Here is a 115,343-nt window from a genome sequence, read left to right on the forward strand (position 1 = left end):
TCATTATTGACATCAATATTCAGTGATACCTGTACCCAACCATTTGTTTCTTTTAAATCTAAAGACACGCCTGACGAGTGCAAATAGAGGTAGTCGTTAACCTGTGAAAATACATCGCCGACAGTTTTAGCCCTAGACAGTAACATCGGTAGGTCGCCCAGACTCTGTAAGCTTTGTCTTTGCCCCAACATCACGCCAAACAGAGGCTGGTTACATTGTAACGCAGCCGTTTCCATGAGATCGGCTAACCGCGAGTAAGCAATATATGTATCGGGATCACGGAACTGAGTCGCCGACAAACCTACATCTTTCAATATATCTATTGGGTTTTGGCTTAACTCATGGACCAAGCTGTCAAACTTGTCTGCTGCTCCGCTTCTAACGATATACATATTCCAATCCAGCAATGTTAATCATTTGTGAATGCAATATATCAAAAAACCTTCGCAAAAAATCAAGTTAACGACAATTTCATGATGTAGATTACGCTCAAGTTAACATTTTATTAACAAGGAGATGTACCGTGGAGCTTTTCAATAAAGTTGCTGTCGTTACAGGTGCTGCCGGTGGTATTGGTAAAGCGATTATTAATCAGTTACTTGAGCAAGGTGTTAAAGTCCTCGCTGTGGATCTATCGGAAAAATCTCTGGAAATCTATCAAGGTTTTGATGAAGAACAACTGCACACTTTCGCGGCTGATGTTTCTGATTACGGACAAGTCGAAGCCGCAGTTAAAGCTGCCGCAACACATTTCAGTAGCTTAGATATCATGATTAACAATGCTGGTATTGGCATGGCGAAACCACTCCTAGAGCACGACCCTATCCATGATTTCGATCCCGTTACAAAAGTTAACCAAAATGGCGTGTATTACGGAATTTTGGCGGCAGCACATCAGTTTAAGTCGCAATGTACGAGAGGTGTCATTCTTAACACTTCCTCAGTCTACGCACAGATGGCTTCGGAGATGACGTTCACTTATAACGTCAGTAAAGCGGCCGTTGATATGATGACCAAATGCGCGGCACTTGAACTTGCACCTCTTGGTATCCGTGTGGTTGCCATTGCACCCGGACGTGTTGATACACCGATGCTCCGTCAATATGAAGCATTTGGTCTTTGGGAACACATTAGCAAAGAACAGATGCGTCAAACATTCACTCAGCCTGAAGAAATCGCCAACGTGGTTTCATTCTTAGTCAGCGATCAAGCCAATTGCATTAATGGTTGCACTGTTAGTGCTTCCGATGGCTTCGAAAACTTCAAATACCCTCTTTTGGGTTAAGAAATAACAACAACAAGGAAGAGAACAATGTCATTACCAGAAGTGATTCAACATCAAGATTTTCTGCTAACACTTAATACCAACGAAGAATCTATAGTCAAAGATGCATTACCGGGCGTAGACGTATACCCACTGTTTCTAGATCCTGAAAACGGCACTTGGGTTATCCGTGCGAAGTTTGCACCGGGCATCACGCTACCTAAACACTTCCACACTGGCGTCGTGCATTTCTATACGTTAAGTGGTGCTTGGCACTACATGGAATATCCAGATCAAGTTCAAACCGCAGGTAGCTACCTGTACGAACCAGGCGGTTCTATCCATACTTTCCACTGCCCTAAGGACTCAGGTGGTGCTGACGGATTTATGGTGATCTCTGGTGCAAACATCAACTTCGACCAAGACGGTAACTTCATGAACATCATGGATGCAGGTTGGATTGAGCAAGTACTTATTGCGGCTGCAAAAGCGCAAGGTATCAAAGCACGTTACATCAAACCGGGTGCAATTGCTCAGTTAAGTGACCAATAGGTCAGTAAGCTAACAACATGATTCACTTATAAAGCACCAGCTTTTACAGTCGGTGCTTTTTGTTATTCAATGTCTTTCAAAGACTTAATGTAGACATGGGTTGTCTTACTTCTTTCAAATCCCACTTTGGGATAGAACAGATGCGATTCCTCTCTTTCAATATTGGATCTCACCACCATTGTCTCTAATCCCTGCTCAATAGCCCACTCTTGTGCAGCTCTCACCAACGCTTGCGCGATGCCAAAACATCGATATTGTTTACCAACGACCAAACCTGTGATTTCAGCTTTAGTGCGAGACTCTAGAAACATTCGTTTCTCAACCACCAGCCAACCGCATACTTGGTTATCGACTACTGCAATATAAACACAATGCAAAGGTGAACGACTCAATTGCGTTAACCAAGTTTCTGTGTCTGTCGTATTTGCTGTATAACCAAGTTCTTGCGTTAACGTTGCTATCTGGTTGGCATACTCAGAACGTGCAGTCGTGATTTCAAATTTCATTAACGTCCCTTGTTACGGTCGAAATAATCATCAAACATGGCAGTATTCAAGCATCTTGGCAACAAATCTCAGACAAAATAAAACCTCTATCAAGAGGTTTTATTTTCGTTTCAACTTATCTTTATTCGGCAAAATTTGGATAATCCGTTAATCCTTTTTCTGCACCACCAAATAAAGTATTAGGATCATGAGTTGCCCATGGCTGACCATTTTTAATGCGCTCAGGCAGATCTGGATTTGATACATAAGGGCGACCGAACGCAACCATATCAGCTAAACCAGAATCTAAAGCCAAAAGCGCTTTCTCAACATTGTATTTACCAGCGTAGATCAAAGTGCCAGTAAAGGTTTCGCGTAACGCCTGTTTAAACGCTACTGGCATTAACGGTGCGTCGTCCCAGTCAGCTTCTGCAATATGTAAGTATGCGATGCCGTGTTTATTGAGAACTTTCGCTGCTGCCACATAGGTTTCTTCAGGGTTCGCGTCAACCGTACCATTTAGAGTTGTTAATGGCGCAAGACGAACACCGACTCGGTCAGAACCAATGGCATCACATAATGTCGCTACCACTTCATCAAGGAAACGCAGGCGATTTTCAAGGCTACCACCGTACATATCGGTACGATTGTTTGATTCAGAGTCAATAAATTGATTGACCAAATAGCCATTAGCCGCGTGAAGTTCGATACCGTCAAAGCCTGCCAACAGCGCATTCTTTGCAGCTTGGTGGAACTGCTTAATCACAAGATCAATATCATCTTGAGTCATTTCACGTGGCATTGCCGTGTCAACGAACCCTGGCTCATCAGTGCCGTTATCAACAAACACTTTCACACCTTCAGCTTTAATAGCAGAAGAAGAAATAGGTTGCTCACCGTTAATGTTGTCTGGGTGAGTGACACGCCCCACATGCCAAAGCTGAGCGAAAATAATACCGCCTTTCGCATGCACTGCATCCGTTACCTTCTTCCAACCTGCCACTTGTTCATTACTGTAGATACCCGGAGTCCATGCGTACCCTTTTGCGTTTGGTGCGATTTGGGTACCTTCACTCACAATCAACCCAGCGCTAGCGCGTTGTGCGTAGTACTTTGCCATTAAGTCGTTGGCCACATCGTTTGGCTGACTTGCTCTTGAACGAGTCATCGGAGGCATAACGATGCGGTTTGCAAGTTGAAAACGACCTACTTGAATCGGTTGAAACAATGCGTCAGTCATAAGTTCCTCGGTTGGATAAGTGAATACTTGTATGGGGAAGATTCTAACAGTGAACTAGGAGCTGATTAATCAACGAACGGACAAAACATTTTTGCAAAAATCACAAAAATACTTATCCGTACGAACAGATTTAGCTGGTTTTAAAGAGTGAATCGAGGTTTGATAAAGTCGATAAATGCCGATATTCGGCGAGCCACTTGGGATGATTTATAGTACACCGCATTGATCAACTCACGATCTGAAGACTCTTTACTGTATTCATCTAACAGTACAATTAATCGGTCTTCAGCAATGTCTTGTCTAACCATATATCCTGACAAACAACTGATACCATTACCGGCAAGAACCAACTGGCGTACCGTCTCACCACTGCTGCAGGCAATGGTTGGTTCAATATGATCTACACCTTCTACAGGCCAGACATTCAAACTTTTTGGTCTGGTAAAACCGACAATCTCATGTTGAGAAAGATCATCAGGCGTATTCGGAAAGCCTTTTCTCGACAAGTACTCTGGAGAAGCAACAACGAATAAACGGCTCTTACCAAGAAAGCTGGAATGCAGGGTTGAATCAGCCAATTTGCCAATGCGAATCGCCACATCTGTGCGCTTTTCAAGAAGATCGACATAGCCCTCGTTTGAGGTAAGTTCCAGTTCAATGTCAGGGTAAGCTTGTTTGAATTCCCGAATCAGTGGCACTAATTGATTGAACATAAACGGGCTGGCAGCGTCCACACGAAGCTTGCCTTTTGGCAGTTCTCCTCCGCTGGATAGATCTTCTTCCGCTTGCTGAAGATATTGCAGACCTGAACGCACCGAATCAACAAAGCGTCTGCCTTCTTCCGTCAACTCTAACCGTCTTGTCGTTCGATTAAGGATTGTGATTCCGAGTTGCTTCTCAACACGTCTCACTGCTCGCGAGACTTTAGCCACCTGTACCCCCATGGTTTCGGCGGCAAGTGAAAAACTGCCACTGTCGACCACATTAACTAAGATCTCTAAATCATCTGAACGAGTGCGCATCGAATATCCGTTTATTGCAAATTTGACAAAATTAAACTGATGATAGTCATTTTGAAATGAAAACGAAACCCAACACCTCATTCAACAGAGAGCAATATATTGGGTTTCGTTGATATTTGTACGCAAACGGTAAGTGGTTAAATCACGCACTCTTTAACTGAATTAGCTTTACCAACACCTTTTTCGATGATGGCTAGCATTTGGTCGTTCTTTACTGAAGACACAATCTTATCCAGTAGATTCTCCGCCGTCTCCTGCGAGGAAACTTCAACCAAGCAATAATATGAGTTGGAAATCTGCTCTGTCACGTTGCGGATTGCCTCTTGGTCTCCCAACTCGGTTTTCATAAGCGTATCGATTGATTGAGTAAAATCTTTAGCTCTTTGGGCTGCATCTCCGAAAACCTCAAGGTTCAGACTATTAAGATCGATTGACTGAGCTTGAAGTTGCAAAGTATCCACGGCTTTATTTGCGACCTCTTGAGCTTGGTCAATCACCTTACTCGCGTCATCACAACCAACCAGAGCAAGAGTTAAAGTCAATGTCATTACCGATTTTTTCATTTTTAGCCTCTGAGGAATAATTGACGCTTCGATACTAAACCAAGCTAAAAAGTCATTGAACTAAAATAGCGTAACAAAATGCGAGACTATACCTTTACAACAGGTGTTCGCAGGTAACTTCACACGTTTCTATATCAGCCACTTAAAAGACTTAGCTAAAAACTCATCGGTATTTTCTGTGACAATTTCACCATGTGCCATAACTAAAGTCTTGGTGTCCCAACTCAATAACCTATCGAGATGTGTACGTGCATCTTGTTTGCCGAACATAAAACTTAAACGCCAATCCAGCGGTGTTTTGCCGTTAGGGGCAAGGATTCCAGCGCCCTTAGCTGCCAACCTTTGCCAATAGTTAAAGCTATGTCCTGAAAAATTTTCTACCAAATCAGTCACGATTAAAGTCCCAGAGACTTTGTGGTAAAACACGCACTCTTCCATCAATGGAGAACCCGAAAACAACTCTTGCTCGATATCATCTTCCCAAGCCCAGTTTTGCAGGCTATTCAAAGAACCATCAAAAGTAATATCACTGCGTTTTTTAATCACTTCATCAGTTCCAAACACTTGAACCTCTGGATAAGTCGAAATCCACTCAGGCAAGAACAAATGGTGTAAATGATTAGGCGCTATTAAGTATTTCACGCATCCTAGTGCTTCTATCTGAACTTTGATTGTTTCAGACAGTTTGATCGGGCTATGCACCCAGAGATCACCGTTGGACAAACGAACCACTGTCATACGAGTGGAATAAGGCAGACCGAAGAATTGAACAGGTTCACCGTTAAATATCCAAATTTCATTTGCTAACTTTTCCATATTCCTCCAATAACACAAAGTCACCGCAAATGAGGATCAAGCTAGATAGCTAAACACGGTGGTTGTGTTTTTATCAATAACACCAGACATCAATATTGGTGTCGGAAGCTCCAAAAGAGCAGAATATTATGCATTTAGTTGCTCTACCTTAAACTATTTTAAGATAAAGCTAAACTATCGCTTGGTGACAACAGTCTTTATTGAGACAATCCTTGCTGTCACTTCCATATTAACGGACAACTATGAAACTATTAGTACGCAACCTTGCTCGTACAACGACAGAACAAGACATTCGTAAACTATTCTCAGAACATGGAACAGTCACTGAATGCACTCTCGTTTTAGATCAAGAAACGGGTATCTCTAAAGGCTTTGCTTTCGTCGAAATGCCAGACGTTTCAGAAGCTAAAGCTGCTATTGCTGCGCTGAACCAAACCAGTGTTGCTAAAAGTAAGATTCGAGTCAAAACGGCTCAATAGAACGAATTATCAAGCCAGCCGAAACGCTGGTTTTTTATTGTCTAGAAACTGTGTGTTATCTGATGTTTCAAATGCATCGTGCTCCCTACAGGAAACACTAACAGCAGCAAACAAAACGCTATTAATTTGCTAACAAAATTGATTATTGCTGAGAAAGTTTCTTAACATGAGCCCGTAGTTTTTTCAAAGCCCAATCGTAATGACTTGGCATTGCTGAAACACAATAACTTCCAAGGGTTGTAGATCCAGTCCAATTAAAAAACTGCTTAGTAAATAACGCCTGATCAGAAAAACTCAATACTCGTTCAAGTGCAGCTTGGTGGCTTGTGGTAACCAGCTTTCTTGCATCAGATAGCTCAGTGGTTTGGTGTTTCTTCCAAAACTCTACATTCATTTCGCCGTACGTTTTCCAGTTGTAGGGTTCAGGTAGAAAATCTGCCTTTTGGCCAAGCTTGTTAGAATCAATCCACTTTATTAATAGCTGATGCCACTCATAAAGATGGATCAAAACGTCTCTCAGGTTACGATCGCGCTCCCAGTGCTGTTCTTTCTTGTTCGGGTAACCGGAAAAATTAAATTCAGTATTCAACGTCAGCTCAGTCATCGAGTCGATGTAGTTCCAAAGCTTAGAAAAGTTTTGTTCTGCTTGAGAGATCAGTTCTTCTTTTGTTTTTGCTCTTGCCATATGTTAGCCATCTACTGAGGTAACCTACTAGTTACACAGCCCTGAAAGAATCTTAGATTTATTGGATTCAATGTATTCTATGTCTCGTAGATAGGATTTAAGGTGGCCTTGATCAATATTCTCACAAAACTGTTGATTACCTTTGTTTGCTTCCTGACGCATAAAGTTAACAAGGGCGTTTAGCCGTTTAATCATGAAATCGGGAATTTGTTTTTTCTGTTCTTCGGACGTTCCATAGCTGTCGCAGAACAGCTTGGCCCTTGATATTTGTTCTTCTAGCGTGCCGAGCTTGTCGTCACTGTTGGTCTTAAAAGGCGCCCAGCAATAGAGCGAATAGGCGAGATCCCACACTCTGGGCGCAGGGTGTGCTGTATCGAAATCAAAAACACCTGTTACTAAATTGCCCGTTAGCGCGACATTATAGGGGGCGAAGTCACCATGACATATCACCTCGTAGGGTTCCTGAGGGGGCAACATCCAAGTAAAGCTCGATATATTCTCGTGATGCGCAAATCCGACTGAAGTATCGTGAATTTTTCGCAGTAGCTTAGCGGCTGACATCAGAGCTTCCGCACTCGCAATAGCATTGGTTAACGGATAGTTGTAAGTGTCACCGGCTACAAAGCTCAACATCTCTTGGTCACCATCAATACCAATAAACTTAGGCGACTCACTTAAACCTGCTGCTCGTAAATGATTCAGTAGATTATGAATTGTTGAACTCCAAGGCTGAAGTGGGCGATAAACACTATCACCCACTCGATAAATTGACTCTCGTCCGCCTGTCAGTTCTTGCGCGTCTTGCACGGTATCTCCTTCATCGAAATGGCAACTATTCCCTGTTGGAATTACCTATTGGAGTTCCCTATTAGAAATGCTGGTCAATCAAATGCCACTTCTTGGAAATGAGGATTCTCCATAGTGACTTTCATCTTAGCGATTGAATCTAATACCACTAATAGGTCACTGTCTTGAGTGAGCAATTTTATGCATTCTTCACCGAGACTGTTTTTTGCTGTATCCAGCGCTTTGCCAGAAACAACTTCTCCTGATTTTAAAGTAATTTCAATCGAATACTTGAACAAACAGACTATCTCTATGTAGTCGTAGTTTCCACAGCTAATCATAAATGCAACCTATTAATGGAGATGAACAATTCACTCTTACTAAACTAGACTACCAAGATAACGTAATTACTTCATTACCTTCTCAAATCTGAAGAACTCGTCTTCATTCAAGCCTGAGTCATCGATGTTGCTCTCCCGAACCTGAGAATCGTCTTCTAGATGGTATTGGTTAAAGAACTCAACAATGTGGAAACCACACTTATTGACATAAAAATTGATGTTCCTTTTTTCAAAATAAGGCGTGACTGTTGTCCAAACCTTAGTTTCAGGATACGCCGCTTCAATAGCTTTCCATGATTCCAGCCCTAAACCTTTGTTATGGCTTTCGGGATAAATAAAAAACAGATCGAGACTGTTGTTTTGGGTATCCGTATTAATATTCAGTACAACACCACCCACTTTCTCCTCTCCGTATACTATATGATTGATGACGGCTCCATTGGCGTTAAAAGAGCCAGTTATATCTTCATCTGATGGGATCGGCTCACTGTGCGATGGGCCAAATTGCTCGACCAATGCATCGGTAAAAGTCTGCTGCAACTTGGTTTTAAAAGCCGACAGTTCTTCTAATTCTACTGGTACTAAACGTACACATTTCTTATTCATAACCTAAATTAACCTTTTGAAAATAGCTTTGTTATTTTCTCTTTTAAATTCTTTTTATTTGGAACAAATCAACAAAAACTGACTGTCAGTGGTAAGCATAGGATCTGCTTCAGTATTACTTCAGCCCGCCACCTAACGCTTTATATAGAATTACCGCGTTATTTAGTTCTTGTTGTTTGAGTTCCAGTAACGTTTGTTTAGCTAGATAAAGTTGTCGCTGCGAATCCAACAGTTCTAAACGTCGCTCCACACCCGCCTTGTAACGAAGATCAGATAACTTAGCCCTTCTCTCCGCTGCAGATACGACTCTCTTTTGCGCGATAGTTTGTAACTGATATGTTTCACTTCCAACTAAACCGTCTGCGACTTCTTTAAACGCAACTTGAATTGCTTTTTCATATTCTGCAATTGAAGTCGATTTACGAACTTTCGCAAGTTCTAACTCCGCATCAAGTCTCCCACCTTGAAATATAGGCAGTGTCACTTGCGGTGCTATTGACCAAGTTTCGAAGCCGGATCCCACTAAGTTCCTCACATCTTGGCTTACATATCCGATCGAAGTTGTCAGTGATATGCGAGGAAAATACGCGGCTCGGGCCGCACCAATATCCTCGTTAGCGGCAATCAGATTCTGCTCCGCTTGCAAGATATCAGGTCGATGTAGCAACAAGTCTGACGGCAACCCAGCCGGTAAAGAGGTATTCACCGATTGATCAGAGAGCAAATCTGGCTCTGGAAGATCACTCGGTATCTCTGAACCAACTAATTGACGTAGTGCGTTCCTTGCCTGCTCTAAAGCTCGCGTATTCGCAATCTTAATCGCTTCTGCACTTGCTACTTGCCCCTCTGCTTGAGCGACATCAAGAGCACTGTTTTGATTAGCCATTCGTAGTTGAATCGTTAACTCTAGTGATTTTTTCCAATCCGCTAACGTATCTTCCGCCAATTTTAGTTGCTCATAGGCGAGTTGTTCAGAAAAATAGGCTTCACTAATCGAACTAATCAAAGATATTTGTGCCGCTTGACGGCCGTAATCACTCGCTAGATAGCGGGCAAAAGCCGCATCTGACAACGAACGTGCGCGTCCAAACAAATCAATTTCGAATGCACTAATTCCAACGTTTAAACTACTCTGCTCTTCTATTTGAGATACCTTGGGATCTCCTCCAGTAACAGATCGCTGCCTTGTAGAATCAAGTGATAGCCCCACATTCGGCAATCTTGCAGAGCGTTCAATGCCATATTGGGCTTTCACTGCTTCTACATTCAGTGTCGCAATACGAAGATCCCTGTTATTGATCAATGCTAACTCGATAAGCGCCTGCAAGCGCTTATCAATGAACATTTCACGCCAACCCATTTCCGCCGTTGGATTTGTAGATGCCGTAATGGTTTCACCATTTACAGTAAATACTTCCGGTACCGGCGCAGCTGGCTTAGTCATTTCAGGAGTCAGAGAACAGGCTGACAGAAATAAAACCATAATAAAAACAATATAATACATAGTACTAACCTTTAAGCTGCATTGGTGACTTCTTGTTGCTTTGTTGCCAAGACTTTAAACGCTCTTGAATACTCATCACGAACACGAAGAAAGCTGGTACAAAGTAAATGGCAAGTAATGTAGCGCTAACCATTCCACCGAACACACCTGTTCCGATAGCTCGTTGAGTCTCTGCACTAGCGCCTGAAGCCAGCATCAGTGGTACAACACCAAGACCAAATGCCAGAGAGGTCATCAAGATAGGTCTCAATCGCAACTTCGCAGCTTGAACGGCTGACTGAACCAATCCGTTGCCTTGCTCTCTTAACTGTTTGGCGAACTCTACAATTAGAATTGCGTTTTTCGCCGAAAGACCAATTACGGTGATCATGCCGACTTTGAAGAAAACGTCGTTTGGCATGTCACGTACGACAATAGCGAGTACCGCACCTAACAATCCCAAAGGCACGACCAACATCACTGATAAAGGAATAGCCCAACTCTCATAAAGTGCCGCAAGCACTAAGAAAACGACTAGCATCGATAGCGCCATTAGCATCGGAGCTTGTTTCGCTGAGTGAAGCTCTTGTAATGCCTGTCCAGTCCATGCAATGGTAAAGCCTGATGGAAGTTGCTTCGCCATTTGTTCTATTTCAGCCATCGCTTCCCCGCTAGAAACTCCGGAAGCTGCACTACCAGAAATTCGAACCGCAGGATAACCTTGGAAGCGAATAAACTGCGGAGCTGACTCAGACCAAATAGGCGTCACAATTTCTGATAACGGAACCATACCACCATTAATATTTCGTACATGGAGCTTGAGCACATCCTCAATCTGCATCCTTGATGAAGCATCTGCTTGCATAATGACTTGCTGCATTCTGCCTTCATTAGGAAAATCGTTGATGTATAGCGATCCAATCGCAGTTGATAGCGTCTCACTAATACTCGTGAATGAAACACCTAATGCCTCAGCTTTCTGGCGATCAATATCTAAATGAATACTTGTACCCGCAGGAAGTCCATCAGAATAGACATCGCTAAGTGATTTGCTATTTTTCGCCAACTCTAACATCTTCGTCTCAACGACTTTCAATGCCTCGTATCCCTGATTTCCGCGGTCTTGCAAGAAAAACGTAATATCAGAGCTGGTTCCTAGCTCTTCAATAGAAGGAGGCAGCATGTGCATAACCGTACCTTCTTTTACGTCAGCCATCGCCTCCTCAGCAAGTTTTAACTCGCCAAGTGTTGAGGTATCGTTACGTGTTTCCCAATCTTTCAATGTGGTAAAACTTTGCGCGGTATTCGTGCCTGAACCGGAAAAACCAAAACCAATAACCGTCATTGTTGACTCAATCGACGGACGGCTTAACGCATGCTGTTCAAATTTTTTCACAACATCCAACGTACGCACTGTGGTTGCGTCTGCCGGAAGCTGAATATTGGTAATAAAATATCCTTGGTCTTCTTCTGGTAAAAACGATGACGGCAACTGCCTGTACACTAGAACCAAAATTGCGCACAGAAACACAAAGACAAGCATCATTCGTCCTTTGCGATTCACTAACACGTTGACCTGAGATTCATACCGATTGTTCATTCGGTTAAAGCCACGATTAAACCATTTCGCAAATCTTGTTTGCTCGTGGTGATTAGCATTAACCGGCTTTAACAACGTGGCACAAAGCGCCGGCGTTAGTGTTAGTGCCAAAAATGCTGAGAACAGAATTGATACCGCCATCGATAATGTAAACTGCTTATAAATCGCGCCAACTGAATCACTGGCAAATGCCATCGGGATGAAAACCGCCGTTAGCACAAGTGTGATGCCTATAATGGCGCCAGTAATTTCTTTCATCGCCTTAGATGTCGCTTCTTTCGGAGATAAATCTTTTTCCGACATTAATCGTTCCACGTTTTCGACAACGACAATCGCATCATCGACGATAATACCTATCGCCAGAACCATACCGAACATCGTTAACACGTTGATCGAAAAGCCAGTTAACAACATGACGGTGAACGTCCCCAACAAGGCTATCGGTGCAACAATAGCGGGGATCAAGGTGTAACGAATATTCTGTAAAAACAGAAACATAACAAAAAACACCAGCACCATAGCTTCAACTAAGGTATGGATAACCTTATTGATTGAAACTTTAACGAAAGGTGCTGTATTAAATGGAATTGAATAGGTCATCCCAGAAGGTAGACTTTGACTCAACTCCGCCAAGCGCTTTTGTACCGCATCCGCAGTTTTAACGGCATTCGCTCCCGGGGTAAGCTGAATAGCCGCAGCCGTCGCTGTTTTACCATTTTCACGATTCAAATAACCATAGGATTGAGAACCGATTTCAACACGCGCAACGTCACTTAATACGACTTTCGAGCCGTTGTTATTTGCGCGAAGAATGATATTGGAAAATTCTTTAACACTGGTTAACTGGCCTTGAACGGTTAATGGAACCGTTACTCGTTGACCTAAAACCGTCGGCGCAGCACCGATACTTCCAGGTGCGATTTGTGTATTTTGCTGAGTGATAGCCTGACTAACATCATTCATTGTTAAACCTAATGAATTAAGCTTACTCGGATCAACCCAGATTCTCATTGCCTTCTCAGCACCAAATGACTGTACACGCCCAACACCTTCAATACGGCGCAGTTCATCTACGATGTTGCGAGCTAAATAGTCGTTCAATGCAATTTCATCAAAGCGGTTATCATCAGATTTCAATCCGACAATCATCAGAAAATTTGATGTAGCAGATTCTACGGACAAGCCGCTTTGACGAACCACCTGCGGTAAACGAGATTCGACCGCTTTCAGTTGGTTTTGAACGTCAACTTGCGCCATATCAGAGTCTGTTCCCGGCTTAAATGTAGCCGTAATAGACGCAGATCCAGAGTTGTCAGCAGACGACTCGAAATACATCAAGTTCTTAACGTTCGACAGCTCACCCTCGATAAGACTAAGCACACCGTCATTCATTTCCTTCGGGCTGGCTCCCGGATACGTCGCCATAATACTGACCGTTGGAGGCGCGACAGAGGGATAACGGGAAATAGGTAACTTCGGAATCGAAATGCATCCAAACAAAATAATGAAAAGAGCAATAACCCAAGCAAATACGGGACGATGAATAAAAAACTCAGACATAAAAAAGACTCTCTAACCTTAATCAGTTTGTCGCAGATGTTAAAAGAATCTCAGATTCTTCCCATTTGCGTTGGTCGACAAGAATACCGTCCTGAAGTCTTTCCTTGCCTTCTACTACGATATTTTCTCCTTTGCTAATACCCGATTTCACGCGGTACTGACCATTGATCAATTCTCCGAGCTTTACAGGTTTTAAATGTGCATGTCCTTCCTGATCAATACTCCAAAGATGAGGAGCACCGGCAAGATGTATAACCGCCTGTTGCGGAACAACTAACGCGCTGCCATAACTCGAATAAAGTACCCTTGCCTTAACGAACATACCCGGCAATAGCAAACGTTGAGAGTTGTCCACGAGTACACGTAACAACACATCACCTGTACCTACATCGATATTGATTCCAGAAAACAGGATTTCACCTTTAACTGGATAAGGAGCTCCGTTGCTGCGTAAAATTTCAATTTTTGTTCCAGCAACGCTAGGTTCTCCATCAGATTTGGCCGCTAAAGCTTCACGAATTGCTTCTAATGAAGACGCTGGCCGACGAATATCAACAAAAACTTGATCGATCTGTTGGATGCGCGTCATCGGTGTTGCGTCTGTACTGCTAACCAGAGCTCCCTCAGTCACTAGGGTTTGCTCTATCAGGCCAGAAATTGGGGCTTTTACATTTGCGAACTTCAAATCAAGCATACGACGAGTCAACGTAGCTTTAGCGACCGCAACTTCTGCAGCCGCTTGATCACGCTGTAATACAACATCGTCATACTCTTGACGACTAATCGCGTCGGCTTCCACCAAAGGTTTTAAGCGCAGTTCTTTATCCAGAGAACGTTTATAAGTCACCTGCGCTCTTTGTAAGTTAGCTTTGGCGGTATCAACTTCCGCGGCAAATGGCGCGGAATCAATTTGGAATAAAGACTGGCCAGCTTTCACTTCAGCGCCTTGTTTGAACAAGCGATGTTGTACAATCCCAACCACTTGTGGACGAATCTCCGCAACGCGCACGGCCTTCACTCTTCCAGGAAGCTCTTCAAACACATCTAATTGTTGTGGTTGCGTCGTTATCGTTGAAACTAAAGGCAAAGACTCTTTTAGTCCGACTTCACTTTCGTCTTTATTGGATTGATTACAGCCAACTAAAAAGAAAAGTACCAATATATGTAAGCTGCTAGATACACATATATTTATCTTTTTCACTGAGGTATCCTCTGAACAAATTAAAGCGGACTATCCGCTGTAGATAGTTGTTGAGTCTAATACCTGTGTGTGGAGGTCCCGCTGAGTGAATGTGGAGATTTGATGGAGATGAACAATTTGTACGTTGAAGGGCAGAAATTTGCTGCAGATTCTGGTCCAGATGCAGGAACCGGGTCTTATCGTCAGGCGTTAATTCTGATCGCTGAGGATGAATTTGAAATTGTCGATATACTCTCCGCTTACCTAACGCGCAGTAATATGCGTACGATTCACGCTTCAGATGGTCAAAGGGCACTCGAACTTCATTCATCCATGAAGCCAGATCTTATACTGCTTGATATCCAGATGCCTAAAATGGATGGATGGAAAGTGTTGTCGGAACTTCGTCAGAAAAGTAATACCCCCGTCATCATGCTTACCGCCATGGACCAAGACTTAGACAAATTGATGGCTCTCAGAATTGGGGCTGATGATTACGTTGTTAAGCCATTTAATCCGGCAGAAGTCGTCGCGAGAGTCCAAGCCGTTCTAAGACGTACATTAGAAGTTAATCAACCTCACAAGAAAAATATACTGCGAGCCGAACCATTTGAAGTCGATTTAGAGAGTCACGAAATCGCGGTTAATGTGGACGGAGAACGTCATACCCTGCTGCTAACGTTAACTGAGTTCAAGTTGTTGACTCACTTCATTCGCTCACCCAAGCGCGTGTTTAGTCGAGCAGAGCTATTAAGCACGTGCCTACCTGAGGGTGACACACTGGAACGAACGATTGACAGCCACATCAGCAAGATCCGAAAAAAACTTGAAGCCTATGGAATTCAAGGGATTCCGGCAGGTGTCCGTGGTGTCGGTTACCGTTTTAAGGGCGACCAATGAAACTAAGTGGTTTGAGCCGTCAGATTGCATTATCAATGATAAAAATCGCAATCGGATCAGCATTACTTGCGACGATAGGCTCGTTTATTTTTTATTATCTTTGGGATAAATATTGGCCCAATTATATACCAAGTGAGGACGCTCTCGCGCCTTCTTGGCCAGAATGGATTTGGCTCGCACTAACCTGCGTTATTGTCATTCTGCTAGCCGTCAATCTTGCTACTAAGTTATCCCAACGCATTTTGGAACCACTAAGTGCTGTTGCTGAGGGAATGCGGAAACTCGCTGAAGGCGACCTACATTTTCGCGCTAACGTTGGTGACCGTTCATTAGGTGAAGCCGCTTTATTAGTAGACGATTTCAACCTGTTGGCGGATAAACTTCAACGAATGACAGAAGAGCACGCCTTTTGGAATGCAGCGATCGCCCATGAACTCAGAACCCCTGTGACGATTTTACGGGGCCGGTTACAAGGGTTAGCAGAAGGTGTATTTACGCCAGATAAAACCCAGTTCACTAAACTGTTAGTACAAATTGAAGGGTTATCTCGATTAATAGAAGATCTGCGTGTTATTAGCTTAATGAACAGTGATGAATTAAGAATAAATAGAAAAGAAACCAACTTAGCGACAGAAATAAAATTACTGACTGATTTGTCGGTAAATATGCTTAATGAAGCAAATCAACATGTAGAACTTAATGTAACAACACACCCTGTTTTTTGTGACCCTACCAGAATAAGACAAGCTTTATTAGCTATATTGGAAAATGCGAGTAAATATGCCCTTCCGGGTGCAATAACCATCTCTACCCAGCTTAAAGATGGTTGTTGCTATTTAAGTGTGGAAGATTCTGGTCCGGGAATTTCACCTGAGTTAATTCCGCATATTTTCACCGCATTTCGCAGTGCTAAGGACAACCCAAAAAGCGGTAGCGGATTAGGCTTAGCTGTTGTTGCTGCGATTGCAACGGCGCACGAAGGAAGCGTTAATTGTCGTATAAGCAATAAAGGCGGAACCATTATTGAGCTCTGTTGGCCAACAAATACGACTCAAATAGACGTATAAAATCTTAAAGCATTCATAGAAAAAGCAAGTGAATTAATTATTTTCGGATATTAACTCACTTGCTTTTTTATTTGGACACGCGAATGAATATGTTTGAAAGTGAAAGATAGGAATAAGAAGGCTGGTTAGCTTAACAAGGTCGGAGATAAGGAACCTTGAAACTTTTCTTGGGCGGACGAATTAATCGCTAACCAGCCATAATCTTAAAATAACATCTAAACCTGTCGTTAAGCTGACAAATACAAATTTAACTCATCATCCATAAAGGAATATTTGAGCGCATCAATAGTTTTTGCGTCACACCACCAAATACTTTCTGATGTATTTTTTGGTGAGCAAAAGCACCTGAAACAATAACATCTGCATTAATTTCAGACGCGACTTCCAACAACTGAGAGCCAGTATTTCTACTTTTATGAGTAAATGTAATGCACTCTACATCAATGTTATGACGAGCAAGATAACGAGCTAAGTCCACTTGAGTTGGTTGCTTTGGTAGATATTTTTCACTCGTTACCACCACGACTTGTTTGGCTTTTTTCAGTAGCGGAAGTGCACTATTTACTGCATTCGCACCGGGTTTATCACCATTCCAAGCAATCATAATCGTTTCAGGATTAAAGAATGTTTGCTTGCGAGGCATAACCAGAATAGGTTTGCCTCCATGGTTAACCGCAGCCTCAAAACTTACGCTGGTTTGACCGTTAAGTGATTGAGGAATAATGATCAAATCTGAGACTTTCCCCCACACCGCAACGATTTCGCCTCTGTAACCAAATATGTCGTGCCATTTGGCACTCGACTTATTCGAACCAACGACTTCATCCGCAATGTTTAGCAGCGCGCATAAACGTTCGAAACTTTGTTTTGCTTGTACCATGTCATCATGAACATAATCGCGAACAAGCTTGTCTATCTGGTCGTAAAATTTTCTTGTAACTAACAGCTTCTCACTGGGCATCAGCTTCTCTGTTCCCACTTGAGCATGTAAGACATCCAGATGAGCATCAAAGAATCTGGCAACATTCAATGCCCCCTCTAAGCGCTGTTCACCATCTTCCTTTGAAGCAAATGGCATAATAATTGATTTTACTGACATTTTGCTCTCCTTACCCTAATGGCCATGGTAGCGAAACAGTTTCTTGTAGTAAGCCCGAAGGCAAATCAAGCATCATTAGGTGAGTCAACCCAACGAGAAAACCTGATGCCGCAGTTGTCACAGTCAATGACCTCCACAGGCTCATCCCCGCCTTGTTCATTAAGAACGCACAGAAAAACAAAGAAATAGCGATAATGTAGCCAACTAAATAGCTACCAACGATAAGCGCCGCAATCCAGTATACGTAGTGCATAATCGACGCAGTATTACTGTCGTAAGCGTATCCCTGAGCATACTCATTGTCATAGCAGACCGCTGAGTCATCTGAACGAGTAAGAAGCTGTACGACAACAATTGCTGACAGTAACCACATACCGCTGGCGACAAAGATAGGGAAAATACCACCTAAGAAGCTATGCTGATAACCATCATAAATTCCATACGCAAAAACGATATTAACTAAAACAGCAAACAGCACTTGAGGCTTACGTGTAGGTGTTTTTCCAGCTTTCTCTGGCATGCCGACTGTTTCTGCTGCATTGTCCTTTTTCATATTTTGGCGAATCATGAATACGAGCGACAAGATAGTAATTGCACCGATAATCATCACTCCCGGACGAAGCAAAAAGCCTACACCGTCAAACTGAATCGCTTGATACAAATAAGTTTCCATTCCTGAAGCTAGTACAAAGCCAATAAGGAAAGCAGGTCTCGGCCAATCAAATCTCTTCATTAGTACGCCAAGAACACCAATAGCCAGTAGCGTGATTAAATCCGCTAAGTCGCGAGTAGCTTGGAATGCGGCGAAGCAAATAACCATTACCATAAAAGGTGCTAGAAGTGCATAACGAACTGTGGTTAGTCTTGCTACCCAAGGAGAGATAAGCATACACGCAGCGGCACCGAAGATGTTGGCTAACGCAAGCGACCAAACAATGGTGTAAGTAATGTTTAGATCTTTGCCCACCATCGCAGGACCTGGCTCTAGTCCAACCAGCACCATACCGCCAAGGAATACCGCCATGCTACCTGAACCAGGAATCCCGAATAGCAGCGTAGGCACTAGGCCGCCACCTTCTTTAGCATTATTCGATGACTCTGGCGCAATCACACCTCGAACATCACCATGGCCAAAGTTAGGTTTATCTTTGGTCGTTTGAACAGCATGACCATATGCAATCCAGTCAACAACGCTACCGCCTAAACCAGGAAGTGCACCAATAATACAGCCGATCACACTACAACGCAGGGCTAGCCATTTGTTTGTAAAGAAATCTTTAACACCCATCAGCCAACCCGAACCCAATTTGCTCGCATTCGCAATCGGCTTGTTTTGTCGCAGCAAATCAATAATCTCAGGCAAAGCGAAAATACCCAGGCCCACAACCACCAATGGTATTCCATCCATTAAATAGAAATTATCAAATGTCATGCGGTATTCACCCGTTGCTGGCGCACTACCGACACTACCTAATAGAATGCCAAGTCCACACGCAGACAGGCCTTTAACCAAACTTTTCCCTGCTAGCGAACCAACCATGGTTAATCCAAGTAACGTGAGCATAAACAGCTCACCGGAACCAAAAGCAAGAATTACTGGACGCGCAATTAGAACAAATCCAGTTAAGACAACGGCACCAAACAAGCCGCCAAATAATGAAGCCGTAAAAGCAGCAGAAAGCGCACGTGCTGCATGACCGTTTTTAGCCATTGGGAATCCGTCTAACACTGTCGCTTGCGACCCGCTAGAACCAGGAATTCCCATCAGCACTGAAGTAAAAGTATCTGAAGTAGGGATAACCGCTACTAAGCCGATTAACATCGCTAAAGCAGACACGGGATCCATTCCATACAAGAATGGTAGCAATAAAGATAAACCGGCAATACCTCCCAGTCCTGGGAAAATACCTATTGCTAAACCCAGCATGACACCACCAAGCATATAGGTGAGGTGGTGTAATGTTAAAATTGTCTGCAAAGCGGTAAGTAATTCACTAAACATCCTTGAATCCTTATATATTCACATTGCACTGTGGTGAATCTGAACATCGCACTGCTTATTTATCAGTGCGATGTCAGATGTATTTTTGACACAATTTATTTTGAGTGGAACGCCGCGAATAGCGTCATTAAAGGTTGGTGTTATATTTATCTTTCAACCACTTAGCAACCCACTTCTTACTCTCTTCGTCCAGAGAAAGGATGGCATCAACCGCTTGATCCGCTTCGATTCCAGTGAGCTGTTTATAGTTGCCTAGAACCTCTTCAGAACGCTCTAGAAACTCTGGTGACTCTACAAGTTTGATCATTGATTCACGCCAAGCTAGTTGAATGTCTTCAGGTGTTGATTTTGGTAGGAAGAAGACTTTCTGAGCAACGAAGCCCGCTACGAAGAATGAGCGCCAAACCTTAAATCCCTGAGAGCTGTCTATATCGCCTTTTGCAAGTTGATATACTTCACCAAAATGAGGAATGTCTGGAAAATTTGGATCGCGTTGAAGCTTACCTTTCTCATCGATCACACCGAAACTAAACAGTGGGATAGCTTTGCCTTCTTCAACAAGTGGTATCACCTTTTTCAAGTAAGCTGAGCTTGTTTGAGAATCTAGATTTACTTCGCCTCTTTCAAACGCAAGTCTACCTGCTCCACGCCCTTTCATACCGAAAACAGCTTGTACATCGGCACCAATTAAGTCGAGGGCTAAAAGTGGAACTAGATCAATGGTTGTTGCCCCTTGGCTTGCATACTTAAATTGAAGTTTGTCTAAATTTTGTACGAACTGTTCAGCATTTTTTATCCCTTCGTTAGGAGAGATATAAACGACTCCGCCTGTTGGCGTTGCTAGTACCGCTTTCCAGTCGTTATAGTCGTATTCAACACGGCGATCGTTCAGCAAATAGGTATAGTGAGTTGACGCAGAGCTGGCCAAGATGTCCAAGCCGTTATCTTTCGCGCGTCGTGCAAACTGGTTTGCGCCTTTGGTCGAGCCGCCACCAGGTATATTTTTAATTACAACTACAGGCTCTCCTGGAAGAGACTGAGTAAAGTAAGGGCCGAAAAAGCGAGCCCAAGTATCCGTACCACCGCCTTCCTTATAAGGTACGGTCATTTCAACTCGCTCACCTTCAAAACTCACAGGTTTTGCATTCACTTGTGATGATACACAGAATGTTGTTAAGGCAGCGAATGTGATATGGCGGCTGACTTGTAACATTGTTTTGTTAAATTTATGGTTAAGCAGCATAGCGCCTCCTAAAACTCTTTTGGCAGTATTTAATGTCAATCGCGTCATTGCGATGTGTATACCGTAAGAATCCAAACTGTCACCAAACTGACATACGCACACACTATTAACATTTTTGCTACATAGATCTCAGGTTATCCGAGATTGATAAGATGCAAATTGCATACTCTAGGCAACGTAAACATCCCCTTTAAATAGTGGTCTTGCCGTTCTAACTAACGCAGCTTGAGCAATAACAGGCTCAAACTCCCCTTCGAGCAAAGTGATTTTGACATCAATTTTTCCGCTCGGATGTTCAATGACCACCAACGAAGAAGGATCTTTGGCTTGCTGATGAGTAACCGTTCCTTCAATCAAACTAGCAGCGCCAACACAGATAGCACCAGTGACTGCATGGCTTGCATGACAGTTATGTGGAACCAGATAGCGAGAAGTGATACTACCAACACCATGAGGAGGAGAAACAATCGAGACTTTTGGAATAACGCTGCCGCTTACATCCCCTAAACCCATTTTTTCACCAGCTATGATACGAATTGACTCAATCTTTTTGAGCAGTTCAGCGTTGCTGTCGATCTCCAGTTTGGTTTCGTTACCAACTAAGCCTAGGGCACTGGCTGGGATATGAACCATGGGAACGGCGGCATCAATACAAGTCACTTCAATACCGTTAATGTCTTCTTTAAGAAGCCCTGTTGGAAATAACTTGCCCGTTTTTGATCCACCGACATCTAAAAAGTTGAGTAATACTGGCGATCCTGTACCCGGCACTCCATCAATTGAAGTGGTGCCATCAATTTTGAGTTTCTTATTCGGCGTTTCTGCTGTTACTTCAATAATAGTATTGGTGTTGATATTTTTAACGCGTATCGTCGTCGAACCGTCACCGAGTTCAACTAGGCCTTTTTCTGAGGCGAACGCAACGACGCCTGACAATATGTTTCCGCAGGAAGGCTTGGTATCAACAGTTTTATTTTCAACACCTACCTGAGCAAAGAGATAGTCTATTTCAGCGTCACTGGATTGGGATGGCGAAATGATCGCAACTTTACTGGTTAAAGTTGTACCACCACCAATGCCATTAATTTGCTGTACGTCGCCAGAGCCCATAATGTTGATCAACAATTGATCTCTGGCTTCTGGCGATTGAGGAAGGTCACTTGCGAGAAAATAGGCACCTTTTGAAGTGCCGCCGCGGATAAGCATGCAAGGAATATATTGAGGTTGTGTCATTTTTAGCTCCTTTACCATTATTTCCACTTTCAAGTCCCAAAAGTGGTGGTATCAAGCTACAAAATGAACCTGTCAAATCACTGACTCGTCACATAGCAAAATCACTTAACGCAATGTCAGTCATAGTTTTTCAGCGCGTTCTCCCATTCGGTAGTCACTATCTGACGCTTACTTTTGTCAGTAAATACAAGCAGACGAACATCTAAAGGCATAGGTTTCAGCTCTTCTGCATACTGCTCTCGCATATATGAAGCAGAATTGACGATATTAATATCAGAACGTATCGATGGCATATTCGTTTGTTCAGCCATCACCCACTGACCAGAAGATGAAAGCAGATAATCAATAAATCTTTTTGCTTCGAGTTCATTCTCAGTCGTTTTATTGATCAGGGCGGTTCGAATGATCACAGGTGTGTAATCCTTCATAGTCGTGATGGTGACGTTATCGTTTAGCTTTTGCCAACTACGCGCATAAGAACCCAATATGTTATAAGCCATAGAAATCTCACCTCGGCTTAGCGCATCCAACATTGCTCGCGAGCTGCCGAATGTGCGTGCATTATGGGAATTGAACAGCTCTAAAAACTGCCCATAGTTCCGCGCTTGTTGACGTTCAAAAGACCAGAATAAATACCCAATCCCTACAGTACGAATGTCGTAAAGACCAATTTGTCCCATAAGCTCATCACTATGACGTCGAATAAACGACAACAGTTCAATACGATTGGTAGGAACTTGTTTGCCTTCTATAAACGAACTATTGAATGCAATAACCGCTGGTTCAAAACTAAAGCCAAAGAGTTCATCGCGCCATTGGCTCCATTCAGGTAATGCAGGAGGATAACTTTCCCCACTTTTAATCTCCCTTCTGTGTTCGAGAGAATAACCATCGTTCACTAAACCAATCTGTAAATGCATCACCGAACTAATAGTGATATCAGGCTGTGGTTCTTTCTGCTCGCGTATGTAATTGTCCAGAACTTCACTGCTCATCCATTGATATTCAATCTCTATATTGGGGTTACGCATAGAGAAATCGTCAAGTAATGGTTGCATCTCCTCCTGATACGCTGCACCAAAAACACGGAGTGTTTTAGGGGAGTTATCGGTTGCTAAGGCAATAGAAGTCCCTAGAAAAAACACAATAAATAAACATACAGAACGAAAATTAATCATTGAATTTCCTCCCATTTCCGGTAGGGAAATTGTATTTCGACAGTTAGTCCTTGTGGCTCAGTATCATGCAAAACCAGTCGAGCGTGGTATTTTTCAGCCACTTCAGCGGCAATGCTCATTCCCAAGCCAGTACCAGAATGGATATTTTCTGAAGTTCGGTAAAAGCGTTCAAATACGTGTGGCTTATCTTTATCTTTAATTCCAATTCCAAAGTCTCTTATCAATATAATGGCTTTGGTTCCTCTCAGACCAACTTCAACTTCTACCAAGCTCCCATCAGGCGAATACTTAATCGCATTCTCTATTAAGTTGGAAAGCATTTGCTTTAATGCAAACTCATCCCCTTTAATTTGGTATTTACCGCTTTGCTGGAAGCTTAGACTTATATTTCTTTTTAGTGCATTGATAGCAAGCTCTCTGCATACAGACTGTACAAGTTTGTTAATGTTGTTAATCGTGGGTTCTACGCTACGAAAACGGTGTTTAATCGTGGCATGATTCAAAAGTTGTTCGATTGTGCGTTCCAAAATTCCGCAAGCTTCCAATACGCGTTTTAACGATTGAGCCGTTTGAGGAGAACTGTCTCTACTCAATATCAGTTCAACCTGAGACCTCATTCCCGCTAGCGGTGTCTTTAACTGATGCGCCGCTTCACTGGTAAAGTTTTTCAAGTTAACTAAGGTTTCATCCAACTGAAACATGAAGCTATTTATCGTTTTGACCAGATGCATCACCTCTTCTGGCCCCTCCACGTCTATTGGCGTCAGGTCAATGTTTGACCGCTGGGAAATTTTTTTATTGATACTTTTAATTGGCTTCAAGACCTGAATGATCAAAATAATAATGACGATCACGGTACAAATTACGACTCCGAGAATGAGCTTAATTGCCGCACTGGATAATTGCTGCTCCCACTGCTTTCTCGCTTCTGTTGTTTGCCCCACTAACACATAGACATGATGCGGTCCCTGCCTCGTATTGATGACTCGGCCAACCAAGGAAAATCGCACATGCTGTTGTTTAAACTTCAAATCAAAGAAATGAGGCACAACTTCCAATCTCAAAGGGTTCGAATCGATTTGAGAAGTCACGATATCTTCAAGCAATAAAGACTCGTATCCGGTCACAAACTCTTTTTGTTTGGTTGTGATCAAGTAAAAAACTTTGTCTCGCGGAGAATCAGCAAGCCCACTGAATGCGGAAAATGGTAGATCAACACTTAGCTCATCACCTTCAAGGCCCACTTCTTCCAATATTTGTAAGGCGGCGTTAGCTAGAGGACTATCAAAGATAAATTGCGCTGTTTCATAGGCATAGCGCTTTACCGCCAGCATTGAAATCAAGCCAATAAACAGCAAAGCGCTTGCAGAATAGGCAAATAGTTGGAAACGGAGCGAGCGTGTTGAAATAGATAGACCAAACATTATGATTGCACAGCCAACACATAACCCAGACCACGTAGAGTTTTAATCTCTACATTGCTGCTAGCCAGTGCTTTACGTAATCGACCAACATAAGTTTCGATGGCGTTATGATTGGGAGGATTGTCGTAACCGTATAAGTGGTCGATGATTTCCTCTTTGCTCAACACTCGGTTTGGGTGACTAATAAACACTTCGAGTAAGCGATATTCACGCTGTTTGAGTTTTATACTTTCACCGTTCACCAGTACTGTTGCAGTAGCAGAATCAAAACTTAGGTTCCCTAGCTCGATTACATTGTGGTCGTTACCTTGGCTGCGACGAACAATACTGCGGCAGCGAGCCTCTAGCTCGCCTAAGTCAAACGGTTTACTTAAAAAATCATCAGCGCCGAGATCAAGCAAGTTGATACGATCGTGAACCTCTTTTCGTGCAGTCAGTATCAAAATCGGAGTGTTTGAGCGTTGTCGAATCTTTTTGGTAATTTCTTCACCAGATCGATTAGGGAGATTTAAATCTAAAATAATCAAATCGTACTGAGTATGGCAAACCAGTGAATAGGCAACAGCACCATCATACGCACAGTCTACGCCATGCCCAAGATCGTGAAATCGTTGCTCAAGTGATTCACTGATTAATCGGTCATCCTCTACAATCAATATTCGCATTAGCCTGTTAACATCCTTGAAAATCAATTTGCGAAGCTAGCACTGTGGCCAACCTGCAAAAAAGCCAAACTCCCAACCTGTCACTTTTAACTATGTTTTGTTCAGTTTACCCATGCTGAGTAAACCTGTTTTAACGCTAGTCGTTCTTGAAGGCCTTGCTTATCGGTATTGAAACATGAATCTCTAACTTTCAATGCTTAAGCCATGTTTCGAGCTAACGTTACACCAATCGACGCCTGTTAAAATACTTTTGTTAAATTATTTCTAATATTAGTCACAGTTATGAAAATTATGTCAAAAAGTAGATCACTAAGTCAGCGAAACGACAGGTTTGTTACACCTTCATTTTAGAACATTTATCATGAACGGGATGCAAACGGGTTAGTTAGAAACTAACCATCGCAAGAAATGCTGATAAAGACAAAAGGCGTTACTTCAATGAAATAACGCCTCTTTAAACTTCATTTTGAATCATCTACACAAGATGAGCTTTGATATGAGAGAAGTACTTAAACAGTTTGGCTGCAAAGGTATTCATCAATGCCGCGAATATTATGAGCGTAATTCCGACTATCTGATGTTTAGAAAAGCTTTCATCAAAAAACAGAACCTGCCACATCAGCGTAAACAATAAATTAGTGAAAATAAGCGGCGCTAGTTGAGAGCTACTCTCCACCAGCTTGTAAGCTTTCGAACGTAAGATTTGATTACCCACGACGGTTACTGAAAGACCCAATAAACATACCCATACAAATGCATTATTTTGAGGCTCCAGCAGTATCTGAGTATCAAGATCAGATAACCCAAAGATAAACGCCAAAGGAAGCACGCTTACCGCTGCGATAAGAAATGTCCAGCTATTGAGCACTGACGCTTTAACCTCACCTTTGCTGGCGCGAAATAAACTTACTTGCGATCCTGCATTGAACAAGCCAGCACCCAAACCAATGAGCAATTCTGGTCGGAACTGAATTCCAGACACATCCCCTGCCAACATTAAAACACCAGCGAAAGTGGCAACTAGGCCAAACTTCGTTTCAGTCTTAATTTTTACTTTAAAAATCAGCTTTTCCAAAACGGCAATAAATATAGGGCCGGTTGCAAACAGTACGGTTGTTTCTACAAGAGACAAGGTGTTCAGTGAAGCGATAAAACAAAGCTGACATGCCGCAATACACAACCCACGAATGATCAACGCTTTTATGACTGATCGAGGAGGCAAAGGTAGTTTGGACACCCCCACTATGGCAAAAAGCAGTAATGCAGGCATAAAGAATCGTAGAAATGTCAGGAGCTCGATGCCCATCGTTTCGGTAAGTTTTTTTAATACAAGCCCAGTTAACGACATACTGAATGTGGAAATGAGCATATAAGGAACAGCGCGATTTTTTAACAACATAATCTCCCCCTATTGACGCGCTCATAGTAGAGCAATGACAACAGAGAAAAAAACGAATATATTTAAACAAACCTGTTAGAAAAACTTACACATGAATAGACGACCACCACTCAAATCTCTTTACGCATTTGTCGCTGTAGCAGAGACAGGCAGTATGACTGAAGCTGCTGACTTACTTAGCGTAAGTCATTCTGCAATCAGCCAAGCTGTTAAAAGTCTTGAATCATTAATTGGCCAACCACTGTTTCAGCGAGTTGGCAGGCAGGTTCAGCTTAATGCCATAGGTCAGAGGTACTACAACGACATAGCTCCAGCGTTAAGAGCAATTATTACTGCGACGGAATCGGTCACTCAACAACCTCAGTCAAACCGAATTACGGTGAATATGGTCAACTCACTGGCTATGCACTGGTGGGTTCCACGAGTCGATAACTTCCAACAATATGCACCCAACGTCGATATTCGGCTTTCCAACTTAATTGGTTCATTTGACTTAAACCAAGAAGGTGTAGATGTCGCGATCCTTCATGGCAAAACTGACGAGTGGCAAGATTATTATTGTGAAAAGCTCGGTGACGATGAACTCCTATTGGTATGCAGCCCTGAATTACTGGAGTCATTCGATGCGTGTCCGTCTGCTGCTGATCTCCTAGCACGATATCCAGCCATTTATGCAGAGAACCTGCGTAGGAAGCATGACTGGAGTGTTTGGTGCGAAGGAAATTCACTTCCCGTGCCTAAGCAAAACAAGAACCTTAACTTCATCGCCTCCATTCATGCGGTGCAAGCCGCGATTCGTAAGCTGGGTGTTTTGGTCACTCATCGCTTGTTTGTTCGTGATGATATTAAACACGGAATGTTGGTCGAAATCGGCACACCAGTGAATAACCCGCATCAGGAATTTTTCTTCGTATGTAGACCAGAAAAGCTCCGTAACGAAAATGTAGTCACCCTAAAATCTTGGTTGCAGAAAGAGTTTACCGAAACGCCAAACGAGCACTGAGCAGTAAAAACGACATTAGCTCACCTTATAAAAACTTCGAGTAGTGCTCCGTCTCTTTCACCTCATTCGACAGACCAATGTCCTTTTTGAGATGTTCGCTTAATGCGCTCGCATCATTGTTCCGTTTTGCTTCTTTCTTTGTAATCCACCTAAATATATAGGCTGTATCGATTATTTCCCTTTTTAGTTTCGCTAACAGTTGCATAATTTGACCTTGCGTCCATTCGAGATAGGAATATTATCTGAGCAATAGAGTCTCGTTACGAACAACGCTTTTTTACAGGAACTATAAGTACAGGTTATGGACAAACGACTACGTCATCTCTCTTCGCTTCGTTATTTCGAATCAGCGGCAAGACTGAAAAGTTACAGTAAAGCGGCTGAAGAACAGTTCGTATCGCAAGCTGCAATTAGCCAGAAACTGCGTCAGTTGGAAGAGCAATTAAAGTGCAAATTGTTTATTCGGCGTGGTCGAGAAATGCATCTCACCGACAAAGGACAAATACTACATAAACATATCGATGACGGGTTTAAACAGATCATCACCGGATTGAATCGAATTCAGAATGAGCCACTCGAAGGGCTGCTCAATGTCAGCGCGCCTCGCTCCTTTTCTACACGTTGGCTGATGCCAAGGTTATGGAAATTCACGATGGAATATCCGCACATTCCTATTCGAGTACAAAGCATCAAAGATATTGATATTCGACATACCGAAACAGATGTACTTATTTGGCAAGGCGAAGAGAGTGTTCTGCATCTGGGATTGGAACAAGAGACTCTGTTTGAAGAAGCTATCTTCCCTTACTGCTCACCTGAACTCGCCCAATCGATGAAATTTGAAAGCCCTGAGCAACTACTAAAATGCTGGTTAATTGATTTCCACTCAGCATCATTCAGTTGGGATCACTGGTTTGCCACTGCGAAAGTTAAGGCCAAAAGAGAAAGCCTACAATGGATGGAAGTAAGCACTTTTGATATGGCCATCAACGCGGTTGTCGCCGGTCACGGCGCTTGCCTTGCGACTGAAAGTATTTCTGCAGATTTTGTAGAGCGTGGGCTGTTGGTAAAACCGTTTGATATTGGCTTAAAACCAGGGATTCGTTACTCATTAATAAGCGATCCATCCTCTTCGAGAGCATTAAGGATCGGCGCATTTAAAGAGTGGCTGAATAAAGAGCTGTCGAGCAAAACGGAATTTGAACGATCACTAGAGGAAAGAAAGTAATCTGTCAGTGGTGAACCATTTAAAGATTCGCCACTGACAGGAAAATGAAGAGGTAGAAATTACAAAGTAGTGACGACTTCTTCTAGCGCTAGACGCGATTTTGGCAGAGCGTGGTTATAATCTTCATCTTCTTTGTGATAACCGATCGCCAGCGCAACTTCACAAACATGACCTTCAAGTTCTTGTTTGAACTCTTCACCAATAAGATCCGCATCAACACCTTCCATAGGCGTAGAGTCAATGCCTAGACGAGCCAATGTGTGCAGCAAATTACCCAACGCAATGTAAACCTGAGCTTTGGTCCAGTTGCTGTTGCTACCCGTTTCATCAGTATTCATCTCTGCAAACGCGTAAGCACCCATACGTGCATCAAATTTTTCTGGAGATAAACGGCCTGCGTTAACTTCTGCATCCAGACGTTTAGCGTATTTTTCTTTGGTAAACTTTGGATCATGTGCAAGCAGAATCGTGTGTGACGCTGTTTTTGCATGTGGTTGGTTGAACTGGTGTTTATTGGCAAACGTGTTGTAGAAGCGCTGTTTCGCTTCATCACTTTCAATAACAATAAACTTCCATGGCTGAGAGTTAATTGATGATGCTGATAAACGAATTGCTTCTTTGATCACAGCCATATCTTCTTGAGAAATGCGTTTCTCTTCATCGTATTTTTTTGTTGTATAGCGTTTGCTTAAATCTTTGATAATTTGATGAGACATTACTGCTCTCCTTAACATCAATTATTAAAGGTACGTTGGGTATCAAAACCGTCACGGACCTCAGAGTTAACCTTATGATATAGACTCGTCAAAAATTGAGAATACTTTGTTTTCTATAATCACTTTATTTATTTCGTTGAAAATAAAAACCAGTGATAATTCACTAAGTCCTTAATATCCTAAAACCCATTCAATAATTTCTGTCACTGCGGTTAACACACATTTCCAAAGGCAAACCAAAAGAATACTCACAAGATTAAGAGGAATTCACATCGTTAAGTTCGTTTTCCCAATAAGCAGGCTGACCGTAATACTCCGAAAAGTAATCGATAAAGGCTCTGACCTTTAACGCGATCAAGCGTGAGCTTGGATAAACCGCCCAGATATTCGCTTCCATCGCTAGTGGGTAATCTTGCAGTATTTCCGCCAGCTCTCCGCTTTTCAGTTGCTTATAGACACTCCAAATGGAGTTAATGGAAATGCCCAAACCACCCGTTGTCGCATCTCGCATCGCATCGCCGTTGTCGCATCGAAGTCGGCCTGACGTTTTCACACTAACAACCCCCTCGTTGGTTTTAAACGTCCAGTTATCCAAGCCGATCAAATTAATACATTGATGGTTAACCAGATCTTGCGGTTTTTCTGGAGCCCCAAATTGATCCAGGTACGCAGGAGAAGCAACGACAATACGGCGATCAGGCGCAAGCTTACGAGCCACCAATGATGAATCTTTTAGCTCTGCGGCTCGAATTGCCACGTCAAAGCCACCTTCCACCATGTCAATGATCGAATCTGAAAATCGAAACTCAATATTAAGTTCAGGGTAGCGTTGCATAAACCCGTTCATTGCCGGTATCAGATGCATACGGCCGAAGGATGCAGGCGCAGTAACCCGCAATGTCCCAGTTGGGTTACTGTGACCAACACCAACTGCGCCTTTTGCGGCTTCCACCGATGCCAGTACTTCTTCTGCGTAAGGCAGAAAAGCTCGCCCTTCGGCAGTGATAGAGACTTTGCGCGTTGTTCTATGCACAAGGCGAACTCCAAGGCTTTCCTCAAGTTTATTGATATGCGAACTTGCCACCGCCGGAGACAAACCTAACTCTTGCCCGGCCATACTGATACTTTGGCTGGACGCCAAACGCACAAACAGCTTTAAGTGCTCTACATTCATTTTCAGTCTACTTGTTCTTTAGTTTCTCGAACTGTTGAAAAGCTTCTGCCTGACAACTTGATTTGAAGATAGTACGGTAAAACAGGCACTTTTTACCATTCGGACATCTCTTTAAACATTTAATGCTATGTAAGTTGTTGACATTACCCTAGGGTAAAGCTTTATATTCTAGCCAAATTTCCAGATTCGGTTTGTCATGCGCTTAAACATTATTTCAACAACTTGGATTACAATCCTGACATTAGCAGCCTTGCTTATGTCCGGCTTTGCTTCAAGTGCAGGAATGATGACCAGCCCGATGTCGCATGATATGAAAACCTATTCTGCTGCTTGCCAAACACAGCAAATGTCTGCGCATCACACAATGCAAATGGAGCAAGACTCCATAGGCAGCCAATGTGAAATGTCGAAAGACATCGTTCATAACTGTTGTGACACAACTTGCACTACAGCCGCGGCTATTTTGCTTGTTCCAGATGTTTTGTTAACAGCAGAAACTTCGCTAGCTTTATTCACATCACCAAAATCCGGTGATGTTGTCCATACCCCAAAAAGCCTAGAACGGCCACCCAGCGCTTAAATCCATCAATCATATTTAGGTTCCGTAGATTCATGCGGAAGAATTATCGTGCGCGTCATGCGCTCAGTGATGGATTTATAAATCGTGAAAATTCAACAATGCCTTTTGGCGCTGTCTATCAGCGCAGCGGTATTGACGACTACACCTCTATACGCTGGTGAACCGCTCGTAAATGAGCAAACCGCGGGCAGTGTATCGTCAACATCCGAAAAAACGCTATCGCAGTTAATTGAAGCTGCACTTTCTAATGACGGAACACGCCGTCAGTACTACGCAGAAGCTCAGGCAATGCGAGAAACTGGTAAAGCTAGTGCAACCCTTATGGACCCAAAACTTAAATTTGGCGTCACTGGATTACCAACGGACAGCTTCGCGTTTGATGAAGACCCTATGACCAATATTTCCGTTGGTCTTATGCAACAATTCAACCGTGGCGACACCTCCGATCTCAACGATAGAAAAGCAAGTCAGCAAGCTGGCGGGCTGGAAGTTAAAGTCTCAGCAAGAGAGCTTGAAGTCGCGAATGCCATTACTCAGATATGGCTTGAACTCGGCTATCAGCAAGTGGCAAACAAAGTTCTGCTTGAAAACCGATCGCTACTAAGCGAGATGGAAAGATTCATTCAAACCAATTATTCAATTGGTAAAAGTGAAGCTCAAGACCTAATCAATGCACAACTGCAAGTCGCCAAACTGGACGAAAAAATCCAAGCAAATGAGCAGATGCAACAACGCTTGAAGGCTCAGTTATCTGAGTGGTTAGGCTCAGACTGGCTTATCAATACAGAACAACTTGAAGCTTCCAATCAGTTGGACTGGCGTGCACTGCAAGATATTGAAAATACCGCTAGCAACAGCAATTTCTATTCACAACTGAATCAAAACCCCGCTGTGCGAATGGTGGACTCTTCAATTGATGCACGTCGTACTCAAGTCGATATTGCTCGCGAATCTTATGCTCCGCAGTTCGGCGTAGAAGTGATGTATGCCTATCGTCAGTCAAACGACATGCGTGGTCAGCCAGCATCGGATCTGGTCAGCGCCTACATCACCATGGATATCCCTCTCTTTACGGGTAATAAGCAAGATAAAAACTTAGCCGCAGCACAATACCAAGTGGGTGCAGCTCAGTCACAAAAAGATACTTTGCTGAAACAGATGAACGCCAAAGTCAACGCTCTGCTTGTTGACAAAAATAACCTGACTCAACGTCTCGAACGCTTCGAATCGACTCTGCTTCCGCAAGCGGATTCACGTGTGAAAGCAACAGAGAGAGGTTACCAAAATAACACTGCTCAATTTAACGATGTGATATTAGCGACTCGTGATGAACTTGCATTAAAGCTGGAATTTCAGCGCCTCATCACCGACCTGAATCTGGTTAATAACAACTTATCCGCATTACTCAATAGCTACAGCTATCAAGTTGATAAACCAGAAATTACTACAACGTCAGAGCAGCAATAACAAGGCAGAACAACAATGAAAACAATTCAAGTAACAACACTCGCGCTTGTTATCGGCGCAACTCTGGGCTTTGGTGCACAAACACTCTTGTCTCAAACACATACTTCTCAAACAGATGGTGCTGGTCACGAACAACAATCAAGCCAAGCTAAATCCAATGACGAGCCGCTGTATTGGGTTGCCCCTATGGACCCGAATTATAAACGCGACAAACCGGGCAAATCACCGATGGGTATGGATTTGATCCCCGTTTATGCCGAAGATGCGGCGCAAGACCAAGCTCCCGGAACCGTTAAGATCGACCCGGCAGTAGAGAATAATTTAGGGGTAAAAGTGGCGTCTGCACAGATGACACCTCTTACTCCAAGTATTGAAACCGTGGGTTATGTGGCTTTCGATGAAAGCCAGTTATGGCAAACCAACGTGCGCGTAGCAGGCTGGGTTGAAAAGCTGAACGTCAACGCAATCGGCGATAAAGTAAACAAAGGCGATGTGTTGTTTACTCTTTACTCGCCTGAGTTGGTCAAAGCTCAAGAAGAACTGATTAATGCCTATCGCACAGGCAGAGAAGGATTGGTCAAAGGCGCGACCGAGAGACTGGTTACGCTGGGCGTAGATCGTCAACAAATTAAATCTATCGTCAAACGTGGCAAAGCGTCTCAGTCGATTGATATCAAAGCAAAGGCTGACGGTATCATCGCTAATCTCAATGTTCGTGAAGGCGGTTATTTGTCACCCGCTCAGGCTGTGATCAGTGCTGGCCCACTTGAGAATGTGTGGGTTGATGCGGAAGTCTTCGAGCGCCAGTCACACTGGGTTAAAGCTGGCAGCACTGCCAAGATGACGTTAGATGCTTTACCGGGCAAAGAATGGCAAGGTGAAATTGACTACGTCTACCCGATCTTAGATCCGCAAACCCGTACTTTACGTCTGCGTCTAAAATTCCCTAACCCACAAGGCGAGCTAAAGCCAAATATGTTCGCCAACATTTCGCTGCAGCCAGTAACGGAAGAATCAGTACTGACGATTCCTAAATCATCAGTGATCCGCTCTGGCGGAATGACTCGAGTGGTCTTGTCTGAGGGTGATGGCAAGTATCGCTCGGCACGCGTTCAAATCGGACGTGAAGCCGGTGATAAAGTGGAAGTATTGCAAGGTCTTACTGAGCAAAGCAAAGTTGTAACGTCAGCGCACTTCTTACTTGATTCAGAATCGAGCCAAACGGCGGATCTGGCTCGTATCGATGGTATTGAAGTAGATATGGAAAGTGTGTGGGCGAAAGGCGAAATCAACGATATTTTACCCTCTTCTCGCACACTCACGATTAACCACCAGCCAGTGCCTGAATGGAATTGGCCGGGCATGACCATGAACTTCACTGCTGGCGATAATGTTGATATTGATTCGCTTAAGTCCGGACAAGTGGTCGAGTTTGAACTGCAAAAAACACCGGATGGACAGTATCAGGTCATCGATATTAAATCAGACGGTAGCGTCGTAGCAGGCGAAGTGTGGCTGGAAGGCGACATCACAATGCTGATGCAAGACTTCGGTATGATCACGCTTCAACACCTACCGGTTTCAGAATGGAACTGGGAAGCGGGCGAAATGAACTTCACTGTCGATCCTGATATTAAACTGTCTGGTCTGGAGGAAGGTGACCGTGTTCGATTTCTAGTACAGAAACAGAACAACGACTTCACCCTGAAGAGTATTGAGCGAATCGGAGGCAAACAATGATCAATGCCATTATTCGCTGGTCTCTGAAAAACCGCTTTATTGTCCTTCTGGCAACGGTTGCGCTTATGGCTGGCGGCTTATTTAGTGTGAAAAACACGCCAGTCGATGCGATTCCCGATCTCTCGGATGTACAGGTGATCATCAAAACCAGCTTTCCTGGACAAGCACCGCAAGTGGTTGAAGATCAAGTTACTTACCCGCTCACAACCGCAATGCTGGCGGTACCTGGGGCTGAAACCGTACGTGGCTACTCGTTCTTTGGCGACTCTTACGTGTATATCATTTTCAATGATAAAACCGACATGTACTGGGCTCGTTCGCGAGTGCTGGAGTATTTGAGCCAAGTTGCGCCTAAGCTACCAGCCAATGCCAAACCAACACTGGGGCCAGATGCGACAGGTGTGGGTTGGGTGTTCAGTTATGTGTTGCAAGACAAAACCGGTCAACATGACTTGGCGCAGCTACGCAGCCTGCAAGACTGGTTCTTAAAATACGAATTACAAACGGTGGATGGCGTCTCTGAAGTGGCCACCGTAGGCGGTATGGTTAAGCAGTATCAGATCCAGATTGATCCGGCCAAATTGCGCGCTTACAACTTGACGCTTCAACAAGTCAACATGGCGATTCAAAACGGCAACCAAGAGACGGGTGCTTCGGTTATAGAAGTGGCAGAAGCCGAACATATGGTTCGTACCACCGGCTATCTGACCAATATTGAAGATATTCAGTCTCTGCCGCTTAAAGTGACAAACAAAGGTACACCATTGCTACTTGGCGATATTGCGGACATTTCGTTAGGTCCCCAAATGCGTCGTGGCATCTCTGAACTCAATGGCGAAGGTGAAGCGGTTGGCGGCGTGATTGTGATGCGCTTTGGCGAAAATGCGAGCCAAGTGATCGACAACGTAAAAACCAAGCTTGAAGAGCTTCAGCGCGGCCTGCCTGATGGTGTGGAAATCGTACCTACTTATGACCGCTCTACGCTTATCAATGCAGCCGTTGAGAACCTTTGGAAGAAGTTAGCGGAAGAGTTCATAGTGGTAGCGATAGTGTGTGCACTATTCCTGTTCCACATTCGTTCGTCTTTAGTCATTGCTCTGAGCCTGCCTGTCGGCATCTTGTCTGCTTTCATTGTCATGCACTGGCAAGGTATTAACGCCAACATCATGTCTCTGGGCGGAATAGCCATCGCCATAGGCGCTATGGTGGATGGCGCAATCGTCATGATTGAAAACGTACACAAGCATATAGAACGCACCCCACTGACGGATAAAAACCGCTGGCAAGTCATTGGCGATGCCGCGCAGGAAGTCGGTCCGCCGCTGTTCTTTTCGCTGCTTATCATTACGTTAAGCTTTGTGCCTGTGTTCGCTCTTGAAGGCCAAGAAGGGAAAATGTTCTCTCCTCTCGCCTTTACTAAAACATACGCTATGGCGGCTTCAGCAGGTTTAGCGATTACCTTGGTTCCTGTATTAATGGGTTATTTTATTCGCGGAAAGATCCTTCCTGAGCATAAAAACCCAGTTAACCGAGCACTGGTAGGTCTTTACCGCCCGCTGCTTAACCTAAGCTTAAAATTCCCGAAATCGGTATTGGTATTGGCCGTTGCGCTAATGGCGTCCGCCTATTACCCAACCAGTAAACTGGGCAGCGAATTCATCCCACCATTGGATGAAGGCGATTTGATGTACATGCCGACCACCTATCCGGGTATCTCGATTGGTAAAGCGCGTGAGTTACTGCAACAAACCAACAAACTGATCAAAACCGTACCTGAGGTAAAAACGGTATGGGGTAAAGTCGGCCGTGCAGATACGGCAACTGACCCGGCTCCGCTCACCATGATCGAAACCGTCATTCAGCTCAAACCTCGTGAAGAATGGCGTGAAGGTGTCACCACAGAATCACTGCGTAAAGAGTTTGATAACCTGATTCAATTCCCCGGTTTAACTAACGCTTGGGTAATGCCAATCAAAACCCGAATCGACATGTTAGCCACTGGTATTAAAACACCAATTGGTATCAAAATCGTTGGTCCTGAACTGAGCACCATTGAACGTATCGGTTCACAGTTGGAGCCAATTCTTAACCAAGTCGAAGGTACTGCATCGGTTTACGCTGAACGCGTTGCGGGTGGCCGATACGTGACTGTTGATATCAAGCGTAAAGCAGCAGCACGTTATGGACTAAATATCAAAGACGTACAACAAGTAGTTTCCACAGCCGTTGGCGGCATGAATGTGGGCGAAACCATTGAAGGATTGGAGCGTTACCCTATCAACGTTCGTTATCCGCAAGACTACCGTGATTCGGTAGTGAAACTGCAAAACCTACCATTGGTGACGCCGAACGGAGCTCGCATAGCATTGGCGGATGTGGCAGATATTCGCTACGAAGATGGTCCACCGATGATCAAAACAGAAAATGCGCGTCCTAACGGCTGGGTGTTTGTTGATATCGAAGGTAGAGATCTCGGTTCTTATGTGTCTGAAGCGCAAAAACGCGTAGCAGAGGAACTGAAGTTGCCAGCAGGCTACTCGCTCGCATGGTCTGGTCAGTACGAATATATGGAGCGTGCGAAAGAGCGTTTAAGTGTCGTCGTTCCAATTACATTGACCATCATCACCCTGCTGCTCTATTTCAGCTTCCGACGCGTAGGTGAAGTGCTGATTATCATGGCGACCTTGCCATTGGCTATGGTTGGCGGCTTATGGTTGATGTACTCACTCAATTACAACATGTCTATTGCTGTGGGAGTTGGCTTTATCGCCCTTTCCGGCGTGGCGGTTGAAATAGGCGTCATCATGCTGGTTTACCTTAACCAAGCATGGCACTACACCAAGCTCAAGGCCGAAGAACGTAACATTCCGCTCAGCAAAGATGACCTGAATAACGCCATTCGCGAAGGGGCTGGGCTGCGTGTTCGCCCAGTAATGATGACCGTTATCACCGTAATCATTGGCTTAGTACCCATCATGTATGGCCATGGTACGGGTTCGCAAATCATGCAACGCATCGCGGCCCCTATGATTGGAGGAATGGCTTCAGCCTTACTACTTACCCTGCTGGTGATACCTGCAATCTTTAAGCTGTGGAAGCAGCGTGAAACCAAATAAATACCGAATTAATGAATAAGGAATTAATAATGAAAAAACTTACTCTAGCTATCGCACTAACCATCAGCTCTTCTGTCGCTTTTGCTGATATGAACCACTCAAATTCAAATGACCATGGTTCTTCAGATCATAGTTCCATGAACAGTTCTAACAACAGTTCAATGGACCACAGTAAAATGGATCACAGCCAAATGTCACCAACCGCTAAGAAGAATGACATGAAGATGGATCATGGCAATATGATGAACATGGAAGGGATGTCTGATGTCGGTATGCCAGCCATGGGTTCAAAACCGGACAAAGTGGTTCACGTGATGCTTTCTGATGACATGAAAATCACCTTCAAAAAAGAAGTAAAAATCGAGCCTGATAGTGTCGTGCAGTTTGTTGTGATGAATACAGGTAAAATAAACCATGAGTTCAACATTGGTTCAGTTGCAGAACAAACTGAACACCGTGAAATGATGAAGAACATGAACGGTCAACATATGCATGACATGGGCAATTCAGTAACGGTAGAACCTGGCAAAGCGAAGCAAATTACATGGCACTTCCACGGTGACAAAAATGTTTCGTTTGCGTGCAACATTCCAGGTCATGCTGAAGCGGGCATGATGAAGAGTATCAGCCTGTAATGGCAAGCAGCCCCGACAGTGACAGTAAGCTGTTGGGGCTCTGTTGGAGAAATGAACGATTCCATGAACAGTGTAAAAAACCTGATAGTCGGCGTCTTGTTCTCTTTGGTCAGCTTAACGGCTCAAGCAGAGACATCGCCTAATGTTGAAACGGGTATGCAGCTTTTCAGAACCGCTGGTGGTTACGGCTGCGTTGCTTGTCACGGTCAGTTTGCCAACGGCGCAGGCAATGTGGGTGGAAACATTCGTGGTAAAACGCTGAATGACATCGATGACAGCTTGGCTAACGAACCAACCATGCAGCTTCTTGCCAGCACACTGTCAAACGGTGACAGAGAAAATCTGGCCGCATACCTAGAAGCATTAGGTCGAATCAGTCTGGTTGAGTGGACAATAGAAGAGACCGCGACCAGTTCAAGCGTCACTATTGAAGCAGATAGCCCTGCTCAATTGGTTGTTTTTAATAAGCTATTTGAACCTGTTGAACTTTCCCTGCCTCAGTTAACTTCAGAGAAAACCGTTCAACTTAACCCTTATGAGACTAAAGCGATTGATTGGACTCCAAGTAAAGGGGTTATCACGCTAAACTACAATCAAAGTCACTTGACCATTGATGTGAAGTGAAACTTTCACACAAGAGGAAAGAATTATGAAGACCCTATTGAAAGCGATTACTCTGTCTGCACTCACATTCAGCTTTTCGGTGTTTGCAAAACCGACGATTGAGCTCTACAAATCCCCTACTTGTGGCTGCTGTAAAGAGTGGGCAGCAATAATGGAAGAGAAAGGCTACGAAGTGAACGTACACCATCAAAACGATTGGAGTTCAGTGAAAAAGCAATTTGGTATGCCAAATCAGTTGATGTCTTGCCATACGGCGGTGATTGACGGCTACATGGTTGAAGGCCACGTACCAGAATCAGATATCGCGCGTTTGCTTACTGAGCGTCCAGCGAACATTTCAGGCATAGCCGCTCCGGGAATGCCACAACATTCACCGGGTATGGCTGCGCCTAATCAGCCTTATAAAGATTTTAATGTGATTGCGTTTGATAAAAGCGGCAAACTTTCTCTGTATAAGAAGTACTAACCACAAGACTCTGCTGGCTGGGTATGTTTCTTACCCAGCCTTTGATTAAACTTCTCCTTTATATTTCTTCTCTTTTTTTTTGCTGTTATCTGCCCGACTCTCCTTTACACCATCTCCTATCGCTGCACTTTCATTCGTTAGAATTCAGTCAAAATTTCGATTCAAAAACTCGCTTGAGGTTGGTAGAGTCTATTTGCTCAACTTTAAACCTTTCCAACAGAAAGTTGTTTTGGGTAAAACCTGCAACACTTATCCGTATAAAAACACTCTATAAATATAAGAACACACAAACAATGCAGTTATATCAACATCTAAAGTGGTTTTTCCGCCAGCATCGTTTAACTTACGCCATCGCGTTATCGATGCTTTTTGCCGTCGCTATGCTCAACATGGCGGTACCGTGGCTTATTGGTAACGCCATAGACAAGCTCTTACAAACCAAAGATTTCTCGCAGGCTGAATTCTATTTATTTGCGTTGTTAGGCGTGAGTATTCTTGTGTACTTGCTGAGATACGGATGGCGGAGAATGCTGTTTGGCACCTCTTATAAATTGGGAAACATACTTCGCGAACAGTTCTATCACCGCCTTCTTCGCCAAGGTCAGGCGTTTTATAACATCCACTCGACTGGCGATTTAATGGCGAGAGCAACCAATGATATCGACGCCGTCGAAGTCGCGGCTGGCGAAGGTATTTTGTCTGGTTTCGATGGATTACTGACCTTTATTCTGGTGCTGATCATGATGTTTATTTTCATTGATTGGCAACTGGCGATCTTAGCAATTATTCCGTTTCCGTTTATGGGATATGGTTTCTACAAACTGTCTAATCGTATTCACCATCAGTTTAAGGAAACGCTCGATTCCTTCTCCACACTTAACGAGCAGGCGCAACAATCGGTGTCCGGTATTCGTTTGATCAAATCGATGGGGCGTGAAGAAATTGAATCGGATAAGTTTGCACAAATTGCCCAGCAATCCGCTCGCACTACATACAATGTGCAGCGTTCAGAAGCCCTGTTCGACCCCATTATTCAGCTCAGCCTTGGATCTGCACTTCTGATTGCTTTGATCGTGGGTGGTTGGCAGATCAGCCAAGAAAGATTGACCGTCGGTCAGCTCACCAGTTTCACCCTGTATTTATCTGAACTGATTTGGCCAATGTACGCATTCGGTTGGCTAATGAACATTTTGCAACGAGGTAACGCGGCTATTGGTCGCTTGGAATCATTATTGAAATTGCCAGATTCCGTTGTAGATAAAGGCACACAAATGCCTGAAGGCTATGCGCTTGCAGTAAAAGATCTGACATTTGATTACCCAGACACCAATCAAAGCACACTGAAAAACCTATCACTCAATGTCGAGCAAAATCGAGTGCTTGGTGTTACGGGAGCAACCGGTTCAGGGAAATCGACTCTGCTTCATCTGTTAATGCGTTATTGGGAATCTACCCAAGGGGATATTTCCGTTTCTGGTGTTTCGATAACTGATATCCCTTTGGCGAAGTTGCGCGGTCTGTATGCCTACGTCCCACAGGATGCTTTCCTGTTCAGTATGACCATCATGGAGAACATCCGTATTGGTATGCCAAACGCGACGGATGAAGACGTCTATCACGCGGCGAAACTGGCTGCGATTCACGATGACATACTTCAGTTCCGTGACGGTTATCAGACCCTTGTGGGAGAACGAGGCGTCACACTCTCCGGAGGTCAGCGTCAACGGATTTCGATTGCTCGAGCTTTAATTAGCCAAGCGCCGATTTTGGTGTTGGATGATGCCCTGTCCGCCGTTGATATTAAAACTGAAAAACTCATCATTAAGCACCTTCAACAACGCAGAGAACAAACCGTTGTTGTGGTCAGTCATCGCCTGTCTGCCATTGAACACGCGGATGAGATTATTGTACTTTCTCATGGCGAAATCATTGAGCGCGGTAAACATCATCAGCTTATTAGCCTTGATGGCTGGTATTCACGCATGGCGGCTTATCAGCAAATGGAGCAGGCTTTGGAGGAAGAGCTGATATGAGCAAGGCAAACACAATGAAAGACAAAAACAGCTCAGGCTCAATAAAGCTTCTGATGAGCTATGTATTCGCTGAAAAAGCACTGTTTATAAAAACCTTATTACTGGTGGTACTCGCCACTGGTTTTGACGTGCTTGGCCCTATGCTGAGCAAAGTGTTTATCGATGAATTCGTGATGCAGAATCACTACCCTGTTTGGCCTGTGGTTGGTGTTATCGCTCTGTTCATCATTTCTGTGTTATTGAGTACCTATTTAAAATATCAACAAACCCTGCGCTTTTTAGATATTGCGCTTAATGCGGTACTAGACATACGTAAGCGATTGTTTAAACACGTGTTGACCTTGCCTGTGACGTTTTTTGACTATTCTCGTACAGGTCAGCTGGTGAGCCGTATTACTAATGACACCGAATCAATCAAAGATATCTATGTGCAGTTCTTATCGAATATCTTAGCCAACTTGGTTTTGCTGATTGGTATCCTGACCGCTATGGCGATATTGGATTTGCAATTGATGCTGGTGGCTCTGGCGTTGATACCTGCGGTTGTGAGCTTAATTTACCTCTACCAAAAATTCAGTGTTAAAGCAGTGACGCAAAGCCGTCAGCTACGCTCTGATATTAACTCGACCATGAACGAGTCGATCAGCGGTATGACGGTGATTCAAGCTACCAACCAACAGCAACATAAACAGCAGCAGTTCGAACAGATTAACAACCAGTATTACGATACGCGTTTAAAAGCGGTAATTGTCGGCTCAATGTTGCTTCGCCCTGCGATTAACTTGTTAAGCATTCTGATCTTAGCTGGCGTGGTGTGGTTCTTTGGCTTACAAGTGGTAGAAGGCGTGGCGGAAGTCGGTGTTCTATACGCTTACTTGAGTTACTTAGGGCGCTTTACTGAACCTCTGGTTGAGATCACTCAGCGTTTCAGCCTTTATCAGCAGGCAGTCGTCGCAGGTGATCGTGTGTACGAGTTACTGCAAGAGCCCTCTTCAGAACAAAAAGAAGTACGCTGGAATCACATTGAACAAGGTGATTTAAGTATTGAAAACCTGTCGTTCAGTTACCAAGCAGACAAGCCAGTGCTGCACAATATCAATGCCACCGTAGAGTCAGGAAAGTTCTTCGCGATTGTTGGTCATACGGGCAGTGGTAAATCAACGTTACTCAGCCTGCTGCTTAACTTCTATCAGTCGCAGTCAGGTTCAATCAAGATCGACGGGCATGAACTGAACCAATACGCGCCCAAAACACTGCGCAAGTTGATTGGCTTTATCCCACAAGAGCCTTTTGTTCAGGCAACAACAGTGTTTGATAACATCGATATGGGTAGAAATTTGAGCCAAGAAGCTGTTGAACTGGCCGCCAAACAGGCACATTTGCACGATGTCATCATGCAGATGACTGACGGCTATCAAACTCAGTTAGGTGAAGGCGGATTAAGACTATCTACCGGACAAAGACAACAGCTGATCATTGCTCGTGCGTTAGCCGGTTCACCAAAGATTTTGCTGCTCGATGAAGCAACAGCCAACATCGATAGTGAAACAGAACAAATCGTACAGAGAGCGTTAAATGAGTTGAGAGGCAAAGTGACGCTGATCGTTGTTGCGCACCGTCTGTCTACCATCCATCACGCTGATCGCATTTTGGTGCTGGATAAAGGGCATCTTATCGAACAAGGTAATCATCATCAGTTGATGCAAGTGGAGCATGGGCGCTACAAAGCCATGTACCAACTTCAGCAGCAAGAACGAATGGTTGCCGAAGCGGAACGATAAGAGAAAAGAGAGTGGCTAATTAGCCACTCTTTTATTTTTGAAATAGATAATGCGACCCCATATGTGACATTGTAACCAAACACTCTAGTACTATCGCTTAAAATACCCGTTTCAGTTCAAGCTGAAAGAAAATTTGCACCGATTTCTTAACACTCATTCGCCTGCCCCACTTGAAAAATTGCCTAATCATCCACAAATAGTCACAGTACTGTGTAAACAACTGGCATTGCAAAATACAGATAGCTCTTCGCTGATTAGCTTTAATACATAAATATCAATGAATTAACAATGTAGGTTATTGAGCACAAGTCACCGATGTTAATTGCAGCTTGATTAAATAGAATTGCCTAATATTCTTACACTATTCGCTTGTTCACAAATCTAGCCACAGCAGTTCGCAAATGGCTAAAAGGAAACACCATGAGTCGTACAACACCTGTCTCCGACACTCACTCAAAATTAGGTAGCTTGATCGAAAAATGGACCAGAACGAGTAACCAGTTTGGCAATGACACAGGCATTCCGGGGCTGAGGTTAAGCCGCTGGGAAGCCCCAACCCCACCCACCAGTTACACTCATAATGCGAGTATCTGTCTGATTGCTCAGGGGAAAAAACAGGTTCTATTAGGTGGAGACAGCTTCATCTACGACGCCAACCATTTTTTGATTTCGTCAGTAAATCTTCCTATCACCGCCAACATTATGGAAGCGAGCAAAGAGAAGCCGTATCTAGGGCTAATCTTAGAATTGGATTTACAAGAAATTTCCCAACTGATTGTCGACAGTGACTATTCTGGTACCCAAAACAAAGAAGCACAAAAAGGTATTGCTGTCGGGACACTGTCGCAGCCACTGCTTGATGCTTTTGTCCGTTTACTTTCTTTAATGGATGAGCCTGAGTCGATCAAAGTTCTCGCTCCAGTGATTAAACGTGAGATTTTTTATCGACTTTTGATGAGTGAGCAAGGTTCGAGGCTTAACCAAATCGTTACTGACGGTAGTCACAGCCATCAGATTTCAAAAGCCATCGAATGGCTAAAAAACAACTTTGTGAAACCGCTTAGCGTGGGCGAACTTGCCGCTTCCAGTGGTATGAGTAAGTCGGCTTTTTATACGCACTTCCGCTCTATGACGTCCATGACCCCACTTCAGTTTCAGAAGAAACTGCGTTTAGGTGAAGCAAGGCGTTTGATGCTAACAGAGAATCTTGATGCAATGGAGACGACCTTTAAAGTGGGTTATGAGAGCCCTTCTCAATTCAGTCGCGAATACAGCCGTTTATTTGGCTCTCCACCGTCAAAAGACATCAAAGCATTACGCGAAGCCAACATGGTTTAACGCCAATAATTTCTTCTTTTGAACGAATTTTTGGAAGAATAGGCAAAACAAAGAGAGGATCTGACATTCATAGGTAACCGTTCTGTATATAGAATATCTCTTATACTAAACGTCATCTGCTTTTGAAATGTGGATGTATAACTCGGTTAGCGTCAGGCTTTGCCGACACGCGAACTGTAACTCTCAAGAAGGGTGTGACAATGCAATTAGATTTCTCTTACTACAACCCAACAACCATTCATTTTGGTAAAGACTCACTGGCGAAATTAGACAGCGAACTGCCGAAGTTCGGCGACACTGTTATGCTGGTTTATGGTCGTAATGCGATCAAATCAAACGGTTTGTACGACAAAGTTATCGCTAGCTTGAATGCTGCCGGTAAGAAAGTTGTTGAGCTTTCTGGTGTTATGCCAAACCCAACTTACAGCAAAATGATGGAAGGTGTTGAGCTTGTGCGTGAACACAAGGTTGACCTGATTCTGGCAGTAGGTGGCGGCTCAGTAGTTGACTGTGCAAAAGGCATTTCAGTCGCGGCATACTGTACTGACCAAGACCCGTTCCAAAAATACTGGATTGAGTGGCAAGACGTTTCTAACGAAGTCGTTCCTGTTGCTTCAATTCTGACTATGGTAGGTACTGGTTCAGAAATGAATGGTGGTTCGGTTATTACGCACGAAGAGAGCAAAACCAAAGCGGGTCGCGTATTCCCACCTATCGCATATCCTAAGTTTTCTATTTTGAACCCAGAGTACACCTTCACGGTTTCTGAATACCAAATGGTGAGTGGCGTATTCGATACAATGTCGCACCTAATGGAGCAGTACTTCTCTGACCAAGGTGCAAACACCACCGACTACGTCATCGAAAGCTTGCTGAAGTCTTCTATCGATAACCTACGTGTTGCGCTTAAAAATCCTCAGGATTACGAAGCTCGCAGTAACATCATGTGGAACGCAACCTTGGCACTCAATACAGTAACAGGTCTTTCTAAGACTCAAGACTGGCAAGTTCATATGATTGAACACCAGTTAGGTGCTTACACTGACTGTGCTCACGGTATGGGTCTGGCGGCGGTTTCTCTGCCTTACTATCGCCTAATCTACAAATTTGGTTTGGATAAGTTTGTACGTTACGCAACTCAGGTTTGGGGTGTTTCAGCAGAAGGCAAAACCAAAGAGCAAATCGCACTTGAAGGTATTGATGCATTAGAAGCATTCACAAAAGAGTGTGGCATCGTAACGTCACTTGAGGAGCTCGGTGCAACCAAAGAGATGCTGCCAAAAATCGCAGAATCTACCGTTATTCTAGGTAATGGCTACAAAAAACTGACAAAAGAAGAAGTACTGAACATTCTGGAAGAGTGTTACTAACTCTCCTATTGTTCATTGTTGATAGACAAAAACGCCAGCATTGCTGGCGTTTTTTATCACCTTTAATTATGCAAGATCCGCCAAATGATCTTTGATATAGGTGTCTAAACTACGCGCTGGCTTACCAGTTAACACCTGTACCGCGTCGCTTACGCCCGCAGTCCAACCTTCGCGAACTGGATAGAATATTGAAGTCAAAAATTCTGCATAATCCGCTGGTACACCAACCCCATTCAGCATGTCGCAAAACGCGCCATCTTCCATAGCTTGATACTGCACAGGCTTACCTAACGCGGCACTGATTTTAGCTGCTGCTTCTGCATAGCTGAAAGCCTCAGGACCCGTTAGATTGAACGCTTGATTGTCGAATTTATCTGTGGTCAAAACTGCCGCTGCACTTTCAGCGATATCGCGTACATCAATAAAGCTCGACTTGCCCTCTGCTGCTGGAACGGCAATCACACCTTGGTCAATACCCGCTTTCCAGTATGTATGGAAGTTATCTGAGAACCAGTTCGGACGAAGAATAACGTAAGGAACACCTGAGTTTTCCAGTGCAATTTCAACCTGACGATATGGAATAGAATCATCAGCATCCACGCCTAACACACTTTGGAAAACCACTTTGATATTGCGCGCTGCCGCAGCTTCGATGACTGGAATTAACAGTGCTTTAGATTCCACATAACCGCCCGCAAGCATGACGTATGCTCGGTCAACACCGTCAAAGGCTGACTCAAATGTTGACGGATCAGTGTAATCAAACACCACACCTTCTGCTGCACCGAACGATTTTCCACTGCGTGATGCCGCTTTCACTTGCTCACCCTTTGCCAATAATGCTTCTACTAAAGGGCGACCAACATTACCAGATGCGCCTAAGACCAATACTTTACTCATTTCTAATCTCCTAAGTATATTTAAGATACTATGTGGTTGAAGGATACTTGCTGATTAATCTATACTCTTCAAACCGAGTTGTGAAGAAGGCACTTTTTGGTAACAAGGTAACTTTGAAGTAACCATCCTGTGATTTGAGCATAGAGGATAAATCGTGGATTTTGCGTATGACGTTTATGAAAACCGCTGCCCGACGCGAGCAGTTTTGGACCGCATTGCGGACAAATGGGCAATGCTCATCTTAGATAAACTGAGCCATGAGCCAGTTCGGTTTAATCACTTAAAGCGAGATATCAAAGGCATATCTCAAAAGGTGCTATCGCAAACGTTGAAGAAATTAGAGCGAGATGGATTAGTCACAAGAACTGTCTTCCCAACAGTTCCCGTTACGGTTGAATATGCGTTGACCCCATTGGGAGGCACGCTCACCGAAGCTGTCGCTGCACTTGCCCACTGGGCAGAGAAAAACATGGATGCCGTGATCACCGCGCAAGAGAACTATGATGCAAAACTGGCAGAAAGCTAAATCATCCTGCAACCAGCAAGCGCAGCGGGAAACATGCGAGAAGAATGTTGAACGTGAGTTCACTGTTGAGCTGATAATAAAAAACACCACTGCGTTACACAGTGGTGATCCATATCTTAGGAAAAGTTAATCATGTCAGGAGCAGCAGTCCCTCATTGGGGGTGTGAGACTGCTTTTATTATTAAAATATCTTAACGTTGTTTCTTCATTGCGCTGTCCATCCAGACCGCGAGCAGCAACACACCACCTTTAACAATGTATTGCCAGAATGTCGGAACATCCATCATGCTCATACCGTTATCGAGTGACGCCATGATAAACGCACCGATAACCGCACCAAACACAGTGCCCACACCACCAGCCATACTAGTGCCGCCGATAACACAAGCTGCGATAGCATCTAACTCAGCGATGTTCCCTGCTGAAGGTGAACCTGCTCCTAAACGAGAACTCAAAACCAACCCAGCAACTGCGACTAAGAAACCGTTCATCGCGTAAACCAGCAGCTTGGTACGTTCAACATTAATGCCGGATAAACGGCTCGCTTCAATGTTACCGCCAATGGCGTAAATGCGACGACCGAATCTCGATTTCGTTGCAATGAAAGAACCGACAAGAACAAAGAATGTCAGCAATAACACTGGTGTAGGTACGCCGCGGTATTCATTAAGAATAAAAATAACGGAAAGCACACCAAGACCAATTAATGTGTTTTTGACCAGAGATACTTGCATTGAAGGCACAGACAGTTCGTACTTCTTACGCATAACATTGCGTTTTTTCTGCCACCCAAAGTAAACCGATAAGCAACAAACGCCGGCAATAATACTCAACATGTTTGGCAAATAGCTTTGACCGATCACGCCCATCACTTCAGAAATCGGTGCCACTGTCGTACCGTTTGTAATACCGATTAAGATGCCCCTAAAAGCAAGATATCCGGCTAAGGTTACGATGAAAGAAGGTACTTTGCGGTATGCCACCCACCAGCCATTCCAAGCGCCCAAAATTAAACCTGAGCAAAGTGTAATAAGAATGGTCACTGGTAGTGGCAAACCAAACCAGACATCGAGAATCGCAGCTAACCCGCCAAGTAAGCCCATCATTGAACCGACCGACAGGTCAATTTCGCCACTGATAATGACAAAGACCATGCCTATCGCCAGTATTCCGGTGATCGCAGTTTGTCTGAACAGGTTAGAAATGTTTCGCGGCGTTAAGTAACTCCAATCAGTCATGATGCTGAAAAAGATCATGATAAATACGATCGCTAATGCCATTACCAGCATCTGAAAGTTGCCGCCTTTTAATCGACTTAGCAGGCTAGCGTTGGAGTCTTTAGTTAATTCTGTTGATTGTTCCATCACGCGGTTACTCCTTCTGATAATGCACAATCCATAATGATTTCTTGAGTCAGATCTTGGTTAATCAAATCACCTTTAATGACACCTTCGTGCATCACAAGCACACGGTCACTAATGCCCAGCACTTCAGGTAATTCGGAGGAAACCATGATGATGCTTATGCCCTGTTTAACTAATTTAAACATCAGCTTATAAATTTCGTATTTCGCTCCAACGTCAATACCCCGTGTTGGCTCATCCAAAATTAAGATGCTTGGATTAACCATTAGAAATCTTGCCAGTATGGCTTTCTGCTGGTTACCACCCGAGAGATTCTTAATTGCTAGCTCAGCATTAGGCGTTTTGACGGTAAGCTGTTTGATGTTTTCTTTGATAATGTTTGATTCGAGCGTGTCATTTAACACACCGTATTTTGATAATGAATCGAGGGCAGACAGAGACATGTTTTGCCCAACAGACATAATCGGCACTATGCCATTTCTCTTGCGATCTTCAGGCACCATCGCGATACCAAAATCCAAGGCATCCTTACTGTTGTTTATCTCTATTTTCTTTCCATGCAAGAAATATTGGCCTTCGTTTCTGCCAAGATAACTGCCGTACAAGCACTCCATTAACTCAGTGCGGCCGGCACCCACCAGCCCTGAAATACCGAGGATTTCACCTTTACGTAATTGGAAACTCGCTTTTTTTACTTTTGGAATAGCGGAGTTTGATTTGTCCCAAGCGTTCACATTTTTGACTTCCAGTACAACGTCACCAATGTCGTGCTCTTCTCTTGGAAACAGTTGCTTCATTTCCCTGCCAACCATCATGGTGATGATGTCATCAGTTGTCATATCACTTGCTTGTTTAGTACCGATATGAACCCCATCGCGGATAATACAGATATGGTCAGAGATCTCTTTTACTTCACCAAGCTTGTGAGAGATATAGATACAACTCACCCCAGACTCTCTGAGTTCTTTTACCAGATTAAGTAAAATTTCTGTTTCCGATTCGGTTAAAGGCGCAGTTGGCTCATCAAGCACTAATAACTTGGCATTCTTGGACATCGCCTTGGCAATTTCTACCAACTGCTGTTGACCTACCCCCAAATCCCCAACTTTTGTTTCCGGTGATACAGGCAAATTAACCTTTTCTAATAATAGTTTTGCCTCGTAATGCATTAACTCGTGATTTAATATTCCGCGCGTGCAAATTTCTGAGCCAAGAAATAAATTTTCTAAAATACTCAGTTCTTTAACTAAGGTGAGTTCTTGGTGAATAATTGCGATACCTATACTTTCCGTATCAGATATGTTTTTTGGTTCAATCACTTTTCCGTTATATATAATCTCGCCTTCATAATCGCCATGAGGATAGATACCGCATAAGACTTTCATTAAGGTCGATTTACCTGAACCATTCTCACCGCACAAGGATAAAACTTCACCTTTATTAAGACTAATACTAATACCGTCAAGCGCTCTTACTGGGCCAAAGCACTTAACGATATTTCGCATTTCTAATAAAGAAGACATAGTTGTCACTCCCAATAAAAATAGCGTTAAGAGAATCTCTTAACGCTTTTATTACTATTATTGATAAATTTCACTTTCAGCGTGGAATCCATCTCGAACAACAGTTGTTTTAATGTTTTTCGAAGTAACAGCTACAGGATCTAACAACCAAGCCGGTACATCTTTCATACCGTTGTTGAGAGAAGAGTTTTGTGCTGGAGTCTTGCCATCCGCAAGTTCCACTGCGATTTCAGCAGCACGGCTAGCAAGTGTATTAATCGGTTTGTAAATCGTCATAGTTTGAGTGCCATCAACGATTCGACGTAAAGCAGCTAGGTCAGCATCTTGACCTGAAATAGAAACTTTACCAGCTAAACCTTGTGCTTCTAGAGCTTGGATTGCGCCACCAGCTGTTGCATCATTTGAAGCAACAACAACATCAATCTTGTTGTTATTTGCAGTTAAAGCGTTTTCCATAATTTTCAAAGCGTTTTCTGCTAGCCAGTAGTTAACCCATTGATCACCGACAACTTTAATATCGCCTGAATCAATTTTAGGCTGAAGAATATTCATTTGACCTTTACGGAATAGTTTCGCGTTATTGTCTGTAGGAGCACCACCCATTAGGAAATAATTACCTTTAGGTTTCGCATCTAACATCGCTTGCGCTTGCATTTCGCCTACTCTTTCATTGTCAAATGACAAGTAGAAATCAATATCTGCATCGCTAATTAGGCGGTCATACGCTAAAACTTTAATACCGTCGCGTTTTGCATCACTAATTACGTTCGATAGCACTCCGCCATTGGTTGGAATAATGACCAGAACATCCACACCGCGCGAGATCATATTTTCAACTTGAGAAATCTGAGTTTGCTCATTCCCGTTTGCTGACTGGACATAGACTTTGGCGCCCAGTTCTTCAGCCTTATCTACGAAAATATCTCGGTCTTTTTGCCAGCGTTCTAGTCGTAAATCATCAATGACCATGCCTATTTTTAATGACTTAGCAAAAACAGGGGAACTTAGACAAACAAGAGCGGAGCATACAAGAATTAATAGCTTTTTCATTATACTTTCCTTTGTATTGCACTATTTATTTGTAGGGTTTATTCACGATTAAAAGTGAACAACAGAATTCTATGTAGAATAAGATTGAAATGTCTTTTCTCTCATCTTATTTGCGTCTTATGTTTTTTTGTTTTTTATTTCAAATGTGATCATCATAGAAATATATGATTTAAGTCACCACATAACCCTGAGCCATGAATATTTGTGCAACCCTTTAAAAACAACAAGTTAAATGCACCACAAATTAGCAAGGCCAAAAATAATCTGGTTATTTTTGACCGAAGTCTCATTAATAAAATAGGTAATATTGAAAACAAAAAAACATAATTGCCGAATAACTTTAATTCATAAAATATTGAATCTGCATTTAAGTCAAATGATTAACGGAGCCTCGACGATGACTGAATTTTTTAAGAATATAAACAAAATTAAATATGAAGGGACCGAATCAACAAACCCTTTAGCATTTAAACACTATGATGCAGATAAAATGATCTTAGGTAAAAGCATGAAAGATCATTTGCGTTTCGCAGCATGTTACTGGCACAACTTCTGCTGGCCAGGCAGTGACGTATTTGGCGCAGGTACTTTTGACCGTCCTTGGGCAAACGGCGCAAATGACATGGAAATGGCGAAGGTTAAAGCTGACCATGCTTTCGATTTCTTCACAAAATTAGGCGTTCCTTACTACTGTTTCCACGATGTTGACGTTTCGCCAGAAGGTAACAACCTGAAAGAGTACATCAATAACTTCGCACAAATGGTTGATGTATTAGAGCAAAAACAAAATGAAACCGGAATGCAGCTACTTTGGGGTACTGCGAACGCTTTCTCTCACCCACGCTACATGGCAGGTGCAGGCAGCAACCCAGATCCAAAGGTGTTTGCTTATGCTGCAACACAAATTTTCAACGCAATGAACGCTACACAACGCTTAGGTGGTCAAAACTACGTATTGTGGGGCGGTCGTGAAGGTTATGAAACACTACTGAATACGGATTTACGTCAAGAGCGCAAACAACTTGGCCGTCTAATGCAGATGGTTGTTGAGCACAAACATAAAATTGGTTTCAAAGGCGCAATTTTGATTGAGCCAAAACCTCAAGAACCAACTAAGCATCAATATGACTATGACACTGCGACTGTTTACGGTTTCCTAAAACAGTTTGGTCTTGAAAACGAAATCAAAGTGAACATTGAAGCAAACCACGCCACTCTTGCAGGTCATAGCTTCCACCACGAAGTAGCAACTGCGACTTCATTAGGTCTGTTTGGTTCTATCGATGCTAACCGTGGCGACGCGCAATTAGGTTGGGACACTGACCAGTTCCCTAACAGCGTTGAAGAAAACACGCTTATCATGTACGAAATCTTGAAAGCTGGCGGTTTCACTACAGGTGGCTTTAACTTCGATGCTCGTCTACGCCGTCCATCTATCGATGCTGAAGATCTTTTCCACGGCCATATTGGTGGTATGGATACCATGGCACTTTCACTAAAACGCGCTGCAGACATGATTGAGAACGACGTACTGTCTAAATCTATTTCTCAACGTTACGCAGGCTGGAACGAAGAGCTAGGTAAGAAGATCCTTGCAGGCGATATGTCTTTAGAAGCAGTGGCTAAGTACGCTGTGGACAATAACATTTCCCCAGTTAAAGAATCTGGTAAACAAGAATTACTAGAAAATATTGTGAATGGTTTTATTTACAAATAATTATTTCTGAGTTCTGCAAAAGCCAACCTTATAATCTGAGGTTGGCTTTTTTATTTTGCCTTCAGCATATGTCAATCAATGCTTATCATTTTGGATTTTTACAATTTTTGTTTTTATAAACTTAGTTGCTTATATATAAAAAGTGTTGCTTATAAATAAGCAACACTTGATTATTTAACTTGTTTAGTTAACAACTAAAATAAATCTTTCACTTGTGTATAAAGCGCTTGGAATACCTTTCTCTTAGCCTGATACAATTCTTTTTTGCTTTCATCAGGCAAGTGAGTTTGTACTAATTCAGGCACAGGGCAAACATCTTGTACCGTTACGCCGACTTCAGTGCCCAACCTTGCCAACCTTGCTGCTCCTAATGCTGGGCCAACCTCACCACCTGAGCGATAAACCAGCTTCATACCAGAGATATCAGCAAGCATTTGTCGCCAGTAGCCGCTTTTGGCTCCGCCACCAATCAGGGAAATATCATTCGGCTCAGAGCTCACTGAATGCTGTGCATCTAGACCATCAGCCAAAGCGAAGCTCACGCCTTCTAATACCGCTAACGCTAAATCGGCTTTTGTTGTTGAATGGGTCATACCAAAAAACACGCCTTTGGCATTAGGGTCGTTATGAGGCGTTCTCTCACCGGAAAGGTAAGGTAAGAAAATCACTTTTGATTTTGGATCAGCGTGCTGTTCAACGTCTTTCAACATGGTGCCTACGTCTGCTTGCCCTGTAAGATTGGCAACCCAATCCAGACATGAAGCCGCACTAAGGATCACAGACATGGTATGCCAAGTCTTCGGTAACGCATGACAGAAGCTATGCAATGCAGATTCTGGATTCGCGATGAAACCGTCACTCACCGCAAAATAAACACCCGAAGTACCAAGAGATAACATTGCCTGCCCCGGTTCTGTGATACCAACACCTACTGCTCCTGCAGCGTTGTCTCCAGCACCAGCAACAATAGGCACACAGGACATTCCCCATAACTCAGCCAGTTCTTTCTTCAGTTGTCCGGTAACCTCTGTGCCCTCAAAGAGTTTAGGCATCTGCTCTCTGCCTAAGCCTGTCGCTTTGAGCAGCGCGTCACTCCAGTCACGCTTATCAACATCCAACCACATGGTTCCAGCGGAATCAGACATATCAGAAGCGTAATCGCCGGACAGTTTGAATCTTAGATAATCTTTAGGCAGTAGTACTTTATCAACCTTACTGAAAATGTCTGGTTCATGTTTTTGTACCCATTTCAGTTTAGGTGCAGTAAATCCTGGCATCATCAGGTTGCCGGTAATTTCACGACTGTTTGGAACAAGCTGTTCTAGCTCAATACATTCCTCAAAACATCGGCCGTCATTCCACAATATCGCGGGTCTTAACACCTTGCCATTCTGGTCAAGCAGTGTCGCGCCATGCATCTGTCCAGATAAACCGATGGCGCGAACCTGAGAAAGTGCAAACTCATCTTTTAACTCGCCAACAATGCTTTCTGTTGCCGTCCACCAGTCTTCTGGATTTTGCTCCGACCAGAGTTCATGCGGCCTCGAGACCGTTAGGGACTTTGTTTTTGATGCAACGATTTTGTCATTTTCATCCAGCAGAATTATTTTTACTCCGGACGTACCTAAATCGATCCCCATATACATGGTTAAACTCCTTCCAAAATTTGGATTTAATAAATAATTTGACCCATTTTAAATATTCATCCGGATTAGTAGTGCGAACAATTATGTTTTTTTGTACCTCCATTCTTCAATTTACTTATTGTGTTACAGATCACGTGAGCTAAGTGATTTCAAGTGTTAGTATTCTGGGTAAAAACCAAATAAATATAATATGAACAAACATTTTCGAATCACCCTGCTATTTAATGCCAATAAAGTATATGATCGCCAAGTTATAGAAGGTATTGGTGAATATTTACAAGCATCTCAATGTGCTTGGGATATATTTTTGGAAGAAGATTTCACCACTCATCTGGACAATTTAAAATATTGGAAAGGTGACGGCATTATTGCTGATTTTGACAACCCTAAAGTGGTTGAAAGCCTGAAAGATATCAACGTGCCGATAGTCGCTGTTGGCGGCTCATATACCAAAGAAGAAGACTACCCCAACGTCCCTTATGTGGCGACTGACAACTACGCTCTGGTTGAGCTTGCCTTTCAACATCTCAAACAAAAAGGTTTAGAGAATTTCGCCTTCTACGGTATTCCTTCCCATTCTTGGAAAAGATGGGGACACGAGAGAGAAACCGCGTTTAAAGACATTCTTGCAAAGGAAGGCTACAAAGGCTCCATATTCAGAGGTAATCAAACTTCTTCCGACACATGGCAATACGACATGAACCGTCTTGCCGACTGGATTCAAATGCTGCCAACGCCAACCGGCATTATTGCGGTAACAGACTCACGAGCGCGCCATATCCTTCAGGTATGTGAACATCTCAATATTATGGTGCCGGACAAGATCTCCGTTATCGGCATTGATAACGAGGAACTGGCAAGTTACCTGACTCGGGTTTCACTGAGCTCAGTCGGTCAAGGTTGTAAGGAAATGGGTTTCCGCGCTGCTAAAATCCTTCACAAGCGACTCACTGAACATTCCGGAGAAGCTTCTCCATCGCAAGCTAAAATTCCTCGCATACTCGTCCCTCCGACCAAAGTATTTGAGAGACAAAGTACCGATTTCCACGCATTGAAAGATTCTTATGTCATTCAAGCTATGCACTACATCAGGCACAACGCTTGTAAAGGCATTAAAGTCGATCAGGTACTCGCGGCTGTAGGCATATCCAGATCCAACTTGGAATCGAGATTTAAGGAAGAGTGTGGGCACTCTATCCATGAAGAGATACACAATTCCAAGTTGAAACGCGCCTGTAATCTGCTCAAAACTACCTCTTTGCCGATTAGTGAAATCGCGGAGTTATGCGGCTACCCATCGTTGCAGTACATGTATACCGTGTTTAAGAAAAACCTCGACCAAACACCAAAAGACTACCGAAACAACGCTTCGAATGAAGATTAACGGTTAAACGGCGAAGATGGTCTAAACCATCTTCGCCTTTTCCTAGCTTAAACAAACCAAGCTGAAGAGAAGTTTTCATAGAGCAGCTTGCTGGTCATGATAAGGGTAACCGAGATAAACACAGGTCTCACGAGACGATTACCATATGAAATGACGCATTTGCTGCCGATAACCGACCCTATGATTTGCCCGCCAGCCATAATTAAGCCAAGTTGATAATCAACACTGCCTAACCAGATAAACAGAATCAAAGAAATAACGTTGCCAATTAGGTTCAAAGGCTTTGTCGCCATCGTTGCTTGCTTAATGGTGTACCCAAGTAAACTGATGAACGCCAACATCCAGAACGAGCCCGTGCCCGGACCAAAGAAGCCGTTATAAAAACCAATCAGCAAACCACATACCACCATAAAATGCGTATTTGATAGCACAGGTTCTGTTGCTTCCGTTGCTTTGAGTTTTTTGGCAAAGATCGAATACAAGGTGATCGCAACCATCAGGACAGGCAGTAGTTTTTCCAACACTTGTTTGTCGATGACTCCAACAGCAAGGGTTCCAAGCACTGCGCCGAACGACGTAAAAATCAAACCTAAAACAATACCTTGAACTGGAAACTGTTTGTTTCTCATAAACATCACAGAGGTAGTCAGTTCGCCGATTACCGCTTGCAGTCGATTTGTGCCCAATACCGTCATCGGTGGTAATCCAACTAGCAGCAGACTTGGCACAGTGATCAGCCCTCCACCACCAGCAATAGCATCAACAACACCCGCAATAATTGAGATTAAAAATAAAAATACATAAACCCAGTCCGCCGTACTGAATTGAAACACGTTGTCCATATCTCCATCACCTAGTCATAAATTTGTATGCGTGACTATTTGTACCACTCGGATATATGTAGTTAAATTAACGATAACTTACTTAATCATTAAGGTTGAACTTAATGCTATCGTCACAAGATATTGAATTTTTTATCACTGTAGCAGGCAGTCGTTCATTGGCTGCCGCCGCGCGAAAACTGAATGTGACTCCTCCCAGCGTTTCACAGCGGCTGCAAAATATAGAACGAAAGCTTGGTGTTAAGTTGATAGACAGAAATGCTCGAATCACCTCATTGACGACCGAAGGCGAAGTGCTTGCCAGTAAAGGACAAGCGCTGTTACAAGATCTTGCATACTTAACTCAAGATCTTTCTGAAAAGAAACTCGCCATTTCAGGTGATTTAAAACTCGTGTCATCCCTCGGGTTTGGTGAAAAGCACATCGGTCCTTTAGCAGCAGAATTTCAACGGTTATACCCTTCTCTGCGTATTGAACTGAATCTGTCGGATATTCCAAAGTGGTCTGCACACAACAGCCCAGACATCATGTTCTACATAGGACACCTTCAGGACTCTGCGTTAAAAAGAATTGTATTGTCTAAAAACCGCCGATTACTGTTAGCCTCGCCAGCCTACCTAGAATCTGCGCCAGCACTTGAGCAACCAAAAGACTTAGAACAACATCGCTGTATCGCGTTACGAGAAAATGATGAAGATGCGACCATGTGGCGACTTACCCACACCACAACCAAGAATGAAACCAGCGTAAGAGTGGTTCCTGTTCTTTCAAGCAATGTCAGCCGTGTGACCAAAGATTGGTGTATTGATGGTCAGGGTATCATTCAACGTTCAGAATGGGATGTACAAGAAGAACTTAAAAGCGGGAAATTGGTTCGCGTACTTCCTGACTATCAACTGCAAGAAGCAGACATTGTAGCTCTTCTTTCTTCCGAACAGTTTCATCGTTCACAAAAGATAACCGCGTTTTTAGACTACGTAAAACAACGGCTACCTGAGCGTTTATCGACAAGATAGTAATTGATAACAAGCATGCCGTTAGCGATGTTCATACAAATTGTTTTCTAAACCGTAGAGCATCATGGTTCCTGTTAGTTGAAACCCAACGTCTTTTAGTAAGCGGTTTGAAGTATCGTTATCTGGGAAGGTCACTCCATAGACCTTTTCGATCTTGTTTGCTGGCAACTCTGCTTTCATCACTGCACTCGCTGCCTCTCTGGCGTAACCATTTGAGTGATATTGTGACAAAAACGCATAGCCGAGATCGGGAGAATCGAGCTCTGGCCTTTTCAAGATGCCACACATACCAATCGGGGTATGCGTTTCTTTCAACTCAACCATATTCAAGCCATAACCATTGACCTTGTAGCTCAGCATCGGACCATTGGATAAGTAGTGGATTGCATCTTTTTTCGTTCTGACTTTTTTGTCTCCAATACAGCGAATAAATGCCTCCTCGTTAAGCAGGCGAACAATGAACTCCGCATCTCTTAGTTCAAAATGTCTAATCACCAACCTAGCTGTTTCACATACGGTCTTCATTTATTCGCCTTATTGACTGCACTTACAAAAGTATTGGTTCGAATTGCATCAGCGATTGTGATTTATATTTTTGTAAACATCAAAAATAGATGATGTCGATTCGCGCACAATCAGATCGATTGGTGGTACTCGCACTTGGTGTTCTTCACCACTAAGCATCTTAAATATGGCCTCAGCACAAACACTACCCAATTCTTCAATGGGCTGACGCAGAGTTGTGAGTGCTGGCGTAAAGTAACTGGATGTTTGAAGATCGTCAAAACCGATGACAGAAACATCTTCAGGAACCTTTAAACCTCTGTCGTGCAGCGCTTTAATGGCTCCATAAGCGGTTTGATCGTTAGCAGCAAAAATGGCAGAAAAGTAGACTTTAGAATCGAGTAGCTCAATGGTTTTTTGATAGCCTTGCTCTGAACTAAAATCACCTTGTTTTATCAAGCGAGAGTTGACGGGTATTCCCCTATCTTTCAATGCTCTTCGATAGCCTTCATAACGTCTTTGTCCGTCTGGTTGAGTGCACAATCCTTTAATATGCGCAATATTGACATGCCCCTGCTGCAATAGGTGCAGAGTCGCTAAATATCCGCCAAGCACATTGTCAAACTCAATAGTCAGTATGTTGTTGGCTTTAATCTTATTGTATCCAACCGCGACTATCGGAGTGTGTAACGAATACTCGATAAGCTCTTCATCAGAGAGATCACCAGAAACAATAATTACACCATCGACATGACTTTTGAAAAAGTAGTCAAGCGCGTGTTTTTCTAGTCGACGCTTCCAATGGCCTGTTGCAATCACCAATGAGTAACCTCTGCTGCTCAGACAGGCTTCTAAATCCTTCAGAATGCCAATCATAAAAGGGCTGTCTGCATTTTGTAGCAGAACACCAATGGTCATCGAACGTCCTTTGATTGGACCTTTGGTTTTGTATGTGACCTTGTAACCACTCTTCTGTATCGCTTTCTCGATACTGTAACTTTTCTCATCTGATACATAAGTAGAACGATTCAAGTATCTTGAAACTGTGCTAGGAGATACCCCCGCCAACTTTGCAACGTCATAGATGGAGGCAGGCTTTTTACTCGTTATCATGTCCATAGTTCATATATCCATATAAGTCTTTGATTACATCTGCTGCGTAAAAACACAGACTACTGATATCCATTTAGCAATGCGTTTGGATTTGTATTTTGAGTGGCAAAATGAAGCAGTCAGAATAAGACCGATAACCGAGCTGGCTTACGCAGATTGGTTAAGTCATGACTACCCCAACTACAACTCTAGGAGAATAGAGCCGACCTCTGGCCGGCTTTGCATTGCTAATGTGATTATTCAGCCGTGACGTTACATACCATACGCCATGCTTCAGGCAGAACCTTAACGTCGCCGACAACGTGAACTCTTTGACGGAAATGTATCTGAGACGATGAAGAGCCGATCATCAGATCAAACTCACCCCCTTCAACAACACGTTGATGATGACGATTAGTAAGATTGAGCATATCAACAGGCAGTTTGAAGGTAACAGTTTTGCTTTCTCCTGCTTTAAGGAATACTTTTTTAAAGCCTTTTAACTCCTTAACCGGACGAACAACACTCGATACCACATCACGAACATAAAGCTGTACGACTTCAGCCCCATCAACACGACCTGTATTGGTTAATGTTAGCGATAGCTCAACGGTGTCTTCGAAACCGAGCTTATCTGAAACCACGTTAAACCCTGAGTATGCAAATTCGCTATAGCTCAAACCGTGACCGAAATTGAAGCTTGAACCAAAGTGATAGGCAATTGGCGTACCTGCACTCTTAAGCTTGTGATTGTAGAAATATGGTACCGCACCCACGTTTTTAGGAATCGAAATCGTCAGTTTTCCGCTTGGGTTGTTTTTGCCAGTGAAGGTATCAGCAATAGCATCAGCACCCGCTTGACCCGGAGCCCAACCCAACACAATTGCCGCCGCTTCATCTTCAGCGCGACCTAGATTGTATGGTCGCCCGCCGGTTACCAATACCACTACGGGTTTACCTGTATCCAAGACCGCATCAAGCATTTGCTGCTGTACACCCGGCAGCGCTAAGCTGTCGCAATCTGAACCTTCACCCACTGTGCCTGTCTGGAACAAACCGGCCAAGTCACCAACACAAACTACAGCGACATCACTCTCAGCTGCAGTTGCAACCGCCACTTCAATCTGACTAATATCTTTGCTGATAGGTGACTCTGCGGCCTGACCGATTGCCATATCAACGTCTCCAGGAAAAACCGGAGCATTGGCGTGTCGCTCAGTTAGAATGTCACAACCTTTGGCGTACATAACCGAATCAAAGCGTTGTTGAAAGGCTTCTAAAAGCGTCTTCGACACTTTGTCCGTGCTGTCTTCCTGACTCAGAATCAGGTGCACAGGGAAACTATAACCACCGAGTAGTGCAAGCTGATCGTCTGCGGTAGCGCCAATCAACGCCACTTTTTTATCCGTTTTCAGAGGTAGGGTTTGATCTTGATTCTTAAGCAGAACAATCGATTCACTCGCGACTTTGTAAGCAATCTCCTGACTCTTTTCATTGTGCAGAGGAGCTTGAGGAACGTCAGTATAAGGGTTCTCAAATAACCCCATTTCAAACTTTTTACTTAAAATACGAGCAACAATTTCATCAATCTTTTCCATTGAAATAAGACCGCGTTGCAGTGCTTCTGTCAGTTTCGTTGAGCATGCGTCATCGGGCAGTTCAACATCTAATCCTGCATTAAAGGAAAGCGCTGCTGCTCCCGCGCGATCTTCGGCAATTGAATGGTGCGAGCTTAACAAATCAATGCCGCCGTAATCCGCGACAATCAACCCATCAAAGCCCCATTTCTCACGCAAAATCTCAGTAAGTAAAAAATGCGAAGCGTGGCAAGGTTCGCCGTCAATGTCATGGTAAGCAGGCATGATAGAGCCAGCATTCGCCAGTTTTACAGCCATTTCAAATGGCAGTAAGAATGTATCATTGAGCTCTTTAAAACCCAGATTTACCGGCGCATGGTTACGCGCACCTTCACTTGCTGAATGCCCAACAAAGTGTTTAAGCGTTGCCAGCAAATCACGTTTTTCACCTTGTAATCCTTTCACATAGTGAGTTGCCATTATGCCAACAAGATAAGGATCTTCACCCAATGTTTCCTCTGTACGTCCCCAACGGACATCACGAGAAACATCCAATACTGGCGCAAGCCCCTGTTTGGTACCAATCATTCGCGCTTGTCTGCCAATGTCCTTTGCAGCTTCTTCGATCAGCTCAGGGTTCCAAGTATGACCATAATTTAATGATGAAGGATAAAGCGTTCCGCCTTTCGCCATCAGACCGACCAAACACTCCTCGTGTGCCATTGCAGGAATGCCAAGTCGTGTCTCTTCAACTAAATATTTTTGCAGCTGGTTTAGTGCTTTTACGCCATTGACCGCGTCAACTGTATGCGTTCCAAGTGGACGAGAAATCTGACCGAGGCCATATTTGAGCTTTTCTTTGACAATGCGCTCAACGTTTTCACTTGTCATTTCAAGCTCACGCTCTTTATGCTCGCCAGTCGGATCAAGTATCAACCATTGCGCACCCATTTGAGCCAGTTTTTCTTCAACCGTCATATGTGAAAGCAGGTCGCTCACACGTTCTGCTATCGAAAGTGATGGATTCTTGTAGTTCATATATTTTCCTAACCGATGCTGATGACTTTGATAGGATTAATATCTACCAAAATATTGCCTATTTCTTCCATGAGGAACTCAATTACCAAATAATGGAGACCGATTACCAAATATATTGTCGTGCCTTTATTTTTATCAGAGTAATAGTTAAATAAAGCTTTCCTGTTTTTTGAATATGGTCAAATTAACCATTTTTAATAAATACAATATAAATATTCGTAATAGTGATTTGACTAAATAACGTGATATGGAAAGCTAAGAAACTAAAGGAAGGAATTAAAAAATAGAAAAAAGCGGCAGAACACTCAACCGCTTTTGCTTAAGCAACGAAAGCTCTATGAACCTTGCTAGCTCAGTGAACCTTAGTTGTTTCTGTGACTTCAAATTCTAAAGTAATCAGATCTTCATCTTTTGACGAAGCACCGACCATTAAACTAAACGTGCCAGCTTCAACGACTTCTTCAAGTTCTGAATTCACCAGTGCTAAATCAGAGAAATTAACCTTAATAGTCACATCAACACTTTGCCCTGCCGGAATATCAACGCGTTCAAAACCACACAGCTGTTTAATTGGCGTGGTGACAGAAGAGAAATGATCATTAAAGTAAACTTGCACAATTTCAGTACCATCAATAACCGACTTATTTGTTACGGTGAGAGACACTTCAATATCGGTATTAGGTTCTATTACTACCTGTTTTAAATAAACATTACTGTATTCAAACTGGCTGTATGACTTACCTTCACCAAAACTAAACAACGGATGTTCCGGCATATCGATATAGCGCTCTTTATGACCAGTAGTATGTGAGTTCTGTGCATGCCAACCCTCATACTTGTTGTAGAAAACAGGTAACTGCCCTACATGATACGGGAAGGAGATGGTCAGTTTGCCCGATGGATTATGCTCACCGAGTATGACTCGTTTTATCGCCTCTCCACCCTTAGTGCCTGAGTTAAATCCACACAACAGGGCATTCGCATTCTCTGCAACCCAAGGGATTGTCATCGGCTTAGAGGCAACTAAGTTAACAATCAATGGTACGCCCGAAGCTTTGATCTGCTCTAGCATGGCTTGCTGTTTGCCAGTTAGATCCAGATTCGCTCTGTCATGGAACTCACCATTTTGCGCTAACGTATCCCCTACACAAGCAATGACCACATCGGCTTGAGTTAATGCGCGGGCTAACTCTTCGACCTGCTCAAATTCAGCGTCAATACAGTCCGCCCCTTTCACGTATTCAACCTTGAAACCATATTGCTTTGACGCCGCTTGGAACGCCTGTAACGTCGTCACTGCCTGCTCACGGTGAAAACTATCATTTGTAGCACCGGCCTGCATTGAACCAAATGACCAGTCACCTAGCTGCGCGATAACATCATCGGCATTGGGTCCGGTTACCAGTACGGTCAAATCTTTGGTTGGTTTCAACGGCAAAATGCCATCATTTTTGAGCATCACAATGCTCTTGAGGCTTGCTTCCATTGCCAGTTCTAAGTTCTGCGGATTGCCGAATATTTCTTGGCGATCTGGCGAATAGAATCGCATCTCATCGAACAGGCCTAACTCAAACTTTTTCGTCAGAATACGAGCAACGGCGTTGTTAACAATTTCAATGTCCACTTGCCCGTCTTTAACCAGCTTAACCGCCGCTTCATAGAACTCTGCTGTCGACATCATCATATCGTTACCCGCGACCAAAGCGCGATAACACGCATCCTCAATTGTCGGGCTCACTTTCTGCTTAGTGTGCAGCGATTTGACGTTATCCCAGTCAGTTACAATAAAGCCGTCTAATCCCCAATCCGTTTTCGCAACATCCGTCAGCAACCATTTGTCAGCGGTACACGGCAAACCGTCGTTGGAGTGATAGCCCGTCATAAGAGAAGCGACTTTTGATTTTTGAACCGCTTTGCGAAATGGAGGAAGGAAAATCGATTTAAGCTTACGACGAGACACATCAGCTTCATAAGAGTCTCGGCCACCCGTTGTTTCACCGTAAGCGACATAGTGTTTGGCACACGCGAGAATAGAATCTGGGCTGGCGAAAGTCTCACCTTGGTACCCTTTAACCGTCTCTGCTGCCATCTCGCCGATCAACCACGCATCTTCACCATAGGTTTCATTAACACGACCCCAGCGCGCATCTCGTCCAATACAAAGCACAGGTGAAAACGTCCAGTGAATACCCGTGGCGCGAACCTCTTTAGCGGCCACTTTTGCCATTTCTCTCATCAGTTCACGATCCCAGCTTGACGAAGCGGAAAGCTGAGTGGGGAACACGGTCGCATCGTTATCGAAACAGTGGCCGTGAATAGCATCAATACCAAAAATAAGTGGGATGCCAAGGCGGGTTTTCGCTGCACGCTCTTGCAAACGCATTGCAGCATCACCGGTACAATGAAGGTAACTGCCTATATGCCACTCTTCCAGTTTATCGGTGTTGCCTTCCACATTCGCTGGAAGTTGAGTCAACTGGCCGATTTTCTCTTCAATGGTCATACGGCTCAAGAGGTCAGATACGCGTTCGGCAACCGGAGCGTTTTTGTTCATGTAGGTTTCTGTCATTATTATTTTTCTCTGTTTTGAAAGAGCCGATCCTTACGCAATGGCTCTTTGGCTTCAGCAACAAATGATTGGGCTGGTTTAATCCGCTTACTGACTGATTGGTGGTTGATAAGAAAATTCACCTTTGGAGGCAGAAAGCAACGAACTATAAACGGCCTTGAACGCATTTTTCGCTTGATAGTTCTCATCAAACATCAATGCACGGCCATAACCAGTAAACCAACCTGGCACCCAGCTGTACTTATCGGTTACACCCCAAGTGGTGTACATATCAATCTCTGGATAATAAATAGCAAAATCCATCAAACGACCGAATATACGCGCCTGTGCATCAAGGGCGAAATGACTAGCATTGTCACGGATACGAACATCGATTTCAGTGAAGTGAATCTTAAGACCGAGATGTTTTAGACGATTAATGTTGCGCGCAAGATCTTGCTCACTAAGCGCATGTTCGCCCATCAAATGCAGTTGGAAACCAACACCGTGAATGGGCACGCCCTCTTCAACCATACTTTTGACTTTACGGTAGATGGCATTCGACTTGGCTCCCATCCCTTCGTTGTTATAGTCGTTATAAAACAGAATCGCCTCTGGGTCCGCTTCATGGGCAAACTTGAATGCAAGTTCCAGATAACGCTCACCAAGCACCTTGTACCAAAGGGTTTCGCGATATGACCCATTTTCATTAAAGCTTTCGTTCACCACATCCCAGTACTTCACTTTTCCTTTATAGTGACCAACCACTGTTTTGATGTGTTCCTCAAGTACTTTTTCCAGCTCTGGAGCGGTCCATTCTTTTTGTGTTAGCCAGTCAGGATTTTGAATGTGCCAAACCAGCGTATGACCTTTCACCTGCATGTTGTGCTGCTGAGCAAATGCCACCAATTCATCGCCTTTACTAAAATTAAAGCGATCTCGCTGGGGATGAATGTTCACCCATTTCATCTCATTTTCTGGGGTTAGCTGGTTAAACTGACTGGATAATGTGTTGGCAAATTCGGGCTCTTTAAGGTGACGCGTTTCTAATGCTGCACCAACATAAATGTTTGACTGTTTCGCTAGTGATTTAAGACTAATAACTGGGAGTTCAGAGGCTTGAACAGCGATTGGTGAAATGAACGAGCAAGTGGCAACAAGCAAGGTGGTAATAGTTTTTTTCATTCTATTTTCCTTGAGAAGTATCAAGTGGAATAAAAAGAGAGCTGCTTAAATCGGGGGTCGATCATGATACAAGCAGCTCTTGGAAATTAGCCCTTAACCGCGCCAGAAGTTAATCCGTCGATTAAACGACGCGAGGCAATAACAAATAGGAACAGCAATGGCAGAACAGCGATACTTGCGCCAATTGACACCGCACCCCATGGCACCTGACCGGTTCCTTGTAACGCACGAAGTGCTAAAGGAACGGTGAACATTTTCATATCGTTCATAACAACCAGTGGTCCCATAAAGTTGTTCCAGGTGCCGATGAAGGTAATCAGACCTAAGGTACCGAATGCTGGCAGAATCAAAGGCACGATAATGCGGTAGTAGATTTTGAACTCACGGCATCCGTCCATCCGCGCTGCTTCAACAAGCTCTTTCGGAATTGAGCTCGAAATAAACTGACGCATCATAAAGATACCCATCGCTCCACAAGCGGCAGGAACGATTAGCGCTTTAGGATCGTTCATCCAGCCTAGTTGCGACATAACCATTGCTGTCGGAATCATGCCCAGAAACGGTGGAATAAGCATGGTACCCATGATCATCACAAACAACGCATTCTTAAAACGAAACTCAAACATTGAGAACGCGTAGCCAGCAAGAGAACAAAACAGCAAGTTTAGCGCCGTAACCACGATGGCAATAAACAAGCTCAGCGCCAGGTTGTGCCAAAAGTAAGGCAGAAAATCTAACAGCGTGTTGAAGTTCGTCACCAAGTAATCACCAAAGGTAATCGGTGGCGGCACAGATAGAATGCCGGTGTTGGAATGCGACGAGAAAATAAACATAAAGTAAAACGGTGCTAGCATGATAATCGCACCGATAAACACGGTGATGTAAGCGATCAGCTTATCCTTTCCCATTGATTTCATTAGTCGTTTCTCCCACCTAATAGTTTGCTATTCAGCCATGTTAAACACGCGATGATCATAAATAGAATCCAAGAGATAGCGGACGCAGTACCAAAGTCACTTTCAACGAATGCCGTTATATACATGTGCATCGCCGCAGTTTTACCCGCTTGCTCTATACCACCAGTACCGCCTGTAATAATGAACGGTTCTTCAAACAGTTGAAGGTTACCAATGATGGTGAGCGTGACAGCGAAGAATGCCATTGGTTTCAGCATTGGAAGTGTGATGTGCCAGAACTGCTGGTAACGGTTTGCACCATCGATAGTTGCCGCTTCATAAAGATCTTTCGGGATAGTTTGTAACGCAGAAAGGTAAAGCACCGTATTCCAGCCAACAAATCGCCAGAAAACAACAAACGAGATCATATCTTTGGTATACGCAGGACGAGACCAGTCAACATTCTCAGTTGGGAAGAGCCATGCCAGAACTTTAATGTCCGCAATAGTGAAATTTCCCAGAGAGGTAAGAACCTGGTTAATCATGCCGTAGTCACGAGAGAACAACGTAGTGAACACAAGTGAGATCGCAACAGTTGAAGTAATGTACGGGACGAAGTAAATACCAATCACCGTATTTCTCATACGCGTAAAGCTAGTATGAATAAAGTATGCGAGCGGCAGTGCTACGGCATGCTGAGGAATACCGGATTTCAGCGCAATAATAAAGGTGTTGTAAATGGACGATTGGAACCATTCATCTTCAAGTGCGAAAACATAGTTCTCTACTCCGACCCATTCCATTGATGCCAATCCTGCAGCAGGCTCCCAATAATGGAAGGACAGGTATAAAGAGAACAGAAGTGGGAATAAACCGAATGCTCCGAAAATGATAAAGAAAGGGCTGACATAAAGATAAGGAGCGATCTTATTTCCTTTTCTTAGCCAGAAGTTTTTGCGTCTGGCGGCATTAAGGGGACGTGTCATTGTTGTCATAGGACTATTTCCAAAATTGCTACATGACAAGGGGCCACCGATGTGACCCCGGTACTAACGATTAATTAACGACGACGAGCACGACGTTTAATTTGTTTCTCTGCATCGGCCAGCACTTGGTCAATGTTTGCATCTTTCTCTAGCACTTTTTCTAGAGCATCATTCACCACCTGACGAGCAACCTCGTCGTAACGGTCAACGGTCAATGCTGGGATGTGTTTGGTTGTTTCACGCCAGTTCAGACGAGCTTTTTGTCCACCCAAGTAAGCGATCTCTTGGTTGAAGAAGTCGTCGTTATGAGTCGAAATAAGCACTGGGAACGCATTGATTTCTTTAAAGCCCGCTAGCTGAATTTCTTTGTCTGTCGCCATAAATTCGATGAACTTCCAGGCTTCTGCTTTGTGCTCTGCTTTTTTAGGAATGGCGTAGAATGAACCACCCCAGCTCGCCATAGCACCGTCTGGAAGTTGAGAAGTACGCCATAATCCTGTCGCATCTGGAGCAATCCAACCTTGTAGGTGACCACCTAGCCAAGCCCCCATCATTTGAACAGATACCGTTCCGCGACGTAGACTTTCCGTCCATTCGTTTGACCAAGCAGCCACTTTCGCGTCGATACCCGCATCACGCGCCTTCTTAGCTAAACGAAACGCTTCTTTAAAACGATCAGAGTTAACAAGTATATTTTGGTCTTTATCGAAGTAGATGCCTTCACCTTCTTTAAGGTTTGAACGAATAACAATATCTTTAATATCCACCGCATTTGCGATCAGGTAGTTACCCGTTTTCTCTTTGATCTTAATACCCGCCTTGATAAACGAGTCCCAATCTTTTAATAGCTCTTCTTCTGTAACACCAGCCGCATCTAAAATGTCTTTACGATAAAAGGTTGCACCCGGACCGATGTCTGCAGGAATTGCTGAAAGAACACCGTCAGAATTGGTTGCTTGCGCAACAGAGTAAGGTACCAATTTATCGGTAAATGCACCGGCACCATAAGGCGACATATCATCCAGACCGCCGCTCTCAATAAACTGACCCACATAGCTGTATTCGATACCCATAACATCTGGAAGGTTCGCGCCTGTTGCAAGTGCCGTTGTCATCGCATTGTGATGGTCGGCATACGCGAGCGTAACAACCTTGACCTTGATATCAGGGTATTTTTTCTCAAACATTGGCACCGCAATTTCTGCCACTTGGTTGAAATTGGGGAATGAAGCAACCGTAATCTCAGTAGGTGCAGCAAACACTGACACCGAAAACACGGAAGCTGCGATAGCAGAAGCAATGATGTTCTTTTTCATGATTTTTCCTTATTGGATTATGACCTTGTCGTTTTTATCAAACACATGAACCTTGTTTTTATCGAAATAGAGTTCAAATTTGTCGTGAATCTTGTCGTCGGTGTAAGGGACTTCCGCAATGATCCTCTTATTGCCAAATGAACATTCGATATGCTTCACCGCACCCATTAACTCAACCTGTCTCAGTTGAACGATAATAGAAGCAAGGTTTTCAGCCTCAATGTTTAGTGGAGTCAGATGGAAATCTTGAGCACGGATACCGACAGATAAAGGTTTAACGTCACCTACACGATCGATCGTTGATTGGAAAATAAATGGCTTAACCGCGTCTCCGAGGTTTTCCAATATGTTCATCTCAGGAGTACCGATGAACTTGGCAACAAATTTACTATTTGGATGGTTATAGATTTCTTTTGGCGAACCGATCTGTTCAATAACACCGTTGTTGAGAATCGCAATACGGTCCGCTAGAGTCATGGCTTCGATTTGGTCATGAGTGACATATACCACAGTGGTTTTTGTACGTTCGTGCAGCAGTTTGATCTCTGAACGCATCTGACCACGAAGCTTTGCGTCTAGGTTAGAGAGTGGTTCGTCAAATAAGAATACGTCTGGGCTTCGAACCATGGCTCGCCCCATCGCAACACGTTGACGTTGACCGCCTGAAAGTTCTTTAGGTTTGCGATACAACAGCGGTGTAAGCTCCAAAACCTCTGCGATTTCTTCAACCATGCGCTTACGTTTTACTTTATCGAAACCCAAGTTTTCGAGCGCGAAAGCCATGTTCTCTTCCACAGTCATATGTGGGTAAAGGGCATAACTCTGGAATACCATTGCGATATTGCGCTCAATCGGGTGAAGTTCATTGACGACTTCATTTTCAATGCAGATCTCGCCGTCTGTTATATCCTCTAGGCCAGCCAACATGCGCAGCGTTGTTGACTTGCCACAGCCTGATGGTCCCAATAAGACAATAAACTCACCATGTTGAATATTAAGATTGATACCTTTAACAACCTCTGTATCACCATAGTTCTTAATCAAGTTGCGAAATTGAACTGATGCCATGTCCCCACCAAAATATGTAATTAATAACTTTCTTAACAACATATTATTCAGGTCACCAATAGTCACAATTACCAATATTTGAGTTTGTAATTACGATATTTTCTATTTGTGATTAATGTCTTCAGTTAAGTTATTCTACGAAACTGTTTCATGGTTTTTTCTTAAAAATCATCAGCTATTTATGGCGTGCATCACATAAAAAAACCAAGTAATAATACTTGGTTTTTTTGAATTTTATTGCCCCCTAATTCGATGAGCTTTTTCGATACTCTAGCGGTGTATAACCAAAGCTTTTTCGGTAAAGTTGATTAAGGTAATTTTGTCCCAAGTAGCCACATTGCCTCGCTATACTGTCTACCGACATAGAGGTCTCCTTGAGTAGCTGTTTTGACTTATCTAAGCGTAGATTTGACAGGTACTGATGGACAGTCTCACCTTTCAGCTCAAGGAATTTATTGTCTAACGTTTTTCTAGAAACCTTACAATAATCAGATATTTGCATAACACGTATATTGCGACTGTAATGCTTATGAATATAGACCAAAGCGTTATTGACCACACTATCCGACTCAATCGCTGACTTAGCCGAACTGTCGACATAAAGCTGCTTGGCTTTGTAGATTAACCGTTTACATGTAGGTCGGGGATTTAGCAGAAGTTCAATACACTCTCTGCCTAATTGCTTAGGATTTAGATCTATCGAACTGATTGGAATTGGTGAAATATCTCGCTCCAACTCATCATAATCTGTACCAATTATCGATACTTTATCCGGGACTGGAATATTATTTTCTATACAGTAACGTATAAATTTTCTGGCGGAACGGTCTGTGGTGCAAAATACGCCAACTCTATTTTCTGAGGTTGTAATGGCCTCAATGGCATTAGAGTAATAACAACACCCTAATTTTAAAGCGAGTGATGAAAAGCTATTTTTTCTCTCCATAGCCCATGGCTGGTAATAATCGCTTAAATCAGAATAGACAGAAACATTGCGAATTCCATCATTGATAAAGTGACCTAATGCGATATCCGCAACATACTGGTTGTCATTGTAAATACACAATATTCCGTCTGGCGGGTTGGTCACTTCAGCATTAGAGAAAATGAGCTTCTTACCTGACAATTGAGAAATAAACTCCTCACAGCCACGCTTATCAAAATCAGCAATCACGTAGTGCCATTTTCTCGATAACAAATAGGTCGCATTTTCTATTGCATCTATATGAATATTGATATTCATATTTAATTCATCGAGCTTAGACTTTACTCCTTTCAATAGCTCTCGATCGTAGTGAATCATGGTATCGATAAGCAGTAATAACTCCATACGTACCTCTTGAATATAAGAAAGGTTGCCAAAGATTTTAAACCTTAGGCAACTTTTTCACTTAGATAATATGACCTGATTGGTTAAAGACATGGCATCGGTTTGGATCAAAAAATAAGTTCATTGACGTTTTTCCATCCAAATCAAAATCCGCTTCAACTTCTGCAATTAATTTCTGCTGTGCCATGGCTGCATTAATTTGTTGTGTACTACCAAGCAATTCGCTGTTCACTACAGAAACATTCAGAGCGATACTGCCTTCACTTTGGTTGGCATGAATATCCGTTGGACGAATGCCCAAAGTTACTCTTTCTCCATCCATAGCCTCGTCGAAAGACTTACCCAAATCGACTTTTTGATCACCCAATACAACATGCCAGCTATTCGAATCACGTTGCAACTTACCTTCCATCATGTTCATCGTAGGAGTTCCAATAAAACTCGCGACGAATTGACTCGCGGGTTTGTGGTAAACCTCGTAAGGTGTGCCAACCTGTTCAATTTCACCGTCGCGTAGAATAACCACTCGGTCTGCAAGTGTCATTGCTTCAACTTGATCATGGGTAACATACACAGTTGTTTTTGAGTACTTGTTATGCAAGCTCTTGATTTCTCGACGCATTGAATTTCGTAATTTGGCGTCTAAGTTTGATAACGGCTCATCAAACAAGAACACATTAGGTGTACGAACCATAGCTCGCCCCATAGCTACTCGCTGGCGCTGACCACCAGAAAGCGCTCTCGGTTTACGCTTTAGCAACGGAGTAAGCTGGAGCATTTCAGCAACGCGATTGACCTCTTTCTCAATCTCAGCCTTCTTTTTGCCTTCCATTTTTAATGAGAAGCCGATGTTTTCAGCAACGGTCATATGTGGGTAAAGAGCGTAGCTCTGGAATACCATCGCAATATTGCGTTCTTTTGGATTAAGGTCATTGACCACGACACCATCAATGAGAATCTCGCCAGAGCTGATATCCTCCAGACCAGATAGCATACGTAGAGTGGTCGATTTCCCGCAGCCCGAAGGGCCTAAAAACACAACAAATTCACCGCTCGCAATTTCCAAGTTAATATCCTTAACGATATGCGTATCGCCAGAATAAACCTTGTTCACATTCTTAAAGGTTACTGAAGACATTCTTAATCCCAATATGATTTCTAACATTAACAATCATTCTTGCCATGTTAAATTTTTTCGCCAATTACCTTTTTTCTTAATCGAGTTTTTATATTTCACGATTGAGTCTTGGATCACGCATAAAAAGTCAACTCGTTGATATATCGATTTGATAGATGACCAAAAACACCCAGTTATCCCAAGCTATTTAAATATGAAAAGAACGAATTAAACCTAAATAAATAATAAAACCGCTATTCTACGCAGTCATTTCATCTGTCTACTTTAGTAACTAAAGAATGGTTTTTTTAAATCAGCACTTAATGCTGTAAGGGTATAAGCCGTAAAAATAAGCGCGAAAATTTAGAATACTCATTTCAAAGCTACCGATTCATGACGAATGAGTACCAGCAAGGCTCAAACACACTGATGTGTAACTATCTTTGCACAAACATTCTTCGTGAGAGCTGTAGACTCACTTAAATGGATCAAATGGGTTTACATTGCCTTTCCTAGCCAATACTCTTCTGCAAAATCGTTTTTAGAGTAGATAGCCTACAACAATAGATTGGCTAAACTGTGAGTTATGAAATCAGAGAAGCAAAGACATTTAGCTTTAGATCGCCAAGCCAAACGAGAAGCCTTATGGGCAATACTTCTCGCTTTCGGTTATTTCGTCTGGTGGTACTGTAGCGCCTACATTTTTTCAGCTCCACAAGGTGAACAACAACTACCCCAACTTTACTGGGGCATGCCGTTATGGTTTCTGTTGTCCTGCGTTCTTGGGCCACTCATTTTCACCGCGCTCTGTGCACTAATGGTTAAATATCTTTATAAGGATGTTGACCTCAACAGCTATGGCGATGACCAACATGAATAGTCAGCTTATTATCCCTTTGTTCATTTATCTGATCGCCGTTTTTGCATTGGCTTTCCTGACTCAGCGTTATCAAAAGGCTGGAAATTTTCTAACAGAATACTTTGTTGGCAGTCGAAGCATGGGGGGATTTGTGCTCGCCATGACCCTTGCCGCAACCTATGCCAGTGCTAGCAGCTTTATCGGGGGGCCTGGAGCTGCGTATAAAATGGGGCTTGGTTGGGTACTGCTGGCTATGATTCAATTACCCGCCACTTGGCTTACTTTAGGCGTACTCGGAAAGAAATTCGCAATAGAAGCAAGACGCCACAACGCACTCACAATAAATGACATGCTTTATGCCCGCTATAAAAGTCGAAAAGTAGTGATTTTCTCTTCACTAGCGCTGCTTCTGGCTTTCTTTGGGACTATGGTGGTGCAATTTGTTGGCGGGGCTAGACTTCTGCAAACAGTTTTAGGGATTAGCTATCAGAATGGGCTGCTGATATTTGCATGTACAGTCGGAATATACACCACTATCGGTGGTTTCCGAGCCGTGGTTATGACTGACACCATTCAAGGGTTAATGATGGTTATTGGTACTGTCATTCTACTAGCTGGCGTCATTCACGCCGGAGGAAGTCTCGAAAGTCTGATCACACAGCTTCACACTATCGATCCTGCACTGGTCTCTCCATATGGGCCAAATCATTTCCTTAACCAACCATTTATTTTGAGCTTTTGGATTCTCGTCTGTTTTGGTGTTATCGGGCTGCCTCAAGCCGCCGTGCGATGCATGTCTTACAAAGACAGTGCTTCATTACACAAAGGTATGGTGATTAGCACAATCATGATTGCACTATTGATGTTTGGAACCCATCTGACCGGTGCTTTGGGACGAGCATTAGTGCCGGAGGTCGCCAGTCCTGACCAAATTATGCCAACGCTTATGATGACCGTTCTTCCTCCAATGCTTGCTGGCGTTTTCCTTGCTGGTCCTATGGCAGCCATTATGTCGACCATTGATTCACAGTTGATACAGGCTTCTTCAACGCTGCTTAAGGATCTCTATATCAACTACATCAATCCTCAAATCGTTAAAGAAAATAATGCCGACCACAAGCTAAGTCGAATTTCCTTGTGGACTACAGGCATCTTCGCCAGCTTAGTCTTTGTCGCAGCAACTAATCCGCCAGACATGATTATCTGGCTAAATCTGGTTGCTCTTGGTGGTTTACAAGCCGTTTTCTTATGGCCTTTGGTATTCGGACTATATTGGTCGAAAGCATCTGCATTTGGCGCGTTATCTTCGATGGTTATTGGGCTTGGCGTTTACATTAGTTTAATTATGGTCAAGCCGGATATGGCAGGCGTTCATCCCATCGTCCCTACAATGATTACAGGACTGTGTGCATTTGTCATTGGTAGTTTTGTTAAACCTCGAAAAGACGTAAAACAGTCGTCAATGCCAATCAATGAACAGAGCTAATTTGTTTTAAAGAATGGCTGTTTTAATGAATGTGAGAGATGGGAAAATTAAAACGGCAAAGCACGCAATAAAGCGCAGTTCTATGAATTTGTTTGGATGGTTAATCTGATAGTAGAGATTTGGAGCGCGTAGCGAGAATCGAACTCGCAGCTTTAGCTTGGAAGGCTAAGGTATTACCATTATACGATACGCGCGCATCGAAAGGACGCAGCTACTATGCCACAGAGTAGAAAAAATGAAACCGTTTTTTTATAAAAACCCGTTTATTTGCATAGTAAGTAAGCAATTGAAGTTAAAGCGGTTAGATTTGCATCTACATACATTTACTCAAAGTGCTTTAAGCGTAAAAAAGCCTCCCATTGGGAGGCTTAAATTAGATACTTGTAAGTTTAGATTTTTGAAGTCTGAACATAGTTAACCAGTTCTTCATTAGACACGGTTGTAATATATTCATCGTTCAAGTAAAACGCTACGCTGTCTTCCCCTTTCTCACCACGTAAAACTTTGTGAGAACCATCTAGATAAGAAATATCCATTTGCATGGTGTTTTCATCAATCTGTTGCATTGTTGCTGACTTAACGTCGCCATTGTATGAAAGTGGAACTTCAGTCATTGACGAATCTAGCTTGTCATTCACTTTCAAAATAGCATCTGCTGGTGTATCAACAACAGCTGGAGACTTACCAGAAAGTGGGTTAGTACCTGTCCAGAATTCTACTGCGTTGAAAATAAACAAATCAGCAAAAGAAGCGATAGCATAAACAGGCGAAAGTAGTAAGAACATACCTTCACGGCCGTAACGGTTATCCACGATTTCTAAGTTGAATTTGCCAACCAAACCTGTGGTTGCCATTTGACCCATACAGCCAGTTAAAGAACTCACGCCTAATGCTGTTACCACTGCTATTTTAATTGCTTTACTTTTCATCAAGATCACCACTGAGTTGGATAAAAATTAAGTGTAGTCAATCAATTGCTTATTAGGAAATGTCCGAGGGGAATATTGACAAAAACCTTACATAACTCAATGAATTTATTTTATATTTTCATTTTTGAGACTGTTCGTTTTATCTGTCCAGCTTGAAGAATTCATAACCTGAATACTTGAAGACCTCCAACACTCTACGAAATAATCATATGTGGTCTACAATTGTGGTGAGAAACGATCTCGTGTCATTCACCGTCAATTAGGAGGTGCTAAATGAACATTCGTGAAAGCATTGATGCACTTGAGCAACAAATTTATATCGCTTGCTCAGAAGGAGACTACGAAACGGTCAATATGCTTGAAGCGCAGTTAGAAAAATTGCGAGGAAAAGCCGAACACCCTTTCGATGAAGACCCCTACGCCTTGGAAGGCAGAGCTTTCCTCGATGACGACGACTGGAGTTAAAAAATGGGGGAGCTTATGCTCCCCCATATCAATATGTAAAAAATCAATACGTTTTAAAAAAACTTGATAGAACCTCTACCACCAATTTTTTCTTCTTTCTCAGGCTCCACTTCTACTGGTTTTGCCTTCGGCTTAGATTTCGTATTTGAATCAGACTTCTTATTCGCCTTGCTGTTAGCCTTGTTATTGGCCTTAGCTGGCGCAGGTTTTTTCTTTTCCTGTTTCTTATTCTTTGCTTTCTCGGCTTGTGGTTTTGTCGGCTTAGCTTTTACTTCTTCAACCACGTCTTCTGTTACAGGGGCATCACAAATAACCAAGTAAAACTCTTGGTTGAATTCGATTAGATCACCATCGTACAATTTCCGGCGCTTGCGAAGTTCAACTTCACCATTAACAGCGACATAACCTTCCGTAATCGCGTACTTTGCTTCACCACCGCCACTGACCACGTCAGCAATTTTTAGAACCTTATAAAGTTCAATGGGTTGATTATCGACTTCTACGCCAATAGCCTCTATCTCGATTTCTTCTTCATCATGGAAATCGGACTCAAATTCGTTCATTTCACATACCCATAAAATTTTTATGCAGTTTAGCGTTTTACGCTTTGTTTATAAACCGAAACTCATTTATAAAACTAAACTAAAAGTAAGCGTATAAAAAAGGACGAAGATTGATGCGCAAAGTTTGGGTAGCCATGTTAAGCGGATTGACATACATGCCTTGGTGTTATGGGGAAACAATCTCTGTTGAAATACTGACCGATGAGTCCTATCCACCTTATACCTATGCTGAAGATGGTGAAGCCGTTGGTATTTACCCTGATATCGTTCACGCCATAGATGAGAAACTGGTAGATTTCGATATCTCTATTCGTCCTGTGCCTTGGAAACGTGGACTGAAACTCATTGAATCAGGGCGTAGTTTTGCTTTAATGCCTCCTTATTTTCACCCAGAAAGTCGTAGCTTCATTTCCCCCTATTCTCACCCCATGCTCGATGAAGATGTTGTGATTTTTTGCAACAATGACGTTATTAAGCAAAGCAGCCGAAAAATCTGGCCTGAAGACTTTTATGGTCTAACGATTGGCATAAACTCAGGATTCAATATTGGTGGTCCTGAATTCTGGCAAGCATCAGACAATGGCAAACTCTCTATCTCAGAAGCAAAAGGAAATCAGCTCAATATTATTAAACTTAGAAGCCGCCGAATTGATTGCTATGTAAATGACTATATTTCTATTCTTTGGGAGACAAAACGCTTACTTGAAGAAGAAGTATTGGAAAAACCTCTGACCTTTAGCCTTGCCATGCATATTAATACCGAATCGGGATATATGGCTTATACCAATGTCCATGAAGAGAGATATCCATATAAAGAGAAATTTGTCAGAGAGTTTGATGCTGCTCTTATTGAGCTTCAAAACTCAGGAGAGATAGCGAATATTGTTCAATATTACATCGGAGAATAATTCCACCTACAAAACTCTCACTTTCCTACTTGGAAACTTCCCTTTTCCACACCTTCTGTAAGAAAAACCCTATAGTAGTTCCAAGAGTTAGAACTTAACGAATTAACCGAGGGTACACAACATGACAACGAATACAAAAACTGCACTGATTATCGACAGTTTCCCAATGGTACAACAAGCAATGCAACAGATGCTTCTTACAAACAATGGCTTCGATAAAGTACTGTTAGCCAGCGATGCTTTTACTGCAGCGTCAGCATTAAGACAACATGATATTAGCTTAATTATTCTGGATATTCAGTTGGTGGGGTTTGATGGACTAGATTTCCTACGCCGCATGAGAGCAAAACAATTTGCAGGTAAAATATTGTTTGTCTCAAGCAATGAACACAGCATGTATTCCAATGCGGCTAAAAAAATGGGTGCTAACGGCTACGTTCTAAAAACGGAAAGTACAGAGATCATCCAAGATGCTATTTCTAGTGTTCTACGTGGCTACAACGTCTTCAAACACAACAGTGACAACGAGTTTTCTGCGTTATCAAAGCGTGAAACGATTGTATATAACTACCTTGTAAAAGGTTTCACCAACAAACGTATTTCTGAATTGCTATCAATCAGTACAAAGACGGTAAGTACCTACAAAAGCCGCATTTTGAACAAATGTAATGTCGATTCAATCATAGAGCTCGTACAGTTGAAAGAATCTGCTTAAGGGACAGAAAATTGTTCAATTTTCTTTTTAACAATATCTGAAAGCAACATGTGCAAGGGATTGCTTCTGTTACTCGCCTTCATCACAGCTACCAGCGAATAATTATCTATCTTTTGGTATACCTCCGGAAGAACACGGAAACAGAATCTATCATCCGTTACATCAAACAACTGACTCATCGAAAAACCACCCACTTCATCAATTGCGTCCAGCATACAAATGAAGTTATCGACATAGGCATACACGTTAAGGTCATGCCCGGCCAATGCTGTAATCTCTTGCAGAAGAATTTTGATGTCATGTCGACCACGCGCCGCCATTCCAACAAAAGGTAAGTCTAATACTTCTTCATCACTCAAATCAGCCATTCGAGAAGGCAGAATAACACCATGTCTTAACGTTTTTATGCGTCCCTGATACATCGATTTGTTTAATGTAGGGTTAAAGTAATTAACACCCAAATCAACATTGCCATTGGCTATGTCTTGAGTGGTATGGTTGTCATAAGTCAGTAAGGATATGGATGCTAAAGGGAATGTTGCTTTCAACTCCATCAGCAACTGTGCGCCAAACTGGATGTGCATGACAGGAATGATAGCAATAGTAATTTCACCGTCATAATTGGCACAATCTATGGTGTTTTTTGCAAGTGCCGACTGAATGGTGTTAATTCCGTCGATGATACTTGGAACCACTTCTTCGGTAAAAGCAGTAGGTTCAAGACCTTGACTGTCTCGAACAAAGAGAGGATCGTCGAGCTGCTCACGCAGTTTGGACAAATGCTTACTCACCGCACTTTCCGTTACCCCAAGAGAGCGGCCAACCAACTTTAAGTTTCTGTGTTTGTACAATAAAACAAATGTTTGCAGTAAGTTGTAATCTAAATTATTTGGCATAACGAATCCGATTCTCTACCACATATTTGCAAAACAGCGACTAAATGCTTGTTTTGCTAATTCAATTTTCTTTTAGCCACCAATCTATCACTGTTAAAGAGGATTAGCGAATCCAACAAAGAACAGGATTACGCTTGTTTATCTTTATACAAATTTTCGTCAGCACGACGAATAGCAGACTCTACAGGTTCATTCTCCATCATTTCAACAACGCCTACGGAGACACCAACGCTTAGTGCATAAGGAGAGAAGGTCGTTTCGCCTACACACTCTTTTAGACGCTCTGCCAGTCTTGTTGCATTGTCTTGTTTACAACCGGGGAGTACTGCAAGAAACTCATCGCCACCAGAACGAATTAAGTAGTCCGTATCGCGGAATACTTCTTTCATCGCATTAGCAATTTGCTTGATCGCTTCATCGCCAACATGGTGTCCGTAGGTATCATTAATAGCTTTGAGCTTATTACCATCAATAGCAAGAATGCTGGCACTCTTTTCCTTGATGGCGTTTTTGAAGTCTTCGTTTTCAAGAACATTTCGGTTCAGGAGACCCGTCATCTGATCTTGCACAATATTACTCTGCGCCTCACTAAGTTCAATTTTGTTTAGATGCAGTTCTTTAAAACGGAATAAAATAAACCCACTGACTAACCAAATAATGAAGAAAAAGACAAAGGTACTATAGACAATGGATAACACTGGAACCTTGTATACATATACTGTTGAGTTGTCGGCTACAAAATCGATGGTGTAGGCAAATTTTCCATCTGTCGCATCGTTTCCATAAATAAATTCATAGAAAGTTACACCGTTGATGACTTTCTTATCTACATGGACATCCGAAGCACCGTCAAAACGCGACATGTATATATCAATATTCACATCACCAATGATGCCTTCTTTAAAATAAATAGGGCTAGATACGGTGATAAACACTTTCCCCTCTTCATTGCGATAAGGGTCTGATATTAGTATCCGGTCTAACAATCGTCTATCCGATGCTTCCAACGCGCAATTACGTTGAGCTAAGCATTGTTCAATTTCAATGTCTGCATCCTTCTTATCAACTGACGTTAGAGAGCTGATGTAAGAACGGTAATACATCACATCCTCTTCAGGTAGGATAGTCGGCATTTCATCAACCAACTGATGAAACTCACTTTCAATCACAATATCAATGTTCGATAGTTCATCTTTGTCATTTAAGTGCTGAAGACGGCTATCTTGATTATCTAGTAACGTTTGATTTTCCTTTTCAATGGCGTCGTACTTACTCACTTCACTTTCAAGAATTTTGCTGGTGAAAAAGAGTACTTGGTTGTACTGCGCCATTGTTTTGGAAAATTTTTCAAATTCCAATTCACGTTCATTAATATGCGAATCCACATAAAAAACCATAGAGATCACGTAAAGGATCAAACTGAGCATAAAACTGGTCAGCACAATTTCTTTGATGTTTTTGTTTGTTTTCATCGCCATATTCTGTGAGGTGAATTTAGATAATGTTTTTGTTAATGCTCATTAACTCAACAATCGATTTAACGTTGTACTTCTCCAGTATACGAGATTTATACGTACTGATTGTTTTAGGACTAAGAGAAAGAATGCTCGCTATCTCTTTGTTACATTTGCCATCTACAAGATAAGTAAATACCACAAGTTCTTGTTTAGACAACTGTACGTCATTCGAACCACTATCTTTCATCAGTTTGTAAAAACTATAGCCGTTTAGAATACATTCCACAGCATCGTTAAGAATATTTAAATCTTCGGATTTACATACATAACCATCTGCCCCCAGCTTGTACGCTGTTTCTGAATAGAGTCGGCTATCGTTTGCTGATATAAACAAAGATTTCCCTGTAAAACCATGAGATTTGATACGGCGAAGCAACTCAAAACCGTCCGACTTCACTAAGTTGACGTCTAAGATAAGAAAGTCAATATGCTCTTTTTGAATCAGTTTTTGTGCCTTAATTGGATCTTGTTCAACGATGATAGTTTCGAATCGTCCACCTTTATCCAAAAGTTGTTTAATTGCAGCACATACTAGTGGGTGATCGTCGACAACAAGACAAGTTAAAGAAGTATTTGTTTGAATCATTACAGTTAGCCTCGTTAAGCCATTAATTTATATTCAATTGGTTGGGGTCTGCCAGTGAAGTAACCTTGACAAAGATCTATCCCCATACTCTGTAAATGCGCCCAAGTTTCATTGTCTTCGACTCCCTCAGCGACAAGACGCATATCTAGCTGCTTCGCCATTGAAACAACCAGAGAAAGAATCGCGTTTTTCCTTTTATCGCGATGGCAGGACGTAATAAGCGCCCTGTCGATTTTCATTTCGGTGAAAGGCAAATCCGCTAGTTTTATTAGCGAAGAGTATCCCGCGCCGAAATCGTCAATAGCCAGCTCAACATCGTTAAGACGTAAGCGAGCAAAGTTTTCAAACATGGTTGGATTGTGTTTGTACACTTCCATTTCCGTCATTTCGATAATCAGGTTTTGAGGAGAAAAGTCATAACGTTCACAGCACTCCAATACCTGAAAAGCAAAGTTTGAGTCCCCGAAATTGGCCAAGGCCGCATTCACTGAAATAGATCCTGACAGCTTTCCACTGCGGTGGTCTTCCAACGCTTGTTCCAATACGTAGAAAAACAAACGTACATGCCATTGCTCTTTATCGATGATCGGCAAAAAAGCCATTGGACTGATATAACCATACTGAGGATGGTCCCAACGAATCAGAACTTCATTTCCGCTTTGAGTGTCATTAGCAAAACGACACTGTGGTTGATAAAAATTAACCAGTCTATGTGAGTCAAAAGCTGAATCCAGATCTGAACGTAAGAACTCAATGACTTTGTCACTCACCTTAGGGCTTGGCACCGCTTCAATGGCTGAATGAAGTACGGAGGCTAAATCTGTGTTCGATATTGGTTTCATCTGTGATGAAACCATGCCAAACCCAAGTTGGCGACACATCATTTCAGCCAATGCGATGATGCTTTTGTCATGGCCGCTCAGTAAACATAATTTACCTTGGAAGTTTTGCTTTTTAAGCGCATTTAAAAACGTTAAACCATCTTCTCCGGGCATAGACAAATCACAGAACACAAGGTCAATTTCTTGTTGTTCACAGATAGCTAAACCCTGCTTACTACTTTGCGCGACACGTACATTGTCAATGCCAAATGTCTGCAACTGAATTTTCAACGTAATACACTGAATAGGGTCATCGTCAACGATGAGAACACGCTGAATGTTATACGACATGATTGTTTATCCACGCTTTCGTTTGTTCAATACTGGTAGTGATATCCGCTACCAAATACTCAAATAATGGGTCAATGTTACCTTCAGAGTTCTGCATCCCATTTTCCAAATCCATTGCACGTTGCTGAACTGCGGTTTCACCGACTGTTCCAGAGCCCCCCTTAATACGGTGAGCAATTTCCTTGATCAACTTGCGGTCACCTTTGCTTTCAATCAGCAAAGCCAAGTCTTTCTCCATTGTCTCTACATACACTTGTGACAAAATTTGAGCATCTTCAGCATCGTATTTCGCCAACCAAATCTCAGCGACTGGTTCATCAGAAGAAAGATATTGTGCAAGCAATTTATAAAGTCGACTAATGCCATAAGGCTTGTACAACATAGTATCGAAGCCCGAGTTCAGAGCTTTCTCATTCGCGACTCGAGAATCTTCAGCGGTACAGCCAATCAAAGTGATATGACTAAGTTCTGGTTGCATGCGTACACGATTTACTAACTCATATCCGTCCATCACTGGCATATGACAATCTGTGATCAGGAGGTCATACTCCATCGGCTTAGCTTGTAACAGCTCCAGTGCAATCAAACCGTTGTCGACAATATCCACATCGACACCAAGCTCAGTTAACTGCTGCTTGAATACCAATTGGTTGATTGGATTATCTTCTGCAACCAGAACTTTGCCTTTCAATGGTGAACGCATATTTTCTTCATCAGAAGCAGTCATTTTTTCATTCCCTACAACGGCATCAAACAATAGGTCTGGGAAGAAAGGCGTAGAGTTCAAGTACACACAACGCCCATTTCGACTACGAAAAACATCTAGGTCTTTCTTAATCACGATATTGTGTTGATGTTCGCAACAGCTATCATCGAAATTTTCTTCGTCATAAATGTCGATATTTTTTAATGAACACGAACTGTTCTTGTTGCTCGTCCATATGTCTATCCAGCTCGAAATCAAAGGATCAGTACCGTGATAAGTAGCACAAACAACTTTTTGAGATTTTTCATACGTACGAACCAACTCGTGAGGAATAGTAAACGATACGGTTGTTCCCATATTGGGTTCACTATCAATGTTGATTTTTCCGCCCATCACTGTGACCAAATTATGGACAATCGCCATACCTAAGCCTGTACCACCAAATCGACGAGCAATTGTTGAATCCGCCTGATAGAACGGATTGAATACGCCTTTGATGACATCTTTACTCATGCCAACGCCAGTATCGGTTACTGAAAGAGACACACATTTCTCATCCAGTGTGATATCAACGGTGATTCTGCCCGAGTCAGTGAACTTTATTGCATTCGACAATAAGTTGTTGATAATTTGGCTAAAACGCAAAGCATCCATCTGAACTACTTTGACTGTTGTCGGCGCCCAGTTCACTTCAAACTGCAGCCCTTTCTTTTGAGCAGAGGCACAGTGGACACGCAGCAATTCGCCCGTTTCTCTCAGCAAATGGCATTCACCTAAATCAAGCTCAAGCTGTTGTGCTTCAAGCTTTGAGAAGTCCAAAATGTCATTCACCAATAAATGCAGATGGCGAGTTGAAGTAATGATGTTATTAATCATCATCAGTGTATCTTCGTCATCAGTGCGAATTTTCAGCATTTCTAACAAACCAGCCATACCCGCAATTGGCGTGCGAAGTTCATGGCTCATACTCGCCAAGAAACGTTCTCGTGCTTGTACGGCCTGCTGAGCAGTTTCATTCGCGGCACGTAACGCTCGCTCTTGCTCTTTCTGAGCCGAGACATCATGTACAACGGTTAATACAAACTCTTCAGCATCGGCAGGCCCGTTGATGCGAGTTCTGAAATAATCAATTGTCTGTAAACCCGCATTGCAAGTTTGAACATCAACGTCACGTTGAATGGTTTCACCCACTTTTAACACGCGTGACAGTTCTTCATTGTTTTCAATCACCTTGTGCTCTGGGCGATCTTTCTGAGCAAGGCTGCAACTTTTACATTTACCGCTTTCTACGCCACTACAATTACTTAGCAGCAACTTATGGTTAGAATCGTGAATAAAAACCTGGTTAGGTAAACTGTTAATAATGTTCTGTAGGAAACGTAAGCTATTTTGCGTTCTTTGCGCTTCTTTTTCATTCAGCGAGACTTTTAACTGAAAGTTTTTCTTCCACAGATAGAAGATAAAGACCAGCAATAGAATAATGCCGGCAAGAATCGACAGGCCAACGATGACGAAATTTTTGTCATAGCCATACACAATATTGAACTGGGTATACCCATTCTGCAGACGATGCAATTCTTTAGGGTTGATAGTCGAAGCTACCCCATCAATTAGGTCACTGATCTGACGGTCGTCTCCCCTTACAGTGATTGCTACATCAATCTCTTTGTAAGAGTGACGTTTAATAACCAACTTATCGTCATCATCATTTGCAACTAGGTAATCGAGTATATCCTCACGTACATAGGCTTGGCGCAACTTGCCATTTTTCAGGTCTTCAATAAGCTGCTTAATACCAATGTAAGTTATGGTATTTTCGCCAAATATTCGATTCTTAATGCTTTGGTAAGCTGGCGTATCTGCAAACAAAACACCTTCTTTCGCATTGTCCTTATATGTCAGTCCTTTATAGCTCACTGCATAGTATTTAATGGATGCTAGGGGGTTAGATACCGCTGTCCAGTCAAGGGCATGTGAATCCATCAATACTGCCGGAACAAAATCTATCTCTTTTTGTTCCAGCAACCCTAATGGCGTTTCACCATCATGCAGAGGCACATACTGGAATCGCATTGATGTACGGATTTCAATTAACTTGAGCAGATCTGGAAGAAACCCAGCGATCTCGCCACTGGTGTCCCGATAAAATAGAGGATAGGAGTCGTCCCAAACTGTATATCGAATCGTTGGATTGCCTTTATTCGATACTGCATTACGAGCAACATCTATTTGATGGTAGATATTGTCCGAATGGATACCCGAAAATTTTGCTTCTTGGTTCAACACTAAGTTGATATTTTGCAACAACAACTGGCTGCTCTTATGCGCCGCAATACGGATATTCTCAGTATCAAACCAATCCGGTATTTCTATACGACCAATGGTTTGGGTAGACGAATTCACACAAGCTAACAGCGACACATAGCTATCAAGTACCGCATCCGCCTGACCAGAATTAACCAGATTGATGGCATCAGCAAAACTCTCAGCTTCATAAATATTTGGTAGACCGCGTAAATCAAGCTTTTTGCAATAAATAGAACCTTTAACACATACCCATTTCATTGAACTAGGAGAAACATGCATTAGGCTTTTATTTCGGTACCAAATAGCAATCGAACTCTGATATAAAGTTTGACTATAGATATAATTGGAATCACTCGTATCAGAAAGTCCTACCGCTAAGTCTGCTTCTTTTTTATCAATAGCTTGATGCAATGAAGAAACTGTTGGATAGACAATATATTCGATATCGAGATTAAGACTTTTAGCCAAGCTATCAACAAAATCTGTCTCAATATCATAAGTAGGGTCATGATATGCAAGATTATCAAGCGTACGTGAAAGAAATGCCACTTTAATTTTATTTGGCATTGGATTCGATTTGTCACTTGTCGCTGACAAAGTGTAGGTACTAAAAACCACACACATAGCAGAAATAAATAATAGAAATAAACGGTTCACAATTTACTCATGCACATCAAAAATAGGATGTAAGAATAAGAAAAATGGGATGAAAGTCAAATAGCAAACAAATTCAGTTATATCATAACTTTATGTTTAATAAGAATATTTTGGTTTTTTGTAAGCACTATCCGACAATATTATCAGATGTAATCTAACAGATTGGGATGTGATTTATAGGTAGGGAGTATGAATATTCTTATGAATAATTACAGTAAGGTCGAAAGAGAGCGTTATCTAGGACTTAGCCTCCCTTTCATTATTCCGAACACATATTACTCAGTTTCATTCGGTTAAAAGAAAATAATTAGGAGGCTAATATTAATTACTTATGAAACTTATTGAAAAGCTGGACGTTGAGATAATTCATTAAACCAACGAGCAATATTTGGATACTGATTTAAAACGTCAATTTGTAGGGCTTTTTCCGCAAATCCTACAAATATATAACCGGTAATATCTGCAATAGTGAGTGCTTCAGTAACAATAAATGGCTTATCTGTTAGCTGTTGTTCCAATTGAGGAAGGAAGCTTTCAACACGACGTTTACTTTCAATGCCCCACTCTTCCACACACGTTTCGCGATCTTTATAAATACCTGAGATATTTCGGAATGCTTGGAAACCAGCATATAGACCTTGAAACTCCACCACACGGTTCCACATTTCAACTTGAGCGGTTTCTAAGTGTGTTTCACCAAAAAGGTTTTTCTTATTGGGAGTCGCTTCATGGAAGTAGCGGCAAATGGCAACACTCTCACAAATAGTGACACCGCAATCTAGCTCCAGCATTGGAACTTTACCGTTTATGCTTTTTTGCTTGAAATCATCCGCTAGGTTCTCACCTTCACGTACATTGACTTGAACTCGTTCAACATCAACACCTAGCTCTTTGAGGAAAATGGAAACTCGGCGACAACTTGGAGTTGGGGAAAATTCGTATAGTTTCATTGTTGTTCCTTGTATTTTGGCTTTAACTAACCGATCGTTTAGGTTAGACTTTATTCGTTTTCTAAACGATCAGTCAAGAATTAATTATTGCAGATGAGGCCAGCGATATGGCGAGAAAAAGTAACTTTGATAGAGACGAAAAGCTTGTTCAAGCGATGGAGCTATTCTGGCAGAAAGGCTATGCCAATACTGCGATCTCTGACCTGATTGATTCATTACAAATCAACCGTTTTAGCCTTTATAACTCTTTCGGTGATAAGCAAAATTTGTATTACGAAGCATTGGAGAAATACCTATCAAGCGTTTCTATTCCTACGCTGTCGTCATTGGAAAACCAGGACGCTTCACTCGAAGAACTGGAACAATTTCTTAAACAATTTGCTGAAATACAAAGGCTGAACAACCGTGGCTGTTTTATGCAAAACGCCCTTGTGGAACATGCAGGAACCGATGACACCGTATTACAGAAAGGCCATTTTCTGTTTGACCACTTGATAGAGATAATTTCGAGAGCGATTAGCAACGCTCAACGCCAGAGTAAGCTGCGCGCATCTCATGATCCAAGAGCTTTGGCTCAGCTTGTCTTAACACAGATGCAAGGCATGCGAGTGCTCGGAAAAGCCAAGCGCAATGAAGATTTAGAAATGGCTTTGACCACTTTACTTATGTTGATCAAAGCCTGACGAAGAATCAAAACGTAGACAGGTTGACCAGCTCTTGAGTATAGGGATGCGAAGGTTTGTTAAACAAAGCTTGTGTTTCCCCTTGCTCCACAATTTTTCCTTGCTTCATCACAATGGTGTAATGACACAGAGACTTCACTACGTTGAGGTCGTGACTGATAAACAAATAAGTTAAGCCATACTTCTCTTGCAGAGATTTGAGCAAATCCAACACCTGCGCCTGAACCGTACGGTCAAGCGAAGAAGTCGGCTCATCAAGCAATATAAACTCAGGCTTTAACACTAGTGCCCTCGCAATAGCAATGCGCTGCCTCTGCCCACCGGAAAACTCGTTTGGATAACGATGACGAGTCTCTGGGTCGAGATCGACCTCTTTCATTACTTCACAAATAAGCTGATCGATAGTTTGCTCATCATGTTCAAAATGCACACGCAAGCCTTCTCCAATAACCTGAGCGACAGACATCCGAGGGTTTAACGCCGAAAAGGGATCTTGGAAAACCACTTGCATTCGACTGCGGTAAGGCAACATTCTTTTTCTGTCTAGCCCTTGCAGCTCGTTTCCTTGGTAGCGAATAGAACCTTCGGATTCCACCAGTTTTAATATCGCCATCCCTGTGGTTGATTTCCCCGACCCGCTTTCGCCCACTAAACCAATCGAATGTCCCTTTTTCAGGTCAAACTGCATATCAGTGACCGCTTTGATATGCGCAATGGTTTTTCTTAGTAGCCCGCCTCTAATCGGGAACCACACTTTCAACTGCTCTGTGGTCAGCAAACTTGGACTATTTATATCGACGTTAACAGGTACACCGCGCGGATCGGATTCGATTAGCAACTTGGTATATGGATGTTTTGGTGCGGAGAAAAGCGTTTTACACGCTTCTATTTCCACCAGCTTGCCGTGCTGCATAACCGCAACACGATCAGCAATCCGTCTGACAATACTTAAGTCATGAGTAATAAACAGCATTGCCATTCCCAGCTCTTGTTGTAACGCTTTCAGCAAGTCGAGAATCTGCGCCTGTACAGAGACATCAAGTGCAGTGGTTGGCTCATCAGCAATTAATAACTCGGGCTCGTTAATCAGCGCCATCGCTATCATTACTCTTTGCCGCTCTCCGCCAGAAAGTTCGTGAGGATAAGCATTTATCTTCTGTTCGGGATGACGAATACCGACTTTCGCTAACCAGCCAATTGCCTGCTCTTCGGCTTTTTTCTGCCTGACGCCACGATGAATGGCCAGTGTTTCCACTAGCTGCTTGCCAATCTTATGCAGAGGATTCAACGAGACCATAGGCTCTTGGAATATCATACCAATGCGCCCACCACGGATGCCTCTCAGTTGTCGTTCAGAACAGCTAAGCGTATCTAAGCCCGAAAACTGGATATTACCCTCAAGATAGTGAGCAGAACCCTTCGGTAACAACTTTAATATTGCATTGGCAGTGACCGATTTCCCAGAGCCACTCTCTCCCACCAGCGCCAGTGTTTCGCCTTTGTTGATGGTGAAAGAAACTTGTTCTGTGACTTTCTCAATAGCGTCACCTCGACCAAAACCCACAGAGAGGTTTTCGATTTTAAGCAGGCTTTCGATTTTTAACGAATGTTCGCTCATCTATCCTCTCCTTTGCATATTTGGATCAAAGGCGTCACGCACAGCTTCGCCAATAAAGACAAGTAGAGTAAGCATCATCGAAAGCACGACAAACGCAGAAATACCGAGCCAAGGAGCTTGTAAGTTTGCTTTGCCCTGCGCAAGCAATTCACCCAATGACGGCGAACCTGCGGGAAGACCAAAACCTAAGAAATCTAAAGAAGTTAATGTCGTTACTGAGCCAGAAAGAATAAACGGCATCATAGTCAGTGAAGCCACCATAGCGTTTGGCAACATATGTCGTAGCATAATGCACGAGTCACTCACTCCCATGGCTTGCGCCGCGCGAACATAATCGAAATTTCTGCAACGCAAAAACTCCGCACGAACAACACCAACCAAACTCATCCAGCTAAACAGCACCATGATCCCCAGTAACCACCAAAAATTAGGTTCCACAAAGCTGGATAAAATGATGAGTAAAAACAACGTTGGCAAACCAGACCACACTTCAATAAAGCGCTGCCCTAGCAAATCTAGCCAGCCGCCGTAATATCCTTGAGTCGCACCAACAATCACCCCAACAAACGAGGACACGACCGTTAATACAAATCCAAACAAAACGGAAATGCGAAAGCCATAAATGATCCGAGCAAGTACGTCTCGTCCTTTGTCATCCGTGCCTAACCAGTTCACAGCATCAGGAGCAGATGGCACCGAACCTTGAATATTGAAGTTAATCGTGTCGTAACTAAAGCGGATAACAGGCCAAATGATATAACCTTTCTCTTCAATCAATTCGATAACATAAGGGTCGGTATAGTCTGCTTCAGTTTCAAACTCGCCGCCGAAACGTGTCTCAGCATAAGCATTAGATACAGGGAAGAACCACTGATTATCGTAAGAAATAAACAGCGGCTTGTCGTTTGCAATCACTTCCGCAAATAGGCTGACAATAAACAAAAGTGAAAATAGCCACAGTGACCAGAAGCCACGGCGATTGGCTTTAAATCTCTGCCAACGCGCTATGGTTAGCGGATTTGCAGTTGCGTTTTTTCGTAGCGCCCTATTTTTGACTAACACAATCAGCGCGCCTCAAAATCAATGCGCGGATCAACCCATGTATAGGTTAAATCCGAAATAATACCGAGTAACAGCCCAAGCAGAGTCATGATATACAGTGAACTAAACACCACCGGATAATCCCTTTGAATGGTAGATTCAAAACCCAATAAGCCAATCCCTTCCAGCGAAAACATCACTTCAATCAACATAGAGCCCGTAAAGAAAATACTGATAAACGCACTGGGGAAGCCAGCGATGATGATCAGCATGGCGTTACGAAACACATGCTTATACAGAATACTGCCCTCATCCAGCCCTTTTGCACGAGCGGTTACGACATACTGTTTGTTGATCTCATCCAGAAACGAGTTCTTGGTTAACATGCTCAATGTAGCGAATCCACCAATCACCATAGCGCAGGTTGGCAATGCGAGATGCCAGAAATAGTCGATAACCTGTTGGTACCAAGTAAGGCTGTCGAAGTTATCCGAAACCAAACCGCGCAAAGGGAACCAACTAAAGTAGTTACCACTTGCGAACAAGATGATCAGAATGATAGCGAACAAAAATCCGGGAATGGCGTAGCCGACAATCACTAGCGCGCTCGACCAAATATCAAAGCGGGATCCATGATGTATCGCCTTCATTATTCCCAGCGGGATGGAAATTAGGTAGATGATTAAGGTGCTCCATAATCCCAGAGATATAGAGACAGGCAGACGGTCGACAATCAAATCAATCACGTTACCGCCACGGAACAGACTCTCACCGAAGTTAAACGTGACGTAGTTTTTCAGCATATCGAAATAACGCACATGTAAAGGCTTATCAAACCCAAACTGACGCTTTATTGCTTCTACCACTTCTGGATCCAAACCGCGAGAGCCTTTGTATCCGCCGCCATTGCTGTTGTCGGCACTCGACAAATCGACTTCCTGACCACCACCAGAAAAGCGCTCCATGACACCGGATGTTTGCCCTTCTAACTGAGCGATGGCTTGCTCGACAGGGCCACCCGGTGCAATTTGGATGATAAAAAAGTTGATAGTGATGATTGCCCACAACGTAGGAATAACCAACAACAGACGGCGAAAAATATAGGCAGCCATATAACCTCTTATCGACGTTTTTCAGGCAGTTTTTCGGCTTTCTCTTTCGAGATCCACCAAGTATCTAAACCTAAATCGTATTTTGGCATCACACTTGGTCGCTCAAACTTATCCCACATCGCTACACGATAAAGACTCGAATGCCACTGAGGAATGATGTAGAAGTTCCACTGCAAAATTCGGTCAAGCGCACGGCCTAAACTTAACAGCTTTTTCGGTTGTTCCTGATTTTTAGAAATCTGCAGCGTCAAGTCGTCAATAACCGGATCCATCACTCCAGCAGTGTTGTAGGTTGAATCTATGTAGTTTGAGTTCCATACAATCATCAGGTTAGAACTTGGGAAAGGGTTAGCAAAATAAGATGAAGAGACCATATCGAAATCGCGGTCACGTAGTCGCTTGATATATTGCGTGTTATCAACGGTGCGAATTTTCATCTCAATCCCCATCAGTTTGAGATTTTTTTGCAACGGTATCGCGATACGCTCAGTGGTCGGGTTGTAGATAAGCAGCTCAAAGGTCATTGGTTCGCCAGTTTTAGCGTTCACCATCACTTTATCTTTCAGCTCCCAGCCTGCGCTTTTTAATAACGCAAACGCGGTTCTCATTTGGGTGCGGATACGGCCACTGCCGTCCGTCACTGGCGGTTGATACTCTTCAGTAAATACTCTGGGTGGTATAGCTTGTTTAACTGGGTTGAGAATAGCTAACTCTTCTTCGCTTGGTAAGCCTTTCGCTTCATAGTCGGTGTTTTGGAAATAGCTGCGAGTGCGTGAGTATTGGCTATAGAACATGTTCTTGTTCATCCACTCAAAATCCATCGCATAGTTCAGAGCTTCACGAACTCGCACATCTTGGAATACCGGTCTTTGCGTGTTAAACACAAAACCTTGTGTACTGGCGGGCGCATTGTGCTCGATTTCTTCTTTCTTAATAAAGCCATTATCGAAGTTAACGCCAGTGTAAGATGTCGCCCAGAACTTAGCTTGGCTCTCCTGACGTAAATCAAACTCACCTGCCTTGAATGCTTCCAGCATCACCGTATCATCTCGGTAATAGTCATATTGAACTTGCTTGAAGTTGTTGCGCCCAACATTGACGGGGAGATCCTTGGCCCAGTAGTTGTCATCCAGCTCATACGTCACGCTCTGACCCATTTTGTAGTCCGAGATTTTGTATGGGCCGCTACCTACTGGTGGCTCATTTAAAGGCTCTGCGAAGTTTTTGTCTTTCCAGAAATGTTCGGGTAACACTCGGGTTCCTTGAGCAAAGCTAAACAACTTTTCTCTATTGGGTTCCGACATTTCAATACGCACGGTCAGTGGTGCTATCGCCTTAACGGATTTGATCTCTTTGTAATAGACGCGGTACTGAGGTACGCCTTCAGTCATGAACTTGTTGAAGGTAAATTCCACATCGGCTGCGGTAATTGGCTCTCCATCCTGAAAGCGGGCTTTAGGATTAATGTCTAACTCAAGCCAGGTGTAATCATCGGAATAGCGAACTTTTTCAGTGATAAGGGGGTAATAGGAGTCAATTTCATCGGTTGGTGAATACATCAAGGTGTCATAAAGTTCACCTGTGTATATCGCAGGCACACCGCGTGAGGCATAGCGGTTAAAATTATCGTAAGTACCGACCTGTCCGTAAGTGATTTTTCCGTACTTGGGAGCATCAGGATTGACGTAATCAAAATGAGTAAAGTCTTGCGGATACTTTGCTTCACCAAAGCCAACCAATCTTGTGGTTTCGATAACATTCGCCAAAGCAAAGTGGCTAATTGCAGTAAGCACAATCCCTAAAACAAGTGGTTTGGTATTTCCCATTCCGCGAATCCTTCTATTTATCAAAATGACACTGAGTTACCCGACGCCATATTACATAGCTCATATCCGGATAATGCAGGATATTATTAATAATTCAGTCACTTGGATAAGTATAGAGAAGTTTCCACAGAACGAAACCGCCAAAGCGTCAGCAAGTTGCAACAAATCTACATTTCAGCGGTTTCTTATGTTCATGTCTCACGCTTTAGAGATATCAGAGCATTTCTTGAGCAATCAAACGCAGCAAATAAGTTTCGCGCTCGATACTCATCCCCTTTTTCGGGCTTTCTAGAATGGTTTTTTCGTTGTGAGCTATCGCTTGGTGAATATTAATCCAACGAGGTTCCATGCCATTGCGTATTTCGTAGTCTTCAAATTTGGTGTTGCCCAGTTCGCGATCAATCTTGCAGGTGTAGCAATACGAGATCATATGCATCACATCAAAATCATTTTTGTACCAAGGGCGAAACTCCTCGTAGATACCATAAGGCTTGATGGAATGGATATTCTTTGCTCCGGTTTCTTCTTCCAGCTCACGTACCAAACCCGCAAGCACATCTTCACCGTCATCTAACCCGCCACCCGGAAGTGTGTAGTCATGATATCGCTCGGTATACAGCATCAAGATATCTTCGCCATCAATCACAATCGCTCTTGTTGCTTTGCGTTGTAGCACTGTGTACTGGCTTAAGCGTTCGACATCCGGATGAACGGCAGTTTGTAAATGTCTCATGGTTGTTCCCTTAATTTTCTCGGCGCGAATTCTAACATAAAAAAGCCCCGTTTAACGGGGCATAAATCACTTGGAACAAGCAATAATTTCAACCATCTGCGGTGATTCGCTTAATCAACTCTTGCTCAACTTTCGGTGCGAGATCAACATCGATCTGACAAGTTCCCGCTGCGTGGTGACCACCGCCTCCATATTCAAGCATTAGCTCGCCTACGTTGGTTTTTGAGCTGCGATCAAAGATGGATTTACCTGTGGCAAACACGATGTTTTGCTTTTGGAAACCCCACATTTTATGAATTGAAATATTACACTGCGGGTAAAGGGCATAAATGATAAAACGGTTGCCAGCGTAAATCACTTCTTCTTCGGTTAGATCTAACACCACCAGATTTCTATACACGGTGCCGCACTTCATAACTTGCTCTTTAAACTTGTTTTCGTGCTCTCGATACAACTCGATCCGTTCTCTCACATCAGGCAGATCGAGAATTTGCTCTATGGTGTGATTACCGCAGTAATCAATCAGATCCATCATCAGGTTATAGTTTGAAATTCTGAAATCGCGAAACCGCCCCAAGCCAGTTCTCGCATCCATCAAAAAGTTAAGTAGGTTCCATCCCGTAGAATCCAGTACTTCATCACGTGTGAACTGAGCGGAATCACCTTTGTCCACCGCTTCCATCATTTCCAACCATGCTTCAGGAAAGACATCCAACCCACCGTAGTAGTCCCATACCACTCGCGCCGCAGAAGGCGCATTAGGATCGATGATGTGATTGAGTCTGGATTCTGTATTGCGAATGGTTTCAGAAAGGTGGTGGTCAAATATCAGAAAGGCGTTTTCAACATAAGGTAAGTTGGTGGTGATGTCGTTTTCTGTTATCGCTATCTTGCCGTCTTGCATATCTTTGGGATGCACAAATTTGATGTCGTTAATTAAATTAAGTTTTTTGAGCAACACTGCGCAAACCAATCCGTCAAAGTCACTTCGGGTGACAAGCCGATATTTGTTCTCCGCCATTGGTTAATCCCCTAAATTTTTTATACTCGTCATTCTTCACCTCATGCTTTCACCGCTATTGATGCTCAACTCAAGAAAGCACTATGCCTTAATTTTAGACAGCATGTTTTTTTTAACAAACTTAAGACAATGGTTTTTAAAAAAATATTCTACAATTTCCATATGGCGTAATCACTTTAAGTTACAGCTCGTTTCTAAATGGTCGCGTTAACTACTCTTTGTGAATGTGAAGAAGAGTAAATGACGGCAGGCCAAACCGCTGAAACACCAAGCAGAACCAATTTAAAATAAACTCAATAAGCCCATGGAGATACCCGATGAAAAAACACAGTTTTGTGATTTCAGCTTTAATAGGTAGTGCACTACTTGTTGGCTGCTCAAACGAACCAGATGAATACGCTGTGAAGGAGTATGAAGCAACCACGAGCCCTGCCTCACTCTACTGTGTACAGCAAGGCGGAAAACTCGCAATGGTCACTGAGAACGATAAACGCGTAACGTATTGTGTGCTCTCAGATGATGAGAAGGTCGAACAGTGGGAATACTACGAAAACCGCCAAGAAAAAGATAAGCAATAAGTACATAGCGATTCACTTAGTCGCGAACAACAAAAGGCAGCTTTAGCTGCCTTTTGTTTTAGTGCCCTACAGAGCGAAGCAAATCATCAATGTGTTTTGGTCCGATTGGCCGCACACCGGAAGGATTAAGATCTTTGATTGAGTAATAGCCAGTGATGATATGGTCCATATTTACCGTATCCACAACACCGGGCAAACGTAAAATTCGCTCCATATAAGCAGATAGATTTTTGCAATCTGCAATACGTTTGAAGTTAGTCTTAAACAAGCCATGATAAGCAGCATCAAAACGAATCAGGGTGACGAAAGTGCGAACATCGGTTTCCGTTAACTGATTGCCCACCAGATAATCTTGACCTTCCAGACGTTGTTCCAGTTCGTCAAGCATCGAGAAAACACCGGTTACGGCTTCTAAATAAGACTCCTGCGACTGCGTAAAACCCGCTTTATAAACACCATTGTTTAGCAGGTCATAGATACGGGGATTCAACTCATCAATTTCACATGCGTATTGTTCTGGATACAAACGTACATCTGACGGCACTAAGTGTTCGAATGCGGTATCTAACATACGCAATATATCTGCGCTCTCGTTATTTACCATCACATTCTGTTTCATGTCCCACAATACAGGAACGGTCGCACGACCAGTAAAGTGTGCATCCGCTCGAGTGTAGATTTCATGGAGGTAGTTCGAATTAAACAATGGGTCAGTGTCAGAACCTGCGTATTGCGAAAAGCTCCAACCTTGGTTGGTCAATACAGGATTCACCACTGTTACTTCGATGTAATCATCTAAACCTTTGAGCTTACGAGCCATCAATGTCCGTGAAGCCCACGGACAAATATAAGCAACGTACAGACGATAACGCCCCGCTTCAGCTTTGAAACCACCAATACCTGTTGGGCCGGCGCTGCCATCGGGTGTTATCCAGTTACGAAAACTGGAGACTTGTCGAACAAAACGTCCTTTCTCGTCGGCTTTCTGCATTGCTTTCCAATCTTTTGTCCATTTACCGTCAACTAACATGGCAACCCCTTATCTGAATCGACTCAATTTTTCTAACCTTCTAAATACTGGATTCAGTATGATTACCATCGCGAATTAGAGCAATGACGTATTCAATGAGAAATAATCAACAATACGTTTATAAATTTATACCTATGATGAAGTGACAAAAGCCAACAGCGCTGGCCACTGTTGGCTTTAGATATAAAAGAACGAATATCTTGGTTAGTTCATATCAGGTGTAAACAGACCACGCTTCATATAGAATTTAACCCAAAGCGCACCAATGAAGCTGATAAGCAGCAAGATACCGCCCGCAACGCTGTATACCATTTGTGTCATCTCTTCAGATGGTGAGTTATGAAGCGCGACATACCCCATAGCAACGATGCCGAGGATCTGTGGAATGGGGAAGAAAGGCGATTTATAAGGACGATTTTGATTAGGCAGTTTCTTACGTAATACAATCACGTCAATATGTGCCACCATGTAAGCCAGTAACCAGCTTGTGGTTGCAGCAATAACCAACACAATCAGTGAATCAATATTAACCAACATGAACGCTATCGCTGTGCATGATGCAATCATAACCACACCAGCCCACGGAACATCGTAGCGGTTCTTTGCTTTTAGCTGAGGGAACGCTTGTCCTTGCATCGCCATGCCGTGCAACATTCTAGGAATAGAAGCCAGAATCGTATTAATCGTACTGCATGTCGCCGTCAGTGCCATCACAGTAGCGACTAACAAACCGCTTTGACCAAACACACCATTTGCATAATTCAGGTAAGGAATCGGTGACGTAACCAATGTTTCAGTATCCAGATACAGCGTGGCACCGTAAGCAAATGCTAGAAAAATGGCAAATATCATCGTCAATGACCAGTGCATGGCACGCGGTATATTCTTTGTCGGATTCTGCACTTCATTGATCATTGGACAAATAAACTCAACACCAACCATCAGCCACATCGCTAATGCGATTAAGCCGACAAAACTGCCATCCAGCACACCGCCGAAACTCCAGTCAACACTGTCTCCAGTTAGAACTGGATGTGGTTCACTAGCACCAGTAATAGCAAAGATTCCAATCAGAATAAGTGCACTGACCAATACAAACGCTAACATATTTTGAACTTTCGCAAACACGTCAGCACCAATCAGGTTGGTGACACTTAAAATAACCAAAATCGCAATCGGCACTAACTTTGCGGGGAATAAACCCGGCAGTAATTCTGACAACATTGCATCTACCAAGAACATTTCGACAGGTAATGCCAAAATCGCGACCACCACATAACCCGAAAAAACAGACACTATTGCCGGAAAGTGACCTATCGCTTTCTGCGTGTATGTGGCTAACGTGCCTTCTCGAGGAAACATCAGAGACAGTTCCGCAAAACTCATCGCGTTAAATTGCGCCAACATGTATGCACAAACCATCGCTGCAACAAACGCCATTCCACCTATACCGATACCCTGTGTTGCGGAGATCATCGCGCCTTGCACAATGACAAGGCCGATGCAGATCGCCATCATGGTTGGTAATCCCATTTTATTGATTTTTGTTTTATCCGCTGATCCTCCAGCGGTAGCAATTTTGCTTGAGTATGTAGTGTCGCTCATATCCAAATTCCTTTTGTAAATAGAGTCTTATGACCTAAACCAAATGTTCAATCTATAGTCTGTCAAACCGATAAGGTGACGGATCTATGATTGGGTTCATACCGCTAACTAAATCTGCAGCTAACTGCCCTGCCGCAGGTCCTGTACCAAAGCCATGCCCTGAAAAACCCGTCGCTATGGTTAATCCCGGAATATCCTTTATCCGATCAATAACAGGGTTTGAATCTGGTGTTACATCGATTTGTCCAGCCCAAGCTTCTTCAATCTGTGCGCTATCAAACGCTGGCCAGGCTTTACGTAAATTGGTTAAGGCCTCCTGATTTAATCCACTATTATGCAATGGGTCAATAGTTCTCACTTTCTCAAAAGGTGAGCTTGAACCACTGTCCCAACGTCTTGAAATTGCTAAATCTTTTAAGAAATAATTGCCGAGTGAAACACGCAAATAACTTCTTTGGCTCTTAAGTTGGCTAAGGTATCGGTGTCCTATTAATAGATGGTCGAGACATAAAGGAGCATCCAAAGCACCACGTTGAGTTATGATGAATCCGCCGTCCTGATGTTTGCGGAAAGAGAAGTTTGACGCACCAACAGCAATCTCAGTTGGACCTTCCATTGGCTTAGTGCGCATCACTGAGCAGATAAGCGGCAATGTCGGAAGAGAAATGCCTTCGTTGTCCAAAAAGCGACGTGACCATGCGCCACCCGCTAACAGTACTTGTTCGCATCGAATCTCGCCTTGTTCAGTGACAACGCCTGTCACTTTCCCCGCAGAACGTGATAGTCCTCGTACCGCACAGTTCTGAACTAAAATAGCGCCTTTGTTAACGGCTGCTTGAGCCATAGCACTAGTTGCAATCGCTGGTTCAGCACGACCATCTGAAGGAGTATAGATCCCCCCCAACCATTTACCTTTTCCGCCCTGCACCATAGTGTCGACATCCGTAGGCGTTAACATACGAGAGTCCAGTTCCAGAGACTTAACCGACTCCAACCAGCTTTCATGCATCACCAATTGTTCTTCTGAATCGGATAAGAACATGATGCCTGCTTGTTTATAACCAACATCACGTCCGACTCGTTGTGACATCTGAGCCCAAAGTTTATCTGCCGCTTGTGCCAAAGGTACATCATCAAAATGTCGGTTTGTCTTACGAATCCAACCAAGGTTTCTAGATGACTGCTCTCCAGCTATATGTCCTTTTTCAAGCAACACCACAGGTATATTTCTTTCCGCTAAGGTCAGTGCTGCACTAACACCAACAATTCCACCACCAATGATCACAACACTGGTCGATTCTGGAATCACATCTGTAGTCTGAATTCGTTCAAGGGTTTTAGTCATAATCCTTTATCCTAAAAAGGATGAGGCATCGCCCCATCCACACTCCATTACGCTAGGACGATTTGTTGTGTTTCCAAACCTGAAGCACCTCGGTACGCGGTTATCTCTAACTCAACTTTGTAAATGGTTGAGCCCAAAGGTGGGCACGTAACTGTCGTCGCTGGGTTTATTCCTCTGAATTTAGTGCCAATCAGTTCCATAACAATCGATACATCTTCTGGGTTTTGAATAAACACACGTGACATCACAACATCATTGAGCGAACTATCTAGCGCTTTTAGAGCTCTTTCGATATTGCTAAATACTTGCTCAGTCTGCTCAAGCACACTTTCACTAATCAATTGTGTTTCGGGATTACGCCCTGCTGTGTTCGATACATAAATCCAATTGTCGACGGCAACGGCTCGTGAATAACTGCCCATTTCTTCGAACTTTGAACCGGTTTTAACTTTGACGATCTGCGCCATGCTGATTTCCTAAATGAAAGTGAAGTACTAATAGGTTTTGGTTGATGGTTGTAACTAGCGAAACGTTTCAATTAACGCAGCTCAGGTTCGTCCCAAAGATTCAGTTTCACGCCAATACCTTGTTCAATTGCGTTGCGATAAACAACCGTTCCCCAAGCTACGTCTTCAACAGGTAAACCGCCTACCGACAAAATGATGATCTCCTCATCGTTTTGACGACCAACCGCATCCCCAGCGACGATTTTGCCTAAATCTTCGAACTGCTCTTTTTTCATTAAGCCTTCTTCAATCATGTCCATAAAACGAACGCCAATGATTGGAATGTATTGGTGCGCCGGTTTTGGCACTTCTTCAAACCATGCGTCATAAAGGCCAGGGTTATCCGCTACTTTGCGAACATCTTCTTTTTCAAGATCGGAATCTAAGCGGCAGTACGCAGGCATTGAGAGGAATGCTCCCGGTTTTACCCACTTGCGTTTTACTTCTGGATAGCTAGACACATCACCAGTCTCACCGGAGTTGCAGTAAGTAACGATGTCAGCATCACGGACAACATCTTCAATGGTATCAACAACTTTTACTGAGGTAATTTGTGGGTAGTTAACGTGAACCCAGGTAATAAAATCATCAAGACTCTTCTTACCGCGCCCTTTAACTTTGAGCGTATCGATTAGCGGGCATGCAGCCATGAAAGCCGCTACCGATGTCTTACCCATTACACCCGGACCTAATAAACCAATCACTTTTGAATCTTTACGTGCAAGGTAACGAGCACCTACCCCCGGAACAGCGCCAGTGCGGTATGCGGAAAGCAGGTTAGCGGACATATGAGCCAACGGAGCGCCGGTGTCAGCGTCGTTAAGCGTGAACATCAAAATCGAACGTGGTAGACCTTTTTCTCGGTTGGCGATATTAGAGCCATACCATTTCACGCCACAGGTTTGGAAACTACCGCCTAAGTACGCTGGCATCGCCATCAAACGGCGGTCTGGAGAGTGTTTTGGCATGGTTGCAAATTCAGGCTCTTCCGGGAAAGTGATCATTGCACCATGAGAGTCGTTGTTTGCTCCCGCCATACGGTAATCTCCGCGATATAGCAGTGCGAACATCTCTTCCATCGTGTCCACACATTGAGGCATGTTGGTTACGCCTGCTTCGATCATGTCCTTTTCAGAGAGATAGATAAAATCAATTTTCGTGTTTGCTGACATACATTCACCTGTATCCATAGGGTTAATTGTTAGTCCTCTCTCGTAGCCTTCCCATCAACACAAAAGTTCAAACCTTAGCGTGATTTTTGACTCTTCCTTGAGTGGATAACTCGATACTAGTGAGCGATTTTTTGTGCGTATTGTATTTTTGCGACACAGATAAAAATCTTTTCCGCCATTTTTAAATTCTGATTTTTGGCACACTTGCTGCTAATCACGAAAACACTAGGGAAACAAAATCGTTACGATTTTTTAATATTTAAAGCAGACGGAAAGGCAAGAAATCATGTTAAGTTCATCTCACTCCTATCAGGTGGCGAACATACACTCCAAACAACCTTGGTTTGTTCTCAGCGCCGAAAAATATGCCACGAACTTAACGACGGAGAATCCCGTTATTTCTCATTTCTACAGCTTTGAAGTGGGTAAATCTCAAGCCCCAACGACAGCCATTCCAGACGGTTGTGTTGACCTGCTTTTTGATTGTGATTCCGACAGCCCTATGGGTTTGGTTTGCGGTACAACTTTGGAAGCGACCGAAGTCGCTTTTAACCAAGACCATCGCTATTTTGGTATGCGTTTTGTACCAGGTTTTATCCCCGACTTTATAGAAATTTCAGCTCCAGAATTGACCAACAAACAGTGCAATATTGTCGATGTAGTCTTGAATTCTCAGGATCTGGTTGAACAAATTGTTAGTGCCAGTTCTTTTCAAGAGCAGGTACAAATCGCCAAACAATTTATGCGTGGAAAACAAGGTAGAAAGCCCACCAATTTAACCCATCAAGTCGCCGCCAAAATTTGTCATGAGAAGGGAAATATTCAGGTTCAGGATCTAGAAACATTTACGGGCTATTGCAGCCGGACTCTACAACGCCAGTTTCGCGCAGATCTCGGGCTCACACCCAAAGCATTTTGTCGTGCAATTCGCTGCCAATCTGCCATTTACGATATAAACCATCTCGATAAAGTCGCTTTTTCTGACCTCGCTTTTAACTTAGGTTTTAGCGATCAATCCCACTTTCTCCGTGAATTTAAAAAGCTGGTTAGCGCGACTCCACTTGAGTATCAGAACCGAGTAAAGCAGAAGACTTATCTCGATCGAATTCAGTGTTATTGAACTTATTTGGGGCAACAATGCTCAAATTACGCACAAAATGTGTGCTTTTTATTTCTAGAATCACCCCCGAAATCTGGATGTAAAATTTCGTAAATGACAATTATTATCATTGATAAGCTGTATTTTTATAGCTAAAGTAGCGTCGCAATCAATAAAAAAACGAATATATTTTTATAAGTACGAAAGAAGTTACTATGCAGAAAAATCAAAATAAAAGAAGCGCTTACCCGTTAACGGTTATTGACGCTGAAAAAATTTCACCCAGCATTCAAAGAATTACATTACAAGGTGATGCTATTGCTCACTTTGGAAAACAAAACGAAGGCGACTACATCAAACTTCTGTTCTCACCAGAAGGTTCAACTCAACTCTCGGGTTTAGAAGAAGACGTAAGACCAATCATGCGCACTTATACAATCCGCGAGTTTGATGAACAGAAAAACAGCATTGTGGTCGATTTTGTCCGCCATATTACTCATGACCCATCGTCTGGATTTGCCGCTCGTTGGGCAATGAATGCAAAAATAGGCGACACCATTTCGATTGCAGGACCGGGCCAAGGACAATCCACGAATCCAAATGCAGATTGGGTATTTCTAGCTGCTGACATGACTTCACTACCAGCACTGGCGGTAACACTGGCAAACCTAGATAAAAATGCGTGCGGTTATGCAGTTATTGAGGTTAACGAACATGAAGATGTGCAAACACTTGAAGCACCACAAGGCGTCAAAGTAATTTGGGCCATTGCTGAGTACGGCGATAAATTGGTTGATCTGGTCAAAGCTCAGGTTTGGCTAGAAGGACAATGTGCCGTTTGGTGCGCGTGTGAGTTCGATTCGATGAAAGCCCTGCGCCAATACTTCCGCAATGACAAAGAGATAGACAGAGATTTCATCTATATCAGCAGTTACTGGAAAAATGGCGTGAGCGAAGATGGTCACAAAGTGATTAAACGACAAGACGCAGAAGAACAACACTAATTTTCGAACAGCGAACAGACAGATAAAAATAGCCTGCTAATGCAGGCTATTTTCTTTCTTAGGATTGTTTATCTGGAGAGTTGAGCGACTGATTCGATACTGATAGCGTCATGACGCCAATACTCGATGTCACAACATATTGCGTCACCATTGGCATCATAATTCACTCTTTCAACCACCATGGTTGGCGTACCATCGGTTGCTCGCAGGGCTTGTGCAGTTTCTCCCAGCAGTGAGCTTGTCGAAATGCGGTAACGTACCGACTGATATTGCGTCGAGTAGTGTTCTTTATAGAGTTCGGTTAATGACTGTGACATGTCGTGAGACAGAAGATCAGGGAACAGCTCAGGGCGAACATAGTGAGTCACAAATACCACAGGACGAGCATCAAGGTATCGCACTCTGTCCACTCGATAGATATCCGAGAAGGGTTTTAACCCAAGCAGTGCTGATGCTTGTTTGTTGGCGATCATCGCTTTCGCTGCAAGTAGATCAGTTTTAGGCACACGGTTTTGCGCCTCAGCCATCTTATTAAAGTTAAGCGTTTGAGTAGGATCATAACGTAGTGGATCTGGGGAGATAAACCAGCCACGTCGGTCTTCACGGAATACACGCCCTTCAGCTTCAAGTAGCGATAACGCCTCACGCAGTGTTACGCGAGTAGTATCGAATGATTCTGCCAATTTGCGTTCAGAAGGTAGCTTCTGTCTTGGCGATAACATGCCAGCGTCAATTTGTTCAACGATGGCATCTTTAATTTTCACGTATTGCACAGTATTCCTTTCACCTACATCTTGTGAGCACACCCATTTTGGTGGATGAGAATTACGCTAAGAGAATACTACGCAACTCATGCAAGGATTGCACTTCATAATGCGCATTAATCCCTTCAGGTCTTTCATGTTGATGCACGTTCAACCAACAGGTTTCGATACCAAAGTTTAAGCCACCAAGGATATCTGAGTGAGGATTATCCCCCACCATCAGTACTCGCTCTTTGCTCGGGTTACCCATTTTCTCCATTGCATGCTGGAAAATACCTGCATCAGGCTTAGCGACGCCCACTTCTTCTGATATCACAACATGATCAAAGTATTGAGTCATGCCGGTTCTTTCCAAACGAATAGCCTGAAGTTCAGTAAAACCGTTAGTAATAATGCCAAGCTTCGCTTTGCCATTTAGTGCATCCATCAGATCTTTTGCACCCGGTAGTAAAGTGCAGATATCGGCCATCGCTTCCAAGAATGCGCTGTTCAATTCGGCAGTGGTGGTCTCAAGTTTCTCGGCCCAAGCTTTAAAGCGGATATGCTTAAGTTCTTCGGCAGTGATGGTTCCGTTTTGATAATCGACCCAAAGTGGCTTATTAACCTGCTGATAATGATGAAAATCTTGTTCTGTAAAATTCACGCCTTTGCGTTCAAACATTAACTGCATGCCTTTTAAAGCATCGAAATGGAACAAGGTTTCGTCAGCATCAAATAATATCCAGTCGTACTTCATATCTGTCTCCTCAAAAACGGTGTGCCTAGTGTAGATTGTTTTCCATAAAATGATAATCTCTAGCAACGGAAACTTGTTGTTAATTTAGAGGCAACAATAATCATGGACAATACTTTCTCTACCATCCCTATTTTCGTTGCGGTCGTTGAATGCGGAAGCTTTTCGCTAGCAGCCGAAAAACTGGGAGTAACGAAATCAGTAAACGGGTTACCCAGTTGGAAGATGAGCTCGGCATACGTCTGCTCAATCGAACCACACGAAAACTGAGTCTGACTGAAGCAGGCAAACGCTACTATGACCATGTTTCTCAAGCCCTAGCATTGGCACAACAAGGGATGGATGCCGTCACTGAGCTACAAGGTGAGCCTAAAGGTAAACTTAAGATAACCGCCCCAATGTCTTTTGGCGTGCTTTACATCGCCCCTATCATTGCCGAATTTCTTGAGCAGTTTCCAAAAGTCACTATCGACCTACAACTAGAAGATCAAATGGTCGACTTAATCGAAGGCGAGTTCGACCTCGCCATTCGTATTGGCAACCTACCTATCTCAAATCTGGTGGCAAAGCGGCTGGTTAATTGCAAAAGCGTTTTGTGCGCATCACCTGAATACATAAAGCGCAATGGCTCACCGCAAAAGCCCTCTGATCTAATTGGTCATAACTGTCTTGTTTACTCCTATTTCCGAGGTGGCAGTGAATGGACATTCGAACAACAACACAACGAGTTTAAAGTGATTCCCAAAGGGAATTTTATTGTGAATAACAGTGAAGCGATCCGCCGCGCGCTCATCGAAGGTTTAGGTGTGGGTCAGTTGCCTACGTTTCTGGTGAGCAAAGACATCTTGTCTGGAAAATTGCTGCCCATAATGAGGCCCTACTCTTTGCCCGAACACGCCATTTATGCCGTGTTTCCTGAACGTAAGCATCTTCCTCACAAAGTAAGGGCATTTATGGAGTTTGTTGCAGATAAATTGGGCAGAGACAAACCTATTTGGGATGAAGGTATATTCTGAGTCACAACAATAAAAGGCGAGAGCGGGAAAAGGCCTGTTCACTGATTTAGCACAATAAACGTCAGCGATTAACGACATATAAAACCTGTTAACCACTGTTTAGAGATCAATTGGATTAGCAATGAAACACTTCCTGCCTTCATCTGTAATGCTTGTTCCGTTTGTTGTAAAACATTACCCAGATAGTGACACAGAATCCCAAAGTGAAAGTGAGCAAAATTCGAGCTGTGATCTGTGCGACGATCCAACAACCAATCCTCAGCTAAAATTATCTACCGAAAACCAAGTCAAAGCGAAAAAAGGTCGTAAGCTTAAATAAAGTCCTGCTTAACAAAAGGAATAAGTCGATGAAAAAAGTAGCCGTGATTTTAAGTGGCTGTGGTGTCTTCGATGGCTCAGAAATTCATGAAGCTGTCTTAGCGCTCCATGCCATTGAGAAGCAAGGGGCAAGCTGGCACTGCTTTGCGCCTAATATCGAACAACTGCATGTTATCAATCACCTGACTGGTGAAGTGATGACAGAAAAGCGCAATGTTCTGGTAGAGGCCGCTCGGCTTGTTCGAGGCAAGATAGACGATGTAGAAAAACTCAAAGCCGACGACTACGATGCGTTACTCCTTCCCGGTGGATTTGGCGCGGCAAAAAACTTAACTGATTTTGCAGTTAAAGGCACAGAGTGCACCATTAATGCTCATGTTGCGTCTGCTTGTCGAGCATTCGCTCAATCTGGTAAACCAGCCGCGTATCTGTGTATCGCCCCCACCATTATTCCAATGATTTATGAGCACGGCGTGCAAGGCACAATTGGGAATGACAAAGATACCGCCATCGCTTTCAATCACATGGGGGGGGATCACATCAACTGCCCAGTAGATGACTTCGTCTATGACCATGAACACAACGTTCTTTCTACGCCAGCTTATATGTTGGCAGGCAGTATTTCAGAAGCCGCATCAGGTATCGAACGTCTGGTTGAGAAGCTAATAGAGCTGGCATAGTCAATACCGCTGGCATAAATGGCTCGACGTTATAGAATGACAACAGCAAGGTGATCATCTCGGTCACCTTGCTGCTTTATAAAGGTTGTTAATCATTTCCAGTGAGTAAATATTATCCGAGACTTGACACAAATCAGCATAATTTTGAAAATCACCGCAATCGAACAATCCTCTCGCAAAAACACTTTACATCGATTTATTTCTAGATAACATGCCAACGCAAACGTTTGCTCAACTAAACATAAACACATTCTGAGGATTTTATGCTATCAGACATCGACATTTGCCGTTCCACCCCATTGAGCCACATTGATGCCGTTGCTGAAAAGGCAGGATTACGTGCTGAAGAGTACGAAAGTCACGGCCATTACAAAGCAAAAGTCTCATTAAAATGTTTAGAACGATTGCATGAAAAACCCGTAGGCAAGTTTGTATTGGTAACAGCCATCACACCGACACCGCTCGGTGAAGGTAAAACTGTTACAACCATAGGTTTAGCGCAAGGATTAGCAAAATTGAATCAGTCGGTTTTTGCTTGTATACGCCAACCTTCTATGGGGCCTATCTTTGGCGTTAAAGGTGGTGCTGCAGGTGGTGGTTATTCGCAGGTTGCTCCAATGGAAGAATTAAACCTGCACTTAACTGGTGATATTCATGCGGTGACCGCCGCCCATAACCTAGCCTCTGCCGCTATCGACGCTCGTATCTACCATGAGCAACGTAACGGCTATGAAGATTTCGAACGCCGAACACAGCTTAAAGCGCTGCGAATCGATCCACACCAAGTGGTGTGGAAACGTGTTGTTGACCATAACGATCGCGCGCTGCGCATGGTAACGGTCGGTCAAAACGAAATGGGTAAAACCATCAATGGTTATGAACGTACTGATGGTTTCGATATTTCCGCAGCATCTGAACTTATGGCAATTCTTGCCTTGGCTTCTGACCTTAAAGACCTGCGTCAACGTATCGGCAAAATTGTGATTGGCTACAGTTTTGATGGTAACCCAGTGACCACAGAGGATTTGCAAGTCGCTGGCGCGATGACGGTCAGTATGAAAGAAGCGATCAAACCAACGTTAATGCAGACTTTAGAAGGCGTGCCTACCCTTATCCATGCAGGACCTTTCGCCAATATTGCACACGGCAATTCATCGATCATTGCCGATGACATCGCGACACGTTTAGCCGAATACACAGTCACAGAAGGCGGATTCGGTTCTGACATGGGTTTTGAAAAAGCCTGTAACATCAAAGCAAAAGCATCGGGTAAAACACCCGATTGTGCTGTTATTGTGGCAACCTTGCGCGGTCTGAAAGCAAACTCAGGTCAATTCGATTTACGTCCGGGTCAAGCTATCCCCGACTCATTGTTCGCACCAGATCGAGATGCTTTAGTCGCAGGCTTTGAGAACTTAAAGTGGCACATCAACAACGTTAATAAATACGGCATTCCTGCTGTTGTCGCGATTAACCGCTTCCCCCAAGATACTAACGAAGAACTACAGCAGCTTATTGAACTTATCGAGGCTTTGCCAAACGATGTTGAAGTATCAATTTCTGAGGGTTTTGTTAGAGGCGGCGAAGGCGCTAAGGAACTTGCAGAAAAAGTCATTAAGCAGTGCGAGAAAACATCTTTGTTTGAGCCTTTATACCAAGCTCAAGATGCGCTGATGACCAAGATCACCAGTGTTGTCACCAAAGGCTATGGTGCAGGTTCATTTATGCTGAGTTACAAAGCTCAAATGCAATTAAAGCAGTTGAACGAACAAGGCTTCGAAAACCTGTCAGTCTGTTTCGCGAAGACGCCGCTCTCTATTACCACAAATTCATCAATTAAAGGTGCACCAAGTGGATTTGAAGTGATGATTCGCGAGCTCAAACTCTGCGCTGGCGCTGGCTTTGTGTATGCGCTGTGCGACAACGTCATGACCATGCCCGGCCTACCAGACAAGCCCGCCTTTATGTCATTAGACATCGACGAACACGGGCATATTATTGGTTTGAGTTAACCCACCCAATCAAATTCGACAAGGCAGCGTTGCAACCCAAGCTGCCTTTTCTTTATCGATAGATTTATTTCTTTCGTAAACAGTTTGAAATTTTTCACTTCGTGTGCCGTTCTTTTCTTATATCGATAATAAAAATGGGTAAGAAAAGTCATGAAACGCTCAACAGCACTATTACTACTCTTCGCAGCAATACCTTTATCAATTTTTTCGTTCAGTCATGCCACCAGCGAAATGACGACGACTCACTCTGATCAAATGAAATCTGGTCAAACGGAAGTTGCTACCTTGGCGGGCGGCTGTTTCTGGTGTACAGAATCAGATTTGGAAAAACTTCCGGGTGTCGTTGACGTAGTCTCTGGTTACGCGGGCGGAAATGTTGATAACCCAAATTACAAACAAGTCTCGTCAGGTAAAACGGGACACATTGAAGTGGTTCAGGTGACGTACGATCCTAAAAAAGTCACTTACGAACAGGTACTGGACCAATTCTTCCGACATATCGACCCAACCGATGACCAAGGCTCTTTTGTCGACCGAGGGAACCAATACCGCCCTGCGATTTTCTATCACAATGATGAGCAAAAGCAGATTGCTGCGAATTTCATGAAAGAAATCGAACAAACAGGCATTTTCAAAAAACCATTAAAAACTGAGCTGATTAAATACACCAAGTTTTGGCGTGCGGAAGAATACCATCAAGACTATTACAAAAATAACTCGCTACGTTATAAGTACTATCGTTACGCTTCGGGACGTGACCAGTACCTAGACGAGATTTTCGGTAAGGACAGAGTAGAAAAGCCGGTAACGTTACGAGAAATTATCGACAAAACAAAAGCTCTCAACAGTGTCAAAGCATACACTCGCCCGTCTAATGAAGAGATCAAATCAAAACTGACCGATCTACAGTATTACGTTACTCAAGAGGAAGGCACCGAACGTGCTTTCCAAAATGAATACTGGGATAACAAGCAAGCAGGTATCTATGTGGATATCGTTTCTGGAGAGCCTCTGTTTTCTTCCACCGATAAATACAAATCAGGGACAGGCTGGCCAAGTTTCACCAAGCCAATCAGTTCGGCATACATTGTGACTCACGATGACAACAAGCTGTTTTACACCAGAACCGAAGTTCGCAGCCGCTTTGCAGACTCTCACCTAGGCCATGTGTTTGATGATGGCCCAGCGCCGACGGGTTTAAGATACTGTATGAACTCAGCCGCGATGCGTTTTGTACCAGTCGATAAGATGGAGCAAGAAGGTTATGGGGAATGGCTTTCTCTTTTTAAGAAATAGTTCGACTGACTAGATAGCATCCGGCTATATAATTTGCCCAGTCTAGCTCTGACTGGGCTTTTTATTGTTCGCGTTAACGTAAACCGTGAAGAAATTCAGCGCGAGTTGCAGGGTTGGATTTGAAAATACCACCGAGCGCTGTGGTTGTGGTTACGCTGGTTGCGTCCATCACACCACGAGATTTCACGCAGTAATGCGTAGCATCGATAGTAACTGCCACATCGTCTGACTCTAGTAGAGCTTGCAGAGCAACCAGAATTTGCTGTGTCATACGCTCTTGAACCTGAGGACGCTGAGCAAAAAAGCGGACAATGCGGTTGATCTTAGACAGACCAATAATTTTGCCACGAGGAATATAAGCGACAGCCGCTTTACCATCAATCGTTACTAAGTGATGTTCACAAGTGCTGGTTACTGTGATGTCTTTCACCTTCACCATTTCACTCACATTCATTTTGTTTTCAATCACAGTGATTTTAGGGAAGTTGCTATAGTCCAGCCCTGAAAAAATCTCATCCACATACATTTTTGCAATACGATGCGGCGTTTCTTCTAGGCTATCATCGGTCAGATCAAGACCAAGTAAATTGAGGATTTCACGCATGTGACTCTCAATCTTTTCTTTCTTCTCTTCACGACTCACCGTATTTGGCTGCATTGGCGTTTCCAAACCACGGCGCTCTAGCGCATCTTTTACTAACTTTGCTGATTCGCTAAGACCTGATGACATTCACATTCCTCTTACTTTACCCCTTTCGGATGGCTGACAAGGATACTCGGATTCTTACATAATTACACCCCTATTTTATAGGTGGAAATACTGCTCCTATCTGCGAAAGCAAGGTATGTCCCTGTCAGTAAAAAGGGCATATGCAAATAGCTCTACTATGTTAGAGTATCTCCCAACAAAAAAGACTACAGGAATAACGAATGGGCTGTTGTGACGCTCCGGGCTTAATGCCTCTTGAAGAAGCTTTAGAAAAAATGCTGGCTGGCATTAAACCAATTCAATCGACACTTCAACTTCCACTCGCAGACGCCATCGGCTATGTACTTGCAGAAGACATTCTTTCACCTATCAACGTACCACCATTCGATAACTCTGCGATGGATGGGTACGCGGTTAGAATCAGCGAATTAGCGCAAAGCCAACCTCTGCCTGTAGCGGGTAAATCATTTGCTGGCCAACCTTTTGAAGGCGAATGGCCATCAATGACCTGTGTACGTATCATGACTGGCGCGCAAATTCCTCAAGGTTGTGATGCGGTGATCATGCAAGAACAAGCGACGGTCACCGAAGACGGTGTTACTTTTTGCCAAACTCAGGTTAAACCAAACAACAATATCCGCCCTGTTGGCGACGACATTCGCCAAGGCGACATCGTTCTCAACAAAGGTGCTCGTCTGACCGCTCGCGATATTCCGATGATCGCGACCTTAGGTGTTAGCCACGTCACTATCTTCAGAAAACCAAAAGTCGCCTTTTTCTCTACTGGTGACGAGCTAAAACCATTAGGCACTGAGCTTAAAGCTGGCGAAATCTATGACAGCAACCGTTATGGTATCAAACCGCTGATCATTAACTTCGGTTGTGAAGCCATTGATTTAGGCATTATTCCTGACTGCCCTAAAACGCTTAAAGAGACATTTGAAAAAGCACAAAGCCTTGCCGATGTGGTGGTAACTTCAGGTGGCGTCAGCGTTGGTGAAGCAGATTTCACTAAAGACATTCTTGATGAAGTGGGGCAAATCGGTTTTTGGAAACTGGCGATCAAACCGGGTAAACCCTTTGCTTTTGGCGCTCTAGGTGATACTTGGTTTTGTGGTCTGCCAGGCAACCCTGTTTCTGCAGTATTAACGATGTATGTGCTAGTTCAACCTATGCTGGCTAAGCTAGGTGGTCATTCGCAATGGAAAGCACCCGAATCGATTCCGGCGATTACTCGTACTGCATTCAAAAAAGGACCGGGCAGAACGGATTTCCAACGCGGCATTTACACCATCGAAAATGGTCAGTTTGTTGTAGAAACGACGGGGAATCAGAGTTCAGGTGCCTTCCGCTCTATGAGCTTAGCCAACTGTTTTGTGGTACTTGAGCGTGAACGTGGCAGCGTTGAAGTGGGTGAAACCGTCAACATTCAACTGTTTAACTCAACGTTATATTAGGCTCGAGTATGGAAATCCTAAGCGACGCAGAAATGCTGCGTTACAACCGCCAGATCATCCTTAAAGCATTTGATTTTGAAGGACAGGAAGCGCTGAAGCAGTCTTCGATTCTGATCCTCGGTGCTGGTGGCTTGGGATGTGCCTCTAGCCAATATCTTGCAACTGCTGGTATAGGCAAACTGACGCTGATTGATGACGATAAAGTGGAGTTGTCGAACTTGCAGCGTCAGGTTCTTCACCATGATGCGGATATCGGAAAGCTCAAAGTGGAATCCGCAGCGCAAGCGTTAAAAGAACTTAACCCAGAGCTTGAAATTGTTACCGTAGCGAAAAGACTTACTGATGAAGCCCTGTTAAGTCTAGTTCAGGACCATGATTTGGTGTTGGATGCCAGCGACAACGTAGATACGCGTAACCAGCTTAATCGCCTTTGTTACCAGACCAAAACACCGTTAGTTTCCGGCGCTGCCATTCGCATGGAAGGCCAAGTGAGCGTGTTTACTTATCAAGTTCAGCAAGAGCCTTGCTATCAATGCTTAAGTGCTCTGTTTGGAAGTAATGCGCTTTCTTGTGTTGAAGCGGGTGTCATGGCGCCTGTGGTTGGCATTATCGGCGCGGTTCAGGCAATGGAAGCGATTAAGGTCATTGCAGGTTTGGGTAAGCCAATCCAAGGCAAAATTCTGATGCTCGATGCTATGACCATGTCTTGGCGCGAAATGAAACTGATGAAGCAACCTCACTGCCCTACTTGTGGCAGTTAAAAGTGACTGTGTATGTCTTCAGCTAAAAAACTGACCATGCTGCTGTTGCTGCTCACCTTATTACTGGTCGCCATGCTTGCATTGCGGCCAGAGCGTACTCAAATCGAACTCCAAGTTCATCTTATCGATAATACACTTACACAGTCACTGGACGGTCAGAGGCGTTATTTCCTCGTTGAATCAAAGGAAACTGGAAAGCAGCTCATCAACGTTCCGCCAACCACGGATTGCCAAGTTGGTGATGTGATCACTGTAGAGAAAGTACTAACCGAACAGCAAGATGTCTATTACCGTTTTATTTCTTGCCCTTGATTGAGTACCTTAATGGACTAAGTTTTACGTGAACCCAACTAAGGATTTGTTGAATGTCACCACTTGTTTCACCCGAATGGCTTGTCGAGCGTTTGGAAAATCCTCGCCTAGTTATCCTAGACAGTAGCCTAGAGTTTCAGATCCCCTCTGAATCAGAGAAAGACTGGGTAAATAAAATCCCTAATGCACGTCGATTCGATTACGACAAAGAGTTTTGCGACATTGAATCATCACTTCCGCATATGATGCCAAGTGAAGAACGTTTCAACCATCTTGCTCAAGAGCTAGGAATCAATAATGATTCCATCATCGTTATTTACGACAACAGCGGCACTTTCGCATCCCCTAGAGCGTGGTGGATGTTCAAAGCCTTCGGTCATTCGCAGGTTTACATCCTTAATGGCGGCTTAACCGAATGGAAAGCACAAGGTTACAATGTCACTCAGGAGTATCTCTCGGACGCTCCGAAAGGCGACTTTAACGGCACTTTGCAATCAAATTATTTCGTTGATGCTGAATACGTAAAAGCAAAAATTGACGACGAAGCAAGCTTAACTGTCGATGCTCGCTCTCGTGCTCGCTTTCTTTCCCAAGTAGCCGAACCAAGAACTGGACTACGCAGTGGACATATTCCCAACTCCTGCAATCTACCTTTTGCTGAACTAATGGATGGGCATAAACTCAAGACAGCCAACGATTTGTCTGCGATTTTGAAATCAACGCTCACCAAAGACGCTGATGAATACGTGTTCAGTTGTGGTTCAGGCGTTACAGCTTGTATCGTTCTGTTAGCCGCGCTGGTGTGTGGTTACGAAAACCTTTCTGTTTATGATGGCTCGTGGACCGAATGGGGAGCCTCTACGGACCTGCCAATAGAAACAGCAAACGACACTGATAACGTTTAAAGCAAAGATTAAACATTCGCAGAAATTGTTATAGACTGCGCCCGATTTTAATTTTAGAAACCTGTTCAGGTTAGTTTTAAAAGGTAAAAAAATGAACCCAATTATTGCACTGTTGAAAGAGAACAATGTAAGCAACGACAAAATCCAAGAGCTATTCCAAGCGTTAACGCAGAATCCTCTTGCTGCAATGGCGATTGTCGGCCAACTCGGTTTACCTCAGGAGCAATTACAACTGCTGATGGGTCAGGTAATGCAAAATCCAGCTCTCATCAAAGAAGCCGTTGAAGAACTAGGTTTGGATTTTTCTAAAGTAGAAGAAGCAAAAGCGAAGCTGCAACAATAAGCTTGGTTTGAAAAGTGCCAGAAACAAAAAGCACGATTAACTGAATATAAGGCCGTCAATATGACGGCCTTATTACTTGACAAAGAAGTGCTCTAAGCTTGCGAAAGCGCTCTGCTCTGTTGTCGATAGTTCATCAGACAAATCACGACAATAACGGCAAGTGCTATCAAACGATTGAGA

At 43.3% G+C, this 115,343-nt stretch carries 103 protein-coding genes, 1 tRNA gene and 1 pseudogene (2 of these 105 cut by a window edge); 41 read left to right on the forward strand and 64 right to left on the reverse strand.

All coding sequences use genetic code 11. From position 1 onward, the window contains the following. A protein-coding gene (locus L3V23_RS16235; protein ID WP_102966782.1) for an AraC family transcriptional regulator crosses the window boundary here: on the reverse strand, positions 1 to 392 show its beginning. Its footprint begins 613 nt before the window's first position; 392 of the gene's 1,005 nt are visible here — the first part of the coding sequence; the start codon lies at positions 390 to 392; the stop codon falls past the left edge of the window. Between the two features lie 131 nt (positions 393 to 523). On the opposite strand from L3V23_RS16235, the gene L3V23_RS16240 reads away from it, so the two are divergent. Beyond that, the gene (locus L3V23_RS16240) at positions 524 to 1,285 is read left to right on the forward strand and encodes an SDR family oxidoreductase (RefSeq protein WP_102966781.1); all 762 of its coding nucleotides are present in this window, start codon (positions 524 to 526) and stop codon (positions 1,283 to 1,285) included. A 27-nt stretch (positions 1,286 to 1,312) separates the two neighbouring features. Beyond that, the gene (locus L3V23_RS16245; RefSeq protein WP_102966780.1) at positions 1,313 to 1,816 is read left to right on the forward strand and encodes a 2,4'-dihydroxyacetophenone dioxygenase family protein; all 504 of its coding nucleotides are present in this window, start codon (positions 1,313 to 1,315) and stop codon (positions 1,814 to 1,816) included. A gap of 62 nt (positions 1,817 to 1,878) precedes the next feature. Here L3V23_RS16245 and L3V23_RS16250 read toward each other — a convergent pair whose 3' ends face one another. The 5 genes from L3V23_RS16250 to L3V23_RS16270 form a co-directional block, all read right to left on the reverse strand. Further along, a complete protein-coding gene (locus tag L3V23_RS16250) occupies positions 1,879 to 2,322 on the reverse strand; it encodes a GNAT family N-acetyltransferase (RefSeq protein WP_102966779.1) in 444 nt (147 codons plus the stop codon). 121 nt (positions 2,323 to 2,443) lie between these two features. Continuing rightward, complete coding sequence (locus L3V23_RS16255) at positions 2,444 to 3,541, reverse strand: alkene reductase (protein ID WP_102966778.1); 1,098 nt, start codon at positions 3,539 to 3,541, stop codon at positions 2,444 to 2,446. A gap of 140 nt (positions 3,542 to 3,681) precedes the next feature. Continuing rightward, positions 3,682 to 4,563 carry a LysR family transcriptional regulator gene (locus L3V23_RS16260; RefSeq protein ID WP_102966777.1) on the reverse strand — a complete coding sequence of 294 codons (882 nt, stop codon included), beginning with the start codon at positions 4,561 to 4,563 and terminating at the stop codon, positions 3,682 to 3,684. A 137-nt stretch (positions 4,564 to 4,700) separates the two neighbouring features. Further along, positions 4,701 to 5,126, reverse strand: a complete 426-nt coding sequence (locus tag L3V23_RS16265) for a hypothetical protein (protein WP_102966776.1) — start codon at positions 5,124 to 5,126, stop codon at positions 4,701 to 4,703. A gap of 129 nt (positions 5,127 to 5,255) precedes the next feature. Beyond that, positions 5,256 to 5,942 carry a DUF4336 domain-containing protein gene (locus L3V23_RS16270; RefSeq protein WP_102966775.1) on the reverse strand — a complete coding sequence of 229 codons (687 nt, stop codon included), beginning with the start codon at positions 5,940 to 5,942 and terminating at the stop codon, positions 5,256 to 5,258. A gap of 242 nt (positions 5,943 to 6,184) precedes the next feature. Here L3V23_RS16270 and L3V23_RS16275 point away from each other — a divergent pair, with 242 nt between their 5' ends. Then, positions 6,185 to 6,421, forward strand: a complete 237-nt coding sequence (locus L3V23_RS16275) for an RNA recognition motif containing protein (protein WP_042483361.1) — start codon at positions 6,185 to 6,187, stop codon at positions 6,419 to 6,421. A 142-nt stretch (positions 6,422 to 6,563) separates the two neighbouring features. On the opposite strand, the gene L3V23_RS16280 is transcribed toward L3V23_RS16275, so the two are convergent. The 7 genes from L3V23_RS16280 to L3V23_RS16310 all read right to left on the reverse strand — a co-directional run bounded on the left by L3V23_RS16280 (position 6,564) and on the right by L3V23_RS16310 (position 14,683). Further along, on the reverse strand, positions 6,564 to 7,106 hold the full coding sequence (locus L3V23_RS16280; protein WP_102966774.1) for a ClbS/DfsB family four-helix bundle protein: 543 nt from the start codon (positions 7,104 to 7,106) through the stop codon (positions 6,564 to 6,566). A gap of 27 nt (positions 7,107 to 7,133) precedes the next feature. Next, the gene (locus L3V23_RS16285; protein WP_237292548.1) at positions 7,134 to 7,913 is read right to left on the reverse strand and encodes an aminoglycoside phosphotransferase family protein; all 780 of its coding nucleotides are present in this window, start codon (positions 7,911 to 7,913) and stop codon (positions 7,134 to 7,136) included. Between the two features lie 74 nt (positions 7,914 to 7,987). Beyond that, complete coding sequence (locus L3V23_RS16290) at positions 7,988 to 8,233, reverse strand: Rho-binding antiterminator (protein WP_102954500.1); 246 nt, start codon at positions 8,231 to 8,233, stop codon at positions 7,988 to 7,990. Between the two features lie 66 nt (positions 8,234 to 8,299). After that, the gene (locus L3V23_RS16295; protein ID WP_102954499.1) at positions 8,300 to 8,839 is read right to left on the reverse strand and encodes a GNAT family N-acetyltransferase; all 540 of its coding nucleotides are present in this window, start codon (positions 8,837 to 8,839) and stop codon (positions 8,300 to 8,302) included. 115 nt (positions 8,840 to 8,954) lie between these two features. After that, entirely contained in the window at positions 8,955 to 10,343 is a 1,389-nt protein-coding gene (locus L3V23_RS16300) for an efflux transporter outer membrane subunit (protein WP_102954498.1), read from the reverse strand. Positions 10,344 to 10,347: 4 nt separating this feature from the next. Continuing rightward, positions 10,348 to 13,482, reverse strand: coding sequence for an efflux RND transporter permease subunit (locus L3V23_RS16305; RefSeq protein WP_102966772.1), 3,135 nt, complete (start codon positions 13,480 to 13,482; stop codon positions 10,348 to 10,350). 22 nt (positions 13,483 to 13,504) lie between these two features. Beyond that, a complete protein-coding gene (locus tag L3V23_RS16310; protein ID WP_237292549.1) occupies positions 13,505 to 14,683 on the reverse strand; it encodes an efflux RND transporter periplasmic adaptor subunit in 1,179 nt (392 codons plus the stop codon). 108 nt (positions 14,684 to 14,791) lie between these two features. Between L3V23_RS16310 and L3V23_RS16315 the strand changes: the two genes are divergently transcribed. Together L3V23_RS16315 and L3V23_RS16320 are read left to right on the forward strand one after the other, a co-directional pair. Further along, positions 14,792 to 15,562, forward strand: a complete 771-nt coding sequence (locus tag L3V23_RS16315) for a response regulator (RefSeq protein WP_237292550.1) — start codon at positions 14,792 to 14,794, stop codon at positions 15,560 to 15,562. Further along, the gene (locus L3V23_RS16320; RefSeq protein WP_102966771.1) at positions 15,559 to 16,629 is read left to right on the forward strand and encodes an ATP-binding protein; all 1,071 of its coding nucleotides are present in this window, start codon (positions 15,559 to 15,561) and stop codon (positions 16,627 to 16,629) included. Before L3V23_RS16315 ends, L3V23_RS16320 begins: the two co-directional genes overlap by 4 nt. A 247-nt stretch (positions 16,630 to 16,876) precedes the next feature. Here the strand turns inward: L3V23_RS16320 and L3V23_RS16325 are convergent, their stop codons facing one another. The 8 genes from L3V23_RS16325 to L3V23_RS16360 all read right to left on the reverse strand — a co-directional run bounded on the left by L3V23_RS16325 (position 16,877) and on the right by L3V23_RS16360 (position 26,872). Next, positions 16,877 to 17,728, reverse strand: a complete 852-nt coding sequence (locus L3V23_RS16325) for a universal stress protein (protein ID WP_102966770.1) — start codon at positions 17,726 to 17,728, stop codon at positions 16,877 to 16,879. 10 nt (positions 17,729 to 17,738) lie between these two features. Next, complete coding sequence (locus tag L3V23_RS16330) at positions 17,739 to 19,730, reverse strand: tripartite tricarboxylate transporter permease (protein ID WP_102966769.1); 1,992 nt, start codon at positions 19,728 to 19,730, stop codon at positions 17,739 to 17,741. A 127-nt stretch (positions 19,731 to 19,857) separates the two neighbouring features. Continuing rightward, positions 19,858 to 20,973 carry a tripartite tricarboxylate transporter substrate-binding protein gene (locus L3V23_RS16335; RefSeq protein ID WP_102954492.1) on the reverse strand — a complete coding sequence of 372 codons (1,116 nt, stop codon included), beginning with the start codon at positions 20,971 to 20,973 and terminating at the stop codon, positions 19,858 to 19,860. A gap of 168 nt (positions 20,974 to 21,141) precedes the next feature. Next, positions 21,142 to 22,206: a 4-oxalomesaconate tautomerase gene (locus L3V23_RS16340; protein WP_102966768.1), complete on the reverse strand. Its 1,065-nt coding sequence runs from the start codon at positions 22,204 to 22,206 to the stop codon at positions 21,142 to 21,144. Positions 22,207 to 22,322: 116 nt separating this feature from the next. Beyond that, positions 22,323 to 23,384 carry an ABC transporter substrate-binding protein gene (locus L3V23_RS16345; RefSeq protein WP_180980337.1) on the reverse strand — a complete coding sequence of 354 codons (1,062 nt, stop codon included), beginning with the start codon at positions 23,382 to 23,384 and terminating at the stop codon, positions 22,323 to 22,325. Continuing rightward, entirely contained in the window at positions 23,381 to 24,808 is a 1,428-nt protein-coding gene (locus tag L3V23_RS16350; RefSeq protein ID WP_102966766.1) for a sensor histidine kinase, read from the reverse strand. Before L3V23_RS16350 ends, L3V23_RS16345 begins: the two co-directional genes overlap by 4 nt. Beyond that, positions 24,808 to 25,473: a response regulator transcription factor gene (locus tag L3V23_RS16355; protein ID WP_102954488.1), complete on the reverse strand. Its 666-nt coding sequence runs from the start codon at positions 25,471 to 25,473 to the stop codon at positions 24,808 to 24,810. Before L3V23_RS16355 ends, L3V23_RS16350 begins: the two co-directional genes overlap by 1 nt. A gap of 475 nt (positions 25,474 to 25,948) precedes the next feature. Then, the gene (locus L3V23_RS16360; RefSeq protein WP_237292551.1) at positions 25,949 to 26,872 is read right to left on the reverse strand and encodes a DMT family transporter; all 924 of its coding nucleotides are present in this window, start codon (positions 26,870 to 26,872) and stop codon (positions 25,949 to 25,951) included. Between the two features lie 91 nt (positions 26,873 to 26,963). Here L3V23_RS16360 and L3V23_RS16365 point away from each other — a divergent pair, with 91 nt between their 5' ends. Together L3V23_RS16365 and L3V23_RS16370 are read left to right on the forward strand one after the other, a co-directional pair. Beyond that, a complete protein-coding gene (locus L3V23_RS16365; RefSeq protein WP_102954487.1) occupies positions 26,964 to 27,875 on the forward strand; it encodes a LysR substrate-binding domain-containing protein in 912 nt (303 codons plus the stop codon). A gap of 301 nt (positions 27,876 to 28,176) precedes the next feature. Beyond that, on the forward strand, positions 28,177 to 29,103 hold the full coding sequence (locus tag L3V23_RS16370) for a LysR substrate-binding domain-containing protein (protein ID WP_102966765.1): 927 nt from the start codon (positions 28,177 to 28,179) through the stop codon (positions 29,101 to 29,103). A 59-nt stretch (positions 29,104 to 29,162) separates the two neighbouring features. Here L3V23_RS16370 and L3V23_RS16375 read toward each other — a convergent pair whose 3' ends face one another. Both L3V23_RS16375 and L3V23_RS16380 read right to left on the reverse strand, forming a co-directional pair. Continuing rightward, entirely contained in the window at positions 29,163 to 29,819 is a 657-nt protein-coding gene (locus tag L3V23_RS16375) for a nitroreductase family protein (RefSeq protein WP_102966764.1), read from the reverse strand. A 256-nt stretch (positions 29,820 to 30,075) separates the two neighbouring features. Then, positions 30,076 to 30,993 carry a LysR family transcriptional regulator gene (locus L3V23_RS16380; protein ID WP_102966763.1) on the reverse strand — a complete coding sequence of 306 codons (918 nt, stop codon included), beginning with the start codon at positions 30,991 to 30,993 and terminating at the stop codon, positions 30,076 to 30,078. A gap of 196 nt (positions 30,994 to 31,189) precedes the next feature. Between L3V23_RS16380 and L3V23_RS16385 the strand changes: the two genes are divergently transcribed. From L3V23_RS16385 to L3V23_RS16435, 11 genes are all read left to right on the forward strand, one after another. Continuing rightward, positions 31,190 to 31,573: a hypothetical protein gene (locus L3V23_RS16385; protein WP_102966762.1), complete on the forward strand. Its 384-nt coding sequence runs from the start codon at positions 31,190 to 31,192 to the stop codon at positions 31,571 to 31,573. 90 nt (positions 31,574 to 31,663) lie between these two features. Beyond that, positions 31,664 to 33,040, forward strand: a complete 1,377-nt coding sequence (locus tag L3V23_RS16390) for a TolC family protein (protein WP_180980342.1) — start codon at positions 31,664 to 31,666, stop codon at positions 33,038 to 33,040. Positions 33,041 to 33,055: 15 nt separating this feature from the next. Then, positions 33,056 to 34,780, forward strand: a complete 1,725-nt coding sequence (locus L3V23_RS16395; RefSeq protein ID WP_102966760.1) for an efflux RND transporter periplasmic adaptor subunit — start codon at positions 33,056 to 33,058, stop codon at positions 34,778 to 34,780. Further along, complete coding sequence (locus L3V23_RS16400; protein ID WP_102954479.1) at positions 34,777 to 37,896, forward strand: efflux RND transporter permease subunit; 3,120 nt, start codon at positions 34,777 to 34,779, stop codon at positions 37,894 to 37,896. The genes L3V23_RS16395 and L3V23_RS16400 overlap by 4 nt, the downstream gene beginning before the upstream one ends. A gap of 29 nt (positions 37,897 to 37,925) precedes the next feature. Beyond that, complete coding sequence (locus L3V23_RS16405) at positions 37,926 to 38,531, forward strand: copper-binding protein (protein ID WP_102954478.1); 606 nt, start codon at positions 37,926 to 37,928, stop codon at positions 38,529 to 38,531. 63 nt (positions 38,532 to 38,594) lie between these two features. Further along, positions 38,595 to 39,155, forward strand: a complete 561-nt coding sequence (locus tag L3V23_RS16410; RefSeq protein ID WP_102966759.1) for a hypothetical protein — start codon at positions 38,595 to 38,597, stop codon at positions 39,153 to 39,155. 25 nt (positions 39,156 to 39,180) lie between these two features. Next, positions 39,181 to 39,621 (forward strand): DUF411 domain-containing protein, encoded by a 441-nt coding sequence (locus tag L3V23_RS16415; protein WP_102966758.1) that lies wholly within the window; start codon positions 39,181 to 39,183, stop codon positions 39,619 to 39,621. A 293-nt stretch (positions 39,622 to 39,914) separates the two neighbouring features. Continuing rightward, positions 39,915 to 41,654: an ABC transporter transmembrane domain-containing protein gene (locus tag L3V23_RS16420; RefSeq protein WP_102966757.1), complete on the forward strand. Its 1,740-nt coding sequence runs from the start codon at positions 39,915 to 39,917 to the stop codon at positions 41,652 to 41,654. Further along, positions 41,651 to 43,435, forward strand: a complete 1,785-nt coding sequence (locus tag L3V23_RS16425; protein WP_237292552.1) for an ABC transporter transmembrane domain-containing protein — start codon at positions 41,651 to 41,653, stop codon at positions 43,433 to 43,435. Before L3V23_RS16420 ends, L3V23_RS16425 begins: the two co-directional genes overlap by 4 nt. Before the next feature lie 420 nt (positions 43,436 to 43,855). Beyond that, positions 43,856 to 44,773: an AraC family transcriptional regulator gene (locus L3V23_RS16430; protein WP_102966756.1), complete on the forward strand. Its 918-nt coding sequence runs from the start codon at positions 43,856 to 43,858 to the stop codon at positions 44,771 to 44,773. Positions 44,774 to 44,973: 200 nt separating this feature from the next. Next, the gene (locus tag L3V23_RS16435; protein ID WP_102954473.1) at positions 44,974 to 46,143 is read left to right on the forward strand and encodes an iron-containing alcohol dehydrogenase; all 1,170 of its coding nucleotides are present in this window, start codon (positions 44,974 to 44,976) and stop codon (positions 46,141 to 46,143) included. A 66-nt stretch (positions 46,144 to 46,209) separates the two neighbouring features. On the opposite strand, the gene L3V23_RS16440 is transcribed toward L3V23_RS16435, so the two are convergent. Continuing rightward, positions 46,210 to 47,043, reverse strand: a complete 834-nt coding sequence (locus tag L3V23_RS16440) for an SDR family oxidoreductase (RefSeq protein WP_102966755.1) — start codon at positions 47,041 to 47,043, stop codon at positions 46,210 to 46,212. Between the two features lie 154 nt (positions 47,044 to 47,197). On the opposite strand from L3V23_RS16440, the gene L3V23_RS16445 reads away from it, so the two are divergent. Continuing rightward, on the forward strand, positions 47,198 to 47,569 hold the full coding sequence (locus L3V23_RS16445; RefSeq protein WP_102941380.1) for a helix-turn-helix domain-containing protein: 372 nt from the start codon (positions 47,198 to 47,200) through the stop codon (positions 47,567 to 47,569). A 191-nt stretch (positions 47,570 to 47,760) separates the two neighbouring features. On the opposite strand, the gene L3V23_RS16450 is transcribed toward L3V23_RS16445, so the two are convergent. Genes L3V23_RS16450 through xylF form a run of 3 tightly spaced genes read right to left on the reverse strand, consistent with a single transcriptional unit; the run spans position 47,761 to position 51,506 of the window. Continuing rightward, positions 47,761 to 48,933: a sugar ABC transporter permease gene (locus L3V23_RS16450; protein ID WP_042483297.1), complete on the reverse strand. Its 1,173-nt coding sequence runs from the start codon at positions 48,931 to 48,933 to the stop codon at positions 47,761 to 47,763. Continuing rightward, on the reverse strand, positions 48,933 to 50,456 hold the full coding sequence (locus L3V23_RS16455) for a xylose ABC transporter ATP-binding protein (protein WP_102966754.1): 1,524 nt from the start codon (positions 50,454 to 50,456) through the stop codon (positions 48,933 to 48,935). The genes L3V23_RS16450 and L3V23_RS16455 overlap by 1 nt, the downstream gene beginning before the upstream one ends. 57 nt (positions 50,457 to 50,513) lie before the next feature. After that, on the reverse strand, positions 50,514 to 51,506 hold the full coding sequence (xylF, locus tag L3V23_RS16460; protein ID WP_102963667.1) for a D-xylose ABC transporter substrate-binding protein: 993 nt from the start codon (positions 51,504 to 51,506) through the stop codon (positions 50,514 to 50,516). 397 nt (positions 51,507 to 51,903) lie between these two features. Here xylF and xylA point away from each other — a divergent pair, with 397 nt between their 5' ends. Then, positions 51,904 to 53,223: a xylose isomerase gene (gene xylA, locus L3V23_RS16465; protein ID WP_102954469.1), complete on the forward strand. Its 1,320-nt coding sequence runs from the start codon at positions 51,904 to 51,906 to the stop codon at positions 53,221 to 53,223. A gap of 194 nt (positions 53,224 to 53,417) precedes the next feature. On the opposite strand, the gene xylB is transcribed toward xylA, so the two are convergent. Then, on the reverse strand, positions 53,418 to 54,869 hold the full coding sequence (gene xylB / locus L3V23_RS16470) for a xylulokinase (RefSeq protein WP_102966753.1): 1,452 nt from the start codon (positions 54,867 to 54,869) through the stop codon (positions 53,418 to 53,420). Positions 54,870 to 55,059: 190 nt separating this feature from the next. Between xylB and L3V23_RS16475 the strand changes: the two genes are divergently transcribed. Then, positions 55,060 to 56,253 (forward strand): DNA-binding transcriptional regulator, encoded by a 1,194-nt coding sequence (locus L3V23_RS16475; RefSeq protein ID WP_102954467.1) that lies wholly within the window; start codon positions 55,060 to 55,062, stop codon positions 56,251 to 56,253. Between the two features lie 47 nt (positions 56,254 to 56,300). Here the strand turns inward: L3V23_RS16475 and L3V23_RS16480 are convergent, their stop codons facing one another. Then, positions 56,301 to 57,095, reverse strand: coding sequence for a TSUP family transporter (locus L3V23_RS16480; protein ID WP_102966752.1), 795 nt, complete (start codon positions 57,093 to 57,095; stop codon positions 56,301 to 56,303). A gap of 104 nt (positions 57,096 to 57,199) precedes the next feature. Between L3V23_RS16480 and L3V23_RS16485 the strand changes: the two genes are divergently transcribed. Next, the gene (locus L3V23_RS16485) at positions 57,200 to 58,111 is read left to right on the forward strand and encodes a LysR family transcriptional regulator (protein WP_102966751.1); all 912 of its coding nucleotides are present in this window, start codon (positions 57,200 to 57,202) and stop codon (positions 58,109 to 58,111) included. Positions 58,112 to 58,132: 21 nt separating this feature from the next. Here L3V23_RS16485 and L3V23_RS16490 read toward each other — a convergent pair whose 3' ends face one another. The 11 genes from L3V23_RS16490 to ugpC (L3V23_RS16540) form a co-directional block, all read right to left on the reverse strand. Next, positions 58,133 to 58,636 (reverse strand): GNAT family N-acetyltransferase, encoded by a 504-nt coding sequence (locus L3V23_RS16490; RefSeq protein WP_102966750.1) that lies wholly within the window; start codon positions 58,634 to 58,636, stop codon positions 58,133 to 58,135. Between the two features lie 48 nt (positions 58,637 to 58,684). After that, entirely contained in the window at positions 58,685 to 59,728 is a 1,044-nt protein-coding gene (locus L3V23_RS16495; RefSeq protein WP_102941447.1) for a substrate-binding domain-containing protein, read from the reverse strand. 236 nt (positions 59,729 to 59,964) lie between these two features. Beyond that, positions 59,965 to 62,322, reverse strand: a complete 2,358-nt coding sequence (locus tag L3V23_RS16500; protein WP_102966749.1) for a glycoside hydrolase family 3 N-terminal domain-containing protein — start codon at positions 62,320 to 62,322, stop codon at positions 59,965 to 59,967. Between the two features lie 352 nt (positions 62,323 to 62,674). Continuing rightward, positions 62,675 to 64,891, reverse strand: a complete 2,217-nt coding sequence (locus L3V23_RS16505) for a glycoside hydrolase family 3 N-terminal domain-containing protein (RefSeq protein WP_102966748.1) — start codon at positions 64,889 to 64,891, stop codon at positions 62,675 to 62,677. Between the two features lie 87 nt (positions 64,892 to 64,978). Next, a complete protein-coding gene (locus L3V23_RS16510; protein WP_102966747.1) occupies positions 64,979 to 66,055 on the reverse strand; it encodes an endo-1,4-beta-xylanase in 1,077 nt (358 codons plus the stop codon). Positions 66,056 to 66,141: 86 nt separating this feature from the next. Beyond that, positions 66,142 to 66,972 (reverse strand): carbohydrate ABC transporter permease, encoded by an 831-nt coding sequence (locus L3V23_RS16515; protein ID WP_042483264.1) that lies wholly within the window; start codon positions 66,970 to 66,972, stop codon positions 66,142 to 66,144. Further along, the gene (locus L3V23_RS16520; protein WP_102941368.1) at positions 66,972 to 67,946 is read right to left on the reverse strand and encodes a sugar ABC transporter permease; all 975 of its coding nucleotides are present in this window, start codon (positions 67,944 to 67,946) and stop codon (positions 66,972 to 66,974) included. The genes L3V23_RS16515 and L3V23_RS16520 overlap by 1 nt, the downstream gene beginning before the upstream one ends. A gap of 65 nt (positions 67,947 to 68,011) precedes the next feature. Then, positions 68,012 to 69,253, reverse strand: a complete 1,242-nt coding sequence (locus L3V23_RS16525; RefSeq protein ID WP_102954460.1) for an extracellular solute-binding protein — start codon at positions 69,251 to 69,253, stop codon at positions 68,012 to 68,014. A gap of 9 nt (positions 69,254 to 69,262) precedes the next feature. Continuing rightward, positions 69,263 to 70,321 (reverse strand): sn-glycerol-3-phosphate ABC transporter ATP-binding protein UgpC, encoded by a 1,059-nt coding sequence (gene ugpC, locus L3V23_RS16530; protein WP_102966746.1) that lies wholly within the window; start codon positions 70,319 to 70,321, stop codon positions 69,263 to 69,265. 244 nt (positions 70,322 to 70,565) lie between these two features. After that, positions 70,566 to 71,651, reverse strand: coding sequence for a helix-turn-helix domain-containing protein (locus L3V23_RS16535; RefSeq protein WP_102966745.1), 1,086 nt, complete (start codon positions 71,649 to 71,651; stop codon positions 70,566 to 70,568). Between the two features lie 61 nt (positions 71,652 to 71,712). Further along, the gene (gene ugpC / locus L3V23_RS16540; RefSeq protein WP_102966744.1) at positions 71,713 to 72,789 is read right to left on the reverse strand and encodes a sn-glycerol-3-phosphate ABC transporter ATP-binding protein UgpC; all 1,077 of its coding nucleotides are present in this window, start codon (positions 72,787 to 72,789) and stop codon (positions 71,713 to 71,715) included. Positions 72,790 to 73,354: 565 nt separating this feature from the next. Here ugpC (L3V23_RS16540) and L3V23_RS16545 point away from each other — a divergent pair. Both L3V23_RS16545 and panF read left to right on the forward strand, forming a co-directional pair. Continuing rightward, positions 73,355 to 73,648, forward strand: coding sequence for a YhdT family protein (locus tag L3V23_RS16545; RefSeq protein WP_102966743.1), 294 nt, complete (start codon positions 73,355 to 73,357; stop codon positions 73,646 to 73,648). Next, complete coding sequence (gene panF, locus L3V23_RS16550) at positions 73,641 to 75,113, forward strand: sodium/pantothenate symporter (protein ID WP_102966815.1); 1,473 nt, start codon at positions 73,641 to 73,643, stop codon at positions 75,111 to 75,113. The genes L3V23_RS16545 and panF overlap by 8 nt, the downstream gene beginning before the upstream one ends. A 120-nt stretch (positions 75,114 to 75,233) precedes the next feature. Here panF and L3V23_RS16555 read toward each other — a convergent pair. Continuing rightward, positions 75,234 to 75,307: transfer RNA gene (locus L3V23_RS16555), tRNA-Gly, on the reverse strand. A 195-nt stretch (positions 75,308 to 75,502) separates the two neighbouring features. After that, positions 75,503 to 76,042 (reverse strand): DUF3332 domain-containing protein, encoded by a 540-nt coding sequence (locus L3V23_RS16560; RefSeq protein WP_102963681.1) that lies wholly within the window; start codon positions 76,040 to 76,042, stop codon positions 75,503 to 75,505. A gap of 273 nt (positions 76,043 to 76,315) precedes the next feature. Between L3V23_RS16560 and L3V23_RS16565 the strand changes: the two genes are divergently transcribed. Further along, the gene (locus L3V23_RS16565; RefSeq protein ID WP_042483241.1) at positions 76,316 to 76,507 is read left to right on the forward strand and encodes a hypothetical protein; all 192 of its coding nucleotides are present in this window, start codon (positions 76,316 to 76,318) and stop codon (positions 76,505 to 76,507) included. Positions 76,508 to 76,560: 53 nt separating this feature from the next. On the opposite strand, the gene L3V23_RS16570 is transcribed toward L3V23_RS16565, so the two are convergent. Beyond that, positions 76,561 to 77,070, reverse strand: a complete 510-nt coding sequence (locus tag L3V23_RS16570; protein ID WP_102963682.1) for an RNA-binding S4 domain-containing protein — start codon at positions 77,068 to 77,070, stop codon at positions 76,561 to 76,563. A gap of 155 nt (positions 77,071 to 77,225) precedes the next feature. Here L3V23_RS16570 and L3V23_RS16575 point away from each other — a divergent pair, with 155 nt between their 5' ends. Both L3V23_RS16575 and L3V23_RS16580 read left to right on the forward strand, forming a co-directional pair. After that, positions 77,226 to 77,978 (forward strand): transporter substrate-binding domain-containing protein, encoded by a 753-nt coding sequence (locus L3V23_RS16575; protein WP_308410886.1) that lies wholly within the window; start codon positions 77,226 to 77,228, stop codon positions 77,976 to 77,978. A gap of 121 nt (positions 77,979 to 78,099) precedes the next feature. Continuing rightward, positions 78,100 to 78,693, forward strand: a complete 594-nt coding sequence (locus L3V23_RS16580) for a response regulator transcription factor (RefSeq protein WP_102955471.1) — start codon at positions 78,100 to 78,102, stop codon at positions 78,691 to 78,693. Here the strand turns inward: L3V23_RS16580 and L3V23_RS16585 are convergent. The 6 genes from L3V23_RS16585 to L3V23_RS16610 all read right to left on the reverse strand — a co-directional run bounded on the left by L3V23_RS16585 (position 78,690) and on the right by L3V23_RS16610 (position 87,484). Beyond that, positions 78,690 to 79,589, reverse strand: a complete 900-nt coding sequence (locus L3V23_RS16585; RefSeq protein WP_102963684.1) for a LysR family transcriptional regulator — start codon at positions 79,587 to 79,589, stop codon at positions 78,690 to 78,692. The genes L3V23_RS16580 and L3V23_RS16585 overlap by 4 nt on opposite strands. 128 nt (positions 79,590 to 79,717) lie before the next feature. Then, positions 79,718 to 81,061 carry a diguanylate cyclase gene (locus tag L3V23_RS16590; RefSeq protein WP_237292554.1) on the reverse strand — a complete coding sequence of 448 codons (1,344 nt, stop codon included), beginning with the start codon at positions 81,059 to 81,061 and terminating at the stop codon, positions 79,718 to 79,720. Positions 81,062 to 81,083: 22 nt separating this feature from the next. Next, entirely contained in the window at positions 81,084 to 81,692 is a 609-nt protein-coding gene (locus L3V23_RS16595) for a response regulator transcription factor (RefSeq protein ID WP_042483226.1), read from the reverse strand. A gap of 14 nt (positions 81,693 to 81,706) precedes the next feature. Then, positions 81,707 to 82,864 (reverse strand): EAL domain-containing response regulator, encoded by a 1,158-nt coding sequence (locus tag L3V23_RS16600; RefSeq protein ID WP_237292556.1) that lies wholly within the window; start codon positions 82,862 to 82,864, stop codon positions 81,707 to 81,709. Beyond that, complete coding sequence (locus L3V23_RS16605; RefSeq protein WP_237292560.1) at positions 82,854 to 86,534, reverse strand: ATP-binding protein; 3,681 nt, start codon at positions 86,532 to 86,534, stop codon at positions 82,854 to 82,856. The genes L3V23_RS16600 and L3V23_RS16605 overlap by 11 nt, the downstream gene beginning before the upstream one ends. Positions 86,535 to 86,872: 338 nt before the next feature. Beyond that, positions 86,873 to 87,484: a glutathione S-transferase gene (locus L3V23_RS16610; RefSeq protein WP_237292561.1), complete on the reverse strand. Its 612-nt coding sequence runs from the start codon at positions 87,482 to 87,484 to the stop codon at positions 86,873 to 86,875. Positions 87,485 to 87,591: 107 nt separating this feature from the next. On the opposite strand from L3V23_RS16610, the gene L3V23_RS16615 reads away from it, so the two are divergent. Continuing rightward, positions 87,592 to 88,167, forward strand: coding sequence for a TetR/AcrR family transcriptional regulator (locus L3V23_RS16615; protein WP_102963690.1), 576 nt, complete (start codon positions 87,592 to 87,594; stop codon positions 88,165 to 88,167). Positions 88,168 to 88,174: 7 nt separating this feature from the next. Here L3V23_RS16615 and L3V23_RS16620 read toward each other — a convergent pair whose 3' ends face one another. From L3V23_RS16620 to L3V23_RS16645, 6 genes are all read right to left on the reverse strand, one after another. After that, complete coding sequence (locus L3V23_RS16620) at positions 88,175 to 89,785, reverse strand: ABC transporter ATP-binding protein (RefSeq protein ID WP_237292563.1); 1,611 nt, start codon at positions 89,783 to 89,785, stop codon at positions 88,175 to 88,177. Continuing rightward, the gene (locus tag L3V23_RS16625) at positions 89,786 to 90,847 is read right to left on the reverse strand and encodes an ABC transporter permease (RefSeq protein WP_237292564.1); all 1,062 of its coding nucleotides are present in this window, start codon (positions 90,845 to 90,847) and stop codon (positions 89,786 to 89,788) included. Positions 90,848 to 90,849: 2 nt separating this feature from the next. Then, positions 90,850 to 91,938, reverse strand: coding sequence for a microcin C ABC transporter permease YejB (locus L3V23_RS16630; protein ID WP_102941320.1), 1,089 nt, complete (start codon positions 91,936 to 91,938; stop codon positions 90,850 to 90,852). A gap of 8 nt (positions 91,939 to 91,946) precedes the next feature. Beyond that, entirely contained in the window at positions 91,947 to 93,764 is a 1,818-nt protein-coding gene (locus L3V23_RS16635) for an extracellular solute-binding protein (protein WP_237292566.1), read from the reverse strand. 214 nt (positions 93,765 to 93,978) lie between these two features. Then, positions 93,979 to 94,497, reverse strand: a complete 519-nt coding sequence (locus L3V23_RS16640) for an NUDIX hydrolase (protein ID WP_042483205.1) — start codon at positions 94,495 to 94,497, stop codon at positions 93,979 to 93,981. 88 nt (positions 94,498 to 94,585) lie between these two features. After that, the gene (locus tag L3V23_RS16645) at positions 94,586 to 95,518 is read right to left on the reverse strand and encodes an exopolyphosphatase (RefSeq protein WP_237292569.1); all 933 of its coding nucleotides are present in this window, start codon (positions 95,516 to 95,518) and stop codon (positions 94,586 to 94,588) included. Between the two features lie 317 nt (positions 95,519 to 95,835). Here L3V23_RS16645 and L3V23_RS16650 point away from each other — a divergent pair, with 317 nt between their 5' ends. Next, positions 95,836 to 96,096 (forward strand): DUF333 domain-containing protein, encoded by a 261-nt coding sequence (locus L3V23_RS16650; protein ID WP_042483200.1) that lies wholly within the window; start codon positions 95,836 to 95,838, stop codon positions 96,094 to 96,096. A gap of 58 nt (positions 96,097 to 96,154) precedes the next feature. Here L3V23_RS16650 and L3V23_RS16655 read toward each other — a convergent pair whose 3' ends face one another. From L3V23_RS16655 to L3V23_RS16675, 5 genes are all read right to left on the reverse strand, one after another. Continuing rightward, positions 96,155 to 97,126 (reverse strand): glutathione S-transferase C-terminal domain-containing protein, encoded by a 972-nt coding sequence (locus tag L3V23_RS16655; RefSeq protein ID WP_237292571.1) that lies wholly within the window; start codon positions 97,124 to 97,126, stop codon positions 96,155 to 96,157. A gap of 204 nt (positions 97,127 to 97,330) precedes the next feature. Further along, positions 97,331 to 98,731 carry an APC family permease gene (locus L3V23_RS16660; RefSeq protein ID WP_237292573.1) on the reverse strand — a complete coding sequence of 467 codons (1,401 nt, stop codon included), beginning with the start codon at positions 98,729 to 98,731 and terminating at the stop codon, positions 97,331 to 97,333. 52 nt (positions 98,732 to 98,783) lie between these two features. After that, positions 98,784 to 100,076, reverse strand: coding sequence for an FAD-binding oxidoreductase (locus L3V23_RS16665; RefSeq protein WP_102986212.1), 1,293 nt, complete (start codon positions 100,074 to 100,076; stop codon positions 98,784 to 98,786). Between the two features lie 47 nt (positions 100,077 to 100,123). Beyond that, positions 100,124 to 100,543, reverse strand: a complete 420-nt coding sequence (locus L3V23_RS16670) for a RidA family protein (protein ID WP_237292575.1) — start codon at positions 100,541 to 100,543, stop codon at positions 100,124 to 100,126. Positions 100,544 to 100,614: 71 nt separating this feature from the next. Beyond that, positions 100,615 to 101,754, reverse strand: a complete 1,140-nt coding sequence (locus L3V23_RS16675) for a tyramine oxidase subunit B (RefSeq protein WP_102986213.1) — start codon at positions 101,752 to 101,754, stop codon at positions 100,615 to 100,617. A gap of 286 nt (positions 101,755 to 102,040) precedes the next feature. On the opposite strand from L3V23_RS16675, the gene L3V23_RS16680 reads away from it, so the two are divergent. Together L3V23_RS16680 and L3V23_RS16685 are read left to right on the forward strand one after the other, a co-directional pair. Next, the gene (locus L3V23_RS16680; RefSeq protein ID WP_042483182.1) at positions 102,041 to 102,874 is read left to right on the forward strand and encodes a helix-turn-helix domain-containing protein; all 834 of its coding nucleotides are present in this window, start codon (positions 102,041 to 102,043) and stop codon (positions 102,872 to 102,874) included. 194 nt (positions 102,875 to 103,068) lie between these two features. Then, positions 103,069 to 103,857 (forward strand): siderophore-interacting protein, encoded by a 789-nt coding sequence (locus tag L3V23_RS16685; protein WP_237292577.1) that lies wholly within the window; start codon positions 103,069 to 103,071, stop codon positions 103,855 to 103,857. A 68-nt stretch (positions 103,858 to 103,925) separates the two neighbouring features. Here the strand turns inward: L3V23_RS16685 and phnR are convergent, their stop codons facing one another. Together phnR and yjjG are read right to left on the reverse strand one after the other, a co-directional pair. After that, positions 103,926 to 104,630, reverse strand: coding sequence for a phosphonate utilization transcriptional regulator PhnR (phnR, locus tag L3V23_RS16690; RefSeq protein ID WP_237292579.1), 705 nt, complete (start codon positions 104,628 to 104,630; stop codon positions 103,926 to 103,928). A 52-nt stretch (positions 104,631 to 104,682) separates the two neighbouring features. Beyond that, positions 104,683 to 105,357: a pyrimidine 5'-nucleotidase gene (gene yjjG, locus L3V23_RS16695; protein ID WP_237292580.1), complete on the reverse strand. Its 675-nt coding sequence runs from the start codon at positions 105,355 to 105,357 to the stop codon at positions 104,683 to 104,685. Positions 105,358 to 105,459: 102 nt separating this feature from the next. Here yjjG and L3V23_RS16700 point away from each other — a divergent pair. The 5 genes and pseudogenes from L3V23_RS16700 to msrB all read left to right on the forward strand — a co-directional run bounded on the left by L3V23_RS16700 (position 105,460) and on the right by msrB (position 110,676). Beyond that, positions 105,460 to 106,370: pseudogene (locus L3V23_RS16700) on the forward strand (LysR family transcriptional regulator). A 121-nt stretch (positions 106,371 to 106,491) separates the two neighbouring features. Continuing rightward, a complete protein-coding gene (locus L3V23_RS16705; RefSeq protein WP_102955455.1) occupies positions 106,492 to 106,689 on the forward strand; it encodes a hypothetical protein in 198 nt (65 codons plus the stop codon). 28 nt (positions 106,690 to 106,717) lie between these two features. Continuing rightward, the gene (gene elbB, locus L3V23_RS16710; protein WP_042483166.1) at positions 106,718 to 107,368 is read left to right on the forward strand and encodes an isoprenoid biosynthesis glyoxalase ElbB; all 651 of its coding nucleotides are present in this window, start codon (positions 106,718 to 106,720) and stop codon (positions 107,366 to 107,368) included. 263 nt (positions 107,369 to 107,631) lie between these two features. Then, positions 107,632 to 109,380, forward strand: a complete 1,749-nt coding sequence (locus tag L3V23_RS16715) for a formate--tetrahydrofolate ligase (RefSeq protein ID WP_102967245.1) — start codon at positions 107,632 to 107,634, stop codon at positions 109,378 to 109,380. 150 nt (positions 109,381 to 109,530) lie between these two features. Continuing rightward, complete coding sequence (gene msrB, locus L3V23_RS16720) at positions 109,531 to 110,676, forward strand: peptide-methionine (R)-S-oxide reductase MsrB (protein WP_102967244.1); 1,146 nt, start codon at positions 109,531 to 109,533, stop codon at positions 110,674 to 110,676. A gap of 73 nt (positions 110,677 to 110,749) precedes the next feature. On the opposite strand, the gene folE is transcribed toward msrB, so the two are convergent. After that, positions 110,750 to 111,406 (reverse strand): GTP cyclohydrolase I FolE, encoded by a 657-nt coding sequence (folE, locus tag L3V23_RS16725; RefSeq protein WP_102955449.1) that lies wholly within the window; start codon positions 111,404 to 111,406, stop codon positions 110,750 to 110,752. Between the two features lie 200 nt (positions 111,407 to 111,606). On the opposite strand from folE, the gene moeA reads away from it, so the two are divergent. The 5 genes from moeA to L3V23_RS16750 all read left to right on the forward strand — a co-directional run bounded on the left by moeA (position 111,607) and on the right by L3V23_RS16750 (position 115,163). Then, positions 111,607 to 112,842: a molybdopterin molybdotransferase MoeA gene (gene moeA, locus L3V23_RS16730; RefSeq protein WP_237292582.1), complete on the forward strand. Its 1,236-nt coding sequence runs from the start codon at positions 111,607 to 111,609 to the stop codon at positions 112,840 to 112,842. An 8-nt stretch (positions 112,843 to 112,850) separates the two neighbouring features. Continuing rightward, positions 112,851 to 113,603: a molybdopterin-synthase adenylyltransferase MoeB gene (moeB, locus tag L3V23_RS16735; RefSeq protein ID WP_237292584.1), complete on the forward strand. Its 753-nt coding sequence runs from the start codon at positions 112,851 to 112,853 to the stop codon at positions 113,601 to 113,603. 12 nt (positions 113,604 to 113,615) lie between these two features. Further along, the gene (locus tag L3V23_RS16740; protein ID WP_102969477.1) at positions 113,616 to 113,915 is read left to right on the forward strand and encodes a hypothetical protein; all 300 of its coding nucleotides are present in this window, start codon (positions 113,616 to 113,618) and stop codon (positions 113,913 to 113,915) included. 53 nt (positions 113,916 to 113,968) lie between these two features. Beyond that, entirely contained in the window at positions 113,969 to 114,820 is an 852-nt protein-coding gene (locus L3V23_RS16745; RefSeq protein ID WP_237292586.1) for a sulfurtransferase, read from the forward strand. A 91-nt stretch (positions 114,821 to 114,911) separates the two neighbouring features. After that, positions 114,912 to 115,163: a DUF2999 family protein gene (locus L3V23_RS16750; protein ID WP_042483144.1), complete on the forward strand. Its 252-nt coding sequence runs from the start codon at positions 114,912 to 114,914 to the stop codon at positions 115,161 to 115,163. Positions 115,164 to 115,255: 92 nt separating this feature from the next. Here the strand turns inward: L3V23_RS16750 and L3V23_RS16755 are convergent, their stop codons facing one another. Then, positions 115,256 to 115,343: the 3' end of a TRAP transporter fused permease subunit gene (locus L3V23_RS16755; protein WP_042483140.1), read on the reverse strand. It continues 1,805 nt past the right edge of the window; 88 of the gene's 1,893 nt are visible here — the last part of the coding sequence; its start codon lies beyond the right edge, outside the window — the gene reads right to left on this strand; it ends in the stop codon at positions 115,256 to 115,258.

Origin of the sequence: Vibrio sp. A1-b2 (assembly GCF_021726015.1) — a bacterium.
Taxonomy (GTDB): domain Bacteria; phylum Pseudomonadota; class Gammaproteobacteria; order Enterobacterales; family Vibrionaceae; genus Vibrio; species Vibrio diazotrophicus.

Excerpts from the sequence above, each read along its gene's own strand:
- L3V23_RS16495 (WP_102941447.1), bottom strand. The coding sequence starts at position 59,728 with ATGATAACGAGTAAAAAGCCTGCCTCCATCTATGACGTTGCAAAGTTG.
- L3V23_RS16570 (WP_102963682.1), bottom strand. The coding sequence starts at position 77,070 with ATGAACGAATTTGAGTCCGATTTCCATGATGAAGAAGAAATCGAGATA.
- L3V23_RS16325 (WP_102966770.1), bottom strand. The coding sequence starts at position 17,728 with ATGTCAGTAAAATCAATTATTATGCCATTTGCTTCAAAGGAAGATGGT.
- L3V23_RS16435 (WP_102954473.1), top strand. The coding sequence starts at position 44,974 with ATGCAATTAGATTTCTCTTACTACAACCCAACAACCATTCATTTTGGT.
- L3V23_RS16715 (WP_102967245.1), top strand. The coding sequence starts at position 107,632 with ATGCTATCAGACATCGACATTTGCCGTTCCACCCCATTGAGCCACATT.
- L3V23_RS16300 (WP_102954498.1), bottom strand. The coding sequence starts at position 10,343 with ATGTATTATATTGTTTTTATTATGGTTTTATTTCTGTCAGCCTGTTCT.
- L3V23_RS16340 (WP_102966768.1), bottom strand. The coding sequence starts at position 22,206 with ATGACACAACCTCAATATATTCCTTGCATGCTTATCCGCGGCGGCACT.
- L3V23_RS16335 (WP_102954492.1), bottom strand. The coding sequence starts at position 20,973 with ATGCTGCTTAACCATAAATTTAACAAAACAATGTTACAAGTCAGCCGC.
- L3V23_RS16675 (WP_102986213.1), bottom strand. The coding sequence starts at position 101,754 with ATGTCAGCAAACACGAAAATTGATTTTATCTATCTCTCTGAAAAGGAC.
- L3V23_RS16275 (WP_042483361.1), top strand. The coding sequence starts at position 6,185 with ATGAAACTATTAGTACGCAACCTTGCTCGTACAACGACAGAACAAGAC.
- L3V23_RS16265 (WP_102966776.1), bottom strand. The coding sequence starts at position 5,126 with ATGAAAAAATCGGTAATGACATTGACTTTAACTCTTGCTCTGGTTGGT.
- L3V23_RS16500 (WP_102966749.1), bottom strand. The coding sequence starts at position 62,322 with ATGAACTACAAGAATCCATCACTTTCGATAGCAGAACGTGTGAGCGAC.
- L3V23_RS16670 (WP_237292575.1), bottom strand. The coding sequence starts at position 100,543 with ATGGCGCAGATCGTCAAAGTTAAAACCGGTTCAAAGTTCGAAGAAATG.
- L3V23_RS16515 (WP_042483264.1), bottom strand. The coding sequence starts at position 66,972 with ATGAAATCAATGGGAAAGGATAAGCTGATCGCTTACATCACCGTGTTT.
- L3V23_RS16290 (WP_102954500.1), bottom strand. The coding sequence starts at position 8,233 with ATGATTAGCTGTGGAAACTACGACTACATAGAGATAGTCTGTTTGTTC.
- panF (WP_102966815.1), top strand. The coding sequence starts at position 73,641 with ATGAATAGTCAGCTTATTATCCCTTTGTTCATTTATCTGATCGCCGTT.
- L3V23_RS16410 (WP_102966759.1), top strand. The coding sequence starts at position 38,595 with ATGAACAGTGTAAAAAACCTGATAGTCGGCGTCTTGTTCTCTTTGGTC.
- L3V23_RS16320 (WP_102966771.1), top strand. The coding sequence starts at position 15,559 with ATGAAACTAAGTGGTTTGAGCCGTCAGATTGCATTATCAATGATAAAA.
- L3V23_RS16600 (WP_237292556.1), bottom strand. The coding sequence starts at position 82,864 with ATGTCGTATAACATTCAGCGTGTTCTCATCGTTGACGATGACCCTATT.
- L3V23_RS16365 (WP_102954487.1), top strand. The coding sequence starts at position 26,964 with ATGAATAGACGACCACCACTCAAATCTCTTTACGCATTTGTCGCTGTA.
- L3V23_RS16400 (WP_102954479.1), top strand. The coding sequence starts at position 34,777 with ATGATCAATGCCATTATTCGCTGGTCTCTGAAAAACCGCTTTATTGTC.
- L3V23_RS16510 (WP_102966747.1), bottom strand. The coding sequence starts at position 66,055 with ATGAAAAAAACTATTACCACCTTGCTTGTTGCCACTTGCTCGTTCATT.
- L3V23_RS16610 (WP_237292561.1), bottom strand. The coding sequence starts at position 87,484 with ATGAAACTATACGAATTTTCCCCAACTCCAAGTTGTCGCCGAGTTTCC.
- L3V23_RS16535 (WP_102966745.1), bottom strand. The coding sequence starts at position 71,651 with ATGGAGTTATTACTGCTTATCGATACCATGATTCACTACGATCGAGAG.
- L3V23_RS16250 (WP_102966779.1), bottom strand. The coding sequence starts at position 2,322 with ATGAAATTTGAAATCACGACTGCACGTTCTGAGTATGCCAACCAGATA.
- L3V23_RS16295 (WP_102954499.1), bottom strand. The coding sequence starts at position 8,839 with ATGAATAAGAAATGTGTACGTTTAGTACCAGTAGAATTAGAAGAACTG.
- xylB (WP_102966753.1), bottom strand. The coding sequence starts at position 54,869 with ATGTATATGGGGATCGATTTAGGTACGTCCGGAGTAAAAATAATTCTG.
- L3V23_RS16580 (WP_102955471.1), top strand. The coding sequence starts at position 78,100 with ATGACAACGAATACAAAAACTGCACTGATTATCGACAGTTTCCCAATG.
- L3V23_RS16620 (WP_237292563.1), bottom strand. The coding sequence starts at position 89,785 with ATGAGCGAACATTCGTTAAAAATCGAAAGCCTGCTTAAAATCGAAAAC.
- L3V23_RS16485 (WP_102966751.1), top strand. The coding sequence starts at position 57,200 with ATGCTATCGTCACAAGATATTGAATTTTTTATCACTGTAGCAGGCAGT.
- L3V23_RS16740 (WP_102969477.1), top strand. The coding sequence starts at position 113,616 with ATGTCTTCAGCTAAAAAACTGACCATGCTGCTGTTGCTGCTCACCTTA.
- L3V23_RS16660 (WP_237292573.1), bottom strand. The coding sequence starts at position 98,731 with ATGAGCGACACTACATACTCAAGCAAAATTGCTACCGCTGGAGGATCA.
- L3V23_RS16440 (WP_102966755.1), bottom strand. The coding sequence starts at position 47,043 with ATGAGTAAAGTATTGGTCTTAGGCGCATCTGGTAATGTTGGTCGCCCT.
- L3V23_RS16305 (WP_102966772.1), bottom strand. The coding sequence starts at position 13,482 with ATGTCTGAGTTTTTTATTCATCGTCCCGTATTTGCTTGGGTTATTGCT.
- L3V23_RS16645 (WP_237292569.1), bottom strand. The coding sequence starts at position 95,518 with ATGGCGGAGAACAAATATCGGCTTGTCACCCGAAGTGACTTTGACGGA.
- L3V23_RS16270 (WP_102966775.1), bottom strand. The coding sequence starts at position 5,942 with ATGGAAAAGTTAGCAAATGAAATTTGGATATTTAACGGTGAACCTGTT.
- L3V23_RS16480 (WP_102966752.1), bottom strand. The coding sequence starts at position 57,095 with ATGGACAACGTGTTTCAATTCAGTACGGCGGACTGGGTTTATGTATTT.
- L3V23_RS16450 (WP_042483297.1), bottom strand. The coding sequence starts at position 48,933 with ATGGAACAATCAACAGAATTAACTAAAGACTCCAACGCTAGCCTGCTA.
- xylA (WP_102954469.1), top strand. The coding sequence starts at position 51,904 with ATGACTGAATTTTTTAAGAATATAAACAAAATTAAATATGAAGGGACC.
- L3V23_RS16520 (WP_102941368.1), bottom strand. The coding sequence starts at position 67,946 with ATGACAACAATGACACGTCCCCTTAATGCCGCCAGACGCAAAAACTTC.
- ugpC (WP_102966744.1), bottom strand. The coding sequence starts at position 72,789 with ATGTCTTCAGTAACCTTTAAGAATGTGAACAAGGTTTATTCTGGCGAT.
- L3V23_RS16525 (WP_102954460.1), bottom strand. The coding sequence starts at position 69,253 with ATGAAAAAGAACATCATTGCTTCTGCTATCGCAGCTTCCGTGTTTTCG.
- L3V23_RS16245 (WP_102966780.1), top strand. The coding sequence starts at position 1,313 with ATGTCATTACCAGAAGTGATTCAACATCAAGATTTTCTGCTAACACTT.
- xylF (WP_102963667.1), bottom strand. The coding sequence starts at position 51,506 with ATGAAAAAGCTATTAATTCTTGTATGCTCCGCTCTTGTTTGTCTAAGT.
- L3V23_RS16420 (WP_102966757.1), top strand. The coding sequence starts at position 39,915 with ATGCAGTTATATCAACATCTAAAGTGGTTTTTCCGCCAGCATCGTTTA.
- L3V23_RS16350 (WP_102966766.1), bottom strand. The coding sequence starts at position 24,808 with ATGTTTGGTCTATCTATTTCAACACGCTCGCTCCGTTTCCAACTATTT.
- yjjG (WP_237292580.1), bottom strand. The coding sequence starts at position 105,357 with ATGAAGTACGACTGGATATTATTTGATGCTGACGAAACCTTGTTCCAT.
- L3V23_RS16395 (WP_102966760.1), top strand. The coding sequence starts at position 33,056 with ATGAAAACAATTCAAGTAACAACACTCGCGCTTGTTATCGGCGCAACT.
- L3V23_RS16330 (WP_102966769.1), bottom strand. The coding sequence starts at position 19,730 with ATGTTTAGTGAATTACTTACCGCTTTGCAGACAATTTTAACATTACAC.
- folE (WP_102955449.1), bottom strand. The coding sequence starts at position 111,406 with ATGTCATCAGGTCTTAGCGAATCAGCAAAGTTAGTAAAAGATGCGCTA.
- L3V23_RS16425 (WP_237292552.1), top strand. The coding sequence starts at position 41,651 with ATGAGCAAGGCAAACACAATGAAAGACAAAAACAGCTCAGGCTCAATA.
- L3V23_RS16315 (WP_237292550.1), top strand. The coding sequence starts at position 14,792 with ATGAACAATTTGTACGTTGAAGGGCAGAAATTTGCTGCAGATTCTGGT.
- L3V23_RS16615 (WP_102963690.1), top strand. The coding sequence starts at position 87,592 with ATGGCGAGAAAAAGTAACTTTGATAGAGACGAAAAGCTTGTTCAAGCG.
- moeB (WP_237292584.1), top strand. The coding sequence starts at position 112,851 with ATGGAAATCCTAAGCGACGCAGAAATGCTGCGTTACAACCGCCAGATC.
- L3V23_RS16455 (WP_102966754.1), bottom strand. The coding sequence starts at position 50,456 with ATGTCTTCTTTATTAGAAATGCGAAATATCGTTAAGTGCTTTGGCCCA.
- L3V23_RS16360 (WP_237292551.1), bottom strand. The coding sequence starts at position 26,872 with ATGTTGTTAAAAAATCGCGCTGTTCCTTATATGCTCATTTCCACATTC.
- L3V23_RS16370 (WP_102966765.1), top strand. The coding sequence starts at position 28,177 with ATGGACAAACGACTACGTCATCTCTCTTCGCTTCGTTATTTCGAATCA.
- L3V23_RS16505 (WP_102966748.1), bottom strand. The coding sequence starts at position 64,891 with ATGACAGAAACCTACATGAACAAAAACGCTCCGGTTGCCGAACGCGTA.
- elbB (WP_042483166.1), top strand. The coding sequence starts at position 106,718 with ATGAAAAAAGTAGCCGTGATTTTAAGTGGCTGTGGTGTCTTCGATGGC.
- moeA (WP_237292582.1), top strand. The coding sequence starts at position 111,607 with ATGGGCTGTTGTGACGCTCCGGGCTTAATGCCTCTTGAAGAAGCTTTA.
- L3V23_RS16750 (WP_042483144.1), top strand. The coding sequence starts at position 114,912 with ATGAACCCAATTATTGCACTGTTGAAAGAGAACAATGTAAGCAACGAC.
- L3V23_RS16380 (WP_102966763.1), bottom strand. The coding sequence starts at position 30,993 with ATGAATGTAGAGCACTTAAAGCTGTTTGTGCGTTTGGCGTCCAGCCAA.
- L3V23_RS16595 (WP_042483226.1), bottom strand. The coding sequence starts at position 81,692 with ATGATTCAAACAAATACTTCTTTAACTTGTCTTGTTGTCGACGATCAC.
- L3V23_RS16685 (WP_237292577.1), top strand. The coding sequence starts at position 103,069 with ATGCAGAAAAATCAAAATAAAAGAAGCGCTTACCCGTTAACGGTTATT.
- L3V23_RS16375 (WP_102966764.1), bottom strand. The coding sequence starts at position 29,819 with ATGTCTCATCAAATTATCAAAGATTTAAGCAAACGCTATACAACAAAA.
- L3V23_RS16385 (WP_102966762.1), top strand. The coding sequence starts at position 31,190 with ATGCGCTTAAACATTATTTCAACAACTTGGATTACAATCCTGACATTA.
- L3V23_RS16575 (WP_308410886.1), top strand. The coding sequence starts at position 77,226 with ATGCCTTGGTGTTATGGGGAAACAATCTCTGTTGAAATACTGACCGAT.
- L3V23_RS16545 (WP_102966743.1), top strand. The coding sequence starts at position 73,355 with ATGAAATCAGAGAAGCAAAGACATTTAGCTTTAGATCGCCAAGCCAAA.
- L3V23_RS16490 (WP_102966750.1), bottom strand. The coding sequence starts at position 58,636 with ATGAAGACCGTATGTGAAACAGCTAGGTTGGTGATTAGACATTTTGAA.
- L3V23_RS16655 (WP_237292571.1), bottom strand. The coding sequence starts at position 97,126 with ATGTTAGTTGACGGTAAATGGACAAAAGATTGGAAAGCAATGCAGAAA.
- L3V23_RS16260 (WP_102966777.1), bottom strand. The coding sequence starts at position 4,563 with ATGCGCACTCGTTCAGATGATTTAGAGATCTTAGTTAATGTGGTCGAC.
- L3V23_RS16345 (WP_180980337.1), bottom strand. The coding sequence starts at position 23,384 with ATGATTAATTTTCGTTCTGTATGTTTATTTATTGTGTTTTTTCTAGGG.
- L3V23_RS16635 (WP_237292566.1), bottom strand. The coding sequence starts at position 93,764 with ATGGGAAATACCAAACCACTTGTTTTAGGGATTGTGCTTACTGCAATT.
- L3V23_RS16405 (WP_102954478.1), top strand. The coding sequence starts at position 37,926 with ATGAAAAAACTTACTCTAGCTATCGCACTAACCATCAGCTCTTCTGTC.
- L3V23_RS16705 (WP_102955455.1), top strand. The coding sequence starts at position 106,492 with ATGAAACACTTCCTGCCTTCATCTGTAATGCTTGTTCCGTTTGTTGTA.
- ugpC (WP_102966746.1), bottom strand. The coding sequence starts at position 70,321 with ATGGCATCAGTTCAATTTCGCAACTTGATTAAGAACTATGGTGATACA.
- L3V23_RS16355 (WP_102954488.1), bottom strand. The coding sequence starts at position 25,473 with ATGCGAATATTGATTGTAGAGGATGACCGATTAATCAGTGAATCACTT.
- L3V23_RS16280 (WP_102966774.1), bottom strand. The coding sequence starts at position 7,106 with ATGGCAAGAGCAAAAACAAAAGAAGAACTGATCTCTCAAGCAGAACAA.
- L3V23_RS16255 (WP_102966778.1), bottom strand. The coding sequence starts at position 3,541 with ATGACTGACGCATTGTTTCAACCGATTCAAGTAGGTCGTTTTCAACTT.
- L3V23_RS16475 (WP_102954467.1), top strand. The coding sequence starts at position 55,060 with ATGAACAAACATTTTCGAATCACCCTGCTATTTAATGCCAATAAAGTA.
- L3V23_RS16430 (WP_102966756.1), top strand. The coding sequence starts at position 43,856 with ATGAGTCGTACAACACCTGTCTCCGACACTCACTCAAAATTAGGTAGC.
- L3V23_RS16585 (WP_102963684.1), bottom strand. The coding sequence starts at position 79,589 with ATGCCAAATAATTTAGATTACAACTTACTGCAAACATTTGTTTTATTG.
- L3V23_RS16665 (WP_102986212.1), bottom strand. The coding sequence starts at position 100,076 with ATGACTAAAACCCTTGAACGAATTCAGACTACAGATGTGATTCCAGAA.
- L3V23_RS16650 (WP_042483200.1), top strand. The coding sequence starts at position 95,836 with ATGAAAAAACACAGTTTTGTGATTTCAGCTTTAATAGGTAGTGCACTA.
- L3V23_RS16560 (WP_102963681.1), bottom strand. The coding sequence starts at position 76,042 with ATGAAAAGTAAAGCAATTAAAATAGCAGTGGTAACAGCATTAGGCGTG.
- L3V23_RS16680 (WP_042483182.1), top strand. The coding sequence starts at position 102,041 with ATGTTAAGTTCATCTCACTCCTATCAGGTGGCGAACATACACTCCAAA.
- msrB (WP_102967244.1), top strand. The coding sequence starts at position 109,531 with ATGAAACGCTCAACAGCACTATTACTACTCTTCGCAGCAATACCTTTA.
- L3V23_RS16630 (WP_102941320.1), bottom strand. The coding sequence starts at position 91,938 with ATGGCTGCCTATATTTTTCGCCGTCTGTTGTTGGTTATTCCTACGTTG.
- L3V23_RS16415 (WP_102966758.1), top strand. The coding sequence starts at position 39,181 with ATGAAGACCCTATTGAAAGCGATTACTCTGTCTGCACTCACATTCAGC.
- L3V23_RS16590 (WP_237292554.1), bottom strand. The coding sequence starts at position 81,061 with ATGAAAACAAACAAAAACATCAAAGAAATTGTGCTGACCAGTTTTATG.
- L3V23_RS16745 (WP_237292586.1), top strand. The coding sequence starts at position 113,969 with ATGTCACCACTTGTTTCACCCGAATGGCTTGTCGAGCGTTTGGAAAAT.
- L3V23_RS16640 (WP_042483205.1), bottom strand. The coding sequence starts at position 94,497 with ATGAGACATTTACAAACTGCCGTTCATCCGGATGTCGAACGCTTAAGC.
- L3V23_RS16565 (WP_042483241.1), top strand. The coding sequence starts at position 76,316 with ATGAACATTCGTGAAAGCATTGATGCACTTGAGCAACAAATTTATATC.